Origin of the sequence: Oribacterium sp. HCP28S3_H8 (assembly GCF_052064775.1) — a bacterium.
Taxonomy (GTDB): domain Bacteria; phylum Bacillota; class Clostridia; order Lachnospirales; family Lachnospiraceae; genus Oribacterium.
This window is the reverse complement of the sequence record NZ_JBQHUZ010000004.1, coordinates 115,343-230,685: the sequence shown is the minus strand read 5'-3', so window position 1 is coordinate 230,685 and position 115,343 is coordinate 115,343. Positions and strand designations below refer to the sequence as shown.

Annotated in this window: 99 protein-coding genes, 1 tRNA gene and 3 pseudogenes (2 of these 103 running past the window's edge); 16 read left to right on the top strand and 87 right to left on the bottom strand. The window is 48.1% G+C overall.

The genetic code is table 11. The features are described from left to right. The 5 genes from ACTNEN_RS06755 to ACTNEN_RS06735 all read right to left on the bottom strand — a co-directional run. A protein-coding gene (locus ACTNEN_RS06755) for a glutamine synthetase III family protein (RefSeq protein ID WP_441205313.1) crosses the window boundary here: on the bottom strand, positions 1 to 1,537 show its 5' portion. It extends 566 nt beyond the left edge of the window; the window shows 1,537 of its 2,103 coding nt (coding positions 1-1,537); its start codon is at positions 1,535 to 1,537; the stop codon falls past the left edge of the window. Between the two features lie 125 nt (positions 1,538 to 1,662). Beyond that, the gene (locus tag ACTNEN_RS06750) at positions 1,663 to 2,319 is read right to left on the bottom strand and encodes an ANTAR domain-containing response regulator (protein WP_441205311.1); all 657 of its coding nucleotides are present in this window, start codon (positions 2,317 to 2,319) and stop codon (positions 1,663 to 1,665) included. A gap of 34 nt (positions 2,320 to 2,353) precedes the next feature. Beyond that, the gene (locus ACTNEN_RS06745; RefSeq protein ID WP_441205309.1) at positions 2,354 to 3,622 is read right to left on the bottom strand and encodes a glutamine synthetase family protein; all 1,269 of its coding nucleotides are present in this window, start codon (positions 3,620 to 3,622) and stop codon (positions 2,354 to 2,356) included. Positions 3,623 to 3,718: 96 nt separating this feature from the next. Beyond that, a complete protein-coding gene (locus ACTNEN_RS06740) occupies positions 3,719 to 4,909 on the bottom strand; it encodes an LL-diaminopimelate aminotransferase (protein ID WP_441205307.1) in 1,191 nt (396 codons plus the stop codon). 197 nt (positions 4,910 to 5,106) lie between these two features. Continuing rightward, positions 5,107 to 6,366, bottom strand: a complete 1,260-nt coding sequence (locus ACTNEN_RS06735) for a M20 metallopeptidase family protein (protein WP_441205305.1) — start codon at positions 6,364 to 6,366, stop codon at positions 5,107 to 5,109. Positions 6,367 to 6,650: 284 nt separating this feature from the next. Between ACTNEN_RS06735 and asnB the strand changes: the two genes are divergently transcribed. Next, complete coding sequence (gene asnB / locus ACTNEN_RS06730) at positions 6,651 to 8,327, top strand: asparagine synthase (glutamine-hydrolyzing) (RefSeq protein WP_441205304.1); 1,677 nt, start codon at positions 6,651 to 6,653, stop codon at positions 8,325 to 8,327. A 190-nt stretch (positions 8,328 to 8,517) separates the two neighbouring features. Here the strand turns inward: asnB and ACTNEN_RS06725 are convergent, their stop codons facing one another. Next, positions 8,518 to 8,997, bottom strand: a complete 480-nt coding sequence (locus tag ACTNEN_RS06725; RefSeq protein ID WP_441205303.1) for an S-ribosylhomocysteine lyase — start codon at positions 8,995 to 8,997, stop codon at positions 8,518 to 8,520. Between the two features lie 469 nt (positions 8,998 to 9,466). On the opposite strand from ACTNEN_RS06725, the gene ACTNEN_RS06720 reads away from it, so the two are divergent. Both ACTNEN_RS06720 and ACTNEN_RS06715 read left to right on the top strand, forming a co-directional pair. Then, positions 9,467 to 10,228, top strand: coding sequence for a hypothetical protein (locus ACTNEN_RS06720; protein ID WP_441205302.1), 762 nt, complete (start codon positions 9,467 to 9,469; stop codon positions 10,226 to 10,228). Between the two features lie 222 nt (positions 10,229 to 10,450). Beyond that, entirely contained in the window at positions 10,451 to 11,236 is a 786-nt protein-coding gene (locus tag ACTNEN_RS06715) for an SDR family NAD(P)-dependent oxidoreductase (RefSeq protein ID WP_441205300.1), read from the top strand. A 175-nt stretch (positions 11,237 to 11,411) separates the two neighbouring features. Here the strand turns inward: ACTNEN_RS06715 and ACTNEN_RS06710 are convergent, their stop codons facing one another. From ACTNEN_RS06710 to ACTNEN_RS06630, 17 genes are all read right to left on the bottom strand, one after another. Continuing rightward, entirely contained in the window at positions 11,412 to 11,777 is a 366-nt protein-coding gene (locus ACTNEN_RS06710; protein WP_441205298.1) for a DUF1667 domain-containing protein, read from the bottom strand. Between the two features lie 166 nt (positions 11,778 to 11,943). Beyond that, positions 11,944 to 13,212, bottom strand: a complete 1,269-nt coding sequence (locus ACTNEN_RS06705) for an NAD(P)/FAD-dependent oxidoreductase (protein ID WP_441205297.1) — start codon at positions 13,210 to 13,212, stop codon at positions 11,944 to 11,946. 33 nt (positions 13,213 to 13,245) lie between these two features. Beyond that, complete coding sequence (locus tag ACTNEN_RS06700; RefSeq protein WP_441205296.1) at positions 13,246 to 14,688, bottom strand: NAD(P)/FAD-dependent oxidoreductase; 1,443 nt, start codon at positions 14,686 to 14,688, stop codon at positions 13,246 to 13,248. A gap of 6 nt (positions 14,689 to 14,694) precedes the next feature. Next, on the bottom strand, positions 14,695 to 16,266 hold the full coding sequence (gene glpK, locus ACTNEN_RS06695) for a glycerol kinase GlpK (protein ID WP_441205294.1): 1,572 nt from the start codon (positions 16,264 to 16,266) through the stop codon (positions 14,695 to 14,697). 197 nt (positions 16,267 to 16,463) lie between these two features. Beyond that, on the bottom strand, positions 16,464 to 17,684 hold the full coding sequence (locus ACTNEN_RS06690) for an ROK family protein (RefSeq protein ID WP_441205292.1): 1,221 nt from the start codon (positions 17,682 to 17,684) through the stop codon (positions 16,464 to 16,466). 239 nt (positions 17,685 to 17,923) lie between these two features. Then, positions 17,924 to 19,264 carry a fucose isomerase gene (locus tag ACTNEN_RS06685; RefSeq protein ID WP_441205291.1) on the bottom strand — a complete coding sequence of 447 codons (1,341 nt, stop codon included), beginning with the start codon at positions 19,262 to 19,264 and terminating at the stop codon, positions 17,924 to 17,926. 118 nt (positions 19,265 to 19,382) lie between these two features. Further along, the gene (locus ACTNEN_RS06680) at positions 19,383 to 20,945 is read right to left on the bottom strand and encodes a tripartite tricarboxylate transporter permease (RefSeq protein WP_441205290.1); all 1,563 of its coding nucleotides are present in this window, start codon (positions 20,943 to 20,945) and stop codon (positions 19,383 to 19,385) included. 11 nt (positions 20,946 to 20,956) lie between these two features. After that, positions 20,957 to 21,433, bottom strand: a complete 477-nt coding sequence (locus ACTNEN_RS06675) for a tripartite tricarboxylate transporter TctB family protein (RefSeq protein WP_441205289.1) — start codon at positions 21,431 to 21,433, stop codon at positions 20,957 to 20,959. Between the two features lie 122 nt (positions 21,434 to 21,555). Beyond that, complete coding sequence (locus ACTNEN_RS06670; protein ID WP_441205287.1) at positions 21,556 to 22,653, bottom strand: hypothetical protein; 1,098 nt, start codon at positions 22,651 to 22,653, stop codon at positions 21,556 to 21,558. 161 nt (positions 22,654 to 22,814) lie between these two features. Next, positions 22,815 to 23,621 carry a TSUP family transporter gene (locus ACTNEN_RS06665; protein WP_441205286.1) on the bottom strand — a complete coding sequence of 269 codons (807 nt, stop codon included), beginning with the start codon at positions 23,619 to 23,621 and terminating at the stop codon, positions 22,815 to 22,817. Beyond that, complete coding sequence (locus ACTNEN_RS06660) at positions 23,608 to 25,629, bottom strand: alpha-glucosidase (protein WP_441205285.1); 2,022 nt, start codon at positions 25,627 to 25,629, stop codon at positions 23,608 to 23,610. Before ACTNEN_RS06660 ends, ACTNEN_RS06665 begins: the two co-directional genes overlap by 14 nt. 30 nt (positions 25,630 to 25,659) lie before the next feature. Then, positions 25,660 to 26,331, bottom strand: a complete 672-nt coding sequence (locus tag ACTNEN_RS06655; protein ID WP_441205284.1) for a DUF4867 family protein — start codon at positions 26,329 to 26,331, stop codon at positions 25,660 to 25,662. Then, positions 26,332 to 27,195, bottom strand: coding sequence for an NAD(P)-dependent oxidoreductase (locus ACTNEN_RS06650; RefSeq protein WP_441205283.1), 864 nt, complete (start codon positions 27,193 to 27,195; stop codon positions 26,332 to 26,334). It lies immediately after the preceding gene. Between the two features lie 109 nt (positions 27,196 to 27,304). Continuing rightward, the gene (locus ACTNEN_RS06645; protein WP_441205282.1) at positions 27,305 to 27,991 is read right to left on the bottom strand and encodes a transaldolase family protein; all 687 of its coding nucleotides are present in this window, start codon (positions 27,989 to 27,991) and stop codon (positions 27,305 to 27,307) included. 523 nt (positions 27,992 to 28,514) lie between these two features. Then, positions 28,515 to 30,215, bottom strand: coding sequence for a glutamine--tRNA ligase/YqeY domain fusion protein (locus tag ACTNEN_RS06640; protein WP_441205281.1), 1,701 nt, complete (start codon positions 30,213 to 30,215; stop codon positions 28,515 to 28,517). Between the two features lie 53 nt (positions 30,216 to 30,268). Further along, positions 30,269 to 32,866, bottom strand: a complete 2,598-nt coding sequence (locus ACTNEN_RS06635) for an EAL domain-containing protein (RefSeq protein ID WP_441205279.1) — start codon at positions 32,864 to 32,866, stop codon at positions 30,269 to 30,271. A 371-nt stretch (positions 32,867 to 33,237) separates the two neighbouring features. Next, positions 33,238 to 34,461, bottom strand: coding sequence for a M14 family zinc carboxypeptidase (locus ACTNEN_RS06630; protein WP_441205278.1), 1,224 nt, complete (start codon positions 34,459 to 34,461; stop codon positions 33,238 to 33,240). Positions 34,462 to 34,627: 166 nt separating this feature from the next. Between ACTNEN_RS06630 and ACTNEN_RS06625 the strand changes: the two genes are divergently transcribed. Together ACTNEN_RS06625 and ACTNEN_RS06620 are read left to right on the top strand one after the other, a co-directional pair. Further along, entirely contained in the window at positions 34,628 to 35,767 is a 1,140-nt protein-coding gene (locus tag ACTNEN_RS06625) for a DUF3810 domain-containing protein (protein WP_441205277.1), read from the top strand. A 261-nt stretch (positions 35,768 to 36,028) separates the two neighbouring features. Beyond that, positions 36,029 to 37,348 (top strand): bifunctional folylpolyglutamate synthase/dihydrofolate synthase, encoded by a 1,320-nt coding sequence (locus ACTNEN_RS06620; RefSeq protein WP_441205276.1) that lies wholly within the window; start codon positions 36,029 to 36,031, stop codon positions 37,346 to 37,348. A 429-nt stretch (positions 37,349 to 37,777) separates the two neighbouring features. On the opposite strand, the gene ACTNEN_RS06615 is transcribed toward ACTNEN_RS06620, so the two are convergent. From ACTNEN_RS06615 to ACTNEN_RS06585, 7 genes are all read right to left on the bottom strand, one after another. Next, entirely contained in the window at positions 37,778 to 38,455 is a 678-nt protein-coding gene (locus ACTNEN_RS06615) for a hypothetical protein (RefSeq protein WP_441205274.1), read from the bottom strand. 38 nt (positions 38,456 to 38,493) lie between these two features. Then, the gene (citF, locus tag ACTNEN_RS06610; protein ID WP_441205272.1) at positions 38,494 to 40,065 is read right to left on the bottom strand and encodes a citrate lyase subunit alpha; all 1,572 of its coding nucleotides are present in this window, start codon (positions 40,063 to 40,065) and stop codon (positions 38,494 to 38,496) included. Between the two features lie 284 nt (positions 40,066 to 40,349). Next, positions 40,350 to 41,546 carry a mandelate racemase/muconate lactonizing enzyme family protein gene (locus tag ACTNEN_RS06605; RefSeq protein WP_441205270.1) on the bottom strand — a complete coding sequence of 399 codons (1,197 nt, stop codon included), beginning with the start codon at positions 41,544 to 41,546 and terminating at the stop codon, positions 40,350 to 40,352. Between the two features lie 41 nt (positions 41,547 to 41,587). Continuing rightward, positions 41,588 to 42,796 (bottom strand): mandelate racemase/muconate lactonizing enzyme family protein, encoded by a 1,209-nt coding sequence (locus tag ACTNEN_RS06600; protein WP_441205269.1) that lies wholly within the window; start codon positions 42,794 to 42,796, stop codon positions 41,588 to 41,590. 60 nt (positions 42,797 to 42,856) lie between these two features. Further along, positions 42,857 to 44,272, bottom strand: a complete 1,416-nt coding sequence (locus ACTNEN_RS06595) for an APC family permease (RefSeq protein ID WP_441205268.1) — start codon at positions 44,270 to 44,272, stop codon at positions 42,857 to 42,859. 68 nt (positions 44,273 to 44,340) lie between these two features. Then, the gene (locus ACTNEN_RS06590; protein WP_441205266.1) at positions 44,341 to 45,534 is read right to left on the bottom strand and encodes a mandelate racemase/muconate lactonizing enzyme family protein; all 1,194 of its coding nucleotides are present in this window, start codon (positions 45,532 to 45,534) and stop codon (positions 44,341 to 44,343) included. A 358-nt stretch (positions 45,535 to 45,892) separates the two neighbouring features. Next, positions 45,893 to 46,651 carry a FadR/GntR family transcriptional regulator gene (locus ACTNEN_RS06585; RefSeq protein ID WP_441205264.1) on the bottom strand — a complete coding sequence of 253 codons (759 nt, stop codon included), beginning with the start codon at positions 46,649 to 46,651 and terminating at the stop codon, positions 45,893 to 45,895. Between the two features lie 195 nt (positions 46,652 to 46,846). Here ACTNEN_RS06585 and ACTNEN_RS06580 point away from each other — a divergent pair, with 195 nt between their 5' ends. Both ACTNEN_RS06580 and ACTNEN_RS06575 read left to right on the top strand, forming a co-directional pair. After that, positions 46,847 to 47,131 carry a BrnT family toxin gene (locus ACTNEN_RS06580; RefSeq protein WP_441205262.1) on the top strand — a complete coding sequence of 95 codons (285 nt, stop codon included), beginning with the start codon at positions 46,847 to 46,849 and terminating at the stop codon, positions 47,129 to 47,131. Positions 47,132 to 47,136: 5 nt separating this feature from the next. Further along, entirely contained in the window at positions 47,137 to 47,352 is a 216-nt protein-coding gene (locus ACTNEN_RS06575) for a CopG family antitoxin (protein ID WP_441205260.1), read from the top strand. A 306-nt stretch (positions 47,353 to 47,658) separates the two neighbouring features. Here the strand turns inward: ACTNEN_RS06575 and ACTNEN_RS06570 are convergent, their stop codons facing one another. The 8 genes from ACTNEN_RS06570 to ACTNEN_RS06535 all read right to left on the bottom strand — a co-directional run bounded on the left by ACTNEN_RS06570 (position 47,659) and on the right by ACTNEN_RS06535 (position 56,891). Then, the gene (locus ACTNEN_RS06570) at positions 47,659 to 48,402 is read right to left on the bottom strand and encodes a gamma-glutamyl-gamma-aminobutyrate hydrolase family protein (protein WP_441205258.1); all 744 of its coding nucleotides are present in this window, start codon (positions 48,400 to 48,402) and stop codon (positions 47,659 to 47,661) included. Further along, complete coding sequence (locus ACTNEN_RS06565) at positions 48,399 to 49,508, bottom strand: M42 family metallopeptidase (RefSeq protein ID WP_441205256.1); 1,110 nt, start codon at positions 49,506 to 49,508, stop codon at positions 48,399 to 48,401. Before ACTNEN_RS06565 ends, ACTNEN_RS06570 begins: the two co-directional genes overlap by 4 nt. 12 nt (positions 49,509 to 49,520) lie before the next feature. Then, positions 49,521 to 50,495, bottom strand: a complete 975-nt coding sequence (locus tag ACTNEN_RS06560; protein WP_441205255.1) for an ABC transporter ATP-binding protein — start codon at positions 50,493 to 50,495, stop codon at positions 49,521 to 49,523. After that, entirely contained in the window at positions 50,488 to 51,504 is a 1,017-nt protein-coding gene (locus tag ACTNEN_RS06555; RefSeq protein WP_441205254.1) for an ABC transporter ATP-binding protein, read from the bottom strand. Before ACTNEN_RS06555 ends, ACTNEN_RS06560 begins: the two co-directional genes overlap by 8 nt. Positions 51,505 to 51,516: 12 nt before the next feature. Continuing rightward, positions 51,517 to 52,389 (bottom strand): ABC transporter permease subunit, encoded by an 873-nt coding sequence (locus tag ACTNEN_RS06550; RefSeq protein WP_441205253.1) that lies wholly within the window; start codon positions 52,387 to 52,389, stop codon positions 51,517 to 51,519. A gap of 11 nt (positions 52,390 to 52,400) precedes the next feature. Next, positions 52,401 to 53,321, bottom strand: coding sequence for a nickel ABC transporter permease (gene nikB, locus ACTNEN_RS06545; protein WP_441205251.1), 921 nt, complete (start codon positions 53,319 to 53,321; stop codon positions 52,401 to 52,403). Between the two features lie 99 nt (positions 53,322 to 53,420). Then, on the bottom strand, positions 53,421 to 55,139 hold the full coding sequence (locus tag ACTNEN_RS06540) for a glutathione ABC transporter substrate-binding protein (RefSeq protein ID WP_441205250.1): 1,719 nt from the start codon (positions 55,137 to 55,139) through the stop codon (positions 53,421 to 53,423). A gap of 216 nt (positions 55,140 to 55,355) precedes the next feature. Further along, complete coding sequence (locus ACTNEN_RS06535) at positions 55,356 to 56,891, bottom strand: diguanylate cyclase domain-containing protein (RefSeq protein ID WP_441205249.1); 1,536 nt, start codon at positions 56,889 to 56,891, stop codon at positions 55,356 to 55,358. Between the two features lie 336 nt (positions 56,892 to 57,227). On the opposite strand from ACTNEN_RS06535, the gene ACTNEN_RS06530 reads away from it, so the two are divergent. Next, positions 57,228 to 58,238, top strand: coding sequence for an FKBP-type peptidyl-prolyl cis-trans isomerase (locus ACTNEN_RS06530; protein ID WP_441205247.1), 1,011 nt, complete (start codon positions 57,228 to 57,230; stop codon positions 58,236 to 58,238). 155 nt (positions 58,239 to 58,393) lie between these two features. On the opposite strand, the gene ACTNEN_RS06525 is transcribed toward ACTNEN_RS06530, so the two are convergent. The 16 genes from ACTNEN_RS06525 to ACTNEN_RS06450 form a co-directional block, all read right to left on the bottom strand. Further along, complete coding sequence (locus ACTNEN_RS06525) at positions 58,394 to 59,125, bottom strand: SDR family NAD(P)-dependent oxidoreductase (RefSeq protein WP_441205246.1); 732 nt, start codon at positions 59,123 to 59,125, stop codon at positions 58,394 to 58,396. Positions 59,126 to 59,202: 77 nt separating this feature from the next. Next, positions 59,203 to 60,609, bottom strand: coding sequence for an alanine/glycine:cation symporter family protein (locus ACTNEN_RS06520; RefSeq protein WP_441205245.1), 1,407 nt, complete (start codon positions 60,607 to 60,609; stop codon positions 59,203 to 59,205). Positions 60,610 to 60,640: 31 nt separating this feature from the next. Further along, positions 60,641 to 61,945 carry an alpha-amylase family glycosyl hydrolase gene (locus tag ACTNEN_RS06515; RefSeq protein WP_441205244.1) on the bottom strand — a complete coding sequence of 435 codons (1,305 nt, stop codon included), beginning with the start codon at positions 61,943 to 61,945 and terminating at the stop codon, positions 60,641 to 60,643. 124 nt (positions 61,946 to 62,069) lie between these two features. Continuing rightward, positions 62,070 to 63,461, bottom strand: a complete 1,392-nt coding sequence (locus ACTNEN_RS06510; protein WP_441205242.1) for an MATE family efflux transporter — start codon at positions 63,459 to 63,461, stop codon at positions 62,070 to 62,072. Between the two features lie 88 nt (positions 63,462 to 63,549). After that, positions 63,550 to 64,965 carry an alanine/glycine:cation symporter family protein gene (locus ACTNEN_RS06505; protein ID WP_441205240.1) on the bottom strand — a complete coding sequence of 472 codons (1,416 nt, stop codon included), beginning with the start codon at positions 64,963 to 64,965 and terminating at the stop codon, positions 63,550 to 63,552. A gap of 429 nt (positions 64,966 to 65,394) precedes the next feature. Beyond that, positions 65,395 to 66,999 (bottom strand): phosphoenolpyruvate carboxykinase (ATP), encoded by a 1,605-nt coding sequence (gene pckA, locus ACTNEN_RS06500; RefSeq protein WP_441205239.1) that lies wholly within the window; start codon positions 66,997 to 66,999, stop codon positions 65,395 to 65,397. Between the two features lie 208 nt (positions 67,000 to 67,207). Next, complete coding sequence (gene argC, locus ACTNEN_RS06495) at positions 67,208 to 68,140, bottom strand: N-acetyl-gamma-glutamyl-phosphate reductase (protein WP_441205237.1); 933 nt, start codon at positions 68,138 to 68,140, stop codon at positions 67,208 to 67,210. A 218-nt stretch (positions 68,141 to 68,358) separates the two neighbouring features. Then, a complete protein-coding gene (locus ACTNEN_RS06490) occupies positions 68,359 to 68,856 on the bottom strand; it encodes a phosphatase PAP2 family protein (RefSeq protein ID WP_441205235.1) in 498 nt (165 codons plus the stop codon). A gap of 13 nt (positions 68,857 to 68,869) precedes the next feature. Then, on the bottom strand, positions 68,870 to 69,193 hold the full coding sequence (locus ACTNEN_RS06485) for a DUF1653 domain-containing protein (RefSeq protein ID WP_441205233.1): 324 nt from the start codon (positions 69,191 to 69,193) through the stop codon (positions 68,870 to 68,872). A 22-nt stretch (positions 69,194 to 69,215) separates the two neighbouring features. Further along, complete coding sequence (locus ACTNEN_RS06480; RefSeq protein WP_441205231.1) at positions 69,216 to 70,367, bottom strand: LCP family protein; 1,152 nt, start codon at positions 70,365 to 70,367, stop codon at positions 69,216 to 69,218. Between the two features lie 301 nt (positions 70,368 to 70,668). Next, positions 70,669 to 71,982, bottom strand: coding sequence for a glycosyltransferase family 2 protein (locus ACTNEN_RS06475; RefSeq protein ID WP_441205230.1), 1,314 nt, complete (start codon positions 71,980 to 71,982; stop codon positions 70,669 to 70,671). Positions 71,983 to 72,039: 57 nt separating this feature from the next. Next, positions 72,040 to 73,392: a glycoside hydrolase family 5 protein gene (locus ACTNEN_RS06470; RefSeq protein WP_441205228.1), complete on the bottom strand. Its 1,353-nt coding sequence runs from the start codon at positions 73,390 to 73,392 to the stop codon at positions 72,040 to 72,042. A gap of 19 nt (positions 73,393 to 73,411) precedes the next feature. Then, positions 73,412 to 73,630: a hypothetical protein gene (locus ACTNEN_RS06465; RefSeq protein ID WP_441205227.1), complete on the bottom strand. Its 219-nt coding sequence runs from the start codon at positions 73,628 to 73,630 to the stop codon at positions 73,412 to 73,414. Between the two features lie 38 nt (positions 73,631 to 73,668). Beyond that, positions 73,669 to 74,253 (bottom strand): thymidine kinase, encoded by a 585-nt coding sequence (locus tag ACTNEN_RS06460; RefSeq protein ID WP_441205225.1) that lies wholly within the window; start codon positions 74,251 to 74,253, stop codon positions 73,669 to 73,671. Positions 74,254 to 74,315: 62 nt separating this feature from the next. Beyond that, positions 74,316 to 75,353 carry a helix-turn-helix transcriptional regulator gene (locus ACTNEN_RS06455; RefSeq protein WP_441205223.1) on the bottom strand — a complete coding sequence of 346 codons (1,038 nt, stop codon included), beginning with the start codon at positions 75,351 to 75,353 and terminating at the stop codon, positions 74,316 to 74,318. Positions 75,354 to 75,414: 61 nt separating this feature from the next. Continuing rightward, the gene (locus tag ACTNEN_RS06450; protein WP_441205221.1) at positions 75,415 to 75,885 is read right to left on the bottom strand and encodes an NUDIX hydrolase; all 471 of its coding nucleotides are present in this window, start codon (positions 75,883 to 75,885) and stop codon (positions 75,415 to 75,417) included. 174 nt (positions 75,886 to 76,059) lie between these two features. On the opposite strand from ACTNEN_RS06450, the gene ACTNEN_RS06445 reads away from it, so the two are divergent. Beyond that, positions 76,060 to 76,143 (top strand) — tRNA-Leu (locus ACTNEN_RS06445). A 220-nt stretch (positions 76,144 to 76,363) separates the two neighbouring features. Here ACTNEN_RS06445 and ACTNEN_RS06440 read toward each other — a convergent pair. The 12 genes from ACTNEN_RS06440 to ACTNEN_RS06385 form a co-directional block, all read right to left on the bottom strand. Continuing rightward, positions 76,364 to 77,668 (bottom strand): transglutaminase domain-containing protein, encoded by a 1,305-nt coding sequence (locus tag ACTNEN_RS06440; protein ID WP_441205219.1) that lies wholly within the window; start codon positions 77,666 to 77,668, stop codon positions 76,364 to 76,366. 15 nt (positions 77,669 to 77,683) lie between these two features. After that, the gene (locus ACTNEN_RS06435; RefSeq protein WP_441205218.1) at positions 77,684 to 78,202 is read right to left on the bottom strand and encodes an SseB family protein; all 519 of its coding nucleotides are present in this window, start codon (positions 78,200 to 78,202) and stop codon (positions 77,684 to 77,686) included. Positions 78,203 to 78,277: 75 nt separating this feature from the next. Next, positions 78,278 to 79,240, bottom strand: a complete 963-nt coding sequence (locus ACTNEN_RS06430) for a DNA-directed RNA polymerase subunit alpha (protein ID WP_441205439.1) — start codon at positions 79,238 to 79,240, stop codon at positions 78,278 to 78,280. Between the two features lie 139 nt (positions 79,241 to 79,379). Further along, the gene (locus ACTNEN_RS06425) at positions 79,380 to 80,231 is read right to left on the bottom strand and encodes a replication initiation protein (RefSeq protein ID WP_441205216.1); all 852 of its coding nucleotides are present in this window, start codon (positions 80,229 to 80,231) and stop codon (positions 79,380 to 79,382) included. 1,077 nt (positions 80,232 to 81,308) lie between these two features. After that, positions 81,309 to 81,515 carry a hypothetical protein gene (locus ACTNEN_RS06420; protein ID WP_441205215.1) on the bottom strand — a complete coding sequence of 69 codons (207 nt, stop codon included), beginning with the start codon at positions 81,513 to 81,515 and terminating at the stop codon, positions 81,309 to 81,311. Positions 81,516 to 81,555: 40 nt separating this feature from the next. Continuing rightward, positions 81,556 to 82,464: a TrmH family RNA methyltransferase gene (locus ACTNEN_RS06415; protein ID WP_441205214.1), complete on the bottom strand. Its 909-nt coding sequence runs from the start codon at positions 82,462 to 82,464 to the stop codon at positions 81,556 to 81,558. Positions 82,465 to 82,803: 339 nt separating this feature from the next. Then, on the bottom strand, positions 82,804 to 83,367 hold the full coding sequence (locus ACTNEN_RS06410; RefSeq protein ID WP_441205212.1) for an HD domain-containing protein: 564 nt from the start codon (positions 83,365 to 83,367) through the stop codon (positions 82,804 to 82,806). Then, the gene (locus tag ACTNEN_RS06405; protein WP_441205211.1) at positions 83,364 to 83,930 is read right to left on the bottom strand and encodes a hypothetical protein; all 567 of its coding nucleotides are present in this window, start codon (positions 83,928 to 83,930) and stop codon (positions 83,364 to 83,366) included. The genes ACTNEN_RS06410 and ACTNEN_RS06405 overlap by 4 nt, the downstream gene beginning before the upstream one ends. A gap of 34 nt (positions 83,931 to 83,964) precedes the next feature. Continuing rightward, the gene (locus ACTNEN_RS06400; RefSeq protein ID WP_441205209.1) at positions 83,965 to 84,204 is read right to left on the bottom strand and encodes a hypothetical protein; all 240 of its coding nucleotides are present in this window, start codon (positions 84,202 to 84,204) and stop codon (positions 83,965 to 83,967) included. Between the two features lie 101 nt (positions 84,205 to 84,305). After that, the gene (locus ACTNEN_RS06395; protein WP_441205207.1) at positions 84,306 to 85,004 is read right to left on the bottom strand and encodes an MgtC/SapB family protein; all 699 of its coding nucleotides are present in this window, start codon (positions 85,002 to 85,004) and stop codon (positions 84,306 to 84,308) included. A gap of 3 nt (positions 85,005 to 85,007) precedes the next feature. Continuing rightward, positions 85,008 to 85,733 carry an MgtC/SapB family protein gene (locus ACTNEN_RS06390; protein WP_441205206.1) on the bottom strand — a complete coding sequence of 242 codons (726 nt, stop codon included), beginning with the start codon at positions 85,731 to 85,733 and terminating at the stop codon, positions 85,008 to 85,010. A gap of 123 nt (positions 85,734 to 85,856) precedes the next feature. Beyond that, positions 85,857 to 86,543, bottom strand: coding sequence for an alpha/beta fold hydrolase (locus ACTNEN_RS06385; RefSeq protein ID WP_441205205.1), 687 nt, complete (start codon positions 86,541 to 86,543; stop codon positions 85,857 to 85,859). A gap of 152 nt (positions 86,544 to 86,695) precedes the next feature. Between ACTNEN_RS06385 and mprF the strand changes: the two genes are divergently transcribed. Beyond that, a complete protein-coding gene (gene mprF / locus ACTNEN_RS06380; protein ID WP_441205204.1) occupies positions 86,696 to 89,227 on the top strand; it encodes a bifunctional lysylphosphatidylglycerol flippase/synthetase MprF in 2,532 nt (843 codons plus the stop codon). Here the strand turns inward: mprF and ACTNEN_RS06375 are convergent, their stop codons facing one another. Beyond that, the gene (locus tag ACTNEN_RS06375; protein WP_441205203.1) at positions 89,228 to 89,773 is read right to left on the bottom strand and encodes a hypothetical protein; all 546 of its coding nucleotides are present in this window, start codon (positions 89,771 to 89,773) and stop codon (positions 89,228 to 89,230) included. A gap of 213 nt (positions 89,774 to 89,986) precedes the next feature. On the opposite strand from ACTNEN_RS06375, the gene ACTNEN_RS06370 reads away from it, so the two are divergent. Further along, positions 89,987 to 90,193, top strand: a complete 207-nt coding sequence (locus ACTNEN_RS06370; protein WP_441205202.1) for a DUF6465 family protein — start codon at positions 89,987 to 89,989, stop codon at positions 90,191 to 90,193. Between the two features lie 75 nt (positions 90,194 to 90,268). Here ACTNEN_RS06370 and ACTNEN_RS06365 read toward each other — a convergent pair whose 3' ends face one another. Next, positions 90,269 to 90,580 carry a hypothetical protein gene (locus tag ACTNEN_RS06365; RefSeq protein WP_441205201.1) on the bottom strand — a complete coding sequence of 104 codons (312 nt, stop codon included), beginning with the start codon at positions 90,578 to 90,580 and terminating at the stop codon, positions 90,269 to 90,271. 280 nt (positions 90,581 to 90,860) lie between these two features. Between ACTNEN_RS06365 and ACTNEN_RS06360 the strand changes: the two genes are divergently transcribed. Both ACTNEN_RS06360 and ACTNEN_RS06355 read left to right on the top strand, forming a co-directional pair. Beyond that, positions 90,861 to 91,430 (top strand): transcription repressor NadR, encoded by a 570-nt coding sequence (locus ACTNEN_RS06360; RefSeq protein ID WP_441205200.1) that lies wholly within the window; start codon positions 90,861 to 90,863, stop codon positions 91,428 to 91,430. Next, positions 91,427 to 92,623: an amidohydrolase gene (locus tag ACTNEN_RS06355; protein ID WP_441205199.1), complete on the top strand. Its 1,197-nt coding sequence runs from the start codon at positions 91,427 to 91,429 to the stop codon at positions 92,621 to 92,623. The genes ACTNEN_RS06360 and ACTNEN_RS06355 overlap by 4 nt, the downstream gene beginning before the upstream one ends. 47 nt (positions 92,624 to 92,670) lie before the next feature. Here ACTNEN_RS06355 and ACTNEN_RS06350 read toward each other — a convergent pair whose 3' ends face one another. The 4 genes from ACTNEN_RS06350 to ACTNEN_RS06335 form a co-directional block, all read right to left on the bottom strand. Next, on the bottom strand, positions 92,671 to 94,830 hold the full coding sequence (locus tag ACTNEN_RS06350) for an ATP-dependent helicase (RefSeq protein ID WP_441205198.1): 2,160 nt from the start codon (positions 94,828 to 94,830) through the stop codon (positions 92,671 to 92,673). 101 nt (positions 94,831 to 94,931) lie between these two features. Beyond that, positions 94,932 to 95,312: a hypothetical protein gene (locus ACTNEN_RS06345; RefSeq protein ID WP_441205197.1), complete on the bottom strand. Its 381-nt coding sequence runs from the start codon at positions 95,310 to 95,312 to the stop codon at positions 94,932 to 94,934. A 62-nt stretch (positions 95,313 to 95,374) separates the two neighbouring features. Then, positions 95,375 to 96,907, bottom strand: coding sequence for a C69 family dipeptidase (locus ACTNEN_RS06340; RefSeq protein ID WP_441205196.1), 1,533 nt, complete (start codon positions 96,905 to 96,907; stop codon positions 95,375 to 95,377). A 53-nt stretch (positions 96,908 to 96,960) separates the two neighbouring features. After that, entirely contained in the window at positions 96,961 to 97,248 is a 288-nt protein-coding gene (locus tag ACTNEN_RS06335; RefSeq protein WP_441205195.1) for a type II toxin-antitoxin system HicB family antitoxin, read from the bottom strand. Between the two features lie 82 nt (positions 97,249 to 97,330). Between ACTNEN_RS06335 and ACTNEN_RS06330 the strand changes: the two genes are divergently transcribed. Both ACTNEN_RS06330 and ACTNEN_RS06325 read left to right on the top strand, forming a co-directional pair. Next, entirely contained in the window at positions 97,331 to 98,329 is a 999-nt protein-coding gene (locus ACTNEN_RS06330) for a putative ABC transporter permease (protein ID WP_441205194.1), read from the top strand. Continuing rightward, the gene (locus ACTNEN_RS06325) at positions 98,326 to 98,772 is read left to right on the top strand and encodes an HD domain-containing protein (protein ID WP_441205193.1); all 447 of its coding nucleotides are present in this window, start codon (positions 98,326 to 98,328) and stop codon (positions 98,770 to 98,772) included. The genes ACTNEN_RS06330 and ACTNEN_RS06325 overlap by 4 nt, the downstream gene beginning before the upstream one ends. Positions 98,773 to 98,799: 27 nt before the next feature. Here the strand turns inward: ACTNEN_RS06325 and ACTNEN_RS06320 are convergent, their stop codons facing one another. The 15 genes and pseudogenes from ACTNEN_RS06320 to ACTNEN_RS06250 all read right to left on the bottom strand — a co-directional run bounded on the left by ACTNEN_RS06320 (position 98,800) and on the right by ACTNEN_RS06250 (position 115,041). Continuing rightward, a complete protein-coding gene (locus ACTNEN_RS06320) occupies positions 98,800 to 99,396 on the bottom strand; it encodes a TIGR01440 family protein (RefSeq protein ID WP_441205192.1) in 597 nt (198 codons plus the stop codon). Between the two features lie 133 nt (positions 99,397 to 99,529). Further along, on the bottom strand, positions 99,530 to 100,510 hold the full coding sequence (locus ACTNEN_RS06315; RefSeq protein WP_441205191.1) for a GTP-binding protein: 981 nt from the start codon (positions 100,508 to 100,510) through the stop codon (positions 99,530 to 99,532). Positions 100,511 to 100,667: 157 nt separating this feature from the next. Continuing rightward, positions 100,668 to 101,528 (bottom strand): TPM domain-containing protein, encoded by an 861-nt coding sequence (locus ACTNEN_RS06310; protein ID WP_441205190.1) that lies wholly within the window; start codon positions 101,526 to 101,528, stop codon positions 100,668 to 100,670. Then, on the bottom strand, positions 101,515 to 103,134 hold the full coding sequence (locus ACTNEN_RS06305) for a hypothetical protein (RefSeq protein ID WP_441205189.1): 1,620 nt from the start codon (positions 103,132 to 103,134) through the stop codon (positions 101,515 to 101,517). Before ACTNEN_RS06305 ends, ACTNEN_RS06310 begins: the two co-directional genes overlap by 14 nt. A gap of 172 nt (positions 103,135 to 103,306) precedes the next feature. Then, positions 103,307 to 104,272, bottom strand: coding sequence for a carbohydrate kinase family protein (locus ACTNEN_RS06300; RefSeq protein ID WP_441205188.1), 966 nt, complete (start codon positions 104,270 to 104,272; stop codon positions 103,307 to 103,309). A 196-nt stretch (positions 104,273 to 104,468) separates the two neighbouring features. After that, a complete protein-coding gene (locus ACTNEN_RS06295) occupies positions 104,469 to 105,128 on the bottom strand; it encodes a histidine phosphatase family protein (protein ID WP_441205187.1) in 660 nt (219 codons plus the stop codon). A gap of 45 nt (positions 105,129 to 105,173) precedes the next feature. Next, positions 105,174 to 107,714 carry an AAA family ATPase gene (locus ACTNEN_RS06290; RefSeq protein ID WP_441205186.1) on the bottom strand — a complete coding sequence of 847 codons (2,541 nt, stop codon included), beginning with the start codon at positions 107,712 to 107,714 and terminating at the stop codon, positions 105,174 to 105,176. Positions 107,715 to 107,920: 206 nt separating this feature from the next. After that, positions 107,921 to 109,072 (bottom strand): DUF362 domain-containing protein, encoded by a 1,152-nt coding sequence (locus tag ACTNEN_RS06285; protein WP_441205185.1) that lies wholly within the window; start codon positions 109,070 to 109,072, stop codon positions 107,921 to 107,923. A gap of 153 nt (positions 109,073 to 109,225) precedes the next feature. Further along, positions 109,226 to 109,699 carry a low molecular weight protein-tyrosine-phosphatase gene (locus tag ACTNEN_RS06280; protein WP_441205184.1) on the bottom strand — a complete coding sequence of 158 codons (474 nt, stop codon included), beginning with the start codon at positions 109,697 to 109,699 and terminating at the stop codon, positions 109,226 to 109,228. 153 nt (positions 109,700 to 109,852) lie between these two features. Beyond that, a complete protein-coding gene (locus tag ACTNEN_RS06275; RefSeq protein WP_441205183.1) occupies positions 109,853 to 111,682 on the bottom strand; it encodes a hypothetical protein in 1,830 nt (609 codons plus the stop codon). Positions 111,683 to 111,755: 73 nt separating this feature from the next. Next, positions 111,756 to 112,340 carry an IS66 family transposase gene (locus tag ACTNEN_RS06270; protein ID WP_441205437.1) on the bottom strand — a complete coding sequence of 195 codons (585 nt, stop codon included), beginning with the start codon at positions 112,338 to 112,340 and terminating at the stop codon, positions 111,756 to 111,758. Then, a pseudogene (gene tnpC / locus ACTNEN_RS06265) lies at positions 112,337 to 113,362 on the bottom strand (IS66 family transposase). Before tnpC ends, ACTNEN_RS06270 begins: the two are co-directional and overlap by 4 nt. A 209-nt stretch (positions 113,363 to 113,571) precedes the next feature. Then, positions 113,572 to 113,760: pseudogene (gene tnpB, locus ACTNEN_RS06260) on the bottom strand (IS66 family insertion sequence element accessory protein TnpB); the annotation flags it as partial. 335 nt (positions 113,761 to 114,095) lie between these two features. Beyond that, positions 114,096 to 114,221 (bottom strand): IS66 family insertion sequence element accessory protein TnpA, encoded by a 126-nt coding sequence (tnpA, locus tag ACTNEN_RS06255; RefSeq protein WP_441205182.1) that lies wholly within the window; start codon positions 114,219 to 114,221, stop codon positions 114,096 to 114,098. 280 nt (positions 114,222 to 114,501) lie between these two features. Further along, positions 114,502 to 115,041, bottom strand: coding sequence for a hypothetical protein (locus tag ACTNEN_RS06250; protein WP_441205181.1), 540 nt, complete (start codon positions 115,039 to 115,041; stop codon positions 114,502 to 114,504). A gap of 290 nt (positions 115,042 to 115,331) precedes the next feature. Here ACTNEN_RS06250 and ACTNEN_RS06245 point away from each other — a divergent pair. Next, positions 115,332 to 115,343 (top strand): annotated as a pseudogene (locus ACTNEN_RS06245) (IS110 family transposase) (it continues 1,182 nt past the right edge of the window).

The window sequence follows — 115,343 nt, the reverse complement described above, 5'->3', positions numbered from 1 at the left end:
AACCATTTCCGTTAAAGAGGATTCTCTTATGATCATCCAGCATCTTCTTAAGGAGCGCTGTGATCTTATCTGCTCGCTCTGCCTCCGGCACATCCTTGATTGCTTTGTAGAAATCCTCAAGCTTGGAGGCTACCGCAGTGTTAAGCACAATGTTAGGATCTGCAACAGAAAGGGAGGAACCCGGCATACGGAACTCAAACTTATTGCCGGTAAAGGCAAACGGTGAAGTACGGTTACGATCGGTATTATCCTGTGTGAAATGCGGCAGTACATGCGCACCGATTTCCATTTCCTTCTTGGCAGTGCTCTTAAAAATCGTGCCGTCATCAATGGACTGAAGTACTCTCTGCAGCTCGTCACCTACAAAGATGGAAACAATGGCTGGTGGTGCTTCGTTGGCGCCAAGACGGTGATCGTTGCCTGCGGTTGCTACGGAAATTCTCATAAGATCCTGATAATCATCCACTGCAGCGATAATGCAAAGCAGGAATACAAGGAACTTGGTGTTATCCGCCGGTGTGGAGCCCGGATCCAGCAGGTTTTCTCCGGTATCGGTTACAAGAGACCAGTTGTTGTGCTTGCCGGAACCATTGATACCATCAAATGGCTTCTCGTGTAAAAGACATGCATAGTTATGCTTGTCCGCCACCTTTTTCATCATCTCCATGGTGAGCTGGTTATGGTCAACCGCAACATTGGCAGTCTCAAACACCGGTGCAAGCTCATGCTGGGATGGCGCAACCTCGTTGTGCTTGGTCTTGGCAGGTACGCCCAGCTTCCAGAGCTCCATATCGAGATCATGCATGAACTCCGACACCTTTGGCTTAAGAACTCCAAAGTAGTGATCCTCCATCTCCTGTCCCTTGGGAGCCGGAGCGCCCAGCAGGGTTCTGCCGCAAAGGAGCAGATCCTTCCTTGCCTTATAGAGGTCCTTATCAATCAGGAAATACTCCTGCTCGGAGCCTACCGTAGTATCCACATGGGTAACCTCTGTATCCCCCAGCAGGTTCAGAAGGCGAACTGCTTCCTTGTTGAGTGCTTCCATGGAACGAAGCAGCGGAGTCTTTTTGTCCAGTGCCTCACCACTGTAGGAGCAGAATGCAGTCGGGATATACAGCGTTCCATCCTTAATAAAAGCAGGTGAGCTCGGATCCCATGCCGTATAGCCTCTCGCCTCAAACGTAGCTCTGAGCCCTCCTGACGGGAAGGAGGATGCATCCGGCTCGCCCTTTACAAGCTCCTTGCCGGAAAATTCCATGACTGCACCGCCATTGTCCGTCGGTGAAATAAAGCTGTCGTGCTTTTCTGCCGTGAGTCCGGTCATTGGCTGGAACCAGTGCGTAAAATGAGTTGCGCCATGCTCCATTGCCCAGTTTTTCATTACTGCAGCAACCGTATTGGCTACTTCCAGATCCAGATGGGTGCCATTTTTGGCTGTCTTGTGTACTGCCTTGTAAACATCCTTAGGCAGTCGTTCCTTCATGACCTTGTCATTAAATACAAGGCTTCCATAGATCTCAGGAATAGATGTACTCATAGATTTCTCCTCCTCAGGATACTTTTTAAAAAAAAGGGGACAATGGCCGCGACATCTCTGTCTCACGGACTCCATTGTCCCCAATCAAACTTTTTTAAATTTACTTTATCTCTATATCTTACGCATCAGCTCTTTACCGAAGTGACGATTCTGCCGCTGTCCCGGATCACCCGGAGCGCGATCTCCTTTTTGGAAATGGCATTGTCCATCGCCTGCTTCTCTAGATAGCGGTGCGCTTCCTGCTCGGTCATCAGCCCCTTCTCAATCAGGAGACCCTTGGCTCTCGAGATATACCGCTCATCATCAAGCTTTTTACGGAGCTTGTCGTTTTCACGGCTGAGCGCCGCGACACGCTTTCGCATCGTGTTCATGATATTTAAGGTCTGCTGGAAGGTCATTGTACTGATCGGACGCTCCAGCACCATGATGCCCGCATCCTGTACCCGGTAAACCGTCTGTTCATAGCCCTCGCTCCGGACCAGAAGTAAAATACCCATCATCGGATATTTCATCTGGAGATCAACAACAGCATCAAGCCCGGTACAGTCCTTTAATGGCAGAAACACGATCAGCATATCCATCGGCTCCTCAGCAAGCTTCTGGCGGGCAGCCGTCAGGGAATCCGTGAAGCTTACCCTGCCAAATCCGGCAGGCAGGATGTTCCGGATCTGCACGGCGGTTTTTTCCGTCTGCGCAGCCACAAGAACACTCGTTTTAGCCTCTGACCTCTCCATTGAAAATCCCCCTGATGTAATTCTGCCCTGCTGTCCGTAGACTGTCATCCGGTCCTCTTACGTAGACCTGCCAAAATCTTACCTACAATGCCTGCTCCGCGTAGGATCTCAAATAGTCCTCCGGCAGAACCCGCTTCACAAACTCACTGGATTCCGCAAGCTGTACCGCCTCCGCAAAGCTCTGCGGCAGACGCTTCAGCGTATCTATGACCTCCGGTGATGCCTGGAACAGATTGATGTCCAGTGGCTGCATCGGCTGAAGCTTCCGTTCGATACCGTCTAAGCCTGCATAAATCAGCAGTGCATAGGCAAGATACGGATTGCACATCGGATCCGGTGAGCGAAGCTCCATCCTCTTAATGCCGGAACGGGTCGCCGGAATCCGGATCAGCTGCGAACGATTCTGCTCCGACCAGCTCACATACGCCGGTGCCTTCATTTCTCCAAGCCTCTCATAGGACTCCCGGATCGGATTTAAAAATAAGGTAATCTCCCGGATATGATCCAAGATGCCTGCCATAAATGCAGGACTATGATCCAGTCCGTCCTGGCTCTCTACGGAAAAATTAATGTGCATCCCGTTCCCCGGCTGATCCGCAAGCGGCTTCGGTGAAAAATCCGCCCAGACGCCATCAGAATTGGCAATGCTTTTCACTACCCATTTAAAGGTTGCCGTATTGTCCGCTGCCGTAAGTGCATCGCTGTAGCGGAAATCCACTTCATTCTGTCCGGGTCCCATTTCGTGATGGGATGCCTCCGGTCGGATCCCCATATCCACAAGCGCAAAACTGATGTCTCTGCGAATATTTTCTCCATGGTCTGCCGGTGCGATGTCCATATAGCTTGCATCATCCTGCGGAATTCTGGTCTTGTCTCCATTCTCATCCCGCTTGAAGATGTAAAACTCAACCTCCGCGCCGAAGTTGACCCGGATGCCGAACTCTGCCGCCTTGCGAACTGCCTGCTTCAGAATGTACCTCGGATCCTTCTCATAGATCCTGCCATCCGGATACTCAATATCGCAGAACATCTTGGCAACTCTGCCATCCAGCGGACGCCATGGCACAATTGACATCGTCGTGGGATCCGGTCTCAAAAAGAGATCCGAACGAACCTCCGAGCCAAAGCCGTCAATCGAGGAAGCGTCAAAGGTAATCCCCTCGGTAAACGCCCGCTTCAGCTCATCCGGCATAATCGCAATGTTTTTCTGCTTGCCAAAAACATCAAAAAACGCAAGCCGGATAAACTTTATATTCTCCTCCTCAACAAAATTGAGGATATCCTCATAGGAATTCATGAAATCCTCCGTAAACCCTTTATTTACCAGTATTGTATGTTCTTCTGTTGCCATCTGTAAACCCACTTTCTGACTTTTTACTGAAACCGCCATACAACCTGCTGTTAAGCCACGGATTGCTCAGTTGCCTCATGCCGGAAGTCCTGCATTTTATCCGTAAATTCGTTCAAATCGGCGCATCGCCTCCTCCGTGTTTTCATGCGTGGAAAACGCCGTCAGCCGGAAAAACTGCTCTCCGCTCTTGCCGAAACCTGCACCCGGAGTACCTACGACATATGCTTTTTCCAAAAGATCATTGAAAAAGTCCCAGGATTTCATGCCGCCCGGACACTTCATCCAGATATACGGGGAGTTCTTGCCGCCGGTATAAAAGATCTGCATCCGGTCAAGGGTATCCGTAATGATCTTGGCATTATCCTTATAATACTGAATGTTTTCATTGATCTGCTTCTCGCCTTCCGGCGTAAAAACCGCTTCCGCAGCCCTCTGCACAATATAACTTACACCATTAAACTTTGTCGTCTGACGTCTCAGCCACATATGGTTGAGATCGGCTCCATCCCGCTTCAGTGCATACGGTACAACCGTATATCCGCATCTTGTCCCGGTAAAGCCTGCCTTTTTGGAAAAGCTGCAGAACTCAATCGCAACCTCCTTGGCACCCGGAATCTCATAAATGGAATGCGGCAGATCTCCCGTTACGAAGCATTCGTATGCGGCATCAAAGAGGATAATCGATCCGTTGTCTCGCGCGAAGTTCACCCAGGCGGTAAGCTGCTCCCGGTTATACACCGCGCCGGTCGGGTTGTTGGGCGAGCAGAGGTAAATGAGATCCGCCTTGTACTCCGGCGCCGGCATCGGCAGAAATCCGTTTTCCTCACTGGAATACGCGTAGATGATCTTGCGTCCCGCCATAACATTGGTATCCACATAAACCGGATAGACCGGATCCGTTACCATCACGGTGTTGTCCACGCTGAAAAGATCGAGGATATTTCCGATATCACTCTTGGCGCCATCCGAGATAAAAATCTCATCCTGCTCAAGTGCTACATGAAATCTTGTATAGTAATTCTGAATCGCCGTCTTGAGGAAGTCATAGCCCTGCTCGGGTCCGTAACCGTGGAAGGTTTCCGCCACTCCCATCTCGCGGGATGCCTTGACCAGTGCCTCCACAACCGTTTCCGGAAGCGGTCTTGTCACATCGCCGATTCCCATACGGATCAGCTTCGACGCATGCTCCGGATTGGCTGCCTGCCAGTCGCGGATCCTTTTGGCAATTTCGGCAAAAAGGTAGCTTTGGCTTATGTTCAGAAAATTTTTATTGATTTGTGCTGACATTTTATACTCCCTAAATATGAAATACCAGATAAAAAAAGGACAAAGTACTCCGGTCTTTGCCGGACGCCTTTGTCCTTATGCAAGCATTATAAACGCTCTGTATCATTTGTCAAATCATTTCTCGTCATAACTGTTATACATATCCGACCATAGCTGGTATAACCTGACGCAGTCCGACTTGGTACTGTGAATTTTTCCTACTCCTCTTCTCCTACCGTTTCGTCTGCCTTCAGCTGCTTCATGGCAAGACTTGCGAGAAGCGCCGCACCTCTCCAGAGGACATCCTCGTTTCCGGCATAGTGCGCGCTGTGAAGCGGCCAGACAGGATCTCCCTCCGGTGTTGTGCCAAGCCATACAAAGGCACCTGGTACCTTTTCCAAATAAAAGGCAAAGTCCTCAGCTGTCATGGCAGGCTCCTCGAGGCGGACAGCATAAGCATCCCCAAATAGCTCTCCTGCGGTTTCCAGCGCAAAGTCTGCCATTTTGGGGTCATTGCGGACTGAGGTGTAGCCCTTGTGATATTGGAACTCGCCTTTCATGGAAAAGCCATCCCGGATTCCCTCAAATAAGGTGTTAAGCCGTTTCTCGATCATGGTGCGGACCTCCGGATCAAAGGTACGGACGGTACCCTCCAAATGGCAGCTGCCCGGCACGATGTTGTAGCGGCTTCCGGACTGGAATACGCCGATGGTCACCACGCCAGCTTTCATCGGATTTTTGTTTCTTGCGATGATAGACTGCACCGCGGTGACAAACTGTGCCCCCGCAACAAGTGCGTCATTTCCCTGGTCCGGCATGGCTCCGTGAGAGCTCTCTCCTTCAAAGTCCACGGAAAAGCGGTCGGACGCTGCCATCTGTGGACCGGCCTTGCAGCCTACCACTCCTGCCGGGAGGTTCGTCCAGACATGCAGTCCGAATACGGCTTTGACACCGTCCAGTGCGCCTTCCTCGATCATGCGTCTGGAACCTCCCGTCGGGGACAGCTCCTCTGCGGGCTGAAAAATCAACCGCACCGTGCCATGGAAGTTCTGCTGATATTTACGCAGGAGTCTCGCCGCTCCAAGAAGGATGGTAATATGATGATCGTGACCGCAGGCATGCATGACACCATCCTGCTCAGAGCTGCAGGGCAGTCCCGTGTCCTCCCGGATCGACAGTGCATCCATATCCGCCCGGAGCGCAACGACTTGCGGCGCAGTGGCATCTGCATCGGATACCGGGTTTCCGGCGAGAACCGGCGCTTTAGGTGGAACTGGAGCTGTGCCGGTGATCTCCGCAAGGATCCCATAGCCTCCGACATGACTTCTTATATGGTAGCCTCCGATGGCCTCCAGCTCCCGGAGGACCCGCTCCGAGGTTTCCTTCTCCTGCTCTGAAAGCTCCGGATGCCGGTGAAACTCCCGCCGAAGTTCCACAAGATGCGGCTCAATAGCCTTGGCTGATTCGATGATCTGCATAAATCCTCCCGATGTTAATGCTGTTACTTCTTAAAATTACTATTCTATTGCAGTTATGAATTACTATATCAGCTGCCAGTTCTTTCTGCTTATAGTAACAGACAGCATGAGACTTGTCACTATCTGATCGCTGCCTGATCCTCCTGGAATTTTTTAAAAGTTCTTGACAAGCCAAAAACTCTGCGTGATAATGTGCAACATAAAAGCGGCAAAGATGTCGTGAGTTTACTCACATCTTTGCCGCCTTTTTTTGTTCTTAACGAGCATAGGAAGGGGAGTATCTTATGTGTTCTATTATTGGTTTCTGCGACAGCCGCGCAGAATATGAAGTTGTATCTAAAGCACTTGCGATTACCAAATCGAGAGGTCCGGACGATACCCGGATCGTGGATACCGGAAGCGGATATCTCGGATTTAACCGCCTTGCCATCATGGGACTCACCGCTTCAGGCATGCAGCCCTTTGAACGCGATGGCAGCTATGTGGTATGTAATGGCGAGATCTATGATTTCCGTCCGATCCGCAAGAAGCTGATGGACGCCGGCTATACCTTTAAGAGCGAATCCGACTGTGAGATCCTTCTGCCACTCTGGAAGGAGCTTGGCACCGCGATGTTTGATATTCTCGATGCGGAGTATGCTCTCATTATCTACGATAAAAACACCGACAGCTATATTGCAGCACGCGATCCGATCGGCATTCGCCCGCTGTACTATGGCTATGCGCACGCTTCCAGTGCACATGCTTCTGCCGCCCCGCTTCCCGAGGATGGTGTGGTGCCGGATCCGGATACCACCTACACCCCGATGGTGCGCCCGGATGGCAGCTACCTTGTATTTGCCTCCGAGCCCAAGAACCTGATCGGCATCTGCGACAAGATCTATCCGTTCCCTCCGGGACATTACTATAAGGATGGACGTTTTGTCTGTTACCGTGATATGAGCAAGCGTCAGGTATATCACCATGACTCGATGGAGGAAATTTCCCGCAATATCCATGATCTTCTGATTTCCGGCGTTCGCAAGCGTCTCGACTCAGATACCCCGGTCGGTTTCCTGCTGTCCGGCGGTCTGGACTCCTCTCTCGTCTGCGCAATTTCCGCATCACTCCTGGATAAGCCGATTGAGACCTATGCCATCGGTATGGATATTGATGCGATAGACTTAAAGTATGCGCGGGAGGTTGCGGATTTCATTCACGCAAACCATCATGAGGTTATCATTTCCAGAAATGATGTGGTGAATGCCGTGGACGATGTCATTCGCATCCTCGGCACCTACGATATTACGACCATACGGGCGTCCATCGGTATGTATCTTGTCTGCAAGGCAATTCATGAGCAGTCAGACATCCGGGTGCTGTTGACCGGTGAGATTTCGGATGAGCTTTTTGGTTACAAATATACGGATTTTGCGCCGAATTCAGAGGAGTTCCAGCGTGAGGCGGAGAAGCGGATCCGCGAGCTTCATATGTATGATGTGCTTCGTGCGGATCGCTGCATCAGTGTCAACAGCCTGGAAGCAAGAGTTCCCTTCGGTGACCTGGAATTTGTAAAGTATGTCATGGGCATCGATCCGGAAAAGAAAATGAATCATTATAACAAGGGTAAATATCTGCTTCGTCATGCATTTGAGGAGGACAAGATTTTACCTTATGATATCCTGATGCGGGAAAAAGCCGCATTTTCCGATGCTGTCGGTCACTCCTTAAAGGATGATCTCGAGGCGTATGCTTCATCCCGGTATACGGATGAGGAATTTGAGGAACGTCGCAAGAAATACACCCACGCGCAGCCGTTTACCAAGGAGTCCCTTTTCTATCGGGAAACCTTTGAGAAGTACTATCCTGGTCAGTCGCAGATGGTGGTGGATTTCTGGATGCCTAATAAAAACTGGAAAGGATGCAGTGTCAACGATCCTTCCGCCCGGGTACTCTCCAACTACGGAGACTCCGGGAAATAATCTGATGGTTAACGGTCTCTAACCGTTTTAACCTATACTCCCTAAGGGCCCGGCAGAAATGCCGGGCCCGTCCTTTTTTACAAGGTTTCCTGACAGTTCTCTATGCCCGGCGAGACACATCCGTAAGGTTGTCTATCCGCCCGGATCGGAATAGAAATCCATGAGAAGCGATCCTCCCATGCTCTTCACTTTACTCCGGATACACCAGGTGCTTCTCGTCAATCTTATACAGCGTCTGCTCCAGATAACGTCTTGCCCACCAGTGTGCCATATTGAGATTCATATCAAGGTAGTTTCCACAGTCTCTTGCAGATGCCCCGGGGATCTCCCCTTCAAAATCTCTGATGAACTCAAAGCACGAGGTAACGAGCCCGACAATATCCCGTGACTCAAGATCCCCTGCCATCAGAAGGTAAAAGCCTGTACGACAGCCCATCGGTCCAAAGTAAAGTACCCGGTCCTTCCAAAGCGGATCATTGCGAAGGAAGGTTGCGCCAAGATGCTCAATCGCATGCACCGGTGCCGTGTCCATAACCGGCTCGTCATTTGGCGCCGTAATCCGGAGATCAAAGGTCGTAATGGTCTCCGCTCCAACCTGATCCTTCCGCGAAACATATACTCCCGGCTCCAGCAGCAGGTGATTAATTGTAAAGCTTGTAATTTTATTCATATGTATTCCTCGTCTTTCTTCTGATGATTTTATCCAGCTGATTTTATTCAGATGATTTTTCCATCGGATGTCTGCCAATGCATTTATCCTACGGCATCCATCGGTGGCATTAGTGTAACATATTTATTGCACTTCTGTCACATAACTCCCCTGATCCTTCCCATTCTCTCATTACATCTCTCAATTTTTAAGATCTCTCATATGACATCGCTCTAGTGACATCTCTCTAGTTCTACATCTCTCATATGACATTTTCGAGTTCTACACTGATCCGGCAGTTACTATCCCCCGATTTATGCTTTCAGGATTCACAGAAAGTTCGTTTTACATTGATTTTCAAACGTGCTATCATGACTTTAAAGAATTAGAAATCCATCGGCATTTAGAATCATAATGAAGCTATGGATGAAGAATGACAAGTCATGGATGCGCATGAATAAAATGCATACCAGAAACGGAGGGCTGTACTATGTCAAAAAAAAAGGGATTTGCAGGCTTACTTGGATTAGCTGCGGTAGCCGGAGGAGTCGCCGCAGTCGTTTCCTATCTTTATAAATATCAGAAATTCTCTGAGGCAGTAGATCAGGATTTCACGGATGTCGTTGACTCTGCCAATGAGATGAAGGACTCTGCCAAGCGTTCTTATACCACCTTACGCCACTCACAGAGCCGGGAGGATCTCAAGGCTGCTGCCAAGGATCTCGGAACCGCTGCTAAAAATCTTGCGGTCGATGCCAAAAATCTTACCCTTGATGCCGGAAAAGATGCATACAAAACCGTAAAGGACGCCCTCAATGATAAGCTGGGCACTCCAAATCCCGAATCCGATGCAGACGATGATACCGTAGATGAAGATCTGCTCGATGATGATGATATTGAGGTGGAGTTCTACCATGATGACAAAAAAGTAGAAGCGCCGGCATCTGATAACACCGTTTCCACTGTAGATACCGCCAAAGGCACTACTGCAGACACCAAAGAGGAAGCACCTGCAGCTCCATCCGTTTCTGACGACACTAAATCTTCGGCGAATGCAACTGCCACTGCTGAGGCATCCGCTGACAATGCAGCTACGGTATCTGTATCCACTGCGACCAGTGACAGTCAAAACAATGCTGCCGCTAAAGATGATGCTTCAGAGGACAGCGCCACCAATCCTCTTTCCGACACTGAAACCTCTATAGAGAAACAGCCGGAAACCGCAACCGCAACTGTTAAAGAAGATCAGTAAAATATTTCAGGCAAATAAAAAGCATCTGAATATGCTGTAAAGCTACTGTCAGGGCTGTCACCGGCAATAAAAATTGTTGCTTCGGCGACAGCCTTTTTTACTGCCCTGCGGTATTATTTTTTTGTAGAAAAATTATTGATTAAGTGCAGAATGATTCTTATTTGCAATTGGTTATCTACAGGTTATAATAAAATTATTAATGCAGTGAAAGAAGTTTACTAGATGTTTAATTACAAAGGAATAGTTGTAGCAGTGACCGGAGCTTCTTCTGGTCTTGGAAAACAGGTGGCAGAAGGATTCGCATCTGTAGGCGCTGATCTCGTTCTGCTTGCGAGACGTGTGCAGAGACTCGAGGAAAGCGCCAAAGAATTATCCGAAAAATATGGCGTACAGGTACTTCCTGTGGGCTGTGATGTAACAGATGAAGCATCCATTGATGCCGCATTTGCCAGGATTGACAGCACCTTCGGACATATGGAGGTTCTGTTTAACGCAGCCGGCGGCGAAAGAGGCACCGGTACCACTCTCCCGGAGTTTAAGAAAGAGGACTGGGATTTCACCATGAATCTGGATCTTACTTCTATCCTCACGATGAACAAAAAGGCCGCAAAATATATGGAAGAAAAAATCGCTTCCGGGAAGCAGAGCTATGGTCGTATCATTAATGTCGCTTCCATCTATGGTCTCGTTGGAAATACCGCAATCCCGACAATCGCTTACCACGCATCCAAGGGCGCTGTTGTCAACTTCACAAGAGCCGCAGCTGCAGAGCTTGCTACAAAGGGAATTACAGTGAATGCAATCTGCCCCGGCTACTTCTACACCGAGCTTACAACCGAAACACTCAACACAGAGTATTTCCGCGCATTTGCCAAAAACTCCGTTCCGATGCAGAGATACGGTCATGAGGGCGAGCTGAATTCCGCGGCTGTCTTCCTTGGCGCAGAGGAATCCAGCTATGTAACCGGTCAGATCCTGAGCGTTGATGGCGGATACACCGCAGTATAACGCTTCCAAATGGCAGCAGCCACAGCGTAAACAATTCGCGCATAAATATCAATAAAGCTCCCTGCGAAATCAATCGAAATCGGATTTTCCGGCATCGATCAATCTCACAGGGAGCTTATTTTGATATAGAGTAAACCATCCCCACTCAAATTTACGATTTACGCCGCTTTATCATTTACACGGCTTTAGCGACATCCTTGGTTGCAACAACCGGTACCCCGGTTCCTGCCGCATCCGCAATAATCACATCTCCGGTTTTTATAGGTGCGGAAACCTTGACCTCATGGATCTCCTTCATGATGTCAAAGATCTTGCCCTTGGGGATATCCTCCTTCGTTTTCACGGACACACGCGCGATTTCTCCATTCGCAACAGGAACCGTAGAAGTGACGATTCTTGTCGAATTGGTGACTTCCTTGGCGCCGTACTGCGCGCCTCTCGGACAGGTGTTTCCTTTTACATCAATTTTTCCATCCGGTGTTTCCGTGACTGTCAGCTGACAGCCCATCGGGCACTGAATGCATGTTAATTCTCTTACCATATCTTCCTCTTTTCCATTTACGGCCGGGTAGCTACAGCCCATCGGCTTTAGACCGTGAGTTGCCTCTTACCTCTCATTGCGGTCACCCGGTGGCGATGCTCCTTTTCAGGCTTCACGCAGCGACCGGAAGCCGTCTGGCATGCTCATATCCGCCTTGTGTGCGCTTCTATGCCGGATCCTCTACGGCGATCCGGATTTCCTTCACCGGACCAATCCCCTGGAAGCTGTCCCGGGTCAGCATCACCTGCTCCATCTCACCCGGCGCCATGACACGCTTCCGGATCGTACGGATCTTCCGGTCATCATAATACACCGAGATGCTCTTGTTACGATACACATCTCCAACACGGAAACGGACTACAACCTCCGGGTCCATATTTTCAATATCCAGCATCTCCGGCACGGTATAGCGGACTCCGTTGATACCCTTCAGCATTGTCTTTGTCGAATGACTCCGTGCCTCCGGATTTCCGAGAAATGCTGCTGCATTTTTACCGGCACGCGCTGCCTCCTCGGACACAAAGTCCACAAGATCATGCACATGCAGGACATTTCCGCAGGCAAACACACCCGGCACAGAGGTCACAAGCGAATCCTCTACGTCCGGACCGGAAGTCACGGGATTTAAGGTAATGCCGGCGGTTTTCATAAGCTCTGTCTCCGGAATCAGTCCGCAGGACAAAAGCAGGGTATCACAGGAGTAGTACTCCTCTGTCCCCGGGATCGGACGACGATCCGGTCCTACTTCGGAAATCGTAATGCCTGTCACTCTCTCCTTGCCATGGATCTTTGTGACTGTGTGACTCAGCTTCAGGGGAATGCCATAATCATCGAGGCACTGCACGATGTTCCGCTTGAGTCCACCGGAGTACGGCATAAGCTCCGCAACCACCTTGACCTTGGCACCTTCCAGAGTCATGCGGCGCGCCATAATCAGTCCAATGTCTCCGGAACCGAGGATCACGACCTCTTTTCCGACCATGTAGCCCTCGATGTTCATGAGTCGCTGGGCAGTACCGGCAGTATACACGCCAGCCGGACGGAATCCCGGCAATCCCAGCGCTCCACGTGGACGCTCTCTGCATCCCATCGCAAGGATGATAGCACCAGCCTGGATCGTAACCGCGCCTTCCTCCTCATTGATGTATGTGAGCTCCCGGTCTTTGGTAATATTCACAACAATCGTATTAAGCTTATACGGGATTCCCGCATCATAGACCTGCTTTTCAAAACGCTCTGCATACTCCGGTCCCGTCAGTTCCTCCTTAAAGGTATGGAGCCCGAAGCCGTTATGGATGCACTGGTTGAGTATGCCTCCGAGCCGTGCGTCCCGCTCAAGGATCAGGATGTCCTGAACCCCCTGCTCTCTTGCCGCAATGGCAGCCGCAAGTCCTGCAGGGCCGCCTCCCACAATAACAATATCTTTATGTGTCATGAAATTTATCCTCAACTTTCCTGCAGCCTGCGCTTATCCTTTGATCATCTCGGAACCCGGCTGATTTTTGCAGACCTTCTCCATCGGGATCCCCAGCTCTCTCGAGAGGATTTCCATCGTTCGTGGTGTGCAGAAGCCTGCCTGGCAGCGTCCCATTCCCTGCCGTACTCTGCGCTTGATACCGTCCAGTGAGGTTGCACCCAGGGTACGGTGAATCGCATCCAGGATCTCCCCCTCTGAAATCTGCTCGCAGCGGCAGACAATCGTTCCGTACTTTGGATTTTTACGGATCAGAGCGTTCCTCTCCTCCATCGGAAGCTTTGCCACCTCGATAAAGCCTTTCCGCTCCGAAATGAACTGCTCCTTAGGCTGGAAGCCGCCCTTCTTCTGAATCAGTCCTGCAAGATATTCACCGATGGCAGGTGCAGAGGAGAGTCCCGGTGACTCAATGCCGGCGGCATCAAAAAAGCCCTCAGCATCCTCCGGCTCTCCCAGGATAAAGTCATCTCCGTCCTCATGTGCCCGAAGTCCTGCAAAGCCGGTAATCATCTGCCGGTAAGGGATGTCTGGCACAGACTGAAGCGCGCGTTTCTTAATATCATCCATTCCGGGAAGGGTCGTTTCCGTATCTTCCTTATCCGGAAGGTCTACCGCATCCGGTCCTACAAGGAGATTTCCATGTACCGTCGGTGTAACCAGCACGCCTTTGCCAAGCTCATTGGGCAGTTGGAAAATCGTATGGGAAACCAGCGTTCCAGCTTCCTTATCCATCAGGACATATTCCCCCTTGCGGGCTGTGATATGGATCTTATGCTCTGAAACCATGTTGTGGAACTTGTCTGCATAGACACCGGAAGCATTTACCACATATCTCGTGCGGATCTCGGAAGCTCTCCCGGAAGTCTGCACACGTAAAAGGTACGCATCCTTGTCCTTTTGAATGTCCGTGACCTCTGTCAGAAACCGGAACTCTACTCCGTTATCTGCCGCATTTTCCGCAAGCGCGATGGTCAGATTAAACGGGCAGACAATGCCGCCGGTCGGAACCAGCAGTGCCGCCACAACTTCCTTGGAGAGTGCGGGCTCCAGCTCTCTTGCCTCTTCTCCGGAAATAATGCGCATTTCCTTTACACCATTGGCAAGGCCTCTCTCATAGAGAGCGGTGAGCTTCGGCTTGTCCTCCTCCCTGAAACAGAGGATCATCGAACCGTTCTGCCGATACGGAAAATCCAGTGTATGGGAGAGCTCGCGGATCAGCTCGGCGCCGCGGACATTCATCTTTGCCTTCATGGTTCCAGGCATTGCATCATACCCCGCATGTACAATTGCAGAATTGGCCTTGGAGGTTCCGGAACAAACATCCTCCGCTCTTTCGAGCACCAGCGCGTGAAGCTTTAGTCTGGAAAGCTCCCTCGCCACTGCAGCGCCTGTGACTCCGGCACCGATTATTACAACATCATATGTATTTTCACCCATGCTTCTTTACCCCTCTGTATCCTTACGCTGCTCCGCTTCGGAGCTTCCGGCACCTGCAGCCTGCTGATCCTGCTCCTCCAGCTCTGCCCAGTAGAGTGCTGTCTTTACTGCACGCTTCCAGCCTCTTTTTAACGTCTCGCGCCGATCCTTGCTGATCTCCGGCTGGAACATACGCTCGCAGATGCCATTTTCACAGATCTCGTTTTTGTCCTTCCAGAATCCGACCGCAAGTCCCGCAAGATATGCCGCTCCCAGCGCTGTCGTTTCAATACAGGACGGCCGTTCAATTGCAATATGCGAGATATCCGACTGGAACTGCATCAGAAAGTTGTTGGCGCAGGCTCCGCCGTCTACCTTGAGGGACTGGAGCTTAAGCCCCGATTCCTTTTCCATTGCTTCCAGCAGATCGTTTGCCTGATACGCAAGCGACTCCACCACTGCCCGCACAAAATGCTCCTTCTGCGCGCCTCTCGTAAGTCCCACGATGGTGCCCCGCGCAAACTGGCTCCAGTACGGCGCGCCGATGCCCGTGAATGCAGGCACCACATAAACGCCGTTGGTGTCCTTTACGGCAGTACAATATTCCTCCGACTGCGGAGAGGAACGAAGCATGCGCATCTCATCTCTCAGCCACTGGATCGCGGCGCCGGCGATAAAAACCGAGCCCTCCAACGCGTACTCCACACGATTTCCAGTGGATGCGGCAATTGTGGTAAGGAGACCATTCTCCGAAACAATCGGATCCACACCGGTATTCATCAGCATAAAGCATCCGGTTCCATAGGTGTTTTTAACATCGCCCGGGCGGAAGCAGCACTGTCCAAATAATGACGCCTGCTGATCTCCCGCATCCCCTGCAATCGGGATCACCGCGCCGATCACGGACGGATCCGTCTCTCCATAAATGCAGCTCGACGGCTTCACCTCCGGCAGCATCGAGCGGGGGATATCAAAATAGTCGAGGATTTCCTGATCCCAGCAGAGCTTATGGATGTCATACAGCATCGTCCGGCTGGCATTGGTATAGTCCGTTACATGCACCTTGCCTCCGGTAAGGTTCCAGATGAGCCAGGTATCTACCGTGCCGAATGCAAGCTCGCCGCGTTTTGCCCGCTCCCTTGCGCAGTCCACATGATCGAGGATCCATGCGATCTTGGATGCTGAGAAATACGCGTCCGGCAGCAGTCCTGTTTTTGCCTTGATCTTCTCAGACCAGCCCTGCCGTTTCATTTCCTCGATCATATCTGCAGTTCTTCTGCACTGCCAGACAACGGCATTATAGATTGGCTGCCCGGTCTTTCGATCCCAGATGATGGTGGTTTCCCGCTGGTTGGTGATACCGATCGCCGCGATTTCATCAAAATGCGCGCCGATGGCTCCCATCGCATACATGGTCACACCGAGCTGTGAGGACCAGATTTCCATCGGATTATGCTCAACCCACCCGGGCTTAGGGTAAATCTGTGCAAACTCACGGTGCGCCTCGCTCACAATATTGCCCTTCCGGTCAAACAGGATGCACCTCGAGCTTGTCGTGCCCTGATCCATGGCAATAATATATTTCTTTTTATCGTCCATTTCGTATTCCTCTTGTGACATATGTCTTTTATTGATACGTCTTCTGCATATTGTAATCGCGATATCTTCTGTTATCGCTAAATACATGTTATCTGTTTGTTAAATTTGCGTAGGGTAACATCATCCTTTAGACTGTGATCCACCCGGTTCGGATGAATTGCTCCCCTCTTTTTGCCTTGAAATAGCATCCGAAGCACTCATCCGTCGTTTTTCCTAAGAAGCTTCTCATTACAAACAATAGCGGTCGCTCCGATATAGCTGATCTTATCTTTAAGCTGAGACTCTACCAATATGCCCTCCTCATATCCTACGCCGGCGGAGTGGCGATACACTGTCTCAAAGTTCTCGGCAAAATATGAGAGCTGAAAAATATCGCCATAATAGATGATATGATCCGGAGTCAGGATGGTAGCCGCATCCGAAAGAGCATCACACAGCTTGACAAGGATCTCTCTAAAAACCTCCTGCATTCCGGGGTCCGGAATCTCCGCCCACTCCCGGATGTTACCGGTATGCAGACGGGAGCTGTCTCCATCAAGATATTTCCAAAGCAGCGGCATGGTTTCTGCACTCAATCGGCTGCGGACTGCATCTCTTATTGCATGTGTGGATACCTCGGTTTCCAGACAGCCGTACCTGCCACAGCGGCACAGCTTCCCGCCATGACGGCGGATCACAACATGTCCAAACTCAGAGCTGGCATTATGCCGGTTGTGATAGATTTTATTATTGATGACGATCGCTGAGCCGACGCCGGGACCCCACTTAAGAAAAATCAGATTTTCCTGTTCCCGACCTGCTCCAAAGGTAAGCTCTGCTTCCGCATAAGCTTTGACATTATTTTCCACAAGGATCGGAAGGCTCGTTTCCAGTTCCAGGATTCTGCGGATTTCTACCGGGGTATCCCAGATCCGGTATGCATGGATGCTTACGCCATCCTCTCTCGATACAATACCGGGTACAGATACACCCAGTCCAAGGATACGGTCTCTTGTAAGCTTTAATTCTCTGATCATCTCCTTACCGATCTGTAGACACTCGATCAGAAACTTCTCCGGTGCAATATCTGCATCGGTAGCAATCTGCTGCTTACGTATACACTGCCCCTTTAAATCCGCAAGTGATATGGTCGTAATACTGATTTCAATACTGATTCCCAGAACATAGGCAAACGTATAGTCGATTCCAATCAGGATCTTTTTACGACCGGCACGCTTTTCCTCGGAGAGCTCGCCGATTTCCTTTAGAATCCCGAGATTCATCATTTCACTGCAGATCTGTGTTACAGCCGCTGCTGTGAGTCCAAGTTCTCTTGCAATATCCTTACGCGCCATGGGACCCTTTTCTGTCAGAATCTGCAGTATACTGCTCCGGTTGGCAATTTTGACGTTTGGTAGATTATAGCCCGTGTAATTCATCGTACATCCCTAAACTTACTAACATAAAAATACTCTGTCGAATCGCATCCTATTTCATCCGCATTGATTCGACAGAGCATATCCTACCTATGACTATACTGTTATGATCTACTTACCCGACAAACCATTGCATTAGTGCAGGCTTAACCCTGCCTGCTTCGTTTCCTCATGCTGCATGACGGATGCGCACTTATAAATAAGGGTAAATTCATCAACTATATATAGATAAATTTATCAGCTTAAAATAGGTATACATCAATATTCAGCATATGTCCAAGGATTTCCAGCTGCTTTGCGCAGTCTCCATATGCCACAACATAATGTGGCTCCCAGCCGTCCTCTACTGCCTGCTCGATGATCCTTCTGGAAGGATTTTCTGTCTTTACAACAATGGATGTGCCCAGGAACTGCCTTGGCTTATCCATCACTGAGCCCCGTGCAATAAAGAAGCGGAACTTGCCGTATTCATCTCTGCCGACACGGAAAATGGTCGCATGGTCTGCCTTCTCACATCCAAATTCCATGGTCGGTCCGATCTTACGGTTTGGATGCACTCCTACTACAGCACCGGTATCCTGTCTTGCAAGATTGCATGCCGCCATGCCGCAATGCCAGAAGGTAATGCTGTTTTCCTTTTCATCCAGCGATACCGGATCACCAAAGAAACAGGACTTGCCGGTAAGCTTAGATCCGATGTACATGGACAATGCTCCATATGTATCACTCTCGCAGCTTGCATTCACGCCAAGTGCATTAAGAAGTGAAAGTACAGTGCAGACCGGGGTCCCGAACTCGGTAAAAAAGTCCGGCCAGCAGCGGGAGGAAATAGCTCCGATATGGTTTTCCGTAACATAATCCTTGTATGCCTTATAGAGCCTTGCAAAGTCCTTGATATTTTTTTCCGGCATCTTGTCGAGTCCTACGAGCTGCTGTTCCGCATCCGTAAGATACGACTCACACTCAGCATCGGTAAAGCCCTTAGCCTTATTGATCAGCTCTCTGGACTCAATAGAGTCAAGGCTTGCACCAAAGACTGACATCATGTCCTGATCCAGCGCCCGTCCGAAGCCGAAGCCCTGCGGTGTATGACCGATGGAAACGATCTTAAGCTGCTTTAACTCATACTTTACTCTCGCAGCATCCACCGTTGCCCGGATCTTATCCTCTACTTCCTTTTCCTCCGGAGCGCCAAAGATGTACTCAAATTTCTTACCCTTACGGAAATAACGGATGGAATTGGCTGCGGAAAAAGCTCCGGTAAGCGAATTCAAACGTAAACGACCTCCATCGATCACCGGCTCTCTTAAAGTCCAGAGCAGGATCGGCGTATCAAATCTCCGTAACACCTCGCTTGCATAAGCTGCGTTGGCAAAGGTGATGTTCTGCAAGATGATGAGATCCGGCGTCAAAGAATCAAGATACGCATCCAGAAGATCCAGTGACAGAAGCATCTTCTCCGGTACAACCACGTCCGGTGTAATGCTTTTTAACAGCGCTATGGATTTCTCAAACTCCTGCTGGGCGCTCTCCAGATGAAACGTCCCTACTCCAATCGGTACATATGCAACTTTAAAACTCATATCTAGCCTCACATTTCTACATTACATTTGCAAATAGATATCTTAATCTAATCTGCCTAAGCGATCGCATCCTATCGTACGCTTACTGCGGTTAAGATAAGATTTATATTTTATACAGTTATACATTGGCTGCGGATGCATCGATTTCCTCATGCATTTTAGAGATTTCCTCTTCCTGCTGTGCATTGAGCGCATCTACCTTTTTATTGATCCGGATCATAGAGCCCACAAGAAGGACTGTGATAATCAGGATGATCAGGGAAATCGGGCGCTTAAAGAAAATCAGATAATCCCGGTTATAGGACATCATCGCGGTAACAAAATTGGATTCCATAATATCTGCAAGGATCAGTCCTAAAAGCATCGGGATCGCATCAATTTCCATCAGCTTCAGGAGATAGCTGAATACAAGTAAAGCCGCGCAGAATATGATTTCCTTAAAGTTTCCGGTTCCGGCAAAGGCTCCGGCAAAGCAGAACAGAATAATTGCTGGAGCAAGATAGGTATACCGGACCTGAACAACCTTAGCTACAAGACGGGTCAGGACCTTACCAAGCGGCCAGAGGAAAAGATTTGCTACCAGGCAGCCGACGATAATCGTATATGCCTGCAGTGCCTGCTTTGTAAACATGTTAGGACCAGGCTGCATACCGTGCAGGATAAAGGCTCCAAGCAAAAGTGCTGTAACGCCATCTCCCGGGATACCCATGGTCATAAGCGGAATCATCGCAGAACCAACAACCGCGTTATTGGAGGACTCTGCCGCTGCAATACCTTCGAGTGATCCCTTACCAAACTTCTCCGGATGCTTACTGAACTGCTTTGCCTGATTGTAGCAGAGGAACTGTGCAACACCACCGCCAACACCTGGCATCGCGCCGATAAAGGATGCGATCATCGTGCTGAGCAGCGTAGTTGGTAAAATCGATACTGCTTCCTTAATAGAGAGACCACGCTTGTCGATCGCTGTGGCATCACCCATATCGCCGCCCTTAACCTTATATTCTGCAAGCTTTCCAACCACCTGCTTTAAGGCAACCAGCGCGATCATGGCTGGCAGCATATCGATACCAAACTGAAGGATCGAGATTCCAAAGGTAAATCTGGCAACACCGGTTACGGAATCGACGCCGACACTTGCAAGCAGGATGCCGAACAAACCGGACATAATGCCCTTCGGAAGGGAATTACCGGAAACACCTGCCAGAAGCGAGATGCCGAGGATTGCCATGGAGAAATATTCAACAGAAGTAAATTTTGCAACCAGTACCGCAATCGGAGCCGCAAGGAACAAGAGAAGCAATGCACCGACAATGCCGCCAAACGAGGAAGCAAAAAGCGAGGTATCCAGTGCCTGCAGTACCCGTCCTTTTTTAGCGAGCGGATAACCATCAAAGGTGGTAGCAATCGCGGAATTGGTACCCGGAGTATTGAGTGTAATGGCACTGATTGAGCCACCATACATGCCTCCGACATAAACGGCAAGCAATGCAATGATTGCGGTGGAAGCATCCTTGATGCCATAGGTCAACGGCAGGAACAGGATGATACCCAGTGTAACAGAAAGTCCCGGGATGCATCCGATGATCATGCCCATGACCATGCCGCCAAAGATAAACAGTAGATTGACTGGCGTAAAAACAGCCGCAAAGGCTGCGCCAACATTAGCAAAGTATCCCATATGCGCCCTCCTTACATGATGAACTCAAGCAGCCCCGCTGGGAGACTGATATGAAAAACATTCTTAAAGAGGAAAAAGACGATGATGACCATTGCAATCGTATAAATATAGATTGCCGGCTTGCGCTCTCCCTCAAACCATTGCATCCAGCAGAACACCAGAATCCCGGATGGGATAAATCCAAGGAAATGGATACCGATCACAAAAAGAATCATTGCAAGGATCAGAATCAGCTCCGGTCTTTCGTTTTCCCAAACAAACTCATAGACATGCTCTTTTTTTAACACAAGGCTCTGAAACAGCAGAACCAGAGAACAAATCAGCATACCGACCAGGCAGATGCCCGGGATAATCCGGGGACTGGGTGCTCCGGAGTCCCACATCGGAAGTCGTACCTGCGACGGGATCGCAAACATCATGAGGATTGAAAACACACCCATGACAATACCTGCCAGCAGATTGGTTTTTATTTTAATGACCTTTTTCATTTTATAACCCTTTCTTTTGCGCCGCTTTTTAACAGAAGCGCCGAAAAGTCCATAAAAGGCATTTCCGACGCTTTCGTTTCACTCATGAGCATTCATTGAAAAATCATCTGCCTTATCATCACTTACTTCTGATTGCTGAGCAGCTTAAATGCTTCCACTGCCTTTTTGCAGGCATCATCATAGTGCTTTACATCATCCTCACCATAGATCTCCGTATCATTTAACAGGATGCTTGCGATGAAGTCCTTGTACTCATCTGTTGCCCATACGTCCTTTGCAACCTGTGTCACCGTATCCTGCCACTCCTGTGGAGCACCCTTACGTACAGCTATAGAACCGCCTGCCGGTAAGATGGAGCTTGTGAAATCCTTGGAAGCATCCAGAGCCTTATCCTTGCCATCACCTGCTAAGGACGGTACAGAAATCGCGCCATTAGGACCGGTAAAGCCCTCAAACGTATCTTCCGAGAATGCAAGCACCGGAACCAGTGTCCCTGCTTCTACGTCCTCTTTTGCCACCTGTGTGGTACCAACGAAGCAATCTACCTCGCCATCCGTAAGACCCTTTTTCTGTGCTGCACCACCATCATACGGTACAACCGTAACCTTGCCGCCCTCCAGCGCAAGCAGTGAGCCTAATGCAAGATGCGGATCCGAGAGAGGGTTACCTCCGGACATCTTGAGTCCGCTGCTCTTGGATTTTTCAATCAGACCTTCCAGTGTCTGATCCGGTGTCGTATAAAGGATCCAGGTCCGGTCATCGATGGTTGCAACCGGCATGATCTCATTTCTGTCAAAATCAACAACCTCCGTATTAAACTGCTTGCCAAGATCATGACGATATGCAACTCCGTAGCCATAAACAAGCAGATCTGTGGTGTCCGGGTCTTCCTTTGTGAATGCGGTTGCCGCAGCAAATCCATCACCGCCGGTCTGCTGCTCCACAATGAAGTTATATTCCGGATGCACCTTGCTTGCGACTTCCGCAAACTTTCTTGCGATGATATCTGCTGTTCCACCGACACCATACGGGCAGATGATCTTAACTGTTTCGGCACTGCCGGACTTTGCTGCCTTGCCTGTCTCAGCACCGGCAGCTGTAGTTGTCGTCTGTCCTCCGGCTGCCGCAGTTGTGCCTGCAGCAGAACCCGATGATCCGCAGCCTGCAAGACCCAGTGCCATCACTGCAGCCATCATTCCAGCTAATACTCGTTTTTTCATAAAATTTTCCTCCTAAATGAAGTGTATTTTTATGGAGCACTCCAGGCTCCTAAAATCTCGATGTTATAAAGCTTTTGTCTAAAGAACCGTATTGGCTCAATACCGGTATTATATTGGCTATACCAAAATCATGTTTCCTCTGCATCTGTAAGCGCAAGATTTCAGACCTTTAACAGTAATGTAAGTCCCATGATAAGAAGCAGTACATAGGACAAAATCATAAAGGTTCGCTGGCTTAGCTTATGGTAGAAATATGTGCCAAGGCACATACCGCCAACCAGGAAGGGTACGGATGCCAGCGTAATCAGGCACTCCTCTCTGGTCCAGAAGCCGGAACGGATATCATCCACCAGCACCATCCCGTTAAGGAAAATCCAGATCGTGGAGACCGTCGAACGGAACTCATTTTTATCCGGTAACCTTTTGGCAAGGTATCCGATGAGCAATGGTCCGCCGGAAACAAAGATCCCGTGAACCACACCGGCAATCGGTGGCAAGAAATACAAAAACGGTGATACCCTGGCGGCTTCTGTTGTAACAGGCGCCTTAGCGGAAGCTTCCGTGCCGGCTGCATTGGCATCTCCCTGCCCTTTCTTTTTAGGATTCCGGAACTGTCCGATGAGTCCCGGAATCGAGAGGAGGATAACAAAGATGCCGAGGATCAGGTACATCAGTGACTGCTGCTGGATAACTCGCTCTTTGATATGAATGCCGACCAGAATGCCGGCGCCCATAATCAATACAATTTTCCATACCTCTCTCCAGATGACATAGCGGCGGTTCCCGAGAAATACATACACGCCGCAGCCAAGCCCAAAAACGTTGAGCAGCGGCTTGGCAACGGGGTAACCCACCAGCATGATGCCAAATGGCATAGAGAGCACCGTACCTGCAAATCCTGTAATGGAATTAATGAGATGCGTAAAAAAGATGATGACAAAAAACAGAAGGTATTTAATATAGGTCATGCATGTCCCTTCCGTACTTTTTACCGAGCCCGGCAAAAAGCTCTGCGAAGCTGCTCTCCTTCCGGTAAAAAACTGCCGGATAACCGAGCGGAGCTGCTACCACATTGGAGCCACCTCCATAGGTTCTGCCAGTCCAGAGGTGTACCCAGGTATCTTCCGGGAGATAAACCTCACGCTCCTTCTGGGCCTCCTGCCATACCGGCGCAACGAGCATATCCCGTCCAAGGAGATATTCAAACTGTTCTGTGAAGCAGCGCGCATCACCATCATAGTGGAAGAACAACGGTCTTTGTACCGGGGCTCCTGTCTCATGATTTTCCTTCACGAGTCCCTTTACGTATGGGGACAGCTCCCGGTAGATGTTTACAAGTCGTGCCATCCGCTTAATACCGTCCTCGTCGTTATAGAACTGATAGCATTCATCCGGACGGTTTCCTTCATGGGTCCGCATCACCGGCGTAAAGGCGGCCATCTCCGCCCAGCGGAAAAATACTTCCTTGGTGCGGTCGTTGCCAAACAGTGAGGTATATCCTCCGATGTCGCTGTGGTTCAGTCCCATGCCCATCATACCGGAGGACAGAGCTGCCGAGATCACCGTGCAGAGTCCGTCATGTCTTGAAAAATCCACAGACTGATCGCCTGCCCAGAGGAGCGTGCAGTATTTCTGTGATCCTGCGCCGCCGGCTCTCATGAAGTAAACGATCTGCCCGAGCTTACCGCTCTCCTTCACTGCCTCATAGTTGCATTTTGCCCATAAAACCGGCCAGTGATTATGCTCCTTCATGGCAGATACGCCATTATACAGCACGGCATCGTCGGTCGGGAGATATTCGCCAAAGTCCGCCATCCATCCGTCAATACCGATGTCGATGGAATAGGTTTTAATGATATCCTTGAACCATGCGAATGCTGCCGGATTGGTGAGATCCACTGCCCCGCAGTAAAACTCTCCGAAATCTACAAGGTAGGTGCTTCCATCATGTCGTTTAACAAAATATCCTTTTTCCTCTCCCTCACGGAACAGCTTTCCATCATTGACAAGATAAGGATTAACGTATCCGAGGAATTTCACACCTGCTTTATGCAGCTCCCGTATTTTGTCCGGAAGTCCCGGATACATGCCTTCGTGAAAATGCCAGTCCCACTGGAGACGCTTACCAAAGCTTGTTACACGTTTCCCGCACCAGTCCTGGCACCAGATACCGGCAAGCTTTACGCCGCCCTGTTGTACCTTGTCCGCAAGTCCAAAGGATCTCTCATTTCCGCCCTGTACACCAAAGATGAGACCGTTGTAAACCCAGTCCGGAAGCTCAGGCTGCCGTCCAAAAAATGCGGTTTCCTTTTTGAGAAGCTCCGGGAAGCTGTCCGCACATTCAATTCTGAGTCCTGCCGGCACCTCCCAGATCTGAAGCTCATGATACTCTGCATTTCTGAAGTCAAAGTCCGCGTAAGCTGTAGAATTCACGTGCAGATAGTAGCATTTGGAAGAAACATAGGTTGGTTCCGGATAATTGGTGTTGTAATAGTCACCGCCTGCCTTGTTTTCTACATCCGATCTCCAGGTGATATAGGTGCTTTTGTCACGTCCTACACCTGGCTCACTGGTCCAAAGCGAGAAATGTCTCCCTCTCAGATCGAAGTACGACATCTGCTCTCCGCAGCCATATACGTGCTCCTCAGGATCTGCCTGAACCCTAATCCAGAAACGATTGATACTCTCATCGAGGCTCTGGAACCGGATTTCGCAGGCACCCTTCCGGATCGTAATGTCTCCCCGGACCTTATTACTGAAGTTCACGGATGTAACACCATCCTGTTCCCGGATCTCCACCGGATACAGCGGGATCCTCTCGGAAACATAATCCTCAATTTTAAAATTGCCTCGGTACATATCTACCGATTCCTGACCATGTCCGATGTAAATCATCGCCTTGTCCGGACCGGACTCCAGCAGGATATCCTGACCATTTTTTAATTGAAAGGAATTTGTTGTTTTAATGAGTTCCATAGCTTCTCCCTAACTTCCGGCACGTAACCTCTAGTACTTTACTTCCTTATTGGGTCCCTTTACTCCGCCAACAGCGCCCTGCTTCATCAGCGGTTCTCTCTCCGGGTGCGCAATAACCCACTTGTTTCTCTGAAGCAGCAGCTGGCTCTCTTCATCAACCGCCGTTTCTTTTACAAGCGGAGTGTTGGTACCCTGTGGTAAAATCACGACACCCTTAAATCCGGTATCATTCACTCTGCAGGGTGAAAGATGCAGTGTCGTCTGATACATCTCGATCACGGTTCCCTTTGGCACAAAAAAGACCTGTACCTGATCCACACTATACTCGTTATGCGCAATGTCCCAGACATGTCCGAGGCAGAGGCAGAAATCCGTCACAGCAATATTGATTTCGCTGCCCTTATGATATTCAAATCCATTGTATGTGGTATTGCGTCCATTGCAGTACCCGATCTCAATCGGCATACCGCCATAAACGAGGTTTTCGATCTGCTTTTTGATCGGGAATGCTTCCATCTCCGGCACGGACGCCACATATACGTTGCCGTTTTCCGGAATCTCCGTATGTGCTTCCATATACCGGACCAGCGCAGAAACGTCATACGCACCAATGACCCGTCCGTAGGTCTTAAATGCCTCCCTGTCCAGAACGGAGCAGATCTTCATATCATTGACCTGATTGAGTCTCTCTAAAAGCTCCATTTACGCCTTTTCCTCTCTCACTACCTTGATCGTTGCGGAGAAGTCCTCCTTGCCATAGCCATCAGCCATAGCTTTTTCATAAACTCTGACTACATTCATCTCTCCCGGCATCGGTACACCGTGCTCCTCTGCAAGCTTCTTGCAGATATGCACATCCTTGTTCATGTTTTCTACGGAAAACGCCGTTGTGAAATCATTCTTCTCAATGACATCCTTCTTGCTGTCCAGATAGAAGTTCTGTCCGCCGCCATAGGAAATTGCCGTTGCAAAGGTCTGAATGTCTATGCCGCAGATTGCAGCAAGATTGGAAACCTCATTGACACCATTCTGGATCTGTCCAACCAGCGCATTGTGCAGGATCTTCATCGTGATACCCTTGCCGTTGCCACCCATACGGATAACATTTTCACCCATGTATAAAAGAATCGGCTTTATCGTCTCATAAAGATTTTCGTCACAGCCTGCATAAATACCGAGCTTTCCGGCGATTGCTGCCGGCTTGGACTTTACAACAGGTGCATCTGCAAACTGTGCGCCGGTCTTTTTAACCATCTCGGAGATTTCCACAGAAACGCTTGGGTCAATGGTACTCATGTCGATACAGATCTTGCCGGGTCCAAGCTTTGGAAGAATCTCGGTATATACCGCTCTGGAATGCTCTGACTTCGGCACCATGGAGATGATGACATCTGATTTCTCTGCAAGCTCCACATTGTTTGCCGCAGGTACCGCGCCGACTTTTGCAAGCTTCTCGACCTGAGCCGCGATCATGTCATAGCAGTAAACCGTATCATTATGCTTCTTTACGATATTTTCACACATGGACTCGCCCATGATTCCGAGTCCGATAAATCCGATCTTCATATCTTACTGTCCTTTCCATATTACAGGCTCCGCCTGCTGCCCTTGGCAGTTTGCGGAGCCTTGCAGCTGATCCGCCATTTAAAAGCTTCTGAGCTTATGTTCCTTCCCATTATGCCTTTTTGGTATTGTCCCAGGCATTGCAGAAGGTTTCGAGTCCCTGTGTGGTATATGCATGATGCTGTGCTGACTTATAAACCGCAAGACCTGCCGTTACAATATCCGCTCCTGCAACTGCGCAGTCTACAATCTGCTTAGGCGAACGGATTGCTGCACAGATGATCTGTGTCTTTCCATAGAAGCCATAATTTTTGTATATTGTGACAATATCCTGGATGTACTGCTTGCAGTCCTCACCATTATCTTCCTTCCATCCGATAAACGGAGAAACAAACAGTGATCCGTTTTTAGCTGCAAAAAGTGCCTGTGCCGGTGCAAATACGAGTGTCAGATTGGTGCGAATGCCTTCTTTTTCAAGTCTTCTCGCTGCTTCTACGCCAAACTCTGTTGCCGGAATCTTGATTGCAAAGTTCTCTGAAATCTGTGCATATTTCTCTGCCTCTTTACAGATATCATCAGCATTATCAAGATGCGGATTTACCTCAATCGAAACCGGGAATTTATCAATGCCATCCAGCTTCTGATCCTTTACCCACTGGGCAATATCACGGATCGCTACTTCAAACGGCTTGCCGCTCAGCATGATATGCTTCGGATTGGTGGTCACACCATCAATTCCAAAGGTACGATACGCATAATCGATCTCATCCAGCTTTGCACTATCCAGGAAAAATTTCATTTTACTACCTCCCCCACTGTAATTGATTTATCTGTGGAAATTAATTGATTAAATTTACTAACTAATTGTGAGTATAGTTTCTTTTTCACAAAAGTCAATTATTTAGCATGGTGTTTTTATGCATAATTTCATTTTTGTAGGCTCTGACAATTTTTTCTTGATATTTTTGTGCAGATAGTGAAACGGATATTTTTCCGGGTCTCAGGGTGACGCGCAGTCATCTGATTGCCCGTGATTTTATGATTTCGGATGAATCACACCAAAATATTCCCTTCAAACATAAAAAACGTACCTGGAGTCAATGCTTAAAAATCAATGAAGCATTACTTCAGGTACGTTTTATAAATTTCCACGGACAGGATATATCCGAAAAGCCTTTTGACTTTTTAATATATGATCAAGGATGCTTTCTTCTGCACCCTAATCTCATTTCTCTTGCATCCTCAGCCTCACTTCTGCGTCAGAGGCAGTATCCGGAAACCTGGAGGAGGCATGGAGGATACGTTCTCTTGCGTCTCTAATTTCACTTCTGCACCGGCAGCTTGAAACTGGACTTGAGCTCCACGATCCGGTTAAATACCGGGTGTCCCTCGGCGGAGTCCTTGCAGTCCACACAGAAAAATCCGTTCCGAACAAACTGGAAGCTATCATATGCCTTTGCCTGCATCAGCGCCGGCTCTACAAGAGCCTCAACCGTCGTAAGGGAGTTCGGATTAAAGTTCAGCGTTCCATCCGCATTGAGCTTACCCTTCTCCTCATCGATCAGCTGCTCATAGAGACGCACCGGTGCCTTGCCGCAGCTTGCCGCATCCACCCAGTGAATGGTGCCCTTGACCTTACGACCGGTAAAGCCGGAACCGGACTTGGTCTCCGGATCATACGTACAATGCACGCAGATAACATTGCCATCCGCATCTGTATCATATCCGGTGCAGGTCACAAAGTATGCACCCATGAGACGCACTTCATTTCCCGGATACAGTCTCTTATATTTCTTAGGAGGCTCGACCATAAAGTCCTCGCGCTCGATATAGAGCTCCTTAGAAAATGGCACCTGGCGGCTGCCCATCTCCTCATTTTCCACATTGTTGGGGATATCCAGCATCTCGCTCTGCCCCTCCGGATAGTTGTCGATGACAAGCTTCAGCGGATTCAGCACCGCCATCAGTCTCGGTGCCTTAGGCTTTAAATCCTCACGGATGCAGTACTCCAGGAGCGAGTAGTCGCTGGAGGAATTGGCCTTGGAAATACCGGAGAGCTTCACAAAGTTCTGGATGGACTCCGGAGTATATCCTCTCCGTCTCAGAGCCGCAATCGTCACAAGACGCGGATCATCCCAGCCGTCCACGACACCATCCTCAACCAGCTTTTTAATATATCTCTTACCAGTCACAACATTGGTAAGATAGAGCTTTGCAAACTCAATCTGACGAGGCGGATGCGGAAACTCGCACTCTCTTACCACCCAGTCATAGAGCGGTCTATGATCTTCAAACTCCAGTGTACACAGCGAATGCGTAATGCCCTCGACAGCATCCTCAATCGGATGTGCAAAATCATACATAGGATAGATGCACCACTTATCCCCGGTATTATGATGATGCATATGCGCAACACGATAAATGATCGGATCACGCATGTTGAGATTGGGACTCGCCATATCAATCCGCGCCCGGAGGATCATGGTTCCATCGGCAAACTTTCCCTCTTTCATCTCCTCAAACAGACGGAGATTCTCCTCGATCGGACGGTTCCGGTTCGGTGACTCCTTGCCGGGATGCGTAAAGTCTCCACGGTACTCCGTGATCTGCTCTGCAGTGAGATCATCTACAAACGCCTTGCCCTTTTTAATGAGAAGGACAGCCTTTTCATACATGATGTCAAAATAGTCCGAGGCAAAAAACATTCTGTCCTCAAAATCTGCGCCAAGCCACTTGACATCCCGCACAATTGCATTAACAAACTCGGATTTCTCCTTCATCGGGTTGGTATCATCAAAGCGCAGATTAAACTTGCCGCCGTACTCCTTGGCGATCCCGTAATTCAGTAAAATTGACTTTGCATGACCGATATGGAGATACCCATTCGGCTCCGGTGGAAAACGGGTGTGCACATGATCATATACCCCTTCCTTGAGATCCTCATCAATCAGCTGCTCTATAAAGTTTTTAGATGTCGGATCATTTTTTTCCGCTTCATCCTGTATATTTTTTTCAATCTCCATACTCAGGCCTCCTGTTAATAATAGTGAAGTATACCACAGACCGCCGCCGGACTTCAATATTCCGGATGATTTTTCCGGAAGCGCGCAATGTGTCTCCGCCGGTTCGCCTGCATTCGCTCACGCGCCGTACGGAGCAGCTGTCCCGCTACGGGCTGCTCGGAATATAGAGCAAGTCCTGTAGAGGGATACAAGGTGAATCGCTTGTTCCGGATCATGTGAATGCCTGCGACCTCGCGGTATACCGCTTTTTCCAGCTTCTCCGCTTCCTCCCGGCTCTCCACCTGCCGTATCACCCGGAACTCGTCTCCGCAGTGTCGGAGCAGCGCGCATTCCGTGCCGAACCGTTTCCGGAGAAGCTCTGCGATGAAGAAAAGCACCTGATCGCAAAAGGCAGATCCATAGAGACGCTGAAGCTCCCGGAAATTATCTATACTGATCGAAATCATGCAGAAATCCTGCTTGTGAAGCATGTATTCATCCTGAAACTCCAGAAGGACATTCATACCGCCCCGGACGTTTAATAGGCCGGTGAGATGATCAATTTCCTGAAGATCCGGATGCGCAGATTTTAATCTCTCTGCGTTGTTAACTTCCCGGAAAAAACCCAGGATTCCTGTAATTCTGCCATCCTTATAAATCGGCGTCTTGGATGCAACAATGCTTTTATTCTGGCCATTCACAAGGCAGTGACCAGGAACCTCATGCGTGGAGATTCCTTTATCCAACACATTGATTTCATCCTCACGGAACGCATCAGGGCTTACATGCCAGCCCATATCCTCATCTGTTTTACCGATCACTTCCTCAACAGAGTGGAAGCCGTAATAGTCCAGGAATTTACAGTTCACTCCCATGAAACGTCGTTCCCGATCCTTCCAGAAAATACCCAGCTCCGTCCAGCGAAGTGCGTTTTGCCAGAGTATTTCCGGGCTGATATCCTCGCTGTACCCTTCCTTTTCCTCCTCCATAAAGTAGTCCTTACGATAATGGTTCCAGACATTTCCCTTGGCAGTATCCTCGTCCCGCACCATGACAAGAACATGCTCCGGCTTCACGATAAAGGCAAGATAAATTTTCCAGGAGTAATTGCCATGCCCGTCTATGGTGCGGATGTAGGCATTGATAAAGCCCTTCTGCGACTCCCGGATCTTCTTTTCCATTGTATCGGTATCAAAAAACTTGAGATAGTGCGGGCGATCCTCGTCATAAACCTTCTCCGCCGCATATCGTGTCACAATATCCTTGATGCTTCCATGCTGACGTTCCCCCGCCTCCTGGTTATCTGTAGTCAGCACCTCAAGATAACCCTTGTCAATATGCAGGAGATAGACTTCATTGTAAATCGCATATAGATGCCGGAGACTGCCATCCAGCTTCCGGTCCCGCTCCATATCCGTATTGCGGGAGATGTCCGTAAGTGAATATAAAATTGCGCTCCTTGACCCGCTGCTGGAAATAAGCTTTAACTTCACGCTGCAGTAATCTCCGCCGTCTACATAGTTAAAGATTTCACTTCCCTGCGTCCTTGTCCGGTCCAGCGCCTTAATAAAACGCCCCGCCGCAGGGAAACTTCTCGCCTTGATGGCATTCACCACCTCCTGAGGCTCCGAATACCCCAGCAGCTTAAGTGCCTTCTTGCAGGCGTCATTGGTATAGATGGCCCGGAAGCCCTGCACATCCGCGTCAAACTCAAGGAGCGCAAGAGCGAGATCCGAGCTTCTTAAAAATTCGCTCTCCTTAGCTTCCTCATGGAAATCAAAGGGATTGGCGCTCAGGACATTGACCTTGCCGATCTCATCATAATACTGCTGCTCCGCCGGAGATTCTCTGTCGATTCCCTTGTCCTTAAGCTCCAGGAGGCACTGCTCATATGGAAGCGGAGGTCCGTAATAATAGCCTTGAATTTTTTCACAGCCGATACTCAAAAGAAAGTCCTTCTGCTCCCGGCTCTCGACACCCTCCGCAAGTGTGTGTATCCCGATACGCTTTGCCATATCCACAATCGACGCGATGATCTCGCGGGAACGGGCACTGAAGTCGCTGAGGAAGCGCATGTCAATCTTCAGCTCGTTAAATGCATAGTCCTTAAGCACATTTAAGGAGGAGTATCCGGACCCGAAGTCATCCATCCAAACCTCATACCCCGCCTCCTGCAGCTCCCGGATCCATTTCTGCATTTCATCCGCATGCTCAGTCAGGACGGATTCCGTAATTTCAAAGCGGATCACCTCCTTGGGGACCTCATACTCTCCCACGATCCGCTCAACCTCCTGTAAAACATCCACTGCCTCAAAGTCAAGACGACTCAGATTCACAGAAACCGGCACCGGCAGGATGCCCTGTTGGCGGCACCTGCTGTATCTCTTACAAACCTCACGGATAATATACAAATCCAGGAGATGAATCAGCTTATGCTTTTCCAAAACATGGATAAAGCGGTCCGGCGGCAGCAGGCCATACTCCGGATCCTCCCACCTGGCAAGCGCCTCCATACCACAGAGCTTCTCTGACAGCGTTCTCACCACCGGCTGATAATAAACCTTGATTTCATGGTCATTGAGAGCCTTATCCAGCCGCATCAGGATATGCTCCTCCAGATGACTGAAATCCATTTCTTGCGTAACAACAGCTCGTCGATTTTCCGTACCCATACGATTTCCCTCTTGGAAATTTCCCCTTTGAAGCAGGAAGGGTTCTTTACATTCCCCAGCAATGCCTCTCACTACGGCACCGATGGAAGCTCTGCAGCTGTAATTGGATCCATGCACCACCCTTGCCCGCAAATGTTTCCTGCGTGATTTCCGCCCCTGCTTCGATGCCTGTAACTTATACCTCCAATTATAATTTTACATGTCATGGTCTGTCAAATCGGATTTCTATATTTGCAAAAAGCCCTGCCGCAGTATCGGTCTGCAGCAAGGCTTCAATAAATTTCTATATATATTTTTTTCTGTATATATTATGGTATTGCATTCACACCGCCTGATCCAGTACAACAGAACGGACTTGGCGATATATAATGTTACATGGTAATCAGCAGATCCGGCAGCACGCCCTGGTTCTGCGTCCACATATCCGTAATCTGTCCTTCCTCAACCGGCGACGTGCCTTTGCCGCACTCGATGGTAACAGATGGAATCCCAAGCTTCTGCTCCGCCCAGTCTTTGAAGCCACCGGCGGAGTTCGGCGCGTAATTGTCACTGATGCCGTATCCGGAGTTGTTATTGACAATCTGCGCCATAATCCGCGCATTGTTAACATAGGAGCCAAAGCCGAAGTACCAGTAAACCACTTCACCCTGTGTATGATAACTTATCGTCCGGTCAAAATGCACCCGCCGTGTGAGGTCTGCAAGCGCCTTGGATTCTACCTCGGACTCCGCGGACGGTCCCTTATACTCATCTGCGGACGGATGCCCCTTGGTATCGCTGCAGACTGTCCAGTTGGCATCAAAGTTCTTATTAAGGTTTACACCTCTCGCATTGTTTTTCCAGTACTTAAGGTACGTATCCATATCGCTGACCGCATCCTGTGCCGCCATTGACTGGATACTGTCGCGGATACTTTGTGAGCGGATGCCTGCCATGCCGAGCTGGGAAATGGAAACGCCATCCGGATTTACCATCGGGACAAAATGGATGCAGACCGCATTCAATACATCTGCCATGTTTTTACCGGCATAATTCTGACCCTTAGCCTGCATCTCAAGGAGACTTGCCATCTCCCGCATCACAAGCTGCGCCGTAATATACTCTCTGCCATGGATCGCGGCGTGCACCAGGATCTTATGCGGTGCATTGGGATTTCCCACAACGACATGATAGATCTGTCTGCCATCCACCGTAGTGCCAAGCACATCCATCTGCATGGACGGATAACTTGCCTTTAAGTGGCTGAGATCTCCGGTCATTTTGTCATAAGTATAGGTCCCGACATTATTAAAATCATAGCCCTCCGGGAGAGGCACTGTGAAGCCCTGCTGTATGCCGGACACAACGGAGGATGCATTGCTGACCGCATCCTGGATCTGCTTAAGCGCGGCATCAATCGCGGTGCTTCCCCCGGAAACCGAAGCTGCAGGACCATTGATCACGCCGTTTAACGCCTGAATGCTGGAAATTCCGAGCGTTTCCGCCGGACTTATGATAGAGGAGGCTGCCATAAAGGAAGCCGTAAACAACGCTGTAAAAAAAGTTCTGGTTCTAAATCTTGTCATATATTCTGCCTTTCCAAAAACTTCCTTCATTATAGGTAAGGCTCCCGGATCTGTGAAGTACGCAAAAATATTAAGAAAATGTGTCACGTCAGCAAAACATGTCTAAAAACAGTAGGATAATCGTTATGATCAATGTTATGATAAAGGAAACTTTTTTAAATTTTTCTTTGAATTTCTGTAAAAACGAGGGGAATCTGTGAAACGGGTACTGACTTTTCTTCATACACATCGACTTCTGGCAGCGTCCATCTGCATGCTTCTCCTGTCGCTTATGCTGAATGCCTGTGCCCGCCTTGTCCCCGGCTTTGCCAATGCCTACAGCCGCCATGTATACGCATTTCTTACCCGCACGCAGGGCAGCTTTTCCGGGCTTTTTCCGATTTCGCTTTTTGAGCTCTGTACCGTTTTTTTGTTATGTTTCCTGATCTTTGATCTTGTCCGGACACTTTACCATGCTTTTAGCTCGCATAAAGCATCCCAATTACTCTCCTTCCCATTGCACTGTGTTTATCTTGCTGCTGCCCTCTTACTGATCTATCAGACAAACTGCGGCATCAACTACCACCGAACCCCATTTTCCGTAGAGGCAGGGATCCGGTATTCATCTGAAGAAGAAAGCGCGGATGATCTTCGCTCCCTTTGCCGCTGGCTTGTAAGTAAAATCCGGGAAACGGAGAAGCTTGCAGAGGTGGATGACATTCGCATACTCGGTGAGACACAAGAGACAAAATCAGCGGGGGCTCTGGAACTTTTCCGGGCGGGACGTAACGGTCAGGCGGCAATGCAGAAGCTCGGAATCTTGTATCAGGAGCTTGCCGGAGACTATCCGTATCCCAAGCCGCTGATAAACTCCCGGGTGCTGAGCATCCAGCAGCTCACCGGTATGTATGCTCCCTTTACGATCGAGGCAAACTATAACCGGGAAATTCCCTACTACAATATCCCGTTTACCATCTGCCATGAGCTCTCGCATCTCCGGGGATATATGCAGGAGGAGGAAGCCAATTTCATTGCATTTCTTGCATGTGTCAATGCAAATGATGCATATTTTAATTACTCAGGGTATCTAAGTGCCTGGGTTTACGCGGGAAACGCGCTTTATGAAAGGGATTACACGACGTTCGCCGCACTCTACGGACAGCTCCCGGACAAGGCGAAGCAGGACCTGAGCTACAATAATATGTTCTGGGACCAGTACGAAACTCCGGTCTCGCAAACCTCGGAACGGATCAATGATGCCTACCTTAAATCCAACGGTCAGACGCAGGGCGTCAAAAGCTATGATCACGTAACGGAGCTGCTGCTGGCTTACTACTGCAAGCAGATCCGCGGATGAGGCGAATGCCTCCTGCAAAGCTGAATCACGGATCGGCAGCTGAAATACGCCTCAGGATATGCAGGGTTTTGCCTTTTGCCGTCGCCTGATGGCTGAAATAGTATTTGGGAAATGAAAAAGCTGCGGTGTCTGCATTCGCGTATGCACGGACAAGCGGTTTATCATTTCTACAAGTATAAAATCGCAGCGTAGGAGTGTCCGGATTTGTGCGCAGGAACAAGCGATTTATAGAACTAGAAATGAAGGGAAAGAGTTTAAACTATGACGTGGGATGAAACGATGGAATTATTGCATGGAAGCGACTGGAAAAGCGAGAAGCTCGGGCTTACCCGAATGTTGGATTTCCTTGATCGTCTCGGAAATCCACAGGAAAAGCTCCGTTTTGTACATGTTGCCGGCACCAACGGCAAGGGTTCCGCCTCCGCGATGCTTGCCGCGATTCTCCGTGCCGCGGGCTTAAAGACCGGTCTCTATATTTCGCCGCATCTCTACCGCATGAATGAGCGCATGAGCATCAACGGCATCGATATTTCCGATGCAAGACTTACGGAGCTTGCCGCAAGGCTTCGACCTCTTGTCATGAAAATGAGTCATCCCACGGATCCAGGCCGGGAAGCTCTGCATCCGACGGCGTTTGAGCTGATTACGGCGCTGGCTTTTCTTTATTTTGCTGAAGAACATTGTGATATTGTTGTGCTGGAGGTCGGTATGGGCGGACGGCTGGATGCCACCAATGTGATTTCTGTTCCGGAATGCGCGGCGATCATGAACATCGGTCTCGAGCATACGGAGGTTCTGGGGGATACCCTGGAAAAAATCGCCTGGGAAAAGGCAGGCATTGTGAAGCCCGGCGGAGATGTGGTGCTCTACCATCAGACACCTTCCGTCGAGGCTGTCGTCCGCTCCTGCTGTGAGACCCGGGATGCTTCCCTTACCATCACAGATCCTACGGCGCTTACTTCCGCTCCGGTTACCCGGGAAACACTCACTAAGGGACAGACCTTCTCGTATCGTAATCACCGGGATCTTACACTCCGTCTGCTTGGAAACTATCAGCTCAAAAATGCGATGGTGGTGCTGGATGTCATCGATACGCTCCGTCGGAAGGGCTGGGAAATCCCGGAGGATGCCGTCCGCCTCGGTTTGAAATGCGTCGTCTGGCCGGGTCGTTTTGAACTTCTCTCCAAAGACCCACTTGTCATCATTGACGGCGCGCATAATCCCAATGGGGTAGAGGCTCTTGTAGACAGTATCCGTACCTATCTTGCCGGACGACGGATCACCTTCCTCATTGGTGTGATGGCAGATAAAAATTATCATGAAATGCTGCGTCTTACGGCGCCCTTTGCCTCCCGTTTTATTACGGAAATGCCCGGAAATGACCGTGCGCTCTCGCAATCTGCCTTGAATGCAGAGCTCCGCCGCTATTTTCAGGGTCCCGTGGAAACCGCCCCCTCTGTGCTGGAGGGTCTGAAACGAGCTATGGAACTGCTGTCCTCAGAAAACGACCCGGATAATGTCATCCTCTGCTTTGGTTCACTCTATCAGGTCGGAGAAATCCGGGCGTTTTTCGGTCTATGAACCTGTCGCTGCAAAAACGTACCCGAATCATGTTATCCCTCGCTTTGCCTCGCTCTTTCAGACTGGTGAAATCCGGGCCTTTTTTCGGCCTATAGGATTGTCGCTGCAAAAACGTACCCGAATTCACTCTCATCTCCCATGGAAATCATCCTTGATAAGGCAATTCCAAATTTGAATTCGGTCTATACATAAATTTTTATCAAACATACCCGAAAATGAAGCAGACATTCGGGTACGTACGCCATCGAAATCTCATATAGACCGAAAGCACCATCTTTCGGCCTTTCCGAAACGCTGTTTCCACCGCTCATTCGGGTAGAAATTTGCACGGATGAGGTTATAGGCCGAATCTCTCTCACCCGCAAACTTCATTTTTACCGCCAGGAATCCTCAGAGACTTTTCATAAGAAACGCTCTCACCCGCGAGCTTTATTCGCCCTCAAGATCCGGATCCTCATCCTCAGCCTCCGCAGCTTCATTGGCTGAATCATCTGCTGCCTGGTTCATACACTTATCCAGGCCTTTGTCTATATCTTCGTCCATGTCCTCCATGGCATCCTCAAGCATATCTTCCTGCTCGGGATCGTCAAAAATGGACTCATAATATCCCGCAGTCTCATGGCTGTCATCATGCTCCGGATCCAGAAGCTCCGCCCTGATCTCCTTAATGAGTTCCATGATCTCACCATAGCCATCTGTCACATAATGTAAGCGAAGCACATCATCAACAATGTCCATTCCCGGGATCTTGTTATGGAACATTTCAAGGATATTCCAGAGAGGAATCTCGGAATCATATTCCACGTCCAAAAGCAGCAGCTCTGCCCGGTCTTCATCATAATAACAGCGCACCGTTGCCCCTACCGTATCCTCGCCAAAAATATCCATAAACATCTGCCGAACCGCCGGCGCATTAAGATCCTCCGGATCCGTCAAATACTGCTTCGGATCCTCGATCGCAATCTGCACCCGTTGGAAGCTTTCATCCTTAATCTGTATAAAGTCAAACAAATTGGCAAATGCCGTCTCAAAGGTCTGATGATTTGCATCCGCATACTGCTCCATCACCTGTACATATGCATCCGGCAGTTCAATTTTTCTACTCATACTCTTGCCCTCCTATCATTGTGTGTACCGCTGAGCTCTCATCCGATCACGTGCATCTTGCCCATTGGCTTCACCTCACGTACGACATCCATGATCGAGCCATCTCTTGCCTCGATGATACCAACCACCGGCTCAAGAAATTCCACCGGCTCCGGTACCCCCACAATGCTGTACGCCATATCGCGCAGGTCCTCAATCCGCACCAGCGGTAATCCTGCCGCTTTAAGACATTCGCATAGATCCGGACGACGCGGGTTCACCGCAATGCCGTAGTCCGTTACAAGCACATCCACATCCTCTCCCGGTGTCACAACCGTAACCACCCGATCCACGACGGTCGGAATCCGGCTTCGGATCAACGGCGCCACGATGATAGAGCATTTGCTGCCAGCCGCCGTATCCGGATGCCCGCCCGGAGCTCCACGCAGCACGCCATCCGAGCCGGTAGTTACATTCACATTGAAATCCGTATCGATCTCCAGCGCACCCAGGATGACAAAATCCAGCCGGTTCACAAATGCACCCTTGTTCATCGGATTGGCGTATTCCGAGGTGGAAATCTCAAAGTGCCGCGGATCCTCCTGGATGGAACGGATCGCGCCCTTGTCAAAGCACTGCGCGTCTACGAGATTGCGAATGTAGCCTTTCTCCAGAAGCTCGCACATAGGCTTGGTAATGCCACCGATACCAAAGGACATCTGGATCTTCCGTTCGCTGAGATACGGCTCAAGGAAGCGTGTCACTGCAAGCGAAGCTCCGCCACCGCCCGTCTGGAAGGAAAAACCATCCTTAAAATACGGTGTTGCCGCCATGACACGTGCGCAGTTTTCCGCCATCGTAAGCTCCCGCACATCCTCTGTCATGCGGATAACATTGCTCGCGATTTTATCCGGATTTCCGATCTGATCCACTACGCAGACATAGTCCACATCCACCATGGAAATAGATGGCGGGAAATTGGGGAATGGCACAAGGGTGTCTGTGATCGCGACAACATGATCTGCAAAACGCGCGTCCACCATCGAGTAGGACAGGACACCGCAGTCACTCTTGCCGCCCACCGCGCGGAGATTTCCGTATTCATCCGCTGTCGGCGCGCCTATGAATGCAATATCAATATGGACATCTCCCTCCTCGATGGCTCTGACTCTGCCGCCATGCGAACGAATGATTGCCGGAGTCTTAAGAAGTCCGCTGGACACATCCTCACCGATACGATCCCGGATGCCGGAGGTCTGGATCCCCGTAACAATGCCCTTCTCGATCAGATCCGCAACGGTTTTATGAGCGGCTCCCAGCGAAGATGCGCAGACCGTAAGATCTTTAAGTCCCATCTCTTCTGCTGCCTGCATCACCATGTTGACAACAAAGTCTCCATCACGGAAATGATGATGAAAGGAAAATACCATTCCATCATGCGCGCCGCACTTTTCCAGTGCCTCCCGGATCGATGAAACCATCTTGCTGCGCTTTGGATCTACCATACCACGGACCGTCGGAGCGGCCTTGGTATATGCCTGATTATCCCTAAACTTACTGCCTCTGAATGGCTCCTTATGATACTTCTCAAGAATTTCATCCGGAATTTCCCGGCCAACTGCATTTAACACAACACCCTCCTATCTGTCTGCTGCGGACCCGCCAAAAACTATTTCTGATACTTGTTACAAATACATCTCTGAAACAGTTAATATCGTACCACGAATTGGTGATTTTAAATAGATTCCCCAGCGGGTTAATTTCTGAGGGAATTGCATCCAGCTGACGGCATTCGTTTCTTGTTTATCGGATAATTCCACATTAAGATAATGATTTTTGATCACGACTGACAAATTTAAGAGGAGCCTTCCTCATGGAAGACTCCTCAATGCTACAAACTAATGAATTTCATATGTTATTGGATGGTGACATGCTTTCTTGCATTCTCCATCGCTTCTTCACTCATTTCCTGTCCAATACCTGGAAGCTCCGGTACCTCATAGAATCCGTCCTTCGGCTCATAGAAATACTTTCCTGCATTCTTGAACTTAGTAAGCAGATTTGCATCATGCTCTTCATGAATAACGAAATTCGGAATCACTGTCTCAACCTGCAATGCAGCCGCAGTTGCGATTGGTCCTCCACATACATGAATCTGAACTCCAATGTCATAAACCTGTGCCATATCGCAAATTTTCTTAGTTTCTGTAATACCACCGGTATTGCAAAGGTCCGGCTGAATGATAGAGAGTGTACGATCCTCAAAGAACTGGCGGAACTGCCATCTTGAAGATGATCTCTCACCCGTTGCCAGCGGAAGATTACAGTTGGATTTAATCACCTTAAACAGGCTTGGGTTATCCGGCATTGTCGGCTCTTCATAATACATGATATGATATGGTTCCAGTGCCTTTCCAAGTTCTGATGCCGTATTGGTATCCAGTAATGAATGAATTTCTACAATAATATCCAGATCATCTCCACCAGCTTCCCGGGCAGCTGCAATTCTCTCTACTGACTTTTTTAAGTCATGGTAACGATAGCTTCCTCTGATCTGATTGCCCTGCGTTGTAAAAATCTTTGCCATATCTGGATCGTCTTCGCTGCCGGCAAAGACCGGATCGATCTTAACCGCATCATATCCATCCTTCATAGCGTCCTTAACAACATTATAGTAATCCTCAGGTTTGGATAATAAATGCATCTTATCATCCGCCTGAATGAGAGAACGCCATCCAAACTGCAGCTGAGATGCGTAAGCGCGAAGCTTTGCATTCGTCTTACCACCTAAAAGCTTATAAACAGGACAGCCCAGCTTCTTACCCTTGATATCCCAGCAAGCAGTGTCAATCGCTGCCATAGCTGCCGTGATCACAATACCACCATTCATGCCCCAGAATGTATGCCGGTGCAGGTGTTCCCAAATCTTTTCGGTATCAAATGGATCATATCCGATTACAAGCTTTGCAAAGTCCTGGCACTGTCCGAATGCAGCTTCCCAGCAATTTCCGTATGCAAGTCCTGCTTCACCAAACCCGCTGATTCCCTCATCCGTATTAACCTTAACAGTAATAAAATCCCCTAAATAACAATCAACACTCGTGATTTTCATATAGTATGATTTCCTCCTTTATAAGTTTTCTGATTAATTACTTACTTTATTGTAACGCAGGTTCCCGTTTCCATCGCTTCTTCACTCATTTCCTGTCCGATACCTGGAAGCTCTGGAACATGGTAGAAGCCATTCTCATCCGGTGTATAGAAATACTTTCCAGCCTTCTTCCATGCACTTGTAAGGTTAGCATTATGTTCCTCATGAATTACAAAATTCGGGATTGTAGCTTCAACCTGAAGCGCTGCCGCTGTAGCAATCGGACCGCCGCATACATGGATCTGAACTCCGATATCATATACCTGCGCCATATCACAGATCTTCTTTGTCTCAGTAATTCCACCTGTATTTGCAAGATCCGGCTGAATCACATTAAGTGTGCGGTCTTCCATAAACTGACGGAACTGCCATCTCGTTGAGGACCTCTCTCCTGTTGCAAGCGGAAGTCCACCCTTCTCCTTGATGTGCTTAAAGAGATTTGGATTGTCCGGCTTTGTCGGCTCTTCCATATACATGATTCTGTACGGCTGTAATGCTGCTGCAAGCTCTGCGGATGTATTAGCATCAAGAAGCGAATGTATCTCAACAATGATATCCAAATCATCGCCGCCAGCCTCACGCGCTGCTGCAATTCTTTCTACTGATCTCTTAAGATCATGTTCTCTATAACAGCCGCGAACCTGATTCCCTTGCGTTGCAAAAACCGCTTTTTCGTCTTTTCTGTCCAGAGGGGCAAACACAGGATCAATTTTTACGGCATCATATCCGTCCTTTACGGCATCCTTTACTACATCATAATACTCCTGCGGATCATACAGAAGCTGCAGACGATCTTCTTTCTCAATAAGTGTTCTCCAGCCAAACTGTAGCTGTGATGCATATGCGCGAAGCTTTTCATTGGTCTTACCGCCTAAAAGCTTATACACGGGAAGCCCCATAGCCTTACCTTTAATATCCCAGCAGGCAGTATCAATCGCCGCCATAGCGGATGAAATAACGATGCCTCCATTCATACCCCAGAAGGTATGCCTGTGGAGATGCTCCCATATTTTTTCTGTATCAAATGGGTCATATCCGATCACAAGCTTTGCGAAGTCCTGACATTGTCCAAATGCAGCTTCTGCACAATTTCCATAAGCTAGTCCTGCTTCACCAAAACCGCTGATTCCCTCATCCGTATTGACTCTGACCGTGATAAAAGGGGACAGCGCACCGCCACTTTTGTAACAATCAACACTTGTAATTTTCATTTACAACCTCCTTATTCATTTGATTTAAACAGCACAACTCGTGCTGTAAAGTGATTTACATCAATCATTTCCCATATTTTCACCAGTCTCAGCCCACAGTGAAGTATGAATCGTGACATTGGCACTTTTACCAACTAAAAATCCAACCAGTGAAAATGCAACGATCATAACAACGTTAATAGTAGTTACAACCGGAGACATCGAAAGCAACGATTTCCAAAGAATGACCAAGGATAATCCCAAAGAAATGATACAGAAGAAATAATATAATCCATCAGGAATGTGGAATCTGGACAGTTTCCATGCCTTTGGATACAGCTTTGGCATTTTCATATATGCAATAAAATTAAGGATTGCAAAGCATGCTGTAAACAACTGAACCATGTTTGTAATCACTGTAATTGAAAGTCCGGCAACAATCGGAATCATACCCATAATGTACATAAAGGTCAGAATCCAGACACGTGCATGCCGGCTGTTTTTCTTACCAAACACTTCCGGAAGCCATCCATCATCACAGGACTGCCCAATGGTAATAGCATTGTAAGCAAAGGAAGAGTTCAAAGTAGAAAGCAATGCCATGATAGGGCCGGCTATAATAAATGCGTAGAATACAATTGGTGGGAATATTTTCTGTGCCGCAAATACAAGCGTTGTAGATTCTCCATAATCCTTAACACTCATAACACCCACTCCTGCCATAGCAACGCCTACATAAAGCACAATCAATGTAGGTACCGCAAGACAAAGAACAACCGGAATGTCATGACGCGCATCCGCAGAATCCCGTCCATATGCAGTTGTCATATAATAGCCCTGACATGAATATACAAACAGCAATACCGCGCCGGTAAAGCCTCCGGCAATCTGCCCATTTTTAAAGGTGATTCCCCAGCCATTAATTAAAAAATCAGGAGAAGAAAAATCAAAAATCGGAAGACTGATTTTTGAAATACCTACAACTGCAAAAATAAATAATGCAGCAATCAACAGCCAGGTCATAAGTTTCTGAGCCTTAGCCATGATATCAATACCCATCAGGTTTACGACAAAGAAAAATGTCAGTAAAATAGCTCCCGTCACAATCCTTGCCGTATGAGATCCAAGCGCCGGAATCACATCTCCGAGATAAGCAGATGCAGAAGCTCCGAACAAAGATAAGCTCAGACACTGCGTTAAATACATATAAGCAAAAACGCCTGCTACTCTCGGACCAGCCATCCCGCATAACATGGAATAATTGCCACCTGCCATTCTCACAGTAGATGAAATAAAAACATTGGGAATAACGATTAAAAATCCCATGATAATCGCGACAAAATATGCCAGCCATGCTGAGTAACCTGTCATTTTAATTGCAGGTACAATCAAGGTAATAACACCCGCTCCGATTACCTGACCAATTGCAAGTGCATACAGTTCCGGTTTCCTTAAAGTCCCCGGTTTAGGTTCCGGTTCTCTAACCACATTAATCATAAACAGCCTCCTGCATAGAGTGAAGTTTTCATATTTATAAGCATTGCCTTTTTAAACCGATTCATTGATTACAGTTCGATAACCTTATAAAAAGTTGCTTTTTCAATTGCAGAACGTAAAAATTCATTGCCTATACCCGGTAAATCAGGAATTTCAAAATACCCATTCACCGGCTGACGATTGTATTTTGTCAATCCGACACTGGTATCACTTCTGTTGCATACATGATGCTCGTGAATAATAAAATTAGGCAATGTGCACTCCAACTGGATCGCTACATCCGTAGTTAACGGACTGCCTGCTGCATGCACCTGCACACCTACATCAAATGCATGTGCCATATCTGCAATTTTCTTTGTCTCAGTTATGCCACCGCAATTGCCGACATCCGGCTGCGCAAGCTGAAGTAAATTACGCTTAAAATATTCAGCATACTGCCATCTGCTAAAAAGGCGCTCGCCATTGGCGATCGGTACGGATGTATGTTTTGCAATATATTCAACTGTCTGCGGTGTCGGTGTATTTGGTTCTTCAAAGGCAAGGATATGATATTTTTCCGCAAGCTTGCCTAACTGCGCAGCACCTAATGCATCCGGATAAGAATGATTTTCCATAATGATATCTACATCATCGCCTGCAGCTTCTCTTGCCGCAGCCATTCGGGCTTCTACCATTTTGTACTGTTTCGGTGTAAGAAAGCCTGTCGTATCCAAAAATGAAAGCGGCTTACCATCTTCATCACGATCAAAAAAGTCGATTTTCACCGCATCATATCCTTCTGCTACAGCAAGCTTGACGTTGTGTGCATAATCCTCCGGCTTTACTGCCCAAAGATTCTCACTTTCTCCAACCATGCCCCATCCAAACTGAAGCTGTGACGCATAAGCTCTTAAACGGTCTCTGACTTTGCCTCCAAGGAGTTCATAAACAGGTACGCCAAAATACTTACCCTTGATATCCCAAAGCGCCACATCAATTGCAGCTATACCAGAAAAAATGACAGGCCCGCCATTCTGTCCCCAAAAAGTTCTTTTATACATGGTTTCCCAAATCAGTTCGGTTTGCAGCGGATTCATGCCAATAACGAGCTGAGCCAGGTCAACAATCATGCTCGCTGCTGCATCACCACCAATGCCATATGCCATGCCCGCTTCCCCATCTCCATAAAGTCCCGTATCAGTATAAATTCTGCATCCGATCGGACTATTTTGCTTGGAATTGGCTGTTGGAAGCCGGAAAACTTCAATTTTTGAAATTTTCATTACTTTTCTCCCTCCCAAAAATCTTAATTCTTCTGTGTACGATTTATCGATTCGTTCACTTGTTCGCTAGGTAATATAATAAACTATCGAATATATAATTTCAATAATTAAGTGCATTTTCGTCAAATTATGTTTCTTTTGATCTATATTTTTGTGCAGTATTTTCCACCAAATAGAGGGTGTAAAATCTATCCGTATATAAGATAGGTTTTATTCCCTCGCACTTCATCCTTTTTGAACGCAATAACCATAACTCCGCATCTGCGATGTTGCAGCGACAGAAAATCAAAAAAGAGGCGCCCCGTGGTCGTAAGCCACGGTAACACCTCTTAATCATCACTTATCAATACTTCATTATTTAATTATTCTTATAATCAATGTCAGGGAGTGAATTTAATAGCTCATATACGATCTCATCTGCTTTACTGGAATCTCGTTTCAAGATAATCTCATACATCTTGATATGTGTATCATTTGGTGTCCGCGTTGGGAGTCCGTCCTGAATCCTGCTATGGATTCTGCTGGAAAGCAGATTCTTTATATGATCTTTAATTGCCATGCCTACCATGCCATAAATATCCTCATAAACCTTATTATGACTCATCTTAATGATCTGATTATGAAATTCCAGATCACTATTTACCAGTTGATCCAATTTTTCAAGATTATTAGGGTCTTCAACATAATTTTGCGTCAATGCATAATAGTGATCCAACCTCTTTTTTAATTCTTCTATCTCTGTCTGACTGGCATTTAGAACCGCAAGGCGCAGACTGTCTGCTTCGATCAAACTACGAAACCGTTTAATGTCTTCCTCTCTGTCCTGTCCGGCATAAAGCGATCCAATTTCGTGCATATATGGAAGCATAGAAAACTTTTTGACATATGAACCATCTCCAACTCTTGTTTCAATCAATCCCAAAGTATTAAGCTTCTGCAATGCCATGCGAACACTAAGACGATTCACTCCATACATCTCGGCAAAATTTCCCTCCGACGGAAGTTTTTCCCCTTCCATCCATTTCCCCTCAATAATACCCTGCTTGATATGGTCACATACCTGATCTACCACAGATATTTTCTGGATTTTCAGGTTTCTTTTTTTGTCTTCTGCCACAGTTAATCCCCCATTCTCTACCATGCCAGTTTTTAAGTCTGTAGACTAAATGTTTATTATATCACATATAGTAAAAATATTAAAATTTGAATATAAAAGCAAGTAAAATCTTATTTCAGAATACACTTTAAGATTCGTTGCATTTTTATCTAAAAAGAAATATAATTATATTATAAATATATTGTAGGTAATATTATGGAATTTGAATGGGATGAAAACAAAAACAGGATTAATAAAGCAAAACACCATATTTCTTTTGAAGAAGCGAGCTCTGTATTCTATGATGAGAATGCAATTTTGTTTGATGACCCAGATCACTCCTTATATGAGGATAGGTTCTTAATTATTGGAATGTCTGAAGCATCAAATGTATGCATTGTCAGCCATTGCTACCGAGGTGATGATGCAATAATCAGGATCATCTCTGCACGAAAAGCAACTAAAACAGAGCAAGCGTATTATATAGATAACCTGAGGTAAGACTTATGAGAGACGAATATGATATCAAAAATTTAAATCCTAGAAAAAATCCTTATTCCAAGCGTCTTAAAAAGCAGGTAACACTCTATATCAATGAAGATACGGTAGCTTATTTCAAAACACTTGCAGAAAAAAAAGGCATCCCGTATCAAACATTGATCAACTTATATCTATCAGATTGTGCTGAGCATAAGCGGGAACTTAGCATGAACTGGAATTAAAGCTGTCGATGATAGATGATCAAAATCTCCGCCAGCCACCATCCCCATCCAATTCCATCTTTCCAGCGCTGTTTCCTCCTAATCGGATGCTCCCCACCGCCGCGAAGCTACCATCCCCACTCAAATTTAAAGAGCCGTCGTCTCAGCCCACACCAAGACAACGGCTCTTCTTCAATAACACCTGCTTCAAAACAACTACACAGCTCGCACACCCAGCTCATACAAGCCAGCAAATTAAGCCAGCAAAACGATCCAGGTTGGCAATATCAACCAGATCAACAAGTCCTGTCAAATCCGCACAACTCCTCACATCACCGCGGTTTTCCGCTTCTCCGCCCGGTTCACAAGATCCCGGAACAGCTGATTCATCACCGGATTTGATTCAATGAGACCCTCCGGATGCCATTGCACAGCCTCAATCAGACCGTCCGCATCCTCCAGCGCCTCAATCACACCGTCCCTCGCCTTAGCTACCACACGAAGTCCTTTACCAAGCGCACGCACACTCTGATGATGCATCGAGTTCGTTTCAACCTCGGTCCCGCCCAGGATCTTGGCGAGCCGGCTGTCCGCCTCGATCGTCACATGGTGAAACAAATACGACCTTTCCAGGCTCTGAAGGTGCTTATTACTCGGCACCTCACGATATGAGAGATCCTGATACAGCGATCCGCCCAGCATCACATTGATAAACTGGATTCCCTTGCAGATTCCAAGCATTGGAAGCTTATGTGCAAAAGCGTAATCAAATGCCGCCTTCCACGCCATATCAACCTCCGGACGCACTTCACCGCACTTCTCCAGCGGCTCCTCATGATACAGAAACGGATGCACATCCTCACCGCCCGGAATCAGAAGTCCATCCAGCACCCGCATCACAGCCCCCGGATCCTCCCGAAGTGCAAACGAAGGGATCAGCACCGGCGCACCGCCATTCTGAAGCACTGCCTGGATATAGTCCGCATTGACATATTCCTTTTCCGCGCTCTTAAAAAGCCCGGGCGTGGTCATAAGCGTATTTCCCAAAATACCAATTACCGGACGCATCATGCTCTACCTCCCAATATATCCTTACGAAGTATATGTTTTACCTCGTCACTGCCAAGCTCCCGCACCAGACGGTACGCAAGCTCAATCGTGGCGTCCACATCCGCTGCCTTACAGAAATTATAATGCGAATGCACATAGCGTGAGGGCACACCAAGCACCAGTACCGGCACTGCATGGTTTGTAAGGCTGATAACACTCGCGTTGGTACCGCCGCCTCTCCGGACAGCCTCCTGATATCTGATATGATACTTTGCTGCAATCTGCTCTGCAACCGAAATAAAGGCAGGATTGGAAATATAGCTCTTATCCATGATGCGGATCTGGGTTCCCTCACCCATCCGGCACTGTGCCTGCTGCACGCCGAAATAAAAATCATCCGAAGGCGATCCCTCAAACACAATCGCTAGATCCGGCTTTACTCTTTGTGCGGTGACGGTAGCTCCACGCTCGCCAACCTCCTCCTGGGCTGCCAGCGCTGCCGTAGGGATCACTGCCAGATTTCCTGCATCACCGTCTTCCTTAAGACGCTGCATGATTTCAATGATTGCGGCACAACCCACACGGTTATCAAACGCCTTGCCAAAGCAAAGCCCATGCTTCTCATCATAGTCAAAGCTCACATCCGGAACAATCGGATCTCCCTCGTGGATGCCAAAGGACTCGATCACCTCTTCCCGGCTCACTGCGCCAACATCCAGTTTCAGTGTTTCCACCGCCACATTTGTATGCTTCCGTTCCTCCTCTGTCATAAAATGCACCGGTTCTGCCGCAATAATGCCGCGGACGTATTCGCCCTTCCGGTTGCGGATCCGTACAGAGTGTGCCGGCAGGCTGGTCGGATGCATACCACCGAGCAGGATGATGCGGAGTGATCCGTCATCAGCAATACTCTGTACCATCATCCCGCATTCATCCAGATGCGCATCCAGAAGCAATACCGGTCTTCCATCCCGTTTCTCTCCCGGGAGACGGATGTAAAGATTATTCATGGCATCATTCTCATAAGACAGCCCATTAAGAAACGGCTCCGCGCTGCGAAGCACTTCCTCCTCATATCCACTCGGACCAAAGGCATTGGACAGTGCCTGTAACAATTCACGATTCATCGGAATATCCTCCTAGTTCTTGTCGTCATAGAGATGGCAGTATACATAATGGTTGTCGCTTACCTGATAACGCTTCGGCGCAATCGTCCGGCAGCATTCCATGCATTTCGGGCAGCGGGTATGGAACTTGCAGCCGCTGGGCGGATTGACCGCGGACGGAATTGTGCCCTCCAGCGGAATCAGATTGTTTCTCTTATCCGGATCCGGAATCGGAATCGCGGAGAGAAGCGCCTGGGTATATGGATGCAGCGGATTTTTATAAAGCTCATCCTTATCAGCCGCCTCTACAAAGTTTCCAAGGTACATGACACCCACCTGATCGCTGATATGCTCTACAACTGACAGATCATGCGAAATAAAGATCAGCGTAAGATTCAGCTCCTTCTGAAGCTTTGCAAGTAGATTAAGAACCTGCGCCTGGATGGATACGTCGAGCGCCGAAACCGGCTCGTCCGCAACAATCACCTCTGGCTCCACTGCCAGCGCTCTGGCAATGCCGATACGCTGCCGCTGACCGCCGGAGAACTCATGCGGATAGCGGTTCAGCTGGTAATCATCGAGACCCACCTGCCGCATAAGCGCAAGCACCCTCTGCTCCGACTCCTCCTTGGAGTGTGTCAGATGATGTACCCGGAGCGGTTCCTCAATGATCTGAAATACCGTCATACGAGGATTTAAGGAAGCATACGGATCCTGAAATACCATCTGAATTTTTTTACGGATTGCTCTCAGCTTATCACCGCTCAGTGTTGTGATATCCTCTCCGTCAAGATACACCTTGCCTCCGGTGATCGGCTCCAGTCTGCAGACCGCCCGACCGAGCGTGGACTTGCCACAGCCCGACTCTCCTACAATACCAAACACCTTGCCTCTCGGCACCTCAAAGCTGACATAATCAACAGCTTTAACATAGCTGTTTTTAAAAACACCCGTATGGATCGGATAGTACACCTGGAGGTTTTCCGCCCGTAAAATATAATCATCCATTTACCGTACCCTCACTTTCCTGTACTCCTTCCGCAGGCACCGGATTCCAGCACCGGCAGATATGTCCATGTCCAAAGTCTGTAAAGCCGGGTTCCTTTTTGCAGGCTTCCGTACATCTTGCGCACCGCGGTGCAAAACGGCAGCCCTCCGGCATGTATTTCGGATTCGGCACATTCCCCGGAATCGAGTAAAGCTCATCCCGCCCCTCTCCGATCCGTGGAATCGAGTCGAGAAGCCCTTTGGTATACGGATGCCGCGGGGATTTAAAAATGTCCCGTACCGTACCCTGCTCCACAATATGTCCGCAGTACATTACATCCACATCATCACAGACCTGCGCAACCACACCAAGGTCATGGGTGATAAACAGGATAGATGTTCCCGTCTCTTTTTTCAGCTGATTCATGAGCTCCAGGATCTGTGCCTGAATCGTAACATCCAGAGCGGTCGTCGGCTCATCGGCAATCAGCACCTCCGGCTTACAGACCAACGCCATGGCGATCATGACTCTCTGCCGCTGCCCGCCGGACAGCTCAAACGGATACTCCCGCATCATATGCTCCGGTCTCGGTACCCCCGTAAGCTTCAGCATGCTGAGCGCCTGCTCTCTTGCTTCACGGTCCGAGACCTTCTGGTGCGCGCGGATCGCTTCCACAATCTGGTCGCCGATTTTCATGATCGGATTGAGACTTGTCATCGGCTCCTGAAAAATCATCGAAATTTTGCCACCGCGCAGCTCCCGCTTCTTATCCTCCGGAAACGTCACTATGTCCTCACCGTCAAGATAAATCGCACCATCCTCAATCTTGCCCTTGGTCTTCATGAGAAGTCCCATCACTGAGAGCGCCGTTACACTCTTACCACTGCCGGATTCTCCTACGATGCCCAGCGTATGTCCCTTGCGGAGTGTCAGATCCACACCATCTACCGCCTTGACAATACCGCTGTCCGTGTGGAACCAGGTATGAAGGTTATCTATTTTTAGTATGATATCATCCTTTTCATTCATGTCCGTTTCTCCTTAATCCATGAGCTTTGGATCCAATGCATCTCTTAAGCCATCTCCCAGGATATTAAAGCTTAATACCGTAAGGAAAATGGCAAGACCCGGGAACAGTGTAACAAACATATCTGTCATCATATAGTTTCTGCCATTGGAGAGCAGCAGTCCCCACTCCGGTGTCGGAGGCACAGCGCCCATTCCGAGGAAGCTTAAGCTGGATGCCGTCAGGATCGAATTTCCGATCGACATGGTATATTGGATGATAATGCTCGGAATTGCGCCCGGCAGGATATGTCTCAAAAGAATCTCCACGTCCGATGTTCCGAGTCCGCGGGCAGCCATAACAAAGACCGAGTCCTTAAGCTCCAGCGTACGGCTGCGGACAAGTCTTGCAAAGGTCGGCGTGGAAAATACCGCAACAGCAATCACCACATTGGTAAGCCCGTTTCCGAGGATCGCAACAATGGCGATGGCGAGGATGAGTCCCGGAAATGCAAACAACACATCGCATATCCGCATGATTACCGAGTCAAGCATACCGCCGTAGTAGCCGCTGAGCAGTCCGAGAATTGTACCTGCAATGCAGCCCACACTGACTGAGCTTAAGCCTACCACAAGCGAAATCCTGGTGCCGCAAAGGATCCTGGAAAGAAGATCCCGTCCAAACTCGTCCGTACCAAACCAGTGCTGCGCCGTCGGTCCCTGCAGCACAGCGCTGTAATCATATTCATTGATTCCGTAAGGAGCAATCTGATAGCAGAAAATCGCGACCAGAACCAGCAGCACAATATACCCCAGGGCAACGATAGAGTTCTTATGCTTTAAAAATTTCCGGATCGCCTCTGATACAGGGCTCTTGATATCATTTTTTTCATCTTTTGCTTTTTTCATGTGCTGCCTCTCTATCCAAGCTTGATTTCCGGATTAACAACTGCATACAGGATATCCACAATCAGGTTGATCAGGATAAACTGCAGGGAGAAAATCAGAATCAGTGACTGAATCTCCGGATAGTCACGGAAGTTTACAGACTGCACAAGCAGTGACCCGATCCCGGGAAATGCAAATACCGTTTCCGTAACAACCGAACCGCCAAGCAGGAAACCAAACTGGAGACCTGCTACCGTAATAATCTGTATCAGAGAGTTCCGGAGCGCGTGCTTCCAGATCACAACTTTTTCCTTAAGACCCTTAGCTCTTGCCGTACGAATGAAATCTTCCTCGAGAATTTCCACAATCGAGGAACGCGTGAACCGCGCAATAACCGCACTGATGGAAATTCCCAGTGTAATGGACGGAAGCACCAGACTCTTAAATCCGCTTGCACCCGTCGTCGGGAACCATCTCAGCTTTACGGAAAACAGCATGATAAGGAGGAACCCGACCCAGAAGGAGGGCAACGATATGCCGGAAACCGATAGTGTCATACCGAGATAATCCTGCCATTTATTGCGATGCGCACCGGCCCAGACCCCAAGCAGGATACCGATCAGTACACTCCATAAAATGCTGAGTGCTGTCAGACGGAGTGTGTTGATGTAACGCTCTCCGATATCCTGTGCGACCGGACGCTTGGATCTTAAGGATGTGCCCAGATCTCCCTTTAAGAGTCCGGATACATATTTGCCATACTGCACAATGATCGGCTGATCCAGACCCAAATCCTGCCGTACCTGTGCCACATCCTCCGCCGTTGCCTGCTCTCCGGCAACGAGTCTCGCCGGATCTCCGGGGATCATCCTTACAAAAAAGAACACCAGCGTAATGACGATGAACAGCGTGGGGATCATCCCCAGCAGTCGTTTTATGATATATCTCAGCATATCGTTATAACCTTTCGTCCCTAGTTGATACAATAATTGTCAAAAGCAGGGTCGTTACGGAAACGCCCCTGCTTTGCATGTAACAGAATGATATTCCGATTACTTGGCCATCCTGCCGCCGCGCAGATTAATTGCAGCATCTGGATACAGCTTGACATTCGCAATCTTGTTGGAAACTGCAATGGTGTTCTGCATGTGGAACAGCGGAACAACCGGGCAATCCTCCCAGACAATATCCTGGATCTTTGCGTAGCAGTCCTTACGTTTGTCACTGTCGGAGGTTGCAAGCGCATCCTTGAGCAGCTGATCAACCTCATCATTCTCATAGTAAGAAATGTTGTAGCTCATTGGCGGCTCAGACTCCTTGGCAAGCATCGGACGCAGTGCCCAGTCAGCGTCACCAGTGGAGGATGACCATCCGGAGTAATACAGCTCAACCTCAGCGTCCTTGCCTGCTGCGGTGCTGTCCTGTACCTTCTGGTTGAGAACGGCACTCTCCAGTGCTTCAAGCTCCAGGTTGATGCCGACCTGCTGCAACTGCTGCTTCAGGAACTCAGCAACCTTCTGGTTGGTGGATGTATTGCTGTACATGAACTTTGCGGTAAATCCGTTTTCGTATCCTGCTTCCTTCAGCAGAGACTTTGCCTTCTCCACATCGTACGGATACGGAGTGTTTTCCTTATAGTACTGTGTCTTCGGACCCATCATGGACGTTGCCGGAGTACCAATTCCGTTATAGCAGATCTTGATAAAGGCATCCTTATCGATAGCGTAGTTCATTGCCTGACGAACCTTGAGGTCGGTAAATGGAGCCTTCTGTGTGTTCATCATGAGCCAGTAGGTTACAAGGCCGTCGGTCTGCTGATAGTGGATATTGGGGTCAGACTTGAGGGCATCTGCATTCTCCGCAGGTACACTCCACATAACCTGAGCATCACCGGACTGGATCATTGCAGCTCTGGTTGCGCCCTCAGTTACCGGCTTAAAAGTTACCGTCTTAAATCCTGCATCGCTCGCAACCAGCGGTTTACCATCAGGTCCGTCCTTGTATCCCCACCAGTCCTTGTTGAGCTGGATCTTTAAATGGTCGCCCTGTGTCCACTCTACAAAGGTATACTGTCCAGTGCCGACCGGTGAATCTGCACATGCCTTCTGACCCTGCTCGATCTGCTTCGGACTCATAAGGAGGGTTGCCGGATGCGCAAGACAGTTAATAAAGGATCCGAACGGCTCGGAAAGGGTAAATTTAACTGTATAATCATCAACCTTATCGCAGGAGGCAAGCACGCCGCTCAGGAAGGTTGTCCTCTTGAGTCCGCCATTTTTATCCATCCAGCGATTTGCGTTGGCAATTACAGCATCTGCATTAAATGGAGTGCCATCCGTAAAGCTGACACCCTGACGCAGTGTTACGGTATACTCTGTTGCACTATCATTAGCTTCGTAGCCTGTTGCCAGAAGCGGGATGACCTTCATGTCATCGTCAAATCCAAACAGTCCATCCATGATCAGTCTCTGGACACCGCCGGAGATCGTATCGCTGGTATCCATCGGATCCATCGTGGTAAAGTCGGTATAGGTTGCACAGGTAATATCCGAGTCCTGTGAAACAGACTCTCCGTCCGGAATCACCGGATCCTCTCCGGTAGACTGTGCTGTGGCTTCTACTGCCGCGGAGCTTCCACCTGCTGTCGAAGCCTGCTTCGTATCAGCCGAGCCTGATCCGCTGGATGCGGAGCTTCCGCAGGCAGCCAGAGAAACTGCCATAGCAGCTGCAAGCAGTAAGGATGCTGCACTACGCAATTTTGCTTTTCTCATAACACAATTCCTCCTGAAATAAAACAGGTATAAAAAAAGACAAAGTGCCAGTTGAAACCTGACGCCCTTGTCTCTTTAAATACCTAAACTGAAGCGTTGGGATAGAATCACTGCTTCTTTTTATTTTGACTTGTATATTAGCTTTATCACGCTAAAATGTCAAACACTATATCAAGGTAAAGTATTACAAAAATGCATGTTTGATATAATATAAAATTATCTGGTGCCTTCTGTCGGGACATCTCTCCTCCGTTCATGTCCTTTATAATATCTCTGCTTCTCCCGGTACATCGCCTGATCTACTTCCTTTAAGAGCTCATCAAAATCAGTATCTCCGTTGCTCCTCCAGAGATTGCCGATAGATACAGATAAGTTATTATTTTCAAACTCCTTCCGCAGCTTTCTAAGTATCCGCTCATACTGACCAAGACCTACCCCGGAGCAGAGCATAAGAAATTCGTCACCGCCCATACGGACTACCTCTGACGGGCAGGTTGCATCGACGCATTGTCCTAACAGTGATGCCGCCTTACGGATCATGTCATCTCCCGCGATATGCCCAAGCTGATCATTCTGCTCTTTAAGGCCATTAAGGTCACAGTATATCAGTCCCATCGGATCCGCACGATTAATCACCTTCAGGAAGCGTTCAAGCCCTCTCCGATTGGTGGCTCCTGTCAGCTGATCCCGGTACGAGTCCTCCAGAACCTTGCGCATCTGGTCGCGATGTCCGATCAGTGTCGCAGAGAGTCTTGCTGTCAGCTTCATCACATTCACCGCAGCATCCATCAGCTCTTTTGCCGGATTATCCACACCGACAAGACCACTATACTTCCCCTCTATAAAAATAGGCATAATGATTAAGGACGCGATCTCATCCTCCTTTAAATATTTATAGACAATCTCACTCACCTGACGGTACGTCTCCAGGTTCCGTATGATGATGCCCTCCCGATTACTTAATAAAGGTTTCCAGACAGGCGTATAGGCTTCCGTATGGATTTTTTCCTGCTGCGAGATCCGCTGCCTTACACTCTTCCTGCACCATTCGTAGCTATTATACAGTTCCTTGCCTGGATGACGCTCAAAAATATACGTGCGGGTGCCGCCGATCCGTCTCCCTACAAACCGAAGCACCTCATAAATCGCCCGGTCCGGATCCGTCTGTCTGAGTGCCATCATGCTGGCTTCATACATCGTACTGCTGCTCCAGTTGGCGATCCTGAGACGCTTGTTGTTGTCACGATGCCGCAGCAAGGCAGCAAGAAATGCTGCTACGATCTCAAACAATGCAGAATCCTGGTTCTGATCCATCATGGCTGGATTTTGCAACGTAAAAAAACCTCTGAGTTCATTTTCCAGGAGGATCGGGACAAGCACCAGACTGTGTATATTCACAAGCCTCAGCTTCCGGTACATCTCATCATTACTTTGCCGTAAAGCCTCAATATCCTCAGCTTTAATAAAGACCGGCACCTGCCGCGTTTCCATAAGCTTTCTGATTTTATCTTTCTCGGTAATGAAGACCTCTTTGATCTGCGGAATCTGAGAAATGTTCTCATCTCTACACCATTCATAGGTGCAAGTCACATCCTCCCCCATTTCAAAGATGCAGTCACGATCTGCTCCGATCCTTACTCCTAGATCCATCAAAAGACGATTGATGGATGCATCCGGGTCTGTAATTGCAAGTGCGTCACGTATGGACTCGTTTATGATATGTTCTATGAAGTTTCTATCCTTCTCTGACATAATTCTCTCTATTGGTGTGAAACCTACTGTTGCATCTGATTATTTATATTAATTCATATTTAATTTTATGCAAGCGTTTACAGTGTTACTTATAATAGCAGTTAAAAATCAGTTTGTAAATGTCAGGAATCGAGTTTCTGTTTTTTTAATAAAAGCGCTGGTTTTTATAGAATTTTCAGAAGATAATTCAGTATTTTTCTGTTAGAATACTTTCATCATGAGCCGTAAAACAGAAATTCACAATGCTGAAAGTACCGGCTCTCTGGTATATACTAAAGCAGTATAAAGCAGCATTTATATTTTAAAAATGTAAAATTTCAGGAAAGGAATTTGTTTATGAAAATAGCAGTAACCTATCAGCAGGAAACCGGTGAGGTTTTCCAGCATTTTGGCAGAACGGAAGCATTTAAGCTTTATGATATTGAGGATGGGAAAATCAAGTCCAGCCAGGTCGTTTCAACCGATGGCACAGGTCATGAAGCTCTCGCCGGATTTTTAGCGGACCATGGTGTATCCGTAGTTGTCTGCGGTGGTCTCGGCGGCGGGATGATGAATGCTCTCTCCGCATCCGGGATCGAGGTCTGCTCCGGTGCCTCCGGCAATGCAGATGACGCTGTGGAAGCATACCTTGCAGGAGCGCTTGTGAATGCCGGTGTCAGCTGCAGCCATCACGATCACGAGGATGGATCCGGACACCACAAGAATCATAGATGTGGACACTCCCATGGGGAACACTGCGGGCATCACGGAAGAGAAGCAGATCATGCTCATGAGAACTGCTGTGGACATCCTGCGGAAGACGAGAGTGAATCCCACGAAGACTGCTGCGGACATCATGGCAAAGGCTGCTGCGGACACCACTGCGAGGATGAGGATTCAGACTTTGATTATGAGCATCCTCCCATTGTCTTCCCGGGTAAAAATGCCGGTAAAAAGGTTAAAACCCATTATCAGGGGACTCTGAATGACGGAACCGCCTTTGACTCATCCTATGACAGAAACGAGCCTCTGGAGTTCATAGCGGGTGTCGGCATGATGATTCCCGGCTTTGACAAGGCGGTTGTGGATATGAATGTCGGCGATGTCGTCAATATCCATCTTGCTCCGGAGGATGCCTATGGCGAGAGAGACCCGGAGGCGGTATTTACGCTCGAAAAGTCTCAGCTTCCCGGCTCTGAGGATTTGACAATCGGTCAGCAGATTTATCTTGGCACCGGCATGGGACAGTCCTTCCCGGTAACCGTCACTGCTGTAGATGCAGCGACCATTACTCTTGACGCAAATCATGAGCTTGCCGGTCAGGAACTGAATTTCAAGATTGAGCTTCTCTCGGTTGAGGAAGCTTAAAGGCACAAGCAGTGCAGCAAGCCATGTAAACAGAAGTGTCTTCTTGGTTACATATCTACTTGTCAAAATATCTTTTAACTCTGTATATAAAAGTCAGAATCTGATTTTTTAAAAAAACTGAAGCCCGGAATCTGTGGCAGTACATGCTGCATCCATCAGGTTCTGGGTTTTTTATGGATCCGGTGCAGCTGTGGTCGGATCATAATCTCCGGTACACAGCTTCCCTCCCGGACAGAGAGCACATATCGGACTGCATCCGCCACATCCTCCGGACTTAGATGCGCATCCCACTGAGGATCCGCTTCAAAATCCGCATTCCGGTAAAGTGCCGTATCCGTCATATCCGGAAGCACTGCTGTAACCCGGACCCCGTACTTCCTTACCTCATCAAAGAGGCTCCTGCTGAAACTGAGAAGGCCTGCTTTGGTTGCACCATAGCAAGCTCCGTGCGGACTGGAGGAAATTGCAGTCACTGAAGAAATATTGATCACCGCGCCATGATTTTTTTTAAGAATCCGGAGAAGCTTCTGCGTCAGAATCATAGGTACTTCCAGATTGACCCGCACCATCTCCATAATCTTCTCAGGATTCATCTCCTCGTGCAGACCGTAATACGCCGTGCCCGCATTATTGACAAGCACAGTAAGCTCTCCATCCGGTGTCTTTAAAATCTGGTCAAGGCCCAGCATCAACTGCTTCGTGTCAAGTAAATCACACACGACCGGATGAAATCCCGACTGCTCCGGGTTATCTCTAATGCCCTCAAGCTTCCAGGCAGCAAAGTCCCGTCCAAAACCAAAAACATCATATCCCATGGCGAGAAGTTCAAGAGATACCGCTCTGCCGATCCCGGAGGACGCCCCGGTTACAATTGCATATTGTTTCATTGCTCTATTACCTGCCCCCCACGCTTATCTTCTCCGTCTTTGCATCTTTATTGCCTGTCAAAGCGTATTTTGGTGTTTTACTTCCAGCAGCCCAGCTGACTGTCTTCGATACCGATCTCCCGCGCTTTAAAGACCGGATTGCGTCCCTCACGTTTTTTACATTCATAATCCTTTAGTGCTTTGGATACCGTGCCGGACATCAGGAAGCAGCAGGGCAGATTGATAAATGTCATAAGCCCCATGGTAATATCCGCAAGCGCCCAGCAGGCATCCATCGGCGCGATCGCTCCCAGAAATACCACCAGCATACATATGCTATGAAAGATCTGCATGAACCTTTTCCCTGGCATCTTTTTACCGTTAAGAAACGCCAACGCGTTATCTACATAATAGAGATTTCCGATCAATGTCGTGAATGCAAAAAGGATCATTGCGATCGTGATAAAAATTGGTCCTATCTCGCCAAAAACGGTGGAGATCGCATTCTGCACATACGGTGCCCCGGAAACCTCCGCACTGATCGGCGTTCCACTTACAAGACACATCAGCGCCGTAGCCGTGCAAAGCAGCAAGGTATCAATGTAAACAGACAAGGTCTGCACAAGTCCCTGCTTCACCGGATGCGAAACATGTGCCGCCGCAGCTGCATTGGGAGCCGATCCCACGCCGGCTTCATTGGAATACAGTCCGCGCTTGATGCCGTAAATCATGCAAGAACCGGACACCCCGCCAAAAATCGCCTTGAAATCAAATGCATTGGTAAAGATCTCGACAAACATCTCCGGTATATTCCGGAAATGCAGAAATATAATAATCAGAGCGACAAGCACATACGATACGCCCATAAAAGGCACAATAGTGGATGTCAGGCTGATGATCCGTTTGCCGCCGCCCATCAGGCAGTATCCTACAATCACCGCAAGGATAACTCCTATGATAATTGGTGTACTTTCCTTATGATAAAAAGGATATGCTGCAAAGGTGGACTGCAGGTTATAGGAGCAGAGTAAATTAAACCCAAATGCATAGGTTGCAATCAGAAAGATACAAAATAAAATTGCCACCTGCGGTGCATGAAGTGCCTGCTCGATATAGTACGCCGGACCGCCAAAAAAGTTTCCGTCCTTCCCTCTCCGCTTGTAGATCTGCGCCAGAGTACTTTCTGTGAATGCACTCGCTCCGCCGATGATGCACATGAGCCACATCCAGAAGCAGGCGCCGGGACCGCCCAGGCAGATGGCGGTAGATACTCCGATGATGTTGCCGGTTCCGACACGAGAGGCAGTCGAAACCATCAGAGCCTGGAAAGAGGAGACATTCTCACCCTCCGGAGGCTCCATCACACATCGGATCGCCTCCGGCAGAAGCCGAATCTGCACACCCCGCATCCGAAATGTAAAGTACAATCCAAATACCGACATCACGATGATCAGCACCGGATAGTACATCACATCATCTATTGCATTAAGCAAGCTTGTCACCATTGACCTCCCCACTCCTATCTATCACTTCAAATTATCTCACGCGGAAAATCACCGGCTGCCCATCAAACCGCATCCGCCCCGCGTTTACAGAAAGCTCCTTCCCGGAAATTTCATCCTGATACGTCCCATCCGGTACATCCACGGAGACGGTAAATGAAGCCTCGGGCACCGAAACATGCAAATCAAATACTCCTACTGTAAGATGCTCCCTGCTGCTGCGATAACAGACCGCAGTACAAATTTCGTCCTCCACTTCCGCATGCCAGAACTCTGTCTCAGACAAAATCTCCCGGCGGATCCTTGCAAGCCGCGCAATCAGTCCGCTGAGATCCCGCCCCGCTTCGGCACTGCGCGGAATCGGATCCTTCTCAAAAAGCTCCGGAAGATGCGCTGTTTCATATTCCTGCCCGTTATAAAGCAGTACCGCGCCCTTACTGAAATAGAGAAATGCCGTAAAATTTCTGAGGCTTCTATCCTCCTTTATAAAGCTTGCAATCCTCGGCTGATCATGATTTTCCAGGAACTGCAGCTTCACATTATGCGGGTCCAGCGCAACCGCCTGCTCATTCATCACATCCAGCCATGCCCGGAGAGACCGGTCTCCACGGAGGTATCCTGCGAATGCATCCCGCGTATCATACGCATATTCCATGTCAAATGCCTGGTACCCCTCAATGTCCGAGAAATTGGCGATGCCATGCCGATGACAGAAGGATATAAAGCGGCTTTCATTGGATTCTGCAAGCCAGATACAATCCGGATTGACCTTCCGTACCGCTTCTCTTGCCGCCTGCCAGAACTCAATCGGCACCATCGGAGCAACATCGCAGCGAAACCCATCGACAAACCGCGCCCACATCTTAAGCGTTTCAATCTGATAGAACCAGAGCTTCACATTGCTATAATCTAGATCCACGACATCTGTCCAGTCCCCAAGCTTGTTTCCCATGCTGCCATCCGGCTTACGATAGAAATATTCCGGATGCTCCTCAACAAGCACAGAATCCGGCGAGGTATGATTGTAAACCACATCCATCATCACCTTCATACCTGCTTCATGAATCGCATTGACAAGATGCTCAAAGTCCTCCACACTGCCAAGATCCGGATTTATAGCACGGTAATCCTGATTGGCATAGGGACTTCCTACCGTACCCTTCCTGCCTTTTACTCCGATCGGATGAATCGGAAGCAGCCAGATATAATCCGTGCCCAGCGCCTTGATTCTTGCAAGATCCTGCTCCACCGCGCGAAATGTACCCTCCTCGGAATAATTTCTCACAAAAATGCTATAAATCATTGCCTTCTGCAGCTTAAGCTCTGTATCCTTCGCCATAAGGTTCTCCTTCTTTCATTCCTTCTTCACAACCAAGTGGTACCATCCTTAAAAATCATTGGTCTGATTATTTCCTGAACATTCTACCAGATCTGTTTCTACCGCGGAACACTCTATGATTTTTTTACTGCACTGCCGCATGCTTCCGGATGTACCTTGTCAAAAGGAAAAGCGCAAAGGCGGCACCACAGGCCTCGCCCACCGGGAGTGCACTGGCAAGACCGTATTCGCCAAAGATGCGGTCCAGGATAAACATAAACGGGATGTAAAATACAATCTCCCGGACAACGGCATGCAGCATGGTATCTCTGCCATCTCCGATTCCCTGCATGCAGTATGAGCTGCTGAAATTCAGAAACTGCACCGGTGATGCCAGGCAGCGGATCCTTAAAAAGGTGGTTGCAAATGCAAGTGTCGCCAATGCATCCGCCGCGCTGTCACCCGAGGTATCCAGGAAAATATGCGTGACACCGCCACCAAAAATTTCAAAAAGCGCCACGCTGATAAAGCAGATCAGTAAACCATATTTCCGAGCACAGCGGATCACCGCATTCATGCGAGTATGATTTCCCGAGGAAAAATTGTAAGCAACGATCGGAAGCATGCCCTGGCAGATGCCGATATTGATGGCATTGGGCAGACGCTCGATCTTCATGACGATGCCGATGGCTGCAAGCTGCAGATCCCCGTGTACCGCCATCTGGGCATTGAGAAAGATATTTGCAACATCAAAAAGACCCGTCAGGATTGCTGAGGGAATCCCGACAGAAAACAGTCCGCGGATCTGACTGCCGCTGACCTTATGAAGCTCCGACAGCCGGAGGGAAACCGGCGCCTTGCCGGATAACCGCAGAAATACAATGATAAGATAGATGCAGGCGATCACGTTGGACAGAAGGGTTGCGAGCGCCGCGCCAAAGACCTCCATGCCATGCGGCAGAAGTACAAACATAAACAGCGGATCAAGGATAATGTTAAGGAGTCCTCCACCGGACAGACCTTTACTTGCCTGCCGCGAATATCCTACGTTTCTGAGTAGATGCGCAAGCACCGCAGAGAGAATCGTCGGAAGACTTCCAAACACCACTACAAGCAGCACATACTGCTTTGCGTACTCCATGGTGTATAGAGATGCTCCAAGCAATGTCAAAAGCGGTGTCTGAAATACATAGACAAACAGTCCATAGGCAAGAGAAAGGAGCACACAGCCATACACGGCAAAGGCACTGACATGCTGTGCGTCCTCGTCCCGGTGCTGCCCGATCAGCCTTGCCATGAGGCTGCCACCGCCGATTCCAAAAAGATTACCAAAGGCGATCGTCAGCATAAACAACGTAAAGGATACGGTAACTCCTGCCATCATATAGGAGTTTCCGGTGCGTCCGATAAAAAAGGTATCCACAACGTTGTAAATCAGGTTGATGAGCTGACTGATGATCGTTGGAATCGCCATTGTTGCCAGTGCCTTAGGTACAGGCATCTTTTCAAAAAGTTCTCTCTTACTGTTTGTCTCCATGGATACGCCTTTCCGGACCTATGCTTTATATTTTTACTTCACATAAAATAGCCAAATTAAATATAGCATATCCATGACTTTCCGTACATTAAGAAAGATGCTTCCCTGCTGCAAAAAACTCCCGGGTTTCCCGCGCGACCACACCACTTAAGGCAAAAAGAGCAATCATATTTGGGATCGCCATCAGACCATTAAAGATATCCGCGATCGTCCATACAGCGGAAACCGTCATATACGGTCCGATAAATACCGCCAGGATATAGAGCCAGCGGAACACCTTGACCGGCTTGAGGTTCCCGTGCGAGAGATATTCGAGACATCTCTCTGAGTAGTAATCCCATCCGAGTATCGTTGTGAATGCAAAGAAAATCAGGCAGACCATCAGTACAAACTGGGAAAACAGCACCGGAAACGGAAGCCCGTTCTGAAACGCATAGGTTGTTACCGCGACTCCCTCGAGACCAGGCTGCTTCCAGGCACCGGTCAGGACAATCGAGAGTCCTGTCAGATTGCAGATCACAATCGTATCAAGGAAAGTACCTGTCATAGATACCAGCCCCTGCCGTACCGGTTCCTTGGTCTTGGCTGCCGCTGCCGCGATCGGTGCAGATCCGAGTCCTGCCTCATTGGAAAAAATTCCACGCGCAATACCCTTCTGCATTGCTACAAGCATGCTGCCGACCAGTCCTCCGGTAATGGCTTTTGGATTGAATGCTCCTGCCACGATTTCCACAAAAGCATCCGGGATTTTGGTAAGATTCATTAAAATCAGCAAAACCGCAAAGATAAAATAGGTGATCGCCATAAACGGCACAATGACCGATGCCACCTTGGAAATCCGCTTAAGACCACCGATGACCACAAGGGCAACCAGAATTGCCAGAATCAGTGACGATACAATGGTTACGCCGCTGTAGGATCCGATGCCGGGAAGTGAAATATTTTTTACGCCGGACGGATTAAAGAAATTATTGACGGCGGAAACAATGCCATTCACCTGAGAGAAGGTTCCGATTCCAAAGAGACCCACGCACATGCCAAAAAAGGCAAAAAGCTTTGCAAGCCATTTCCAGGAAGCACCCATACCCTTCTCAATATAATAGAACGGTCCGCCAAGTGTATGACCGGATGCGTCAATGTCACGATATTTCACCGCCAGCAGAGCTTCCGAATACTTCGTAGCCATGCCAAAAAACGCGGCAACGATCATCCAGAACAATGCACCGGGACCACCCGCAGCAACGGCAGTTGCCACACCGACAATATTTCCCGTGCCAATGGTAGCAGACAATGCCGTCATCAGAGCCGCAAAGCTGCTGACCTCTCCCTCCTCGGATTCCTCAACTGCAACAATCCATTTCAACGCCAGCGGCAGCCGTTTGATCTGCAGAAATCTGGTCCTTACAGAAAGCAGCACACCTCCCGCAAGGATCAGCACCATCAGCGGTACACCCCAGACCAGCTGGTCTATCGTTTTTAACATCTCATTGATCTGCGTCCACATACTCCCTTGTACTCCCCATATCAAATTTTTATATAAGTAATAAAGTTAAATAGCGTCCTACAGACTGTATATCTCACGCGCACATATGTCAAGTGTAAAAAGACGTTATTACTCTATTATTAACTCTATTATTTACATAAGTGCAATCAACTCTACATGCAAGGCATTGCAATCCATATTGCAGCTTTCCGGGAGCTCTCTGAATTAAGACAAGAGCGGCAATATAAGCATTTCACAAATTCAACATGGACATATTAATCTACAGCACAAAAAAGCAGGGGCTTACCAAACCTGTCGTTCAGTAAACCCCTGCCCTTAGTAGATCAATATAGACCAATATAAACCAAGCACCGTCAATAAAAATCAGTAAACGATCTGATGCTACTTATACTTACGATCTTACGATCCGATCGTACAGTACAAGTCATATTACAGCTCAGGACCTGCGGAAACCAGTGCCTTACCAGCCTCATTACCCTCGTACTTCTTGAAGTTCTTCTGGAATCTTGCAGCAAGATCCTTAGCCTTTTCTGTCCACTCCTCCGGAGTCTTGTAGGTATCTCTCGGATCAAGGATTGCAGGATCTACACCCGGAAGCTCTGTCGGAACCTCAAAGTTAAAGAACGGAATCTTCTTAGTCGGAGCCTTGGCAACGTCACCATTCTGAATTGCAGTGATGATTCCACGAGTATCCTTGATGGAAATTCTCTTGCCGGTTCCATTCCAGCCTGTGTTAACAAGGTAAGCCTTGGCGCCGGACTTCTCCATACGCTTTACAAGCTCCTCAGCATACTTTGTCGGATGCAGCTCGAGGAATGCCTGACCGAAGCAAGCAGAGAAGGTCGGAGTCGGCTCTGTGATACCACGCTCTGTACCAGCAAGCTTAGCGGTAAATCCGGAAAGGAAGTAGTACTTGGTCTGCTCCGGAGTAAGGATGGAAACAGGAGGCAGTACACCAAAGGCATCTGCAGACAGGAAAATTACGTTGTCAGCTGCAGGACCATGAGAAATCGGCTTTACGATCTTCTCGATATGATTGATCGGATAGGATACACGTGTATTCTCCGTTACGCTCTTATCATTGAAGTCCAGCTTGCCGTTATCATCTACTGTAACATTTTCCAGAAGAGCGTCTCTTCTGATGGCGCCATAGATATCCGGCTCTGCATCCTTATCCAGGTTGATAACCTTGGCATAGCAGCCGCCCTCAAGGTTAAATACGCCGTTATCATCCCAGCCGTGCTCATCATCGCCGATCAGCAGTCTCTTAGGATCGGTGGACAGAGTGGTCTTACCGGTTCCGGAAAGTCCAAAGAAAATGCAGGTATGCTCACCGTTAAGATCCGTATTAGCTGAGCAGTGCATAGAAGCGATGCCCTTGAGCGGCAGATAATAGTTCATCATGGAGAACATGCCCTTCTTCATCTCTCCGCCGTACCAGGTGTTGATGATAACCTGCTCGTGGCTTGTGATGTTAAAGGCAACCGCTGTCTCGGAGTTGAGACCCATCTCCTTGTAGTTCTCTACCTTAGCCTTAGATGCATTATATACAACAAAATCCGGCTTGAACTCTGCTTCCTCTTCCTTCGTCGGACGGATAAACATGTTCTTTACAAAGTGAGCCTGCCAAGCAACCTCCATAATGAAACGGACTGCCATACGGGTATCCTTGTTGGCACCGCAGAAGCCATCAATGACATACAGCTTCTTGTTGGAAAGCTCCTTCTTGGCAATTTCCTTTAACGTCTGCCAGTTTTCCTCAGAACATGGATGGTTATCATTTTTATATTCATCACTGGTCCACCATACAGTATCCTTGGAATTTTCATCCACAACCAGATACTTATCCTTAGGAGAACGTCCTGTATAAATGCCTGTAAATACATCAACCGCACCGAGCTCTGTCTGATGACCTACCTCATAGCCCTCAAGAGAAGGATTGGTCTCCTCCTTAAAAAGCTCCTCATAGGATGGATTGTAAACAATCTCGGTTGTACCGGTAATTCCATACTGTGTTAAATCAATTTTAGCCATTCCACTTAACCTCTTTCTTTTAAAAATTTGGTCTGAGTAAATCACAATGTTTTTTTATAAAAACATCCAAGGCTTATTATACCTTATAAATCCAAATTGTCACTCTAAAAAATCTAATATTTAACAATCTTTTGCTAATGTACCTGCAAAGCTACGGATGGTATACAGAAATTTTTCCTTAAGCCTGTCGGTATGTACCCGCGAATGCTTATAATCCGGTGCTTTCCTCAAGCCCCAGCATGATATTCATGTTCTGCACTGCAGCTCCGCTCGCACCCTTGCCAAGGTTATCAAACAGTGCGGTAATCGTCGTCTGCTCCTCATGTCCACAGACAACAAGCTGCAGACGGTTGGTACCTGCAAGCACGTTACTATATAAGGTCGACGGGTGATCTCCGAAGTCAGAAACATTCACAAAATACGCATCCTTATAGTAGTCCTTGAGCTTCCCGCAGATGTCTTCCGCCGTCGGATGTCCCGGAAGCAGGCGATTCTCAAGCATGATCGTTGTTGCCATGCCCTTGTAATAGTCATCCACCACCGGCAAAAAAACAGGCGGATAGGTAAGTCCGCAGACCTTCTGCATCTCCGGGATATGCTTATGCTTAAGCGTAAGTCCATAGATGCCCGGAGCGTACAGCTGAGCCGGCTTGTCCTCAGCTTCGTATTGCGTAATCATTTTCTTACCACCACCGGAGTACCCTGTAAGTGAAAAGCAGGTCAGCGGATAATCCTTTGGCAAAATCCCCATCCTTACAAGCGGCGCTGCTGAGGAAATCAGTCCGGTCGCATGACATCCGGGATTGGCTACCCGCTTACTGTGGCGGATCGCCTCTCTCTGCTCTGGCGAGAGCTCCGGATAGCCATAGGTCCAGTCTTCGCTCGTTCTGTGCGCCGTGGAAGCATCGATCACGCGCACCTCCGGGTTTTCAATCAGCGAAACCGCTTCCCTTGCACCATCATCCGGCAGACAGAGAAACACGATATCCGCTGCATTAAGATATTTTTTCCGCTCGGCAAGGTCATGCCGCTTCTCCTCCGGGATTCTGAGAAGCTCAAGATCCTCTCTTGCGCCGATTCTGTCATAAATCTGCAGCCCTGTCGTTCCGCTCTGTCCATCGATATATACCTTGGTTTTCATGCATGTATCCCTTTCCATTATGATTTCCAGCACGAGTCCATGTTTTGTCTTGCAAAAAACTGCAGCTCACCGCCATAAGCTATACCAATACTAAGCTTACCGTCGCGTCTGGCATCACATGTACTGCTTTCGGCAACTCACGCATATCATACATTGTCACATGTAATATGCATAATTATACTGGATAATTGTGTACATCATACCATAATTCTGTATTTTCACAAGATATAAAATAATAATCCTGCCAGTAATCCGCATAAATATCCAATCACAACATCCGATGGATAATGTACTCCGAGAGCGACCCGGATGAGCGCAATCAGGATGCCCACGATTAAAAGAAGCCATCCGGCCATGGGAACGACATAAAGCCAAGCCATGGCAATCACCACACAGGAGAATACATGCCGGCTTGGCATCGAGTCCCCCGTTTTATTGCGGCGGATCAGAGGCTCCATCTCCGGCCATCGAACATAGGGGCGCGGACGGTTGATCTGATGCCGTAAAATAGATAAAAGTACAAAGGAAGCTGCCGGAATCAAAAAAACCGGAAGAACTCTCATGTCCTTCCGGTATAAAAGCCAAAGAAGCAGCGCCGGATACAGGAGATACAGCATAAGCTTAAGCATCCTGTCCAGCTCACGGATCAGTACGATAAGTCCGTCGTGCCTTCGTAACACTGCCGTCATTTTGTTATAAAGTGCCCCATAATCCATACCTTGCTATGCCTCACTGAGCCTTAGTAACTTCCGCATTTCCCTTTTCCATTTTCCAGAGAATCTCAAGGTCCTTTTCCGTCACCCAGTCAAATCTCCACTGCTGCCGGATTTCAGGATACTTCGCATGGTCAACCTCGCTCATAAACATATCATACGGGCGGATATACAGACCCTCGTCACCATATAGAGCCTGATATACCATATATTTCTCCCGGTTCTCCGAGTGCACCGCAGTTCCGACAATCCGGTACAGATACTCTGTAGACTTCGGATCCACCATTTCCCTCTTAAAGTGCCGCACCAGATCGCCTTTATGAAATTCTCTTTCTCCCATACTGTTCCTTCCTGTGTCCATTTTAGCGCCGGATAATCTCCGAGCTTTTGGTCGTGATCCCCGTTCTTGAACGGATCTTCTGATTCAGCTCCGATACTGTGCCGGATACATCATAATCCGAAACATCAAATAAAAACTCATGCAAAAGTTGTACATTTTTTTCAAGATCCGCCGGAATCACGCAGTCTCCATTGCTTCCGATTTTCTTTGTAACAAATCTGGATGGAAATCCCGCATTACCGGAAACCCGGAACTTATTGATATTTTTAAGTACTCTGAGTGCATCCTCCAGCCCGATATTGGTGGCGGTCTCCGGAAGTACCGTCTCCACAATCTGATTCAGCTTAAGTAGAGATGTTCCCTTTGCCTTGTCCAGAAGCTGCATCATGATGGCTCTCTGCCGCTTGGTCCGTTCAAAATCATCATCTGTATACCGGAGCCTTGCGTATGCAACTGCCTGTACGCCATTAAGATGCTGGTACCCCGCCTTGTCAAGATACTCCGCCGCCGGATTTTCCGCGGAAATCCCGCTTTTCTGACAAGTCTCGGTGATATACGCATTCATATAATAAAACTCCTGGTCGGTCACATTGATATCCACGCCTCCCAGCATGTCAATCGCATCCGCCACCGCCTTCCAGTTAAATGTCGCGTAGTTATCAATGTTAAGGTCAAGATTTCGGTTCAGCGCCTTTACCGCCTGCTCCGGTCCGCCGCTTGTATACGCTTTATTGATCTTGGCATATTCTTTACCCAGATTCAGATACGTATCCCTGTAGATCGATACAAGGCGAATGTCTCCGGTATCAAGATCCGCGCTGATGATAATCTGTACATCCGCATTGTTGCCTTTACCGACCGTACCATCTCTGGAATCCACCCCAAACAGTACACAGCTCCAGTAGCCCTTCATGGCTTCCAGCTGCGCAGTATCGATATCCGTATTCTGAACCTCATCCTCCCGGAACTCCACCTGCTGCGTCATGCTCTGATAATGCCGGACCATGCCAAACGGGATCAGCACCGACACAAAAAGCATCAGGATAATGGCTGCAACGAGCACCCGCCGGAACAGCCTTTTCCGCCGTTTTTCCTTCTGATACTGCCGGACAAGGCGATGGAGCTTTTCCTGCCTGTGGCGCGATCTCTCCAACTGATTTCTATTATCACTCATATTAACTGTTTTTAACTATGGAAGCCCTGTAGCAGCTTCGATAGATCATCCTTTGTTCATTTACACATTCGATGACATTAACATGTTAAAGTACTTCTGTCAATGTTATCAATGCATCTGCCGCGTCAGATCTGTCATATCTTAGCAATGCATTTACAAAATAAATAGCAGGTATCTTGCAGAACCCATGATTCCATAAGATACCTGCTCCTTCTTTTTCTATCACTCACATACAAACCAACGGTAGCACAGAAGTAGTTGTGTAATCTATGTCAATATAGAATCAGGTGTGGCACGCTTCCTATAATGCGCGCTTCACCCTCTCGAGCTCCTGCCGAAGTTCCGCCCGAAGTTTCTCTCTTCCGGCGTCTGTAAGCTCTCCATAACGGATCCTCTCAAAATCATCCATAACCTGATCGATTGCGGCGCTGACTACCTGCCCATCCGCAGTAAACTCCGCATCGAGAAACACACTCTCGTGGCTCAGGACCATGCCGGAAAAATTAAATTTGATATAACGCTTCAGCAATAACTTCTGCATACATCCGATCACTCCCGGCTGCGAGAGTCCGATCAGGTCGGCAGCTTCCTTAAGATTTTTTTCAGACCCTGCAAAGCGCAGATACATCACTACCTTCATTTCCTTAAGATCCAGACCATATTGCGCTCCGGTCCGCTCAAGCAATGTATCCAAAAGCTTCTGGCTGTAATAGAGGTCGGTGAAGACATTACTCTCAATAGATGGCGAAACATGCACCGGCACGATCTCCTGCCCGAGCTTTTTGGTCCCCGGCAGCCCCGGAATCGCCGCGTCATCCCTCGCGTAATCAATCAGAAACCGGTAAATCTCGGGACGTTTTTTCATGTATTCATCATCGTCGTACAGGTGCTTATAGAAATTATCATAGTACTTGATGACATTGGTTTTCATGCTTACGATCCCCGGAAGATTCATGCCCATAGAGACAAGCGAGCCTTCTGTCTTAACATAGTAATAGATCGGTATCTGCAGCGCAAAAATTCTGTCTACATGCAGGATATACTCCATATTAAAGATAAAATCCTCACACCAGTGCAGCGTTTCATCCATCCGAAGTCCATATTGCTGCACAATAGAGCGCTTAAACAGCTTGTTCCAGAGGACTCCGTAATAATAATCCGCAGGATTTTTGAGCATCCACTCTCCGTACTCCTCCCGGCTGATAACGTCCTTTGCCGTAATATCGCCTTTCCGTGAGGTATTGTCTCCCACGACCCGGTAAAAATCCGAAATCACAAGATCCGCATCATGCTCCTCCATCGCCCGGACCAGAAGTCTCGTGGCATCCTTGGTGATCCAGTCGTCTGCATCCAGAAACTGAATATAGGTGCCCTGAGCCATACCAAGCGCCTGATTCCTGGTATCCGAAACACCGGAATTTGGCTTATGCACCACAGTGATCCTTGAATCCCTAGCGGCATACTCGTCCAGGATTGCTCCGCTTCTGTCTTTACTGCCATCATCCATCAAAAGAAGCTCAAAATCCGTAAACTCCTGCTGGAGAATGCTGTCCACGCAGCGGCGGATCACATTCTCCGCATTATAAACCGGCACAATAATCGAAACCTTGGGCATATTTTCCTCCTGATACGATCGTCTTATACTATATCGCTTTGCAAACAGCGATATCTCTCACTTCGTGATCTTTTTAGGCAGCCATCCATTCCGGACAGAACGGTGATAATCCCAGCTCTCCTTCCAGAACTCAACTGTATGTCTCCCGCTCTCCGGCTCAAGCTTCCAGCTCCAGTAAAACCAGCCGGCAGCATGCTCCCAGGCATGAAGCTGCATATTGGCAACCTTCCGGAACCGCCGTCTCTGTTCCGCCATACAGGATTTCCGGATCTCCCGCTGCAGCTTCCTCCGTTCTTCTGCAACGACCCTGGCGGCCTCCTGCGAATACTCCCGGATGCTGTTCAGCACCTTGATATCCTCCGGAAGCTTCTCGTCCAGCTTCTTTTTGAGATCTCCGACTCGTTCACTCCAGATATTGGTTCCCTGATCGTGGTAGCGCCGGTTTCGCTGGAACGCAGCGTATCTGTTGCAGTTGGACCATTCACCGACAATCACCGGCACATGCCGCTCAGCGCGGCGGATCATCCTCTGCTCCAGCATCACATAAAACCAGTAGAGCCAGAGTCTGTGAAATGGCAGAAACATTTCCATCGCCCAGATATACTGGTGCGTATCCAGATACACATGCTTCATGCCGGCTCTTTCAAAAAATCTCCCCCACAGTGGCAGCCGAAAGCCATCATGAAATACAATGGCTTTATCCTCCGGGAGATAGACCCGGAGCCTTCGGTACGCTTCTTTATAGAATTTCCGTAAGAAGCGGAGCGGCACATAACCGGAGCCCTTTGCTTCCTTTCGGTCCCGCGCTTTGCCGGTAGTCGGTGCAAAAAGATACACTGGCAGGCTGATCGGTTCATTCAGCACCTCAATGCCAAAAAGCCCTCTGCGTTTCCCATACCGCCGGGCAAGACGTTCAAGGACATGTAAAACATATGCGACGGCACGTGGCTCCTTATGGAAACGGCAAACACCGACCAGACCTCCATTGTCATAGCCGTTATGATTTCCCGGCGTGGTATGGAGATCAATCAGGATCCTAAGGTCCCAGCGCTCCGCCCAGTCAAACGCCAGGTCCAGATACTCAATGCAGCCCGAGTAGGGCGGGAAATCTCCAAAAATAAAATACGGCACCGGAATCCGGACCGTATTGAGTCCCAGCTTATGAATCTCTTCAAAATCCTTCTCTGTAATAAATGTTTCTCTGTGCTTTTTCAGGCGCTTCTCAAGCTCCGCCTTTGGGAGATCCCGATTCAACCAGGTTTCATCCTCCGCATCCGTCCCGCGGAAAATTTCCGGCTCCATCCAGCGCTCCAGCACCAGCCAGTTGCCAAGATTTACCCCGCGAATGCCTCTGCCGGAAGCATTCGCAGACTCCTTTCTGTTTTTCTGATCCGTATTGTTTTGTGACATTTTATCTACACAAGCTTTCTCAATGCACCATCCGCGCCATATACTCTGCGTTGATTTCCCGGATTTCCTTTTCTCCGTTAATGTACGGTTCATACATTGCGTCGATCGAGCCGCCGCCCAGATTGTCGCAGCCATTGCAAAACTCACATTCGCTGCCGCAGCCATAGAGGGAGCCGTAAACAATCTGGCGCCTCTCCTCCATGGTAGTATCTTTTATAAGAATCGACTTATATTTCATAAAATTCATGCCTCCTGCGGATCACATCTCCCAAAATTTCACTCAAACTGCCCGAGCTTTCCTTCATAGAAATGCTTCCGGCACAGCGGCACATAGGACTCGTTGCCGCCGATCATCACCTGTGCACCGGTCCGCACGACCTTGCCGTTGGAGAATCGGGTGTTGAAGTGCGCGCGTCTTCCGCACCAGCAGAGTGTCGGGATCTCCTCGAGTTGATCAGCCAGCTCCACCAGCCGCTTAGAGCCCGGAAACATCAGACTCTGAAAATCTGTCAATAAACCATAACAGATGACATCAATATCGAGATTATCCACGATATGTGCAAAGGTCTCCACCTCCTCCGGTGTCAAAAACTGCGCTTCATCTATAAGGATAACCGAGTGATCTGTGAATGTGATCTGCTTGATTCTGTCCAGGAAGGAGCTCACGATTTCGCATTCCGCCTCCAGTCCGATCCTGGATTTGATGACATCCTTTCCATCTCTTGTGTCCGTCGCCGGTTTCAGAAGATAGACCTTATATCCCTTTTCCATGTAATTATAACGTACCATCAGTGCATTGGCGGTTTTGGAGCTGCCCATTGCGCCATATCTGAAAATCAGTTCTCCCTGTTTGCTGTTCATTCTGATCCTTGCCTCAAATTCTTTATGATGCTCTACCGATTGTAAAGCCCTATCATTATACTTTAGCTGCTGTATTTTTCATACATTTTTTTAATGTCATCACGGAGCTTAAGGCGGAGCGTCTCCGGTTCCAGTACCTCAACGTATTTGCCATACTGCAATGCCCAGTACTCCATCGCCTGCTCATTACAGTGAATGCGGACCTTGATTTCCTCTTCCCCTTTTTCCACGATCTGAAATTCCTTGCCAAACCAGTCAATCAGCATATCCATGGATTTTACAGAGGTCCGGAGGATCACATCCACACTTTCTCCGGAAAACATATAGACATGCTCTGCCATATGCCTGGGAAGATTGAGACCATGCTCCATGCCCTTAACAAGCTTCGGATCCTTTACAGGCTCATCCAGGATCCTTACACCAGTCATTTTGTCAATCCGATAATGTGCGAGATTCTCATACTTATCGTAGTTTCCAATGAGATAAAACATCCCATTGGAAGCTACGATGGCATATGGATTCATCTTAAAGGGCTCCGGACGCCGCGGATGCAGCTTATAATCAATACCGTAGGAATTATAGATAAACTCTATTTTTTTCTTTTTTTCAATTGCCTCGTCCAGGACATCGATCGTGATCATAACCTGCTTATTGTCCGTATGATGGAACTGCGAAACAGAACGGATATGTCCGATCCGGGAAGTAAAGTACCTGCTGCCCAGACCAGAAAGCTTATTTACAAGCCGCTTTGCTTCCGTACTGGACAGAGTCTTGGAAAACAGCACTGATTCAATCAGCATCCTGAGCTCTGCATCGTCAAAATCCCTTGTCAGAAGCCGGTATCCATCCTCCTCGTCAATCTCGATGCCGAGCCCCTCCAGATACTCGATATTGCTCTTTACAGACCTCCGGTCACACTCCACCCCGTAGTTCTCCCTGAGAAGCTTAAGAATCTCCTGCTGTGTCAGGCTGTGTTCATCATCAGTATATTCCCTGAGGATTTCCAGGATATACATATTGTACATTTTTTTATTTCCGCCGGCATTGTACTGCATTTGCTCCTGCTCCTTCATCCAGTTTTGTCTGCTCTCTGGTTTCATCTGATCTACTGCGATCGGGCAGCGATCCCTTTTACCCGACTACTGTTCCGATAAAGAACGATCACATCAGATTTTTGCCATCCAGCTTTGCCTCCATCAGACGGTCGCCTTCACCATAGACAAGCTTTAAAGAAAAGAAGCTCTCCCGCTCAATGAGAAGCTTTAAAAAGATCCTGTCTCCCTCCCAGAGATTCAGCTCCGGCACCTGTGCCTTAGGAATCCATGCAAGCTCCCCTTCATCGCAGTCTACCGCATCTCCTGTAAAGCCGTCTGCAGTAAAAAGATGCATATATTCCATCGCACCCGGTGATATAAAGGTCACGATGCCCCGGAACTTCCAGGATGTCAGCGTATACCCCGTTTCCTCCTTCACCTCCCGTAAAAGGCACTCCTCCGGACTTTCATTCTCCTCAAATTTACCGCCTACACCGATCCACTTTCCATGATTGATATCATGCTGTTTGGAAACCCGATGCAGCATAAGGTATTTTCCATCCTTCTCGATATAACAAAGCGTAGTTAGAAATGCCATATATTTGTTTTCCTCCAGGATTTGTGATCCGATTTATCGTTAGACTGTCAGCATTGCATTATTGATGTTCTTAAGCATATTCTATCATTTTCTCTCGCTTTTTAGTACGATATCAATGTAAGCAATTTTCCAGTTGACATATAATTATTTTTCCTGTATATTTCTTATTTGTCTGCGGGAGTGCTGAAATTGGCAGACAGGCAAGACTAAGGATCTTGTGTCCGATAGGACGTGTGGGTTCAAGTCCCATCTCCCGCATGATTTTAAGAGCACCGGAAATTTACTTCCGATGCTCTTTTTGTTTTTGAGACGTTTCCAAACAGAGGTTTCTCCGTCCGACTTGTCAGTCGTCTATCCTTAGAGCGTCTGTAATTTATGCCATGAAGCTTTGAGCTCCTGCTCTTGTTTGATCTCGCATAAGCTTTCTTTATAAGCTTTCTTGATAAACTATCTTAATGTACTTTCTCAAATATCGATCTCAGCCGATGGAAAACGCCACCGTATACTGCGCATCATTCACAATATACGAAACAGAGCTTCCGCCACGGATAAAGCTGTAAACCGCCTGTCCCGTAACAAGCTCATGCATCATACGCTCAAAAAGCTCCCGGTTTGCAAATTTAAGCTGCACCACCTTTGCCCCGTCCCGATACGCCTTCTGAAATGCATCCCCGATCGGATGTACATCATCCGCGCTAAGATACGTTCCCTCCCGATGGAAATAATTATCTGCTGTTTCCGTGCAATCCGGCAAAGGCACATTCGCAGCATTAGCATCACTGACGACATGATCCCGCAGCATCTCCTCAGAAGTTATAGCAAAATAATCATACCGTATATAATCAGAAATGCCGACATTGGAATTTCCGGTGGACACCTCACCCCAGGTCACATCAAACTGATACGGCACGCCGTCAAGCCATGAAATATTCCAGGCATGATCCGCCCCCTGCGCCGTACCCGTCACATAAATTGTCTCAAGCCCGGCCTTTTCCATGAGGTACTGAAACGTATGCGCATATCCGGCGCAAACTGACTGATGGTTGAGAAGCACCGACAAAATCGTCTGATTCTGGGCAACTTCCTCCTGATATTCCGTATTTTTGACAATCCAGTCATAAATATACTTTGCCTTGGTGTAGTCGTCCGCCCCTGCAGGAATCCCCGCAAGGATCTGATCCGCAGCATCCCGAGCTTCTGCCGTATACTGCACCGCCTCTGCTGCCGACATCGTATACCGGCTCTCAAAGGAAAGCTTTGTGGCAACATCATTCACCTTTGTTTCATATACTGTATATCCATCCACATAAAAAATCTCCGGATGGTCCGCCAAAACATAATTATAAATGCGGTTCAGCTCCGCCTGATCCAGTGTCGAGACCGTCTGCTCCCGCCGATTCCGGATGCCAGCAAGCACCTCGTTATAAATCACCTGCTCACGGTCACTGAGACTACGATAGGCATACGGCGCACTGTCTTCATTTTGAATGATGATGTCCGCTGCGGTTGTCCCCGCTTCCGATTCTGCGCTTCCACCGACATCCGCTGCCAATGTTTCTGCTCCATTCTCAGACACTGCGGGCTCGGAAGAACTGCTCTCCATCGTCTCAGCATTTCCATCGGCATCAGAAGGTGCAGCATCTGCCGTATTTTTGTTATATGTCTCGGCTCCCCTCTGGGAAGGTAAAAAAGAACCTGTGATTTTTCCGCAGGAAGCGAAAAGGCCACAGGCAAGGAGAGCCGAAACAAGACCTCTATAAAGTCCAGGATTTGTTTTCCTCATAATTATAAATAAATTCTAATAGATCTCACCATCTGCCGGATCTGTTTTGGACTCCTCCGGCTGAAACACACTATCCTCGACACTGTTACTGATCTCCACCTGTCCATGCATCCGGAGGAGCTCCAGTGCCATCGCACGGTCTACCACCAAGCCGCTGTGATCCTGTGTACCTGCGCCCTCTGCATATGGATCGATGAGCAGCCCATCCATCATTTCCTCGTCCTTCAGCTCCGTAAGAAGCTCTTCCAGAAGCTCATGCACCAGGAGCAGTCCACTATGATCCGGCATAGCATACAGCTCATCTGCATAGCTGAACAAAGGATAGTAGCATTTTCCGTCACGTTTTATAAGCTCCGTCCGGAGTGGAGCTTCCTCATCATCTGTTTTGGGAGCAGTCTTCAGGACATAAATGCCCTTTTGCTCATTAAGATCTATCAGTAAGGCAGACAATACCTGATTATAGGTTTCATCATTACGCTTATCAAAATACTGACGAATTGCCTTCCGTAATATATAGTTCTGCTGTCCTGTCATGACTTCCCTCCTGGTAAATTACAAAAAAACCTGCTCCGAAATTTCGGAACAGGCTTTTCATTTCCTTTGCACGGATTAATCGGCAGACTTCTGCTGCAGACTCAATCCCATGCTTTCCAGCTTCTTAAGAATCTCGTCCAGAGACTTCCGACCCATATTACGAACCTTCATGAGATCCTCCACAGACTTACTGCAGAGCTCACCTACCGTATTAATGCCGGCACGCTTCAGACAATTATAAGAACGAACGCTTAATTCCATCTCATCGATGCTCATGTCAATGTCCTGATTTCCCGGCTCTACTGTCTCGCCGCTCTCCGTGGCTGCCGGAGTGGAAACCTCAGACTCCATATTAAAGAAGATCTGCAGATGACTGTCCATAATACGGGCAGCCAGAGATACTGCCTCATCCGGTGCCATTGTTCCATTGGTATATACATCCAGAATCAGCTTCTCAGCATCGGCATCCTCCGGAGTTGGATCCGGAACCGTATTGATGTTAACTCTTTCAATCGGTGAATAAATAGAATCCACAGCAATCACGCCGATCGGAAGATCACTTCTATCCCGGGTGTTGGCACCATCGTAGCCTCTGCCCTTGGTAATGGTAATCTCCATATAGAGTCTGGTATCCTTTCCGGAAAGAGTTGCAATTGTCTGATCCTGATTTACAATCTCAATCTCGGAGCTTACTTTTATATCTGATGCCTTAACAACACCCTCTCCTGCAAAATCTATATATGCAGTCACAGGATCATCACTGCTGGAGTTGTTTTTAATGGCAAGCTTTTTTAAATTAAGGATAATATCCGCAACGTCCTCCTTAACTCCGGAAATGGAGGAGAACTCATGAAATACTCCGTCAATCTTTACATCACTGACCGCAGCGCCCGGTAATGAGGATAAAAGAATCCGACGTAATGCGTTGCCGATCACCGTACCCTCTCCCTTGCCAAGAGGACCATACTCAAAACGTCCGTATTTATCATCATCAGAAATTTCTACAACTTCCAGTTCTGGTTTAGTTATTTCCATTATTTCACCTCATTATAATCCAATTGGTAATTGAGCTATATTATTATAGGTTCCTTTGCTCATTTTAACAAGCTTTTTTTTACATATAACAAAAATACGGCAGTACAAATGCTGCACTGCTGTATTTACCTTATGATTTAACTTACGCGATATCCACCAGCTTGCCGCTCTCATCAAAGTTAAGCGACAGCTGACCCTTAAACTGCATATTGCGCTTCTCGATTTTGCCGACCGTCTTATTATAGGTAGCATATCGATCTAATGTATCCTTATTTTCAATGTAAAGCCGGATCATGGTGATTTTTTTACCCTGCAGCTTCCCTTCAACAAGCTCTCCCTTGTCGGAAATGCACTGGTAGGAAACCGTAATATCCGTATACTCATTGATTTCCTTGATCGCCGGTGCGAGAACCCGCTGCTTAAAATTGCCAAATGCAGTATAGACATCCGCCATCAGGTTGGTCCTTAAGGTATCTACCGAAATATCCACCTTACCAAGATACGCATAGGACTTCGCAAGCTCATAAAGCCTCGGTGAGTACTTGGAAGTCATCGCCAGGATGTTATAAAGCTCATATTCCGTAAAATTGTTCTGTATTCCAAGAAGATATGTTTTGATACGACTGTCCAAAATCAGACTTATAGTACCCTTCCGTTCATTATATTCCGGCTCATTAAACCAGCGGAGCTTAATCACACGATTATCAATGTTGACCCAGAATGCCTTCTCATCAATGGAATCAATCATATTACGGAAGTCACGATAGACATTTTTAGGATCAATGCCGCAAAGCCGCGCAAAATCCAAAGCCCGGATCTCATATTTCTTAAACTCTTCCTCACCCGGCTTTATCATTGTGATCACATAATTCACAAGCTTCTGCTCATTGGCGGTAAGATTATATTTTGCTTTCTGAATCAGCGCATTATCCTTGACAACCAGATAGGTACGCTGATCATCCACCTTCTGCTTCTGTGTTTTATAAGCTGCCATAACGTAACTCCTGTCCCTTACGAGATTCTATCATACGACCAGGATCAGAAAAAAACAATGACCGTAATTATGTTATAATTCTGACTTCTCCGGCAAGCTCTGTATTTACCGTTTTTCTGTTATATCTTACGTCAGTTTGTTTTCGTACGGAAATGACTTTACTTGTCGGATATGGACGTAATCTGCTTATAATTCACCTGCTCGCGTGCGCGTTTATATTTAATTATTATTTTATTATTATTTATATATATTTATTTCCAGCTAATATACTTAAATACTTTAAAGGACCAGGCACGGTTTTACGCGGTCTCCGGAAACAAAGATAACATAAAAACGGCAGCATCTAACATAAAAACGGCACAAGATAACGGATTTACGGCAGAAGCTAACAAATAGACGGTTCATGGTTCTAATGGAATCGCAATTCAAAGCAAACGCAGCGTAAATGCAAAGGTCTAACAGATTTACGGTAAAGATATGTATAAATTTTACGAAATTTTAAATAAAAGTTTGTGAAAAAAGTTGAGATAACAAAATTACGGTAAAGTTATGAAGCTTTCTTTCCATTGACCGTCTTTTTGTTAGATGTTTCAGGCTTTGAAAGAGAAATCAGCATAGATAACATATTTACGGTACCGTCATGATGATATAATTACATAAAATTAATAAATAATTAATATAAAATTAAACCGTACTGATGTTATATGTGCATAAAGATAACAAATAAACGGTAAGAATCACAAAGGTTACCGTAATTACGTTATCTTTCGCATCGTCGTCCATCGACGGATATCGCTTGTATCAATCACCGATGATATAAATCAGAACGGAACATATAACAGATAAACGGTAAGCCAGGGCTTACCGCTTAAAATACAATGGACCCCGGCGCTATCAATGCACCAGGGTCCCAAGGGATATGAGTTAAAGGATGCTTCAAAAAAGGAGTTACAATAATCGTACATTTATTGTGTCTTTACTATAACATGTAGCTTTCCAAAATGATTGAAGAAAGTCGAAATCAAGGATTATGAAATTCTTAATTTCAAGCTGAAATGCTTTAAAACTTCAGCGGATTTACTTTTTCCGGTCCTTGCATGCGCCCTCGGCAACAGCTTCATATTTCTTTAGATCGCTGCAAAATGCTGAGGCTCCACAGCCGGCACAGCCATGGAAAGAATTGTCATTTTTGTCATGGCTGTTTTTTCTTGCTGCATGACGGAAAATGTAGATGGTTAATGCTGCAATTGCAATTAAATATAAGGCGATTAAAAGATATTTCATAAATAAAACCCTTTCTATGTGTTTAAAGCTGTTCAAGCAATTAAATGCAGCTTCGGGTATGGTGTTTCACGGATCCTGCGAGCTGCCAGAATGCGACGGCGCTTGCGGCAGCAACATTGAGGGAATCCACACCATGGGACATCGGGATTTTTACGGTATAGTCACATTGGCGTATGGTTTCCGGAAGCAATCCCTCTCCCTCTGTTCCAAGCAGGATTGCGAGTCTTTCCTCTGCCAGAAGATCCGGATGGTCGATGCTTATAGACTGGTCTGTAAGTGCCATTGCGGCAGTTTTAAATCCAAATTTACGGAACAGACCAAAATCCGGATCCGGCCACTGCGCACTGCAGCTTCCGGTAAAGGTCCAGGGTACCTGAAATACGGTCCCCATGGAAACCCTCGCGGCTCTCCGATACAATGGATCACTGCAGGCAGGAGTCAGAAATACCGCATCGATATCCAGTGCTGCCGCAGACCGGAAAATTGCTCCGACATTGGCGGGGTTTACGACATTTTCAAGAATTGCGATCCTTACAAAATGCTGCTTTGAAATATCCTTAAGTACGGTCGTTATGAGGTGCTCCGGATCCGGCAAGGTTCTCCGCTGCATTGCGGCAAGGACACCTCGCGTCAGCTTAAATCCGGTGATTTTGGTAAGCACATCCAGCGGTGCCGTATATACCGGAATGGAGGGGATCTCTCCGGCTGCTTCAAGCTTCCGGACTTTCTCAAGGATACCGGCTGCTGCACCGTCGATGTCTTTTGGTTCCATAAGCAGCGAGACCGGTTTATATCCTGCAGTTAAGGCGCGGTCAATTACATTGGGACTCTCAGCGATAAACAGTCCGGGATCCGGTTCATAATAATGCAGAAGCTCCGGCTCCTTGAGACGGGCATATACATCCAGCTCCGGCCGGCTATAATCGGTGATTGGTATAATCTTTGGCATAGTTGAAACAATCATGCAGAGTCAAACGGTAATTATAACAGAATTACGGTCACGTTATCTTTCCGCTTGACGGTGCAGTTCACTAAATTCACTCAGGTTTCATCGTCGGAGATGTACTCCTGATACTCCTCTTCTGTTGCAAATCTCATTTTCTGTCCGTTTACCATGGCAACAAAGCTGTAATTCTCATAATACATATCGGTACCTCCTGTAACGGTTTTGTGAATTTGTTTTCCTTATAGTTACAGGGTATACCATGAAGCTTACAAAAAAATGTACATAAAAGAACAAACGTGCTTATAAATGTGCTTTTTAATGCATGGAACGTAAATATCTGTTTTACTCCGGGTAGATTTCCTCCAGTAGTCTCCTGCCGCTTTCGGTCCGGAAAAACCGCTCTCTCATTTCCGGGAGGAGCTTACGGTATTTTGCGGACTCGCCTGCATTCACAAGGAAATCCGCCTCTACCAGGATCTGATAATCCATGTCGTGGATATCCTTGTACGTATGATGATGCGTTACAAGATATACGACCCTGTCGATAAACTCCTTGGGATATCCGGAACCGGTGAGAAATGCCCGGATGAGTGGGGCGCTCTCTGCTTCCTGGTGCGCTCCGTTAGTATTACCGTATTTCTCGCGGCAGAGCGGACAGGAAATATCATGCAGGATCGCGGTGACCTCCAGAATTTCCTTTGTGTCAGCATCCAGCCCCTCGAGCTCTGCAATCAGTCTTGCAAAGCTATGCACCTTAAGGAAATGCGCGATGTCCTCCGGAGTCTGGTCAGGCTCTGCGATAAGCTTTTCCGTGATTTCTGCGATGCTCCATTTCCCTCGAGCGGGAGATAGTGTCTCCGCAGTCTCAGTCAAGTCGGATGTCGTTGCTTGTTGACCCTTATTCATACATCTTCCTTTCCCCTCATGTCGTTGATTTCATCCTCTGTAAAATGATCCAGGGCTGAGTAATCCAGGTTAAAGGTACAGATTTCGTCATAATCATACATATCCTCAATTTTTCCAAGGATATAATCCGGATCCAGTTCATCCTTATTGCCGGATGCTTCATATTCCCTGCGAAGTACCTCCTGTACATAGCTCCGGGCTTTTGCCGGCAGAGCTTTTGCCGGACTTTGATGCCGGTTATCGCACATTGTGAGGTAGCGCTCGATGATGGCATGCAAGGCGTATTCCTGGGTTAGCGTCGGTACCTCCTGGTCTCTTGACTTCAGAAGCTTTAACAGCTCCAGAAATTCCCGGGCAGAGCGGACCGGCGTATAGTAATCCGGGAAGAAATAATGGATATTGTCCTGAAATTCCTTATCGTCCCTTGTGACCTCAAGATAATCCTTGCCGGAGGCTTCCTCAATATCTCTGATGGCAAGCTCTGTGATCCGGTCATTGATAAACTGCCGGATCATTGCATTCGCCTGCTCGTCTTTTGTAAAGCTGCAGTTTAATTTAAGCATCGGTAATCCTCACTTTTTATGTAAAATTATGCGGTCAAAATATGCCTGTCATCAGGCTGATGATCAGCTGAATGATGCCGACCACAACAAAAATCGGGAGGCATATGGCAAAAAGGCTCATGCCGCCCCAGAATATGATGCCGATAAGCAGAAGCAGCGGCCAGAACAGAATACGGAACAAAAGGCGGAACATGGTGCCAAAAACCCGCAGCGTCAGTGATAAAACAACGCCAAGTATATAAAAAATCAGTATCAGAAAAATATAAGCGAACATAAGATCCCTCTTTCTTTTTAAAATACTGTACCATGTTCCGGGCGAAATTCAACCAGACAAGCATGAAATTTCTGTGAAGCTTCGATCCATCACATCTTACGTTACAGCTCTTCAACAGATCCGACGCCGGTAATCTGGTTGATTTCATGTACCACCCGGCTCACAGGATTGGCACGATTCAGCGCAACAGACAGGATGGCGCACATTTTAGACTCCTCTCCTTCCGGACTCTCCTGCCGGGTGATTTCGGTATTCAGCACCGAGAGATCATGCTCATGCAGATACTGGATGATTTTATTAAAGGTACTGGCATTATCATATTGTATAAACAAAGTAATATCCGGAGCATTGGCACGGATCCAGAACTCCAAATGTGAAAGATAGATTTCCGCGATCAGGACAAGGACCGTCGTGATCAGACCGCCCTCAAAAAATCCTGCGCCAAAGGCAAGTCCGATAATGGCGGAAACCCAGAGACCGGCTGCGGTTGTAAGACCCTTGACCTGATGCTGCTGGGTCGTGATAATGGTTCCGGCGCCGATGAAACCGATGCCCGCGATGACCTGCGAGCCAAGTCTTGCCATATCTGTATAATAATGCATATACAGCCCAAGATACTGTCCGGTCAGCGTGGTCATGCTTGCACCGAGACAGATCAGAATATGTGTCCGGAATCCTGCAGAGCGCCGCTTGTATTCGCGTTCAAGCCCCACGAGTCCTCCGCAGACAACCGAGAGCAGCATGCGGAGCGCAATGGATGCAAACGTAAGATCCCGCAGATTATTAAAAAAATTTATCATAACTTAGACCTCATCAATCAGGCTTACACACGATAATTCCGCGATTTCCGACAACAGCTTTGCATGAGGCTCTCTATGCGTAAGACGCATGCAGATCACAGCATTTGGCGGCTGCCCTTTCTTTTTGTGACCATGGTCCAGCTCCACACTATAGACATGTACATTAAGCTTTTTCAGCGTAAGCAGGATTTTGCGAATGTCTGTCACCTCGTGAAATTCCACGTACACATTGATGTTGGCTGCATTTTGGATGATCCGGACCTCGAGGATTTCCAGGAAGCGGGTGGAACAAAAGATCAGGAGGAAGCCAAGTAGAGCACACTCGTAGAAGCCTGCGCCGAGCGCAAGACCCATGCACGCAGCAGCCCAGAGACCGGCAGCGGTTGTGAGACCCTTGACCTCCTGTCGGGCGTTGATAATAATGGTACCGGCTCCGAGGAAACCGACACCATTTACCACATGTGAACCGAAACGGGAGACATCGATGCTAAGATGGAATTTTTCTGCCATACTGCGCCATAGCGTAGACAGATTTATATATTCATATTGGCTGAGCATCATCGTGAGTGTTGCGCCCATGCAGACAAGCATATAGGTCCGGAACCCGGCAGGACGTTTTTTCCGTTCACGTTCCAGTCCGAGATATCCTCCGATCAGCATGGCAAGCACAAGACGCAGCACAAGAGACTCCGGACTTAGCTCTCTGAAACGGTCAAGGCACGTCAGCATGCGATACCTCCTTTCCTTTTATTCTGGTGATTTCTAATTCAGAAAGAACAAATGTAAAATTATTATAACTTCATGATGATGATAAATCTACAGTCTGCCTTCTCCAGATGTCTGTGTGCTGACTTATGTCTTCTGAAGCAGGAACTTAAGTACGACCTGGTTAAATCTGTTCCGCTGTTTCCTTGCGATAAAATGATCTCCGGGCAGCAGCACAAGCCTTGCATCAGGGATGCTTTGTGCGATAAGCCGGGTGTGCTGCTCCCGGATCAGATCCCGGGTTCCGGCAATCACCAGTGTTTTTGCACGGATCTTGCCAAGCTCCTCCGGTGTTATATTTGGTTCATTTACCATGAGACTTAAAAGCTCCATAAATTTATGCGCAATTCTTATTTTTCCTGCGACAGGTTTTAACATATGATAGGCGATCTCGACCGGCAGCTGAGAGAAACGCTTAATACCTGAGGGAGAAATATTGGCGCCATTCACAATGAGCCGAGCGACTCTCTCCGGGTAGCGGATGGCAAAAATAAGCGCGATATTTCCGCCATCAGAAAAACCGAGGATATCCGCCTTTGAGATGTGATGAATATCCATAAAATCCTTTAAGTCCTCAGCAAACTGTGTAAGGGTAAAAGGCTTTCTACCTCTCGGAGTTCTGCCGTGCCCGCGGGTGTCGATTGCATACACATGGAAAGCGCGCGCAAATGCATCCAGCTGCCCGCGGAAATACTGGCTGCTGCCTCCATTCCCATGCAGAAGGATCAGCGGAAACCCGTTGCCTCTCTCAATGTAAAAATGTTTTATGTCCAAAGTTCAGGCCTCCCTTCGCAATGCATTATACCGCAATTTGGAGACTTTTTTCGTGTCTTGACTTGAATGCATGTAAGCGATACAACATTCGCATCAAATATGTGTAAGCGGCTGACACAAGCATCCGGGACATCAGGGTGCGGGAGGGCATAATGAAGCATCTGGTTGAGAAGATAAAATCCCTTAAAAACGTGATCCGGACGGTTTTCTTTATTTCGATCTGTGTACTGGTGATCATTGAGCTGTTCCGGCTCCGGAGGACACTGTCCGGAGCAGATCTCAGAGCGGCGATTACGGGCATTCCGCCGTTCCATATGTTCCTGATGGTTCTGATCGGGCTTGTGACGGTCTCGCCGATGCTTGCCTATGACTTTATTTTGAACCGGGAGCTTGGGACACACTATAAGAAATCCTATATCCTTGGGACCAGCTGGAGCATCAACACCATCAATAATCTTGCCGGCTTTGGCGGGCTTGTGGACATCGGACTCCGGTACTCTTTTTACGTACCGGAGGATCAGGGTGGCGAAGGGATGCAGGTGATTTCTCGTGTCATGCCGTATTTCATGTCAGGGTTCTCTCTGTATGGTGCGATTTCCCTGGCGCTTACGCTATTTACTCCGGTGAATCCCGAGATTCATCGATACCTTATCCTGCTCATCGGGACAGCCTGCTATGTTCCCTGTATCCTCTTTATTTCAAGTCGTAAGGGCATGAAATATTTTGGTCAGCTCAAGATGCGTACGGCGGGCAAGCTGCTTCTGGCATCGTTTGTCGACTGGACCTCGGTGATTTTGTGCTTCACGCTCACAGGACACCTTATGGGGATTGATGTACCGATCCGAAATCTGGTCCCACTTTATATCATTGCGATTGCGGTCGGACTTGTTTCCATGATCCCCGGTGGAATCGGAAGCTTTGATCTTGTCATTATCGCCGGTCTGGGCAGTCTGGGTATTGACAATGCGCGGATTGTCGCCTGGATTCTTTTGTTCCGGCTTACGTACTATATCATCCCGTTTTTCTTTGGCGTCCTTTTGTTTATCCACTACATGGGAGGACGTATCAACCAGAAGTTCCATGGGATTCCACGAATGCTTCTTACCACGGCATCTCACAGGATTTCCGTTTTGCTGATCCGGCTTTTTGGTATTTTTATGGTGCTTTCGGCGCTGATCCCGGATGAAATCTCAAGCCTTCCGCTGCTTCAGACTTTGGACCCGATACATGGGCAGGTGCTCTACCAGTTTCCAAGTATCCTGTTGGGAGTGCTGTTTATTTTGCTTGCCCGTGCCGTGGAGGAGCGCGTTGCCCGCGCATTTCCTTTTAGTCTCTGCCTGCTCGCGCTGACTTTTGCCTACGTAAATCTTGGTGAAATCAGCTGGGGTGCATCCCTTGCGATCCTTCTTATTTTGCTCATGATGCTGGGGATCCGACCTGCACTTGACAGGGTTCAGTTCATTTACTCTTTAGAAGCATATATCCGGGATTTTTTGATTCTTATGCTGACACTGCTCCTGTTTCTGCATTTCAGCGGTAAAAAGGCAGCTACGCTTCTTATGAAATATCCGCATCATCTCCTCTCTCACTATGGTCGCCTGTGGCTTCACCTGCTTGTGGGTGTCCTTGTGATAACCTTTGTCTACCGATGGATTGTAAATTATCTGATGGCAGACCGGCTGCCTCTGGGGGAGGCATTTGATGATGAACGCTTTACAAAGCTGATCCATACCTATGGTGGAGACAGTAACACAGGGCTTGCGTATTTACGAGACAAGCGGCTGTACTGGTATCAGGAGGACGGCGAGGATACCGTTGTATTTTTATTCGCACAGAATGGAAGCAAATGCGTGGTTATGGGTGAACCCAATGGCAAGAAAGAAGCGTTTGGCAGTGCCATCCATCAGCTTCTTAAGGATGCCGAGCAAATGGGCTATCAGATGATCTTTTATGAAATCGGGCAGCAGACTACGCTTTTACTTCATGAGTACGGCTATGAATTTATGAAGTTTGGGGAGACGGCTCTTGTGGGACTTCAGAATTTTACCACAGCGGGGAATCGCGGCAAGCGCTACCGGACAGCGCTCAATAAGCTGGAGAAACAGGGATTTACATTTGAAATAACAAAGGAGCCGCATGGAGACGTGCTTCTTGACCGGCTTAAGGAAATTTCCGACCATTGGTTGGACGGGCGGCGGGAGAAGGGATTCTCCCTTGGATTTTTTGACCGGCGCTATCTTGAGAAGGCTCCCATTGCCCTTGTAAGAAACAGCCGAGGGGAGATCTGCGCCTTTGCCAATATCATGCCAAACGATATGGCGGATACGGCAAGCATTGATCTCATGCGCTATGACGAGGAGCTTTGCCCCAATGGTGTTATGGATTATCTTTTTGTTTCGCTGTTTCTTTACTTTCAGGCGCAGGGGGTCCGGTATTTTGACCTTGGCATGGCGCCACTCTCCAATGTCGGAAGCTTTGAGCATAGCTTCTTTCAGGAACGTGTGGCTTATCTGATTTATACCTTCAGCCGGCGGTTTTACTCATTTACCGGGCTTCGGAAATATAAGGAAAAATACATGCCCGCATGGACTCCCCGTTATGTCTGCTATCCTAAGGCAAGCTGGCTCGTTTGCGATATGCTTGCTGTCTACCGGGTAGATAACCGGATCCCGGAGCTGGGGTAATTATGCTGAATGCATCATCTCCGCAAGCAGCAGGAGGCTCGACACATGGATCGCCTTGATACCTCCGACCTGCAGCTTATCGAGGACTCTCACATCATCATCAATGCAGAGATGCGGGGTGGCAAGACCGTCAAAATGCTCTGAAAGAAGCTTTGCGACGATGCTTGTCTTGTCCGGCTCTCTTGTAAAAAGGATATGATCCTCAGGGAAAAAACCGTCATACTCCCGTTTTAAAAAGGCAATTTTCTGCCGGTCCTGCGCTTCGTTTCCGGACTGACTCAGGACATAATTGAGATGAGGAATGGTGCAGCTTTTTAGATACGAGCGCATAAATGCAGTGCCCCGCGCGTATTGATAGAGATCGTGGCTCTCCATAAATGCATCAAATTCTGTATCACTGCAGACATTGATGCCATCGGAGCCGTAACCATAGATGGCAAGCACTCCGTCTATATCAAATACCCGGACCAGCTGCGGGTCCCGCATCAGCCTGGTATCCAGCCCCAGCTGATATGCCGGGTCAAAGCTTTTAAATTGAGAGTTCATAAATAGATTCATTTCCTTCCTGTTTGGTTCTGTGATTTCCTGCAATTTGTTATCGTAACGATGACCGTGCGAGCTATGACCGTAATCGTGTTATCACGGTGAATGCTTGACATCCACTATAAAAAATATTATAAAAGAAATCTGAACTTTTAACACATAATTTGAATCATAAAATTCAGCTGTAACAATGAATGATGTATGGAGGACAAAACAATGACTAAAGTAGACAAGCTTAACTTTGAGTTCAATGGCAAGTCTGTAAACGCCCAGGAAGTGACAGATGCAGCGATGAAGGCTTTTAAGGCGAAGCACGCTGACGTCAAGGTAAAGACCTTTGATGTTTATATCAATGCTGCCGAGTCCAAGGCATATTATGTTGTAAACGGAACTGCAGAGAATGATTACTTTGTAGAGCTGTAAATTACGCAATTAAATCATAAGCTGCAGGTCATAAGACCTGCAGTTTTATGTTCTATCCGGGCAGCATCACATGAGTTACTTAAGCAGCCGCTCAATGTCGATTATCCCGGCGGGATTTGTCACTTCATAGCTTTTCCGAACCTCTGATACGGTAAGCTCAAACGGTGTGCCCTCATGCTCGCAAAATAAAATATACGCCGGAGATTTCAGCTCCGCTCTCAGGCTCTCCAGCCCGGCAAGGAAATAACGAGTGCGGGTTTCGTATCCCGTCATGGACTGACCTGCATTCGCATCTTCCTCAAGGATCCGTACTTTTTTGACATTCACCTGGTTCTGCCCAAGCCGGCGAATGATTTCCTCCACATTTACCTCGTTTATGATCTGCATATATTTTCTCCAATCTTTTTTTCATTGATATCTTTCAATGTGTCCATGATTTGCCTGAACAGGTGCATTTTTTTACCTGAAAGTTATTCTGATATTTATAGACAACGCATATATTATAGCGGAAGTCAGAAGAAATCGTACAGAGTTTTACAGGAGATAAATGAAAGAACATAGAATTTGCTGTGCTGCGGTCGGAATCATGGTATAATGATGCAAATTTGTAATACCGGATGTGATTCCTGGCATTCCTGAAGAAGCAATAACGATAAAGGCAGAAAATATGAAGGCGGACGAACGACAAGCAAAAATTTTAAAGGCATTGAGGGAAAGCCGCAAGCCAATCCCCGGAAGTGCATTTGCGGAAGCACTGCATGTGAGCCGGCAGATTATCATAAAGGATATCGCGGCAATCCGTGCAGCCGGCAAGGTAATCTATGCCACCAACCGGGGCTATATCCTGCAGGAAGCAGAGTTTGCCACCCGGGTCTTTAAAGTATGCCATAGTGACGAGGATCTTGAGAAGGAGCTTACCGCAATTGTGGATCTTGGAGGTGCCATAGAGGACGTCTTTGTGTATCACCGGGTCTTTGGAGTCATTCGTGGACCGCTGAATATAAGGACACATCAGGATATTATGCAGTATATGCAAAACATTGCGAGCGGCAAATCCAAACCGCTGAAAAACATTACCTCCGGCTATCATTATCATACCGTAACTGCAACAAGCGAGGAGGCTCTGGACCGGATCCAGGAGAGGCTCCGGGAGCTAGGCTTCCTCGCAAAGCTTCAGGACTATGAGCCGGTTGATTTCTGGCAGAAGTCCGACATGACTAGTAAAGGCACAAAATGACAGAGACAGAAAAAATCAATGCAGCAATCGAGAGTGGAGCGGCAGAAGCACGCGAGCTTGTAAAATATCTTTATGATCATCCGGAAACCGCCACTAAAGAGCAGCTCTCGAGTGCGGCAATCGTTGATGTGCTCCGGCGCAACGGATTTGAAGTCACCTATCCTTTTATGGCAAAGGAGCTTGGCTATGACACCTCCTTCTGTGCTGTACTTGCCAATGGTTCCGGCCCCAAGGTTGCCGTGCTGGTGGAGTATGATGCTCTGCCGGGACTTGGACATGGCTGCGGTCATAACCTGCATGGATCTCTTGCAGCGCTTGCTGCCACAAGTCTTATGAAGCTCCGGGGAGAATTTCATGGCACACTCATGGTACTGGGAGCTGCTGCCGAGGAGGAGGACGGTGCAAAGCTTGTCATGGCGGAGGCCGGGATTTTTGACGATGTGGATCTTGCAATCATGATGCACAGTAACGGTGGCAGCACGACTCCGGAGATGGATACGCTGAGTCTTAGGGCGTATAAGGTGGAGTTTCACGGTCTCAGCGCGCACGCGGCAGCAGGACCATGGTTCGGGCATAATGCATTCACAGCAGCCCGCAAATTTATCGATCTCGTAGATGCGCGGAGAGACTCGTTCCGGCCTGGCACGATTTTTTCCAGCGTCATGCTGCAGGGTGGGGATACACCAAATCAGATCCCGGACTATGCCTCTCTCCGACTGGAATTTCGTACGACAAGTCTAAGCGGATTAACCGAGCTCGACCGGATCATCCGGAACTGTGCCCGGGGTGCAAGTCTTGCACTGGACTGCACGGAGGAATTTACACTTCTGGCTAAGGATTTTTATAATATGGTCCGGGTGCCGGCATTGGAAGATAAAGTCACAGAGCTGTTTCATGCCCGTGGTGAGCGAGTCGATCCCGTGGTGCCGGCATACGCGTCCTCGGATATGGGGAATGTCAGCTACCACTGCCCCGCCATCCAGCCGATGCTTCGGATCACCGATGAACACTGCGCGCTTCATACAGAGACTCTGCGGGAGGCAACGCTCGAGCCGCTTGCCTTTGAGCAGATGAAAAAGGGCGCGGCTGTTATCGTGGAAATGGCGCTGCTTATTTTTAATGATGCGGAGTTCCGGGCGCAGGTGCGGGCGGAGTATGAAGCTGCACTAGAGAAAGTCAACCGAAACTTGTGAAACGAGCTATTAATTAGGGGATTAATTTTTGTGCAGTACTGTCTCTCTCACTCCTCCCTTTCCAGTTTGACCCGGAAGGAGATCTGCCGCTCGGTCGGCATTTCATCAAACTGGATGGTATAGGCATGCTTATCCGGGTTGACATCTGTGATGGTGCCCCTGCCAAAGGCTTTGTGGCGGATCCGGGTGCCAATGGTAAAAAGCTTGTCCCCGTCCTCCTGACTCTCAAGGCGGCTGTCGACCATACGGATATAGCTTTGCGTCTCATCCAGAAGAGCAGCCTTTGGCTTTTTGGTAAAGCTCATAAGCTCCGGATCAATATCCAGGATAAAGCGCGACGGATACCGTGGAGAGCCGTCAAAATTTCTGCCGGCGGCTTCACTGATATAAAGCCCTTTTTCCGCTCTTGTCATAGTGACAAAGGCAAGTCTCCGCTCCTCTTCCATCGCTTCCAGAGTATTCACTTTTTTAGATGGAAAAATCCCCTCGGACATACCCGTGAGAAATACGTATGGAAATTCCAGCCCCTTGGCGGTATGAACCGTCATTAATTTTACCCGGTCCTGGGATTCTGCTGTATCCATATTGGAGAGCATCGCGATATTTTTAAGATAGCCATCCAGGGTTGTTTCCTCTCCTGCACTTGTTTCAAACTCATAAACGGACTGCTTCAGCTCTGCAAGATTGTCAAGCCGCTCCTGGGAACCCTCGGTCCGAAGCATCTTTTCATAACCGGATTCATTTAGGAGATCTGTGAGAATCTCGGAAATGGTCCGGTTCTCATATGACGCGGCAAATTTCTCGATAAGAGCAGTAAATTTTTTTGCCTGGGTCCCCTTAAACAGCTCATCCTCAAGGTTATGGCACAGCGCGTCATACAGGGTGCCTCCATTTGCACGCGTATACTCCTCGAGAAACTTCATGCGCCGCACTCCAAGGTTCCGTTTTGGTACATTGCAGATCCGCCGGAAGCTGAGGTCATCCTTATAGACGATCATGCGTAAATAGCAGAGCGCATCCTTAATTTCCATCCGTCCGTAAAATGGCACGCCGCTGTAGATGGTATACGGGATTTTATCTTTGAGAAATACCCCCTCTATGGTCCTGGTAATATAGTGCGCCCGGTACAGAACCGTGATGTCCTTATAGTCCACGCCCATTTCATGCAGGGTCTCAATGTTTTTAACCATCCATTCCGATTCCTGCTCTGCGTCATCGGCGAGGTGGCAGACTACCGGCACACCGGATGCAAGCATCGGGATCAGGTCCTTTGACATCCGGAGCTTTTTTTTCCGGATCAGGGAATTTGAGACCCGGAGGATTTCCGGTGTCGAACGGTAATTCTGCATCATCATAATGGTTCTTACCTTGGGGAAATGCTTGTCAAACTCCAGGAGATACCGGACATTGGCGCCTCTCCAGGTATAGATCGTCTGGTCCGGATCTCCCACGATAAACAGATTATGATGATAGCCGCAGAGCACCTCCATCAGGCGGTACTGCAGCGGATCAATATCCTGAAATTCATCGATCATGATGTATTCCAGCCGCTTCTGCCATTTGAGAGCAATCTCCGGATGTTCCTGGAAGATATAGAGACTTAAAATAATCAGATCATTATAGTCTACGGCAAAGGTCTTCCGCTCCTGATAGAGATAACCGTAGAACAGGATATCATTCACCTCCGTAGCACGCATATATTTTTCATGGAGCTTGTCGATCGGAAGCTTCACCATATCAAGAAAATACGACGGCTCGTGAACACATTTCCGCATTTCAAACATGTCCCGTGCCTGCCCGAATGTTTTATCCCGCAGCGTAAGTCCCCGCTCCTCGTAGATGATCTTAAGCATGTCGTCAATATCGCTGTTATCCAGCACCATAAAGCTTTTAGGATAGCTGATGGCGTGGCTGTCCTCCTGCAGGATATTGACGCAGAAGCCATGGAAGGTGTTGATGTAGCCGGTATCATTGTCTCCGGTCAGCCGGTGGATACGCTGTCGCATTTCATTCGCCGCCTTATTGGTAAAAGTGACGCAGAGGATATTCCCCGGCATAACCCCGAGATCATTGACAAGATAGGCAAAACGATGGGACAGTGCCCGGGTTTTCCCGGACCCCGCCCCTGCGATCACGCGAATGTAGCCTTCCGTTGTTGTTACCGCTTCGACCTGTGCTTCATTTAATCCGCTCAGGATATCATCCATGAAAATTTCTCTCGCTTTCCGTGTGTGTTTGGTGTGAAACTTTGACGCATAGAAGTCAGAGCTTCTTTAAAAAAGGCAGCATTTCCTGCCTGAAAAATGCATCAGCAGCCCTTGCCGTCGAGGCCGCATGCCTTGCCGATGGGCATCTCCGCTGTTGGAGCCTTGGCATCCGCTGACATATCCTCTGCATCCTCCGGAACCTCTGTTTTATCATCCGCCTCAAAGCCAAGGGAACGTACATATCCCTGCCAGTCAAAGGTGAGAGAGCCGTCCTCAAACTGAAGCACCGGAATGCCGACCCGATGCTCCTCCTCGCGGACCGGCTTAAAGAGGTCTTCCGTGTCCCTCAGCCGGAGAAATGCCTTAAGATTCTGAATCTTGGCAGTGATATCACAATAGGTATAAGGGATCTTGTACATATCAAAATTTCTCTTGCACTGTCTGCAATCCGGGCAGATTTTGCTTCCATATAATGTAACCATACATTTCCTCACTTTCTGCATGTTTATAATTTGATGCGGCTTCCATAGGCAGGGACCAGTTCTCAGGCATCCGAACGTCCAAAGGCATTTTTCATGTCGCAGCTTGCGGTGTGGAGGACATTGGCAAGTGCTGTCTGTGTTTCCTTCTGAAGCATCGATGCGATCACTTCATTGGCGTCCTCCAGCCGCGTCACAACCGTCTTTACCTGCTTCGCGGCGGAGGCATTCCTATCCTCCTTATCCAGCGTCCTGCCGATTTCCCCGTCAAAGCGGTTTAAAAGCTCGTGTCCTTGGGACATGACGGCCGTCTGGTAGTGCTCGATATGCGGGATACACTTCGAGTAATCGCCGTCTGCCAGTGCGCCGATGAGCCGGCTTGCCCAATAGAAATTGTTGGAGTCGACCTCTCCTGTCGTATCTGCGAGATATGCCGGTGTGCGGTTGACATTGGCATAAAACGGCACAAAAGTGTTAAATGCATTGGATGCAAATGCAAGCCATTCCACTGCCGCGATTTCTGCCGGTACATACGGACGGAGCTGGAGACAGGCGACAAAGCTCGTGCGGTTGATGCCGATCGGGCGATACTGACCACGATGGCTCAGGTCACCATATTTGCCATAGGGATCGTACGGTGTGCCTTGATAATGGTTGGAAAGCACCCATTTGACATCCTCTACCGTGATCTTTTTTTCCGGTACACGACACCAGGGGATATTATCAGACACCGGCGTGAAGTCCGCGTCCGGACCATCCCAGCGGCTGTCCGTCGGATTGAGATAGCGCTGCAGTGCCCAGGCCCGGGGCGTGTTGTAGCTATGATCAAAGTCGCTGTGGGAGCCGAATGCGGCCCGGGCGTCAAAATTACTCTCGCTGCTCTCCATCGCAAGATCCAGATGATTTTTCTTTACAAACTCCAGCAGGTCCGGTGCGCACATAAAGTTTTTTCTGGCGCCGAAGGCATCTGTGAAGTCAAAACGGTCGATGCCGAGCTGATTGGGCATGATGACATAGCAGTTATCCGGGACGCGGCGCGCCATCCAGTGGTGACCGCCAATGGATTCCAGCCACCAGATTTCGTTCTGATCCTGGAAGGCAATGCCGTTCATCTCATAGGTCCCGTAGGTTTCAAGGAGCTTGCCAAGCCGCTCCACGCCCTCTCGTGCACTGCGAATGTAGGGAAGCACGAGTACTACAAGGTCTTCCTCTCCGATTCCGCCGATCTGCTCCTTGCCATCCGGAGCGAGTTCCGCCGGGATGTATTTCACAAGCGGATCCGCGCCAAGGACACGATCGTTGCTAGTGATGGTTTCTGTCGCGGACATGGCGATATTGGCAGCATTGACACCCGCAGCCGCCCAGATCCCGACCCCCTTTACAGCATTGGGGACCGCAGTATAACGAAGCGGCTCCTCCGGCAGGTCGATTTCCACATGGGAAAGCACCGATGTATATTTCCTGGGCTGCCTGTCCGGCGTAACCACCACCCATTTTTTAGGGGTGAAGCTTCCGGCGCTGGAATCATCATTCCGCGCGATCATCGTAGATCCGTCATACGATGCTTTTTTTCCTACCAATATCGTTGTACAGGCCATAAATACTGCCTCCTTCTCTTGCTTTTTGTGTGATTTGGTAATTTACCACTCCGTCAGCCGAAGCTGTCCCAGCTCTCAAAGCGGGGCATGACGAGCGCCAGCATAACCGCTTCGTCTCCATCGGAAACGATGATGTCCTCGAGCAGTGTCCGCGTCGGGAAGTCCTGTTCATCCTGATCGCTCTCGAGTTCGGTCAATAGATAATTTACACCGGCATTCCGCGCATCGTCAAATGCACTCTCCTTGTCCGGACCCTCGCCATAGCAGTCCTTAAGGTCCACAAAGCTAATCCGGTAGCCTTCCGCTGTCTTATGTACAACAGCCGGATAATAATACGTCATTTGTAAGGTTCCTTTCATAATATGCTAGTGAAAAATAGCAAGACCTATTATATAATATTTCCATTCTGAACTGGAGAAAAAAATGATGCTTTCTTTATATGTAATCTATTTTGCACTCTTCAGCTTTCTTGGTTGGGTGTTTGAATGCTCCTATGCGATGCTCCGCACTCGTCACTGGGATAATCGGGGCTTCCTCTATGGTCCGGTCTGCCCGATCTATGGGGTTGGTGCTGTCCTTGCCATCTTTCTCTTTGGAGATCTGCCGCATAGGCTTGGGATGCAGGTAAATCTCCCGGAGGTTTTTTTTGTAAGCTTCCTCGGAAGTGCGGCGCTGGAACTTGCGACCTCCTGGGGTCTCGAATATTTCTTTCATGCGGTCTGGTGGGATTACAGCGATCTGCCGTTTAATTATCGCGGCAGGATCTGTCTCCCGGCCTCCGTTCTTTTTGGGATTGGCGGTATGCTGATTGTAAAGCTCGTGATTCCATTTCTTGCTTTGATGCCGTTGGAACGCTACCCTGAGGTCAATGAAGCCGCCTCCCTGATCCTCATGTTTATGATCGGTGCGGATGTAGCATTGACTCTGGCGAGTCTTACAGAGCTGGTCTCCCGTATGGAAGCGCTGCAGGCGGAGTTTGACCGTCGGGCGGAAGCCGGAGTTGTCATGATGACGCAGGCACCACGCGTGGCAATGGATACGATGGGATCGGCGATGGAATCAGTTGGTTCTGCGGCATCAGCTGTCCGGCAAACCGCTGTCAGCACCGTCGGCAGTGCTTATAAAACAGCAATGGAAACGGCAGGCGCCGCGGTTGACATCATTCGCAAAACAGCTAAGAGAAGCGAGGTTTTAGAGGATGGGAATGAGGAAAATCCGGATTGGGACGCACGACTCCGGAGTGTATCCGACGGTCTCACACGTCGTGAGAAATACCATCTTAAGAGTATTGTCGCTTTCCGAAGCCGGGGGATCAATACGATTGCCGGTAATATGCGGAAGCTTCTCGTGCGGAATCCGGTAGATGCAGCACAGAGGGCGGATACAGAAAATCTCAAAAATATGGAGAACAAGATTGTATGACACAACTTGAAGAAATGAAATTTCATCGGTTGATGGACCGGCTGGCATCGGATCCGAGATGCCTCCGTATGAAACGATATATCCAGCATGGCAGTGTGACAACCTATGAGCATGCCATGCGCGTGAGCCGGATGGCATATGTCGTTAATCTGCGCATGCATGCACACGCGGACGAAGCCAAGCTGCTTCGCTGCGCATTTCTCCATGACTATTTTTTGTATGACTGGCATGAAAAGGGGCATGACGATCATGCGCTCTATCATCCGGTGAAGGCTGCGGAAAACGCCAGAAGGGATTTTGGTATCAGCGAGCAGGAAATGAACATCATAGCAAGCCATATGTGGCCTCTCCCGCCGCTTCGGATTCCGATGTGCCGGGAAGCCTGGATCCTCACCGCTGCCGATAAGATCTGCTCGCTTGAGGAAACACTGTTCCGGAGATGATTTTGCTGAGCGAGTCTTTAGAAGCCTTTACATCAGGCTCGGATCATAGATTGCCCTGGCACCACCAACATACTTAGGACGTCTGCGGGCACAGATCACAATCGCGTTGCCAATTTGCCTGGTTTGAATCCGGAGCGGCACAACCACCGGGTGGATATGCATGCCGATGAGTGTTGCACCGATGTCAATTCCGGCAGAAGCCTGCGCATTAAGGCTCTCGACCGCGACCGGATCTGCCATTTCCTGATAGGCGACTGTCGCAAACGCGCCACCCGCGTGATTTGGCTGAGGGATCGCATTCACCTGCTCCAGACGAAACTGCTCCATCGTTTCACGCTCCACGATCAGCGCCCGGTTGAGATGTTCGCAGCACTGTGCCGCAAGGCGAATGCCAGCTGGCGCGAGTACTTCCTGGATGCCCTGATAAATCGCTCTCGCAACGTCAACATTTGTATGCGTGCCGATTGCGTCACCCTGCACTTCGCTGGATGAACAGCCGACAACAAAAATTTCTCCCTTTTTAAGATGGCTTTTTTCCAGAACCTCGCGTACCGCCTCCGCGCTCTGCGACTTGATTTCCTCAAGATTTAAAGACTTTGCGGATGTATATGAATGATCAGGCATAAAACACACTCCTTCCTGCTTTAAGTTTGCTTACGGGTTACTTGTTTTCAGCTTGTATTATATCCCATTCTGGGCTTATCGTTATAGCCAGATATGATACAAATACTATCACCAGATAACAGCCGCTGCCGGCTTATGCCATGCCGTGCATCACGGTGTCGCCGGACTCGGTAAAGCCCTTGAAATACGTATCAATCACCGGCTTTACAAGCTTTTCTCCGATCACCACCAGGACACTTGTACCCTTGTCGATCGGCTGCATCGATAAATTCTCAGCTGTGGCATTGACCTCAACAAAGCCCCGGTCAGTGGTTTCCGTGAAGCCCTTGATCCGGTAGACCTTCCCCGCCGCCGGATTTCCGAGGATGCCGGTGATAGCGTCTCTCAGTGCCTGCTCCGGCATCTGGACATTCATATAAAAGAGGGAATCATAATGCTCTGTTTCCTTTAGCGAATGCTTAAGATACGAAGCCTTCACATATCCTGCGGAGGCAATCGCATCAAACTCTGCCCCGGTGAGCTCCTCCCAGTCCTTATGAATTACATCCTGATCCAGTGTAAAACGACGATTGCAATGAATCGTCTCCATCGCCTGATTCAGTCCGGAAACGGTTTTCTGCATTTCTGATTCAGAAACGCCACGGGTCTTACTCAGGATAATCTTGCCGGCGTCGGCACACTCCGATGCAAGTACATATCCGGATTCCGTGGAGCGATCCTTAACCGGATGAGCATCCACGATGCTGAGTACGGTATTCACTTCATACCAGCGGTCCAGCGGATCATCGGACAGCGTATCAAAAAATTCATCTACATCATAAATGCCGGAGGGTTCAACAATCACCCTCGTATATCCCAGCATCGCAATGGAAATCAGCTTGGTCCGGAAGCGTCGCTGGTGCGCGCTTTGCCCATCTCCACCGATGACCATTTCAAGACTTAAATTTTTCCCGAGCAGATCCTTGAGCAGCACCATATCGATATTGATGGCACCGTAATCATTTTCCAGGATGCAGATCCGCTCACCCCGTGCCAGCAGATACCGGGCATAGTGCCGGATAAATGTCGTTTTTCCGGAGCCTAAAAAACCTGTTACAAGATCTATTTTGATCATAGGATGCTTGAATTTATCCTCCTTTTTTTGTTTTGCACCGTTTTATGAGATCCCGTGGGGATAGCGAGGCGTTTGCACGGCTCAAAAATTCCATCAGTACTATCCTACGGATCGCCTGGCTCGTGAAAGGTAAAGGTGTCAGAGCCCGAAGCTCTGATCAGAAGCCATGTCCACCAGAATGTCCGCTGCGTCCGCCCCCGGAAAAGCCACCCCCTCCGGAGAATCCCCCACTGCCTCCGGAGAAGCCACCGCCGGGGAATCCTCCGCCGCGCGGTCCGGGCGTTGTATTTACACGCCGATGCTGCTGACGAGACAGAATCGTAAGTCCAACCAGTCCGACAGCAAGTCCTGCAAGACCACTCTGGAAGGTAAGCCGCGCCGAAGCTTCATGATTCACATATTTCGGAGCATCTGCACTGCGGGCAGACATTGCCCTTAGGTACGTAATGACTGCAGCAGCAATGACCGAAAGCAGCAGGCAAACCATCCAGCGCATCGGCTGGGCAATTCGTCCACCCTCCAGCAAGGTCTCCATCTGCGTAAATACCTTAATTGCGCAGCGGTCATAATCCCCGTCGGAAGCATAACGATAGACATTATCGACAATCGTGTTCAGCCTGGCGGAAGCAATGCCTTCATCCACTGCTCCCTCCACATAAAGCTGAAGCTGGCGGTTATTCATGGCAATCACAAAGATCGCGCCGCTCTGGGTTTCCGCACCAAGAAAGCGGGTATATGCCTCACGCGCGACCACATCCATATCGGAGCGTCCCTCATCCGTTGTAAAGATCACAGCATTACCATAGTGCGTAAATTCCTTAAGCGCCTCGAGATCCCCATCCACATCCGACAAAATCCCCGCATCATCCGTGACAATCGCACGATATCCGGTCTCGCTGTTGGTGTATGTTCCCGCATATGCGTAAAATCCGCAGGACAATGTAAAGCACAGCATAAGGCATGGAAAAATGCATAGCATCAGCAGCCGTTTAGATAAGCTTGGTTTAGTCCCTGGCATCGTTTTTTCCTCCCTTCCGCTCATGGAAATCCGGTATTGGTCGTGTCGCAAGCAGATTTACCCGCCGGATCATGTTTCTGCTTACCCCAAATGTCGCAAGAAGTGAGAGCAAAGCCAGAGCATAATACACATAGTCAAAATGAACATCCAGTAAAATTACCAAAAGTGCCAGTAAAATCAGCGCATACAGCATAGAAGCATCCCTGCCCATCTCCTTTTCTTTTGCGAATGACGCAGCCTTCAAGGCTTTCACTACGGCTCCAAATCCAAAGACCGCCGTAAGCAGCATCACAATCGGTCCCATCAGGGAAAATTCAAGGAAGCTGAGTGCCAGCGCAATACAGACAATGATCACCACCACAGAGCTGCTATTCAGCTTGTCCGTACCCATACCATGAGGGACCGCGGAGACATCCTTTGGCGCTGAGCTCCAGGTACCCTTAAACCCGAGATCATTCACATGATTTTTCCGGATGGCAAGCTCTAAAGCTTCATTTTCTACCGTTTTTAAAAGCACCATGAGTCCGATTGCAACGAGGATCAGCATGGTAGATGGCATAATGGAAATAAAGCTCGTCACCCCAATAAGGATCAGAAATATCAGAACTGCTGTGATCAGCAGTGCACGACGGAACTTTCCGGAATCAATCGGAAACTCTGCAGCCATCGTGCCGGTCTGCCCGTTCATCACCGCATAGGCAAGCCGGTTTCCCTTTTTCCAGGTCAGGAACCATACCGGCAGCAGCATCTGCTCGATCGTCCGGGCTTCCGTGCCAAATGCTTCCGTCGCATTGCCGGCATTCGCTTTAAGAGAAAATGAGGTTACGCTGCCATAGCCCTGACTTTGACTGTTCATCAGCTGCTGCCGGGCATTCTGCATTACATTTTCACTTACAGCTTCCATTGCCTGCTGTTGATAAGTGAATTTGTCCACATCCGCAGTGTCCGCATAGAAGCCTGCCATATATTTCGGATCATACACAGTGAGATCCTTAAGATTAAAATCGCTGATTTTTGCATCAATTGCATCATCGAAGCTGGACGAAGCATCATAAACGATTGCCGAGCTTGCACCGGACACTTCAATATTTGCCTCTGCTACAGACGTCTCATACAGACTCGGAGAGAGATTCTGCTCAAAATGAATTGTCACAGCCGGATTCCTGGTCATGTGAATACGATAATCCCAGTAAGGGATATAGAAGCCATTGAAACGCTCAAGATAGTTTGGATTCTTCAGCTCATCCGGCAAAAACGGGATTCGAGTGGACTTCTTTTGATACAGAGACTTGCAGTCCTCCTTTGAAAGCTTGAAGGGAATCATGGTTTTGGGGAAATCCCTGACGCTCTTGTCAGATTTAATGAGAGACTCACTGCCACAGTACTGGCAGTAGGTAACGATGGCATGTTCTCCTGCAACGAGCTCTGCACCACAGGACTGACAGAGGTATACCGGCAGATCCCAGGCATCCGCATTTTCCTTTTCCGCCCGGATATCCTCATATTCTGAAAGATCAAACTGGCTTCCGCAGTATGCACACACCAGTTTTCCGAGCTTTACGTTGTAGCTTACATCCCCGCCACAGTTTTTGCATTTGTAAGCCATGCGCACCTCCATTTCGTAAAACGTATTTTATCATCTGACCTTATTATAAAATAAGCTGGACAGAACGTCGACTTAAGAAAAAAGAAAACCGGAGGATCTCACAGGAGATCAGCCGGTCGGTAATAAAACGCTCAGTAACAGGCGCCCTTCAATATTCCATACATTGTAAATTTCAGGATGCAGTGCCCTGACTATCTTCATTCATGGATTCTGCGCATACAAGCTCCAGATCAAACTCACTTGGGAGGAAACGCGGACAGACATTTTCCTTAGTGGAAATGACGGAGGATGCCAGACGTGTGCCAATATAGCATGCGTCCTCCAGGCTCTTGCCGTAGGTAAGCCCTATAGTAACTCCGGCAAAAAACGCATCTCCCGCTCCTGTGGTATCCACGACCGCAACATTCACAGGCGGGCAGTAGCCGGAATGCCCGTCACTATCTGCCCAGACGGCACCGCTTGCGCCCAGCGTTACCACCATTTTGGCATACTGCGCCTTCGTAACATTGCGGGCAATGATCTGCTGAAGCTTCTCCGGGCTTTCGCAGCTGTAATCCTCGGAAAACAACAGCCCCGCCTCCTCATTATTGCAGACGATGCAGCCGGTCCGCTTCAGTAAGTCCCGTCGTTCCATGGCAATCGACATGTTGGAGACAACCGCATAGACCTTTTTTTGAAACTTATCTGCCAGCTTAAAGATCTTTTTGAGCAGATACGGCTCCATATCGATTTCCACCACGATGCTGTCTGCCTGACGGAAGATCTCATCTCCCCGCGTATCCAGCAGCTCCCCAAGCGCATCAAGATTGGGACGCTGGGAAATCGAAGCTACAACATCTCCATCGTTGTCAAAAACAGCAAGCCATGTTCCAAGTCCGCCTGCCTGGCGGATGATGTAGTCGGTGTTGACATGATGCCGCTTCAGCTTATTGATGACATCCGTTCCGGTGCCACTCTCATCTACGATGCTAAGAAAGGTCGGCCTGAGCTCAACATTGGCAATATCCTCTGCGACATTTCGGCTGACCCCGCCATGCACCTGTACGACATAGCCTGCGTTCCTGCCATCCGGTACATACTGCGCCAGAGGATATCCCTTAATATCAACAAAAACCGAACCGATGACAACAATTCCCATCTGCACTCTCTCCTAAAACCGATTCCATCGGCGAATATTTAAAGCGTATTTCCGCATGCTCCAAAAAAACAACTTATACCATACTTTAGAACATATGGCAAGGCAGCCTTTAACACCCGGTATTTTAAAACGTCTTTAGAGGATTCCGTCATCCGGATGCTCTGAAGGGTAATTATGAGATCTGACAGTCACACGCTCAGGAGTTTTTGTGATACTCTATAAAATGCGGGTCAAAGGGGTCCTGATGCCGGAGAACCATCGGGCACTCCCGGATCACACCATCCTCCACCGCATAGTGAAACATGTCGCAGTTTCCCACCTTAACCGTCCAGAAATCGCGTAACGGCAGCCCGCTCAATACGCGCAGGATGGAGCGAAGGGTACAGCCATGCGTCGCGATCAGGACATTTCCCCCGGCATCATCCCCGCCGGGAGCGGCAGCACGCTTCAAATCCCTGATAAAGTCACTTGCGCGTTGGTATACATCCTCAAAGGATTCGCCACCCTTCGGCGGGATATAGTGCTCCGGATCATCGTTAAGACGCAGGATTTCCGGACCGCCCTCCACATAGGAAATGCCTTCCCAGACACCGAATCCCATTTCGATCAGACGCGAATCCAGCGAGAAGTCCCGTCGTGCTCTGCCGGTAACGATCTCTCCGGTCTCTGCAGCTCTGTCCAACGTGCTGCTATAGATATGCTGGAAGCTGAGCCGCTGCTTTTTAAGCTCATCTCTTGCTTCCCGTGCCTGCCGGCGTCCGTTGTCATTGAGCGGGATATCAATATGTCCCTGCATCAGGGTTTTCCGGTTATAATCCGTCTCTCCATGCCGGAGAAAGTACCAGTCTGTTCTCAAAATTTATCCTCCTTGAGATATCCTTTTACAAAGACCATTATGAACTTACAGATGGAATCCCATCGGATACCTCTTTGGTTCCTTTTCATTGAGCACCTCTGTGCTTTCATCGGCAGCCAGACGGAAATCTGCGCTGGTGATTTCCCGCTTCCGGGATATAGATGTGCCAAGCTCCTCCCGCAAAAGCGTCTTGGAGGTAGTGCGCTCAAACAGGTTCCTGACATACCGCGCATTGGAGAAGGTTCCGCTTCTCAGAACCTGATCCGGAAGCTTACGGAAATAGTTCATAACCTCATCGCTTAAGCCCTTTTCCACGCGGAAGCGGTCTCTTTTTGCCATATGCAGATAGATTTCCCCAAGCTCCTCCCGGCTGAAGTCCTCAAAGCGGATCTCATATGGCATGTCAGAGCTAAGCTCCGGATACTCCTTTTCCAGCCGTGCCATATCGGCTTCCGTCCCGGAAATAACCGTCAGCATATGCGTCTCCGGATTTTTCATTTCAGAAATCAAGGCATCCATCGCTTCACGACGATACCGGATTTTACGCTTTTTGGCAAGCGCAAGCTGTTCCGGCGTTGGAGAACTCTCTCCCTTGTCGGACATACCCTGCTGCAGCTCCTCCGCATCCTCTCCCGTTTCCGGTTCCTCACGGAAAATCTCATCTATAAAGAGTACCGACCCCTCGGCATCCCTGCAGATCGCGAGTGTTTTCGGCACCGTTTCACCTTCAATACATCCGGCAAGATCCGTAATGTCATGCTCAAGGAAACCACCATTTTTGAGCACACCCCGCTCCTTAAGAATGGCACCGAGGATACGGGCAATCTCCGTCCGTCCTGTGCCCGGATTTCCTATAAAGCGAATGTTCAGGTGTCCGAAATCCACGTTTTCCGTGCCGCTTTTTGTAATTTCCTTAAGAATTTTGTCCATCTGCTTCCGTACGGAATCGATGCCAACCAGCTCCGCAAGCTTCTCCTCCGGCGTAAGCTCCTTCAGGCTCTTGGGAGATACCAGTGAAGGCAGATCCTTTGCGGTAATCAGACGATCCTCGTAAGAGAGCTTTACCGGTGCAGACACTGTGCCGTGTTTTGTATTGGCAGGCTGTGCCTTTACGGAAGCAGTCATCTTATGCGTAGCATCATTACAATCTGCATCGGAGCTGCAATCTTTCACTTCAGAACTTTCTGCATCTTGCGGCTCACGGGCATCGGAAGGCGCGGAGCATTCGCCGCATTGCATTGCTTTACTCTCGGCGAGACTCCTAAGTTTTGCAACTACCATCTCGCGAACGATTTTATTGATCGTGCTGACTCCGTAAAAATGTCCGTCGGACTTTTCCTCGTTGACTCTTTTACGGAAAAGCTCCATTGCATCTGCATCTGCCCGGAAGCCGTAGTCCTTAAGCTGGTCCTCGACTGAACGAATCAAGAGTTCCTCCGGTAGCGGTGGAAGCACAATGGTATCCAGGGTAAAGATGTCACCAAGTACAGAAGCAACGTGATTTATGACCTTTTTTTCCAAGTACGGCATCTTAAAGATAAACCTGCATTCGCTGTCCTGCGCATAGAGGTAAAGAAGGAAGTCCCGGAATGCGGGATCATCAATATCATCCACCCAGTCGGTGATGTCGATGCAAAACAAACTTGCCTCGCTCTGCGCCATGTAGGCTTTGGCATCGTTTAAGCTGAGATACTCCCCGGTATCCGGAGAAATCCTGAGTTCGCAGCCACCGCCATTTCCAGGGATCAGCTGATCCTCTACGAGATAGTCAAAAAAGTCGGAGATCGGCGCCGTCATGCCGACACCGATATTTACGGAAAACAGGTAGACCCGGTCATCCAGGACATCCAACAGGCGTGCGCTGCTGCGGAGATACGGCAGCATGGCATGGATGGAGTTACAAAGCTGCACCAGGCTGTCATATCCCCGGAGCTTCCGGATCTTTTTAAGGGCAGGACCACCCTCCGGGATATACCCTCCAGGGAGACGCGGTGCGGAAGCAATGGCAGATGTAGCTGCCTTGGCAGCGGTTGGCGCCGCATCTGCACCAGCAGTTCCGGACTCTGTTTCTGCACCATTGGCTGTAGATTCCGGCTCTGTGTATGTTGCAGCAGACTCCGCACGCGTATTGGTGGTTGTGAATTGTGTATCGGTATCTGCGGTAGTATACTCTGCATTTGCATGAGAGTTTCCAGAGCCCGGTGTGTCTTCCATCTCGGCAGGATCCTTTATGGCCATTTGGCTGTCGGCATCAGCATTGAAATTATCTGGGTACTCATCTGTATCCTCTGCATATTCTGAGGGATCCAGTTCTGCGTACTTTACCGTCATCACTACATCCATGTACTCTGCATCCAGCTGGAACTGGTTCCGGAGAATGCTTCTGAGCGTGTTTTCCAGATCCCTGGAGTGGATATTTTTTTCATCATAAAACAGCTCCAGCTTGGTAATCCCAAGATATTGCAGTGTCAGCGCCGGGAAACGATGTGTCAGCGCCTCGGCAAAAACACGTGCGGCGATTCGTGGATCTTTTCCGCTGATTGCATTCACCCACTGTTCATCAAGATATATGGTAATCGCGTTCATGCATAAGCTCCTCTTTTGTAAAATTCGGATGAAACTTCTCTGCGCTTCAGATTTTCTCAGGCGCTAAAGATACTTTTGCGCTTGTATTCAGGTGCCGCAATATCCAGACAGCTTGAGTGAAAATACATTCAATATTCCGCTTATCCAGATGTTTATACTCTGCAAAGTCATACCATTTTACGGGACTTCCATAGGATATACGTGAGTTACTTCAGTCTTACAAGTTCATATGTTCTGGAACCAAGTCCGATCTTCTCCGCATGCTCCAGCGTTTCTTTCCAACGGACGTTGGGATTGCTGTCCATGAAATGATCATGATGTTGATGAAACGCAGGATCCGCAAGATGCTCACCCAGCTGACTGTTGCGGATTGGTGCTGCCTTCTGGCACAAATCCACGCAGGCCTGATCCAGTGCAACAGGGTCAAACGATGCCAGCATACCAAGATCCGGTAGTATCGGCGCATCATTCTCCGGATGGCAGTCGCAGTTTGGTGAAACATCTGTAATCAGGCTGATATGAAAGCACGGTCTTCCGTCGACAACAGCCTGCGAGTATTCCGCGATTTTGCAGCCGAGGATTTCATTCGCATCACTGTTATCGTTGCTGATCGCATCAAAGGAGCAAGCGCCGATGCAGCGACCGCAGCCTTTGCAGAGCTCCTGATTGATAAAGGCTTTTCCATTATCATAGGAAATGGCATCGGAACCACACTCCTTGGCACAACGGTGGCATGCACGACAAAGCTCCTGATCTACGTGCGGCTTCCCCTGATTATGCTGTATCATCTTGCCGCCACGTGAGCCGCAGCCCATGCCGAGATTTTTAAGCGCACCGCCGAAACCGGTCGCTTCATGCCCTTTGAAATGCGTCAGTGAAATCACAATATCCGCATCCATGATGGCGCGTCCGATAAAAGCAGTTTTGCAGTATTCGCCATTACGGACCGGTACCTCAACGTCATCCGTACCACGCAGACCGTCAGCAATCAGAATCTGGCAGCCGGTTGTCTGCGGATTGAAGCCGTTGATCTCCGCACATTCCAGATGCTCAAGCGCGTTTTTACGGCTTCCGGGATACAGGGTATTGCAGTCCGTGAGAAACGGAAGACCACCGAGCTCCTTCACGACATCTGCGACGGCCTTGGCATAGTTCGGACGCAGATACGCAAGATTTCCAAGCTCGCCGAAATGCATTTTGATCGCGACAAATTTGCCGTCCATGTCAATGTTACCGATCCCGGCAGCGCGGATCAGCCTCTGAAGTTTCTGCGTAAGACTCACACCGAGTCTCGTGCGGAAGTCAGTAAAATAAACCTTTGAGGGGTTCTTTGTATGGTCTGTGTTTATATTCTCCATATTTACATTCTCCATTATTATATTTTCTGTGTTTGCATGTTCCATCATTACATGCTCAATATTGTGACTTTTTATACTTCCTTTATTGTATTATGCACCACAACAAGGATGATGTCCATGGATTACAAGCAATTGCCTGACGTACGACCGGATTCAGTCGCTAACCGGTTTTCCATGTGTAAGACGATGCAGCAGTCCGGCGCACCCTTCTGTGATTTCTGAAACACAGAGGTCAAATTTTCTACTGTACCAGGGGTCCTCGATTTGCTTATCCGGCTGATCCGCATACTCCATCAGAAAATGAATCTTATGCTCCGGGTCTTCTCCGAGGATGCGTCTCATATAATATGCATTCTCCTCGTCCATTCCAATGAAAAGATCATACTTCGGGTAATCCGATTTCTGAAGTTGTCTCGCCAGATGCCTTCCAACGGGAATGCCTCTTTGCCTGAGAGCACGTTGCATCGGTGGGTAGATAGGATTCCCGATTTCCTCCGTCGAAGTCGCCGCAGAGTCCACCAGAAACTGATCTGCGGTCTGACTTCTGCTAATCATATCCTGAAAAATATACTGTGCCGCCACCGAACGACAGATGTTGCCGTGGCAACAGAAAAGTATTTTAATCAAAGAATTACCTCCTTATAAAGTGCGTAGAATTGCGAGGTTTCGCCATTTTTTGCCACCCTACTCAGGCTTCTAAAATCTATAGAATCCTGGTAAAATCACCGTAAATAGGCAAATGTAGGCAAGATGTGAACTTGAAAAGTAGTCAAAAAGTAGTCAGTCTGGATTATCACTGGGGTGTGTATTAAGGGGTGCAAGATTTAACGATTGCATATCACTCTTAAATCGGAGCTTCTTGTCCTTACAATTTCCTCTTCGCTTGCACCAACTGTACACAGCCGAAGAACTCACTCCAAGTTTATCTGCAGCCATTTTCAGGCTTTCAAATTCTTCTATAACATTGTTCTCTGAGTCAACTATTATTACTGCCGTTTTACGTTCATGTCCTTGAATGGTTCTGATCTGCTCTTTATTTCGTTCTTCTGCATAGTTAGTATCATACGCAGGATAACCTAATTTTTCACCTTCTTTTAAGTAATTTAGAACTGTACTTGGATAATAACCAAAATGTTTTGCAATTTCATAAGCTAAAATAGGCCTGTTATTCTTATAGAATTCACATACTTGCTTGAGCTTAGCTTCTTTTTCCCTTCGTTGATATTCAGTTCTTCTTTTGTTCAAGGAATCATAGTCATACTTACACCATTGAAATTTCTCCCCTATATGGATATAACGTAGAACGGTACCAGACGATAGATGAAAATGCTTTCCGACACTTTTCGTTGAAATTGGTTTGTGAGATTCATAATATTTGCATACTTCTCTTGTTAAATTAGAAACAGCAAATTTATCAGCTTTTACCCATTCAATATCTCTTAAATCAAAAATACCATCTAATCCTTTACTAATACTTTGTTTCATATAAATGCAATTTGACTCTAATGCTCTAATTCGTATAACCTGAAAATTATGTTCATTGGCTAATCTATCTTTTTCGGAATCAATTTTCAAAGTCGTTTCCGGCGAGACCGATGAATCTATAACTTTATTGCCATGACCAAGACCTCCATCAATTTCGATAAAGAATTTTTTATCGGGCATAAGCACCATAAAGTCAAATCTTCTTTTCCCAAGCCAAGGTGCAGAAAATTCTGTCTTAAAGGACTGAATTTGATCCTTTATAACGAGTTGTTCAAGAACATTATGCATAAACTTAGCTGGATAACTGAAGCCATCACCACAGGTGCATCCAATACTATGGGTGCGCTTCAAAGTATCTGGCTTCATTTTTTTGATTTTGCCACAATAAGGACACTTTACTAGCACTCTAATCGTTGATCCACTCGATATACTTTTAGTCAGTGAAGTATCTACAAAATAAGGCACCATCCAAGAGTCAGTAGTTGCTAAGTCATTTATTCCCACAATAATTTCCTTATTAGAGCATATTTTACAAACGCCTTTATCTGTCAAATTATATTCATCAGCAGTCCCCTCTTGGCCACATCGATTGCACTTATAACGGTATGCCTTTCTTCCAGTTTTAGGATTTCTGATTTGATCTATAAAAGTAATATTAGTTGCTCCATGCATAAAATGATAACCAACGGGGTACTTAAAATCTGAACTATATATACCCAAAAACTCTTTTAAATTACATTTTTTTAAGGAACCTTTTGAAATCGTTTTTGTCTGATTATTAAAGCTAACAGTCACTATACTCTTATTGATTCCTTCAATAACGAGTATTCCATCGTTAGACTCATAATGAAATGGTACCTTGCTTCGTAATTCTGCAGCTTTATTCCAAAGTAGTTCATCAGATGTAATAGCTTTTGGCACGTTTCCAAAATTTATCCAATTATTACCAAATTTCATCAGCCGCCCATGAGATCTATCATTAAGAAGCTTAACCTGCTCTTCAGTATAATATGTATGACCATTTTGATCAGTATAAGGTTGAAGTTCATTATTTTTTTCTAATTTCTTTAGCGCATGTCGATCAAAGCCGAACTTGTTTTCAAGATCCTTTTTAGTATACTTCATGAATTTCCATTAAAAAATAGTGTTACTATAACTGTAACGTAAGCGCTCAATGTTAATTGAGCTCACTAACCAACTACCGAAAAATTTTTGGATTTCCATCCTTGTCTTCGATAGTGGCTTTTTCATTTATCGCGCAGAGTTTCTTCATCTTATCTGACCATAACATCAGTTCTTCAATGCCCTCGGGCTCATTAACATAGTCCGGCATGTAAAGAAGTACCACTTGTAGATATTTGAAAATACTCAGCTGATTCAGTTTGGCTGTCTGAGCCAGACTGTAGATAATGGCGCTTGCTTCTGCGCCAGCAGGTGTGTCATGAAAATAGAAATTTTTCCGGCCTACAGCGTACGGTCTGGCGCCACAGCTTTCTGTAAAGTTATTTGAAATCGGGATACTGCCGTCCAGGAAATAGTTCTCCATATACGGTTTCGGATTTTGGGCATACGTCACCGCTTTCCCCAACAGGCTGGTTTTGCTTGCTGAGATCATATCCACCGTATCCCAGATCTGATTCCAGATCTCATGTTCCTCGGATGATTCTCTTTTTGCTTTGCGCTCATCCGCACTCAGATCTATGAACTCACGCTCAATCCCAAATAACTTTGAGCAAAGATTTACGATCTTTGCTGCAGGTGACTTGGATTTACCAAGCTTCAGATCCTCTGCTGTATGGCGTCATAGAACTTTCTCCGGAAATGCGCCAGACAGCCGCATCGGAGAACGCCTTTCGGCAGATGATTGTATCCCTGATACCCGTCTGCCAGGAAGTACCTGCCATGATACGACTCATAAAAGTTTTGCGGAATTGCTCCGGCTCTGGATGAGTTATATTTGTAAAGCATGATCGGCGGCAATCCGTCGAGATTTGAGGTACAATGAATCCACATATAGGATTTCTGCTGAGCCGTACGATCATTCTACTTGAGTACTTGACAGGGAGTTTCATCCGCACAGGTGACATTCCTTTCAAGAAGGTCTTTCACCATTGTCTCGTATATCGGCTTCATGTAATTCAATCCGCAGTAGATATACCAGTTTGCAAATGTGGCGCGTTTAACCGGTGCTCCCATCTGTTTCCATTCTTTTTCCTGTCGGTACAAAGGCATCGCATTGATGTACTTCTGATACATCACATATGCTACGGTCGTCGGGGATGCAGGACTGTGCTTTATAAGCGGGGAAGGAACTGCCGCGAGAGCAAAGTAAGCCTCACCGGTTTCCTCAAAGCATCTTTTACAGCGAACGCTTTCCTGATAGATTTTGACACGCCGTATTTGTGGCGGGATGATCTCAAGTTCAGTACGGACATACTCCCAGCCGACCCGTTCCATCGTGCTGTCGCATCTTGGGCAGATCTTATCTTCCTTATCTGCTTCGCACAGCATGTCTCTTGAAGGAAGAGAATCGTAAAGCTCATCATATGATGCTTTATGCTTTTTTTCTCCAGCCGCGTTTCGCGTATAAGCTTTGACGATTTGCTCAACTGTCGGTTCTTTCACGGTCGGATCTGCTGCAAACTCGGCTTCATTAAAAAGGTCCTTCAGTGTCAGCTGCTCTGGGTTTTCATACCCCACATGCTTCTTTTCAGATCTCGAAGCAAAGATCATCCGCTTGAACTCTGCAATGATCTCTTTGGATTCTGCTAGTTCCTGACGCAGATCTGCCAGCTGATGTTCCATTGCATTGTGCTCATTTATAAGATATTCAATTGTTTCATCTTTGCTGTGTCCGCTGAAATCTGCACGAGTCATTGGGAAGTACATCCTTTCAAAATTGGTTTGATTATACCACTGAAAGCATGTATTTCTCAGTCTTGTCAGCCTATACGGGAAGACGATGAAGGACAACTTTATGCAATTTTTGAAAGTTTGTGCAACATTACCTATGTTTAGAAATCATGTTTTTCTGTAGTTGGATGGATAGCTTTGGGCTGATCAATAGACAATCCTTCCAGCAGCCAGCGGAACTGCTGGCGGGTGAGTGTCCTGATTTCTGATGCGTTGCGCGGCCACTGAAAGTGAAAGGTATCGTCCTGACTTTTTTCCAGTCTTTTATAAAGAAGGCAGAAACCATCCTTTTCGTAGTGGAGTGAAGCCTGTCACGAGATAGATCTTATTTGCACTGGATATATCACCTAACATGAGCTTTTCAGTACTTTAAGGAGCGGGCCGACGACCATCGGATCGGCGTCATTCGTTAATTCAAGTGTACTACCTCCCATTGTAATCCGGATGGTTGCTTCAAATGCTTTAACCGTCATGGGATTGACAGCATCTGAGACTTGATGCATTTGATCCGCTGATGGTGACGACAGATCAGCGACATTTACAGGAACCACTTCCTGCTTTTCAAAACAGGCGTTGCTTTATCTGGAAATTCACAGGCAAGCGCTCTTAATCGCTTGAGCGCGCTTTAAAATGTACTGGACGGTATTCCATGCGTTCTGCAGTATTCCTGATCACTGAGCCCACTTTTTCGTGCTTCCAGGATAGTCTCTCGCCATTGATCTGAGTCTTTCTTCGGTCTGTATTTCGACATAAAAGGCCATTCCTCCTTCGTAGTTTAAGTAGAGTAAATAGTCCACTTATGCGAAATGGCAGTGTAGTGAAATGATCCACTCTTGTGAATACCAAAAAAGATGTGCGACTATCGTACTCATGTTTCTAATAGTATGGCACATCCTCGGACGCAATCATAGACGCCCTCATACTGAGCGCTTACTAAATATCCGTTTGTCTCCCCCCCCACCTGTAATCACTCAACACGCATATAGAGACTCACCAGGCCGTCTTCTTTCGTGACTTTAAACACTGCCTGATCACCATATTCCAGAGTACAGATATAAACCGCCCAGCACAATCAGCAGTACCAGTACAATGCTGTGAACGCGGTTCACCATCTTCCAGGCATTTTCTTCTTCAACACGTAACTCGCCGTTCTCTGAATCTTTGTCTTCGATATACGTCCACTTGTTTGATAGAACATACCAGCCGAAGCAGATGGCGTATGTAGACGCAAGCGTTAAAAGAGTGATCAAAACCGCACGAAGAGCATCCGTCCACGGGCAAAACATTGCGAGAAGCCCGGCAAGTAAAAGCAGCGCAATTGGTACATCCGAGGCCACATAGGCGAATCTTCCAAACAGCTTACGATACAGCAGCTTTGTCCGCCGCTGTTTTCGCTCTTCCTCTTCGTAGGCTGCCGGTGAAAAGGCGACATATAATCCTCTTACGGATATGTACCCAACGACGATGATCATCGGCAGATCCGACAGATCTCTGAAATAAATCAGCTTCATAGCGACAAAAGCGCATCCCAGTAAGGATACCAATGCTGTCTTCGGACTGATCAGTTTCATAACCGCCACCTCCATAACAAAAAATATAAGTATTATAAACTGGGATTCTTAATATATGAGTAGAGGCTTTCATAGTCTCTGCTCTTTCTTTATGATGAAGGTGATTGGCCTGACGTAATCTGGAATTGGGACACCACGCCCGGAGTTAAATGTGTCAGCCCGCCTTCATCGTTCTACATTCGATTCAGCAAGTTGGGAAAGAATGCTTCTCCCGTTTAACGAAAGAATATGAGTGAACCTTGAAGAGCTAGATCCAATCATAAACCACTTACGAAAGGAGCGTCTTTCTCATGATTGCTGTT

What these genes read in the sequence shown, in the direction of transcription:
- ACTNEN_RS06750 (WP_441205311.1), bottom strand. Translation starts at nt 2,319, where the DNA reads ATGACAGTCTACGGACAGCAGGGCAGAATTACATCAGGGGGATTTTCA.
- ACTNEN_RS06745 (WP_441205309.1), bottom strand. Translation starts at nt 3,622, where the DNA reads ATGGCAACAGAAGAACATACAATACTGGTAAATAAAGGGTTTACGGAG.
- ACTNEN_RS06740 (WP_441205307.1), bottom strand. Translation starts at nt 4,909, where the DNA reads ATGTCAGCACAAATCAATAAAAATTTTCTGAACATAAGCCAAAGCTAC.
- ACTNEN_RS06735 (WP_441205305.1), bottom strand. Translation starts at nt 6,366, where the DNA reads ATGCAGATCATCGAATCAGCCAAGGCTATTGAGCCGCATCTTGTGGAA.
- asnB (WP_441205304.1), top strand. Translation starts at nt 6,651, where the DNA reads ATGTGTTCTATTATTGGTTTCTGCGACAGCCGCGCAGAATATGAAGTT.
- ACTNEN_RS06725 (WP_441205303.1), bottom strand. Translation starts at nt 8,997, where the DNA reads ATGAATAAAATTACAAGCTTTACAATTAATCACCTGCTGCTGGAGCCG.
- ACTNEN_RS06720 (WP_441205302.1), top strand. Translation starts at nt 9,467, where the DNA reads ATGTCAAAAAAAAAGGGATTTGCAGGCTTACTTGGATTAGCTGCGGTA.
- ACTNEN_RS06715 (WP_441205300.1), top strand. Translation starts at nt 10,451, where the DNA reads ATGTTTAATTACAAAGGAATAGTTGTAGCAGTGACCGGAGCTTCTTCT.
- ACTNEN_RS06710 (WP_441205298.1), bottom strand. Translation starts at nt 11,777, where the DNA reads ATGGTAAGAGAATTAACATGCATTCAGTGCCCGATGGGCTGTCAGCTG.
- ACTNEN_RS06705 (WP_441205297.1), bottom strand. Translation starts at nt 13,212, where the DNA reads ATGACACATAAAGATATTGTTATTGTGGGAGGCGGCCCTGCAGGACTT.
- ACTNEN_RS06700 (WP_441205296.1), bottom strand. Translation starts at nt 14,688, where the DNA reads ATGGGTGAAAATACATATGATGTTGTAATAATCGGTGCCGGAGTCACA.
- glpK (WP_441205294.1), bottom strand. Translation starts at nt 16,266, where the DNA reads ATGGACGATAAAAAGAAATATATTATTGCCATGGATCAGGGCACGACA.
- ACTNEN_RS06690 (WP_441205292.1), bottom strand. Translation starts at nt 17,684, where the DNA reads ATGAATTACACGGGCTATAATCTACCAAACGTCAAAATTGCCAACCGG.
- ACTNEN_RS06685 (WP_441205291.1), bottom strand. Translation starts at nt 19,264, where the DNA reads ATGAGTTTTAAAGTTGCATATGTACCGATTGGAGTAGGGACGTTTCAT.
- ACTNEN_RS06680 (WP_441205290.1), bottom strand. Translation starts at nt 20,945, where the DNA reads ATGGGATACTTTGCTAATGTTGGCGCAGCCTTTGCGGCTGTTTTTACG.
- ACTNEN_RS06675 (WP_441205289.1), bottom strand. Translation starts at nt 21,433, where the DNA reads ATGAAAAAGGTCATTAAAATAAAAACCAATCTGCTGGCAGGTATTGTC.
- ACTNEN_RS06670 (WP_441205287.1), bottom strand. Translation starts at nt 22,653, where the DNA reads ATGAAAAAACGAGTATTAGCTGGAATGATGGCTGCAGTGATGGCACTG.
- ACTNEN_RS06665 (WP_441205286.1), bottom strand. Translation starts at nt 23,621, where the DNA reads ATGACCTATATTAAATACCTTCTGTTTTTTGTCATCATCTTTTTTACG.
- ACTNEN_RS06660 (WP_441205285.1), bottom strand. Translation starts at nt 25,629, where the DNA reads ATGGAACTCATTAAAACAACAAATTCCTTTCAATTAAAAAATGGTCAG.
- ACTNEN_RS06655 (WP_441205284.1), bottom strand. Translation starts at nt 26,331, where the DNA reads ATGGAGCTTTTAGAGAGACTCAATCAGGTCAATGATATGAAGATCTGC.
- ACTNEN_RS06650 (WP_441205283.1), bottom strand. Translation starts at nt 27,195, where the DNA reads ATGAAGATCGGATTTATCGGACTCGGAATCATGGGCGAGTCCATGTGT.
- ACTNEN_RS06645 (WP_441205282.1), bottom strand. Translation starts at nt 27,991, where the DNA reads ATGAAATTTTTCCTGGATAGTGCAAAGCTGGATGAGATCGATTATGCG.
- ACTNEN_RS06640 (WP_441205281.1), bottom strand. Translation starts at nt 30,215, where the DNA reads ATGGAGATTGAAAAAAATATACAGGATGAAGCGGAAAAAAATGATCCG.
- ACTNEN_RS06635 (WP_441205279.1), bottom strand. Translation starts at nt 32,866, where the DNA reads ATGGGTACGGAAAATCGACGAGCTGTTGTTACGCAAGAAATGGATTTC.
- ACTNEN_RS06630 (WP_441205278.1), bottom strand. Translation starts at nt 34,461, where the DNA reads ATGAAGGAAGTTTTTGGAAAGGCAGAATATATGACAAGATTTAGAACC.
- ACTNEN_RS06620 (WP_441205276.1), top strand. Translation starts at nt 36,029, where the DNA reads ATGACGTGGGATGAAACGATGGAATTATTGCATGGAAGCGACTGGAAA.
- ACTNEN_RS06615 (WP_441205274.1), bottom strand. Translation starts at nt 38,455, where the DNA reads ATGAGTAGAAAAATTGAACTGCCGGATGCATATGTACAGGTGATGGAG.
- ACTNEN_RS06605 (WP_441205270.1), bottom strand. Translation starts at nt 41,546, where the DNA reads ATGAAAATCACGAGTGTTGATTGTTATTTAGGGGATTTTATTACTGTT.
- ACTNEN_RS06600 (WP_441205269.1), bottom strand. Translation starts at nt 42,796, where the DNA reads ATGAAAATTACAAGTGTTGATTGTTACAAAAGTGGCGGTGCGCTGTCC.
- ACTNEN_RS06595 (WP_441205268.1), bottom strand. Translation starts at nt 44,272, where the DNA reads ATGATTAATGTGGTTAGAGAACCGGAACCTAAACCGGGGACTTTAAGG.
- ACTNEN_RS06590 (WP_441205266.1), bottom strand. Translation starts at nt 45,534, where the DNA reads ATGAAAATTTCAAAAATTGAAGTTTTCCGGCTTCCAACAGCCAATTCC.
- ACTNEN_RS06580 (WP_441205262.1), top strand. Translation starts at nt 46,847, where the DNA reads ATGGAATTTGAATGGGATGAAAACAAAAACAGGATTAATAAAGCAAAA.
- ACTNEN_RS06575 (WP_441205260.1), top strand. Translation starts at nt 47,137, where the DNA reads ATGAGAGACGAATATGATATCAAAAATTTAAATCCTAGAAAAAATCCT.
- ACTNEN_RS06570 (WP_441205258.1), bottom strand. Translation starts at nt 48,402, where the DNA reads ATGATGCGTCCGGTAATTGGTATTTTGGGAAATACGCTTATGACCACG.
- ACTNEN_RS06565 (WP_441205256.1), bottom strand. Translation starts at nt 49,508, where the DNA reads ATGAATCGTGAATTGTTACAGGCACTGTCCAATGCCTTTGGTCCGAGT.
- ACTNEN_RS06560 (WP_441205255.1), bottom strand. Translation starts at nt 50,495, where the DNA reads ATGGATGATTATATTTTACGGGCGGAAAACCTCCAGGTGTACTATCCG.
- ACTNEN_RS06555 (WP_441205254.1), bottom strand. Translation starts at nt 51,504, where the DNA reads ATGAATGAAAAGGATGATATCATACTAAAAATAGATAACCTTCATACC.
- ACTNEN_RS06550 (WP_441205253.1), bottom strand. Translation starts at nt 52,389, where the DNA reads ATGAAAAAAGCAAAAGATGAAAAAAATGATATCAAGAGCCCTGTATCA.
- nikB (WP_441205251.1), bottom strand. Translation starts at nt 53,321, where the DNA reads ATGCTGAGATATATCATAAAACGACTGCTGGGGATGATCCCCACGCTG.
- ACTNEN_RS06540 (WP_441205250.1), bottom strand. Translation starts at nt 55,139, where the DNA reads ATGAGAAAAGCAAAATTGCGTAGTGCAGCATCCTTACTGCTTGCAGCT.
- ACTNEN_RS06535 (WP_441205249.1), bottom strand. Translation starts at nt 56,891, where the DNA reads ATGTCAGAGAAGGATAGAAACTTCATAGAACATATCATAAACGAGTCC.
- ACTNEN_RS06530 (WP_441205247.1), top strand. Translation starts at nt 57,228, where the DNA reads ATGAAAATAGCAGTAACCTATCAGCAGGAAACCGGTGAGGTTTTCCAG.
- ACTNEN_RS06525 (WP_441205246.1), bottom strand. Translation starts at nt 59,125, where the DNA reads ATGAAACAATATGCAATTGTAACCGGGGCGTCCTCCGGGATCGGCAGA.
- ACTNEN_RS06520 (WP_441205245.1), bottom strand. Translation starts at nt 60,609, where the DNA reads ATGGTGACAAGCTTGCTTAATGCAATAGATGATGTGATGTACTATCCG.
- ACTNEN_RS06515 (WP_441205244.1), bottom strand. Translation starts at nt 61,945, where the DNA reads ATGGCGAAGGATACAGAGCTTAAGCTGCAGAAGGCAATGATTTATAGC.
- ACTNEN_RS06510 (WP_441205242.1), bottom strand. Translation starts at nt 63,461, where the DNA reads ATGGAGACAAACAGTAAGAGAGAACTTTTTGAAAAGATGCCTGTACCT.
- ACTNEN_RS06505 (WP_441205240.1), bottom strand. Translation starts at nt 64,965, where the DNA reads ATGTGGACGCAGATCAATGAGATGTTAAAAACGATAGACCAGCTGGTC.
- pckA (WP_441205239.1), bottom strand. Translation starts at nt 66,999, where the DNA reads ATGGCTAAAATTGATTTAACACAGTATGGAATTACCGGTACAACCGAG.
- argC (WP_441205237.1), bottom strand. Translation starts at nt 68,140, where the DNA reads ATGAAAACCAAGGTATATATCGATGGACAGAGCGGAACGACAGGGCTG.
- ACTNEN_RS06490 (WP_441205235.1), bottom strand. Translation starts at nt 68,856, where the DNA reads ATGGATTATGGGGCACTTTATAACAAAATGACGGCAGTGTTACGAAGG.
- ACTNEN_RS06485 (WP_441205233.1), bottom strand. Translation starts at nt 69,193, where the DNA reads ATGGGAGAAAGAGAATTTCATAAAGGCGATCTGGTGCGGCACTTTAAG.
- ACTNEN_RS06480 (WP_441205231.1), bottom strand. Translation starts at nt 70,367, where the DNA reads ATGAGTGATAATAGAAATCAGTTGGAGAGATCGCGCCACAGGCAGGAA.
- ACTNEN_RS06475 (WP_441205230.1), bottom strand. Translation starts at nt 71,982, where the DNA reads ATGCCCAAGGTTTCGATTATTGTGCCGGTTTATAATGCGGAGAATGTG.
- ACTNEN_RS06470 (WP_441205228.1), bottom strand. Translation starts at nt 73,392, where the DNA reads ATGTCACAAAACAATACGGATCAGAAAAACAGAAAGGAGTCTGCGAAT.
- ACTNEN_RS06465 (WP_441205227.1), bottom strand. Translation starts at nt 73,630, where the DNA reads ATGAAATATAAGTCGATTCTTATAAAAGATACTACCATGGAGGAGAGG.
- ACTNEN_RS06460 (WP_441205225.1), bottom strand. Translation starts at nt 74,253, where the DNA reads ATGAACAGCAAACAGGGAGAACTGATTTTCAGATATGGCGCAATGGGC.
- ACTNEN_RS06455 (WP_441205223.1), bottom strand. Translation starts at nt 75,353, where the DNA reads ATGAAACCAGAGAGCAGACAAAACTGGATGAAGGAGCAGGAGCAAATG.
- ACTNEN_RS06450 (WP_441205221.1), bottom strand. Translation starts at nt 75,885, where the DNA reads ATGGCATTTCTAACTACGCTTTGTTATATCGAGAAGGATGGAAAATAC.
- ACTNEN_RS06440 (WP_441205219.1), bottom strand. Translation starts at nt 77,668, where the DNA reads ATGAGGAAAACAAATCCTGGACTTTATAGAGGTCTTGTTTCGGCTCTC.
- ACTNEN_RS06435 (WP_441205218.1), bottom strand. Translation starts at nt 78,202, where the DNA reads ATGACAGGACAGCAGAACTATATATTACGGAAGGCAATTCGTCAGTAT.
- ACTNEN_RS06425 (WP_441205216.1), bottom strand. Translation starts at nt 80,231, where the DNA reads ATGGCAGCTTATAAAACACAGAAGCAGAAGGTGGATGATCAGCGTACC.
- ACTNEN_RS06420 (WP_441205215.1), bottom strand. Translation starts at nt 81,515, where the DNA reads ATGAAATATCTTTTAATCGCCTTATATTTAATTGCAATTGCAGCATTA.
- ACTNEN_RS06415 (WP_441205214.1), bottom strand. Translation starts at nt 82,464, where the DNA reads ATGCCAAAGATTATACCAATCACCGATTATAGCCGGCCGGAGCTGGAT.
- ACTNEN_RS06410 (WP_441205212.1), bottom strand. Translation starts at nt 83,367, where the DNA reads ATGAATAAGGGTCAACAAGCAACGACATCCGACTTGACTGAGACTGCG.
- ACTNEN_RS06405 (WP_441205211.1), bottom strand. Translation starts at nt 83,930, where the DNA reads ATGCTTAAATTAAACTGCAGCTTTACAAAAGACGAGCAGGCGAATGCA.
- ACTNEN_RS06400 (WP_441205209.1), bottom strand. Translation starts at nt 84,204, where the DNA reads ATGTTCGCTTATATTTTTCTGATACTGATTTTTTATATACTTGGCGTT.
- ACTNEN_RS06395 (WP_441205207.1), bottom strand. Translation starts at nt 85,004, where the DNA reads ATGATAAATTTTTTTAATAATCTGCGGGATCTTACGTTTGCATCCATT.
- ACTNEN_RS06390 (WP_441205206.1), bottom strand. Translation starts at nt 85,733, where the DNA reads ATGCTGACGTGCCTTGACCGTTTCAGAGAGCTAAGTCCGGAGTCTCTT.
- mprF (WP_441205204.1), top strand. Translation starts at nt 86,696, where the DNA reads ATGAAGCATCTGGTTGAGAAGATAAAATCCCTTAAAAACGTGATCCGG.
- ACTNEN_RS06375 (WP_441205203.1), bottom strand. Translation starts at nt 89,773, where the DNA reads ATGAACTCTCAATTTAAAAGCTTTGACCCGGCATATCAGCTGGGGCTG.
- ACTNEN_RS06370 (WP_441205202.1), top strand. Translation starts at nt 89,987, where the DNA reads ATGACTAAAGTAGACAAGCTTAACTTTGAGTTCAATGGCAAGTCTGTA.
- ACTNEN_RS06365 (WP_441205201.1), bottom strand. Translation starts at nt 90,580, where the DNA reads ATGCAGATCATAAACGAGGTAAATGTGGAGGAAATCATTCGCCGGCTT.
- ACTNEN_RS06360 (WP_441205200.1), top strand. Translation starts at nt 90,861, where the DNA reads ATGAAGGCGGACGAACGACAAGCAAAAATTTTAAAGGCATTGAGGGAA.
- ACTNEN_RS06355 (WP_441205199.1), top strand. Translation starts at nt 91,427, where the DNA reads ATGACAGAGACAGAAAAAATCAATGCAGCAATCGAGAGTGGAGCGGCA.
- ACTNEN_RS06350 (WP_441205198.1), bottom strand. Translation starts at nt 94,830, where the DNA reads ATGGATGATATCCTGAGCGGATTAAATGAAGCACAGGTCGAAGCGGTA.
- ACTNEN_RS06345 (WP_441205197.1), bottom strand. Translation starts at nt 95,312, where the DNA reads ATGGTTACATTATATGGAAGCAAAATCTGCCCGGATTGCAGACAGTGC.
- ACTNEN_RS06340 (WP_441205196.1), bottom strand. Translation starts at nt 96,907, where the DNA reads ATGGCCTGTACAACGATATTGGTAGGAAAAAAAGCATCGTATGACGGA.
- ACTNEN_RS06335 (WP_441205195.1), bottom strand. Translation starts at nt 97,248, where the DNA reads ATGACGTATTATTATCCGGCTGTTGTACATAAGACAGCGGAAGGCTAC.
- ACTNEN_RS06330 (WP_441205194.1), top strand. Translation starts at nt 97,331, where the DNA reads ATGATGCTTTCTTTATATGTAATCTATTTTGCACTCTTCAGCTTTCTT.
- ACTNEN_RS06325 (WP_441205193.1), top strand. Translation starts at nt 98,326, where the DNA reads ATGACACAACTTGAAGAAATGAAATTTCATCGGTTGATGGACCGGCTG.
- ACTNEN_RS06320 (WP_441205192.1), bottom strand. Translation starts at nt 99,396, where the DNA reads ATGCCTGATCATTCATATACATCCGCAAAGTCTTTAAATCTTGAGGAA.
- ACTNEN_RS06315 (WP_441205191.1), bottom strand. Translation starts at nt 100,510, where the DNA reads ATGATCAAAATAGATCTTGTAACAGGTTTTTTAGGCTCCGGAAAAACG.
- ACTNEN_RS06310 (WP_441205190.1), bottom strand. Translation starts at nt 101,528, where the DNA reads ATGCCAGGGACTAAACCAAGCTTATCTAAACGGCTGCTGATGCTATGC.
- ACTNEN_RS06305 (WP_441205189.1), bottom strand. Translation starts at nt 103,134, where the DNA reads ATGGCTTACAAATGCAAAAACTGTGGCGGGGATGTAAGCTACAACGTA.
- ACTNEN_RS06300 (WP_441205188.1), bottom strand. Translation starts at nt 104,272, where the DNA reads ATGGGAATTGTTGTCATCGGTTCGGTTTTTGTTGATATTAAGGGATAT.
- ACTNEN_RS06290 (WP_441205186.1), bottom strand. Translation starts at nt 107,714, where the DNA reads ATGAACGCGATTACCATATATCTTGATGAACAGTGGGTGAATGCAATC.
- ACTNEN_RS06285 (WP_441205185.1), bottom strand. Translation starts at nt 109,072, where the DNA reads ATGGAGAATATAAACACAGACCATACAAAGAACCCCTCAAAGGTTTAT.
- ACTNEN_RS06275 (WP_441205183.1), bottom strand. Translation starts at nt 111,682, where the DNA reads ATGAAGTATACTAAAAAGGATCTTGAAAACAAGTTCGGCTTTGATCGA.
- tnpA (WP_441205182.1), bottom strand. Translation starts at nt 114,221, where the DNA reads ATGTCGAAATACAGACCGAAGAAAGACTCAGATCAATGGCGAGAGACT.
- ACTNEN_RS06250 (WP_441205181.1), bottom strand. Translation starts at nt 115,041, where the DNA reads ATGAAACTGATCAGTCCGAAGACAGCATTGGTATCCTTACTGGGATGC.